The following is a 115,343-nucleotide window of genomic DNA, read 5'->3' as shown; positions in this document are numbered from 1 at the left end:
AACCACGGTGCATGCGCGCGCCCGATCTCCAGGTCGAAGATCCTGCGTTGCACCGCGCTGAAGCCGCCGTCGGCTTCGCGGTTGAAGTCCCTGGCCAGATACCCGAGATCACCCAATGCCAGATGCAGGCCCTCATGGAAGTTCTCGCCCGTCTCCCGGTCATGGGCGATGACGTCCTCGGTCACCAGACGGTCCAGATCCGCGCGCACCTGGCGCTGGAATTCCTCGTCTTCGGTGGACAGCTCGACCCGGGAGAAATCCATGGCCGTTACATTACTCAGCTTTGTTGTAACTCCGCCAGGATCTCCTCGGTGTGCTCGCCCAGCTTTGGTGCTGCCGAGCGCGGCGCCCACGGGGTGCCGTGGAAATCTGCCGGCGTGGCGATCATCGGCAGCGATCCGCTGTCGTCGGGAACGTCGACCAGACCGCCCGCGGCGTGGAACTGCTCGTCGCCCAGGACGTCCTCCATCGAGTTCACCGGCGACCAGAACAGTTCGGGCTCGGTCTCGAACGCCTGCGCCCACTCATCCCTCGTCTTGGTCGCGAAGATCTGGTCGAGGGTCGCGATGAGCTCACGGGAGTTGATCGCCCGGTCGCGCGCGGTGGTAAACCTGCTGTCGTCCAACCATTCTGGATGGCCGACGGCCCGGCAAAGCGACGGCCAGTGCCGGTCGGCTTCCAGGCCGACGATCCAGAGTCGCTTGCCATCCCCCGCGAGGTAGTTGTTCATGCACGGGTTGAACATCGTCTCGCGCTGGCCGATCATGATCGAGTTGCCGCTCAGCAGGAAGGTGTTGAGGTCGAAGCTCACCGCGTAGGTGCCCTGGCGGTACAGCGAGGTGGTGACCAACTGCCCCTCGCCGGTGCGCGCACGGGCGACCAGTGCGGCGTTGATGGCCCCGGCCAGCGTCATCCCGGTCATGTGGTCACCCATCCCCCCGCGCTGAAACGGCGGGCTGTCACCCGGACGGGTGAGCAGGTCGGCCACCCCGGAGCGAGCCCAGAACGCGGCGACGTCGTAGGCCGGCCGGTTCGCCTCCGGGCCTTTCTCGCCGTATCCGGTGATCAGCCCGTACACCAGGCCCGGGTTGAGCGCGGCCACCGCCGGATAGTCCAGGTCCAGGCGCGCCAGCGCATCGGGGCGCACGTTGGTGATGAAAACGTCTGCGCCTGCGAGCAATTGGCGTGCCGTCGCCAGACCGCCGTCAGTTGTCAGATCCAGCACGATGCTGCGCTTGGACCGGTTGTCCATCTCGAACGGCGGATTGGAGCCGTCGTCGAGGCCGAGCATGCGGCCGAACAGCCGGGCGGGATCGCCGGTCGGCGGTTCGATCTTCACGACGTCGGCGCCCCAGTCGGCCAGGATCCCGCCGGCTGCGGGTCCGGCGACCCACACGCCAAGCTCGACAACCTTGATGCCCTCCAGTGGTCCGGCCATCGTCGTCCCTTTCGCTCGGTGTCCGCCAAAGGCTAGCGGCTGGGCGTGCGGAGAATGTTATTCTCTGTATGGAGAGTGAGGAGTTCCATGACGAGAACGGAAAACCCGGCAGACCTGGACACCGTGACACTCGGGCGCTGGCTCGACACCCAGGACGCCCCGGGCGCCGGCGAGCAGCCTCTCGCCGAGGTCCTCAAGGGCGGCTCGCAGAACATGCTGTTCCGGGTCAACCGCGGCGGCCAGGGCATGGTGCTGCGGATGCCCGGCCCCCGCGCCGACGAGCGCCGGCTGAACGAACTGCTCCGCGAGATCCGCCTGGAACGCGCGCTCAAGGGCACCGACGTGCCGCATGCCGAACTGATCGCCGCCGACGAGAGCGGTGAGGTGCTGGGCAAGCCCTTCTACCTGATGAAGGAAGTCGACGGCTGGAGTCCGATGGACGGCGGCTGGGAAACTCCGTTCGACACCGACCTCGACGCGCGGCGCGACCTCGCCTTCCAGTTGGTCGAGGGCGCGGCCAAACTCGGCAGGCTGGATTGGAAAGCCCAAGGGCTGGAGGGGTTCGGCAAGCCCGACAACTTCCACGAACGGCAGGTGGACCGCTGGCTGGCCTTCCTGGCGGCGTTCCAAGTTCGCGAACTACCCGGACTGGACGTCGCATCGGAGTGGTTGCGCAACAACCGGCCTGCACACTTCACGCCGGGGATCATGCACGGCGACTACCAGTTCGCCAACGTCATGTACGCCCACGGGGCACCAGGGCGGCTGGCTGCGATCGTGGACTGGGAGATGACCACCATCGGCGACCCGCTGCTCGACGTCGCATGGGCGCTATTGGGCTACGACGGTGAGGAGCCCAAGGAGGGCGGCTTCTATCTGCCGATGGAGGGCATGCCGACTCGCAGTGAACTGCTGGCGCACTACGAGAAGGTCAGCGGCCTGTCGACGGAGAACATCCACTACTACCTGGTGCTCGCGAACTGGAAGCTGGGCATCGTGCTGGAGAAGACATACGCGGCCGCCGTCACCAGCGGCAAGGGTGACCCGACGATGACCGAGGCATTCGGCGCCATGGTGCCCGGCCTGATCGCGACCGCTGCCGAGCTGGCACAGTCCGGTGAGGCGTAAATGGGCTACGCAGATAATCTTTTCGACCTGACCGACCGCGTGGTGCTGGTGACCGGCGGCAGCCGCGGCCTCGGCCGGGAGATGGCGCTGGCCGCCGCACGCTGCGGTGCCGACGTGATCATCGCCAGCCGCAAGTATGACTCCTGCGTCGAGACGGCCACGGAGATCGAAGACGAAACCGGCCGCACCGCAATGCCATACGGTGTTCACGTCGGCCGCTGGGATGAGCTGGACGGCCTGGTGGCCGCGGCCTACGAGCGCTTCGGCAAGATCGACGTCCTGGTGAACAACGCGGGCATGTCACCCACGTACGACAAGCTGACCAACGTCAGCGAAAAGTTGTTCGACGCGGTGGTCAACCTCAATCTCAAAGGGCCGTTCCGACTTTCGGCGCTGGTCGGTGAACGGATGGTCGCCGACGGCGGCGGGGTGATCATCAACGTCAGCACCCACGGTTCGTTGCGGCCGCATCCGTCGTTTATCCCCTACGCCGCGTCCAAGGCCGGGCTGAACGCGATGACCGAGGGGCTGGCCGCGGCGTTCGGGCCGACGGTGCGGGTCAACACCCTGATGCCCGGCCCGTTCCTCACCGATATCAGCAAGGCTTGGAACCTAGGCCCTCTCGGTCCGACGGATCAGCCCGGTGGCACCGACAACCCGTTCGGCGCGCATGCCCTGCAGCGCGCCGGCGAGCCCGCCGAAATCATCGGCGCCGCATTGTTCTTGATGTCGGACGCATCCAGTTTCACCACCGGCTCGATCCTTCGGGCCGACGGTGGCATTCCCTAAGGAGTCAAACCATGGCATGGGATTTTTCCACCGAACCGGAGTTCGAGGAGAAGCTCGAGTGGATCCGGACCTTCGTACGCGACGAGATCGAGCCGCTCGAAGTGATCTTCCCCAGTTGCGAATTCCTGCCGCTCAATGAGGAGCGGCGCAGGATCGTCGACCCGCTGAAGCAGAAGGTGCGCGATAAGGGCCTGTGGGCACCGCACCTCGGTCCCGAACTGGGCGGCCAGGGTTTCGGCGCGGTGAAACTCACGCTTATCAACGAAATCCTCGGCCGCGCAACGTGGTCGTCGATCATCTTCGGTACCCAGGCCCCCGATACCGGCAATGCCGAGATTCTGGCCCGGTTCGGCACTCAGGAGCAGAAGGACCGCTACCTGACGGGGTTGCTGTCCGGGGAGATCTTCTCCACATTTTCGATGACCGAGCCGCAGGGTGGCTCGGACCCGCGGGTGTTCACCACCCGCGCGGTGCGCGACGGCTCGGGAGAAGACGCGGACTGGGTGCTCAACGGCCGCAAGTACTGGTCGTCGAATGCGTCCGTGGCGTCGTTCTTCATCGTCGTGGCGATCACCGACCCCGACGTGCCGGTGCACACGGGCGCGTCGACGTTCCTGGTGCCGGCCGACACCCCCGGCGTCAACATCGAAGCGACACATCACCTGTTCGGCTCACATTCCCACGACCCGGGCCATTCACTGGTGCACTACGACAACGTCCGAGTACCCGCCTCGGCGATGCTGGGCGGCGAGGGCCAGGGCTTCCACGTCGCGCAGTCCCGGCTGGCCGGCGGGCGGCTGCATCACGCGATGCGTTCGATCGGGGTCGCTCAGCGCGCCATCGACATGATGGCCCGGCGCGCGAAAAGCCGCTTTACACAAGGCAGTCTGCTGGCGGACAAGCAGATGATCCAGGAGTTCGTCGCCGACTCCTTCGTCGAGCTCACTCAGTTCCGGCTGATGGTGTTGCACGCCGCTTGGCTGGTCGACACCGGAGGTGATCGCGCCGCAAGGGAGGAGATCGCCGCCTGCAAGATCCAGACCGCCAACGTGCTCAAATCCATCGGCCTGCGTGCCATTCAGGTACACGGCGGCCTTGGCCTGACTGACCAGATGCCACTGACCAACGTCCTGCTCGGCGGGATCACGCTGGGCCTGGCCGACGGTCCCACCGAGGCGCACAAGGTCAACCTGGCCCGCCAGGTTCTCAAAGGCTACGACGCCGAGGATCCGGTATGGCCCAGCGAGTTCCTGGGCAATCGCATCGAGCGGGCCCGCGAAAAGTACGGCCACCTGATCGATCGCATTCCCGCGCTCCCCGTTTCGCCGTGACCAACCGCGCCGCGGCCGCCGTGGTGCGGGCCCTCGACGATCGGCAACGGGAGGCCACCGAGGAGGTGGAGCGCATCCTGTCCGCCGCGATCCAAGTGATGCAGCGGGTGTCCCCCGATGCGCCACGGGTCAGCGACATCGTCACCGCGGCCGGAGTGTCCAACAAGGCGTTCTACCGATACTTCGCCGGTAAGGACGACCTGATGCTTGCCGTCATGGAACGCGGTGTGGCCCTGGTGGTCTCCTATCTTCAGCACCAGATGGCCAAGGAGAGCACACCACAGGGCAAGATCACCCGCTGGATCAGTGGGTCGCTGGCGCAGGTGGCCGATCCGGAACTGATCGGCATGAGCCGGGCGCTGGTCGGGCAGATGTCGGACTCGGACAAACGGCGACTCGGCGAGGAAGAGACGATGGCCGCCATGCGCGAGCTGTTGGTCGAACCGATCCGCGATCTGGGCAGTACTGATCCCCGGCGTGACGCCGACGCGGTGTTCGTGTGTACCGTCGGCACGATGCGCCGCTATGTCGATTCCACCGACCAACCGGGGCGCAAGGACATCAACCACCTCGTCGCGTTCTGCCTGCGCGGGCTGGGCGTAGGAGAAGGAGAGCGCTGATGCGCGCCATCGTCTGCCGCGAGTACGGCACCCCGGAGGATCTCGTCCTGGACGAACTGCCTGATCCCACACCGGGTCCGGGCCAGGTGGTCGTCAAAGTTCGCGCGGCCGCAGTCAACTACCCCGACGTGCTGCTGATCGCCGGCAAGTACCAGATCAAGGTGCCGCCACCGTTCACCCCGGGCAGCGAGATGGCGGGCGATGTGCTGGCCGTCGGTGACGGCGTGGACTACCGGCCCGGTGACCGGGTGTCGACCACCACGTTCGTCGGTGGCTTCGCCGAACAGGCGTTGGTGGATGCCCGCGGCCTGACCCGCGTCCCAGACGGTGTCGACTATGCCGACGCCGCGGCGTTCGGGGTCACCAACAAGACGGCCTACTACACCCTGCGCACTGTCGTTCCGGTGAAGCCCGGGGACTGGGTCGTTGTACTCGGGGCAGGCGGCGGAGTCGGGCTGGCTGCCGTCGACGTCGCGGTCCTGATGGGCGCCAAGGTGATTGCCGCGGCGTCAAGTCCCGAGAAGCTCGAGGTGTGCCGCCAGCGCGGTGCGGTGGCTGTCGTCGACTACGACAAAGAGGACCTGAAGACCCGGCTCAAGGAGATCACCGGGGAGGGCGGCGCTCAGATCGTGGTGGACCCCGTCGGCGGTCCTTACTCCGAGCCGGCGCTGCGCAGCCTCGGCCGTGGCGGAAAGTTCGTCACGCTGGGCTATGCGGCCGGCTCGATTCCCGCCATTCCGTTGAACTTGGTAATGCTCAAGGGAATCACTGTGCAGGGCATGGAGATCCGCACCTTCGCGACCGATTACCCGGAGGAAATGCCCCGCGACGACGCCGAGCTTGCGCAGCTGTTCGCCGACGGACGCCTGCGCCCCTACCTGGGTGCACGGTTCCCGCTGGAGCAGGCGTCTGCCGCGCTGCGTTACGTCGCCGACCGCAAGGCCATCGGCAAGGTCGTCATCGACGTCGCTTAGGGCGTGATGATGTCAAAGCTCGGGTCGGGCTGATCCAGCGCGCCGAGCAGCGACTGCAACGCCGAGCCATCACCGCTGATGTCCATGCCCGGTGAGGTGAAATCGCCTCCCGCGACGGCCAACAGCCGCAGCTTGCTGGCCAGCCGGACAGTGACGGTCGCCGTCGCCTCGTCCGCCGGGCTTTTGCGATAGACCAGTACACCGTTGCGCAGGGTGAGCCGATAATTGGTGCCCAGGTCGGCGAACGTCATGTCGATAGCGATGTCCAAATCCCATGCCCGCGGCCCGTTCACACTGATCGCGAGCACGTCGAACATCTGCTCGGGGGTGAGCTGAGCCAGAAGAGTGCCGGGCGACACCTGCGTGGGAGTGCCGAAGTTGCCGTCGCGCAGCTCGGTCGCGCCGGAGAGGAAGAAGTTGCGCCACGTCGCGCATTCCGCACCGTAGGCCAGCTGCTCCAGGGTGTCTGCGTAGAGCTCCCTGGCGCCGGCGTGGTTCTCGTCGGTGAAGATCACGTGGTCGAGTAGCGTTACCGCCCAACGGTAATCACCTGTGTCGAACGCCGACTTGGCGAGCTCGACCACTCGGTCGGCACCACCCATGGCCTCGACATACCGCGGTCCGATCGACTCCGGCGGGTACGCCCACAGCCGCGCGGGATTGCCGTCGAACCAGCCCATGTAGCGCTGATAGACGGCTTTCACGTTATGGCTGACCGAGCCGTAGTACCCGTGCGCGTGCCACGCCTTGTGGAGCGCGGGCGGCATCTGGAAGGTCTCGGCGATCTCGATCCCGGTATAGCCCTGGTTGAGTTGCCGCAGCGTCTGGTCGTGCAGGTAGGCATAGAGATCCCGTTGCAGGGACAGGAATTCCACGATGTTGTCCTGGCCCCATGTCGGCCAGTGGTGCGAGGCGAACACCACGTCGGCGCGGTCGGCGAAGGTGTCGATGGCCTCGGTCAGGTACCCCGCCCAGCCGTGCGGATCGCGGACCAGCGCGCCGCGCAGAGTCAGTAGGTTGTGCAGGTTGTGGGTGGCGTTCTCGGCCATGCACAGTGCGCGGAATTTCGGGAAGTAGAAATGCATTTCGGCGGGAGCCTCGGTGCCAGGCGCCATCTGGAACTCGATCTCGATACCGTCGATGGTGTGCTTTTCGCCGGTGGTCGTGATGTCGATGGTGGGCACGATGATCGCGACCTCGCCCGTCGATGGCGTCTGACCCAATCCGCAGCCCACCTGGCCCTGCGGTCCACGCTCCAGGACGGCCCCGTACATGTAGCCGGCGCGGCGGGCCATCGCGGTTCCGGCGTAGACGTTCTCCTGCACGGCGTGCTCGGTGAACCCCTCGGGCGCCAATATCGCGACCTTTCCGGCGTCGACGTCGGCCTGGGTGGTCACCCCCAGCACCCCGCCGAAGTGGTCGACGTGGGAATGGGTATAAATGACGGCGCTCACGGCGCGATTTCCGCGGTGGGCGCGGTAGAGCGCCAATGCGGCCGCGGCGGTCTCGGTGGAGACCAGCGGGTCGATGACGACGATGCCGGTGTCACCTTCGATGAAGCTGATGTTGGACAGGTCCAGTCCGCGCACTTGGTAAATGCCTTCGACCACCTCGTAGAGGCCCTGTTTGGCAGCCAGCGTGCTCTGTCGCCACAAACTCGGGTGGACCGACGCCGGCGCGTCACCGGTGAGGAATCCGTAGGCGTCGTTGTCCCACACCACCCGCCCGTCGGCGGCTGTGATCACGCACGGCGTCAGTGCGGCGATGAAACCACGATCGGCATCGGCGAAATCGGCGGTGTCCTCGAACGGAAGCGATGTCAGATGTTCGGCGTGCGCGGCCTCGATGACGGTGGTCGGCGGCTTGTGTTCCATGCCGCCGATCCTTCCGCACGAGGCCGCGCTTAGCCGACCTTTACCTCGATCAGTTCGGTGCGGTCAGGTCGTAGACCTCGGTACCGCCGATATCGGTTGCGGTGAAGTGCTGTTGCACCCACTTGGTGATCTGAGTACCTGGGCCCGAGTCGCCGCCGGGTCCGTGGTGTCCGTCACCGGCGATGAAGTAGTGCACCTGTCCCGCGGCGACATAGGCCTGGAACTGCTCCAGCGTCGGCGAGTTGTCACCACCGCTGAACCCACCGATCGACATGATCGAGGCGCCGGTGCTCAGCTCCAGCGGACTCGCACTCATGGACCCGATAGTGGCTGCAGCCCAACGATTGTCGGCCTGGCTGATCATGGACTTCAGCTCGGCGTTGTCGGATGCGCGTTGGCCGCCCGGTCCGCCGGGGCCACCCGGTCCGCCGAACCCGAAGCCACCGCCTGCACGGGTCGGGCCGGAGGTCGGGATGCCGCCGCCGTGGTTACCGGCGATCGTCTCCACCGTGTACGCAGCGGCGGCGCCGAGCCCGAACAGCAGACCCGCCGCGGCGAGGATCGCCGTCCAGCGTCCTAGCCGATGCGCCCCTGCGACCAGCACCGCCGAAACCAGGATCGCGCCGACCAACACCACCCAGCGCAACCACGGCAACCATTCCGGGGTGCGATCGAGCAGGATGAAGTTCCAGACCCCGGTAGCCATGAGCATGGCCGCCAGCACGACCCGCGAAGTCACGAACTGCTTGCCGCGCCACAGTTCTCGCACGCTGATGCCGATCACTGCGGCGATCGCCGGGGCGAGGGCGATCGTGTAGTAGGGATGCATGATCCCCTTCATGAAGCTGAAGACCACGACGGTGACGATCAGCCATCCGCCCCACAGCAACAACGAGGCGCGGGTGCGGTCAGTGCGCGGCGCCCGCCGGGTGAACCACAGCCCCGCCAACAAGCCGATCAGGGCGGCGGGCAGCAGCCATGAGATCTCAGTTCCCATCGACTCGCCGAACATCCGGGTGATCCCCGTCGAACCGCCGAACATCGAACCACCCATCGGACCGTCGCCGCCCGAATCCGAGCTGCCACCGGGATTGCCGTCGCCGCCGAACACCCGGCCCAGCCCGTTGTAGCCAAGCGCCAGCTGCAGCAGGTTGTTGTTGGTGGAGCCACCGATGTAGGGCCGAGAGCCGCTAGGCCATAGGCTCACCAGGGCCAGGTACCAGCCCGCGGAGACCACGATGGCGATCAAACCGACGCCCAAGTCACGCAGTCGCTGCCAGAAGCTGCCCGGGATCGCGACGAGTACCACCAAGGCCAGCGCCGGAGTCACCAGCAGGGCCTGCAGCAGTTTGGCCAGGAACGCGAACCCGATGGCAACACCGGCCAGTGCGATCCAGCGCGTGGACTTGCCGTCGAGGGCGCGGATCATGCAGTAGCCCGCAACCACCATCAGCAGAACCAGTAGCGCATCGGGGTTGTTGAAGCGAAACATCAACGCCGCCACCGGGGTCAGCGCCAGTGCCGCGCCGGCCAGCAGGCCGGCACCGTAGCCGCTGACCCGGCGCACAGCTGCGTACACCAGGGCCACCGATGCCACGCCCATCAAGGCCTCGGGCACCAGCATCGACAGCGTGCTGAAACCGAACATCCGGCCGGACAGCGCCATCACCCACAACGAGGCAGGTGGCTTGTCCACGGTGATCGCGTTGCCGGCGTCAAGTGAACCGAACAGCAGCGCCTTCCAGCTCTGAGTGCCGGCCTGAACAGCCGCGGCGTAGTAGTCGTTGGCCCAGCCGGCGGCCCCTAGGCCCCACAGGTAGAGCAGGGCCGTGCCCAACAACAGCGCGGCGAGTGCGGGCCGCACCCAGCGGGGTCGCGCCGCGCGCGGCGCGTCCTGCGGGTCCACCACGGCGGGCCTTTCTGTGCATTCGGCAAGGACGGTCATTCTGCACCGCCAACACTCTGGCCGGTGCGACGCGGGTGGAACACCCAGCCGCGCAGCAGCACGAAGCGCACGACGGTGGCCATCAGATTCGCCGCGATCAGCACTATCAGTTCGACGACACGCGCCGGCTCGCCCAGACTGTGCAAGAGGGCAAGCGAGCCGCTGGTCAGGGCCAGCCCGATTCCGAACACGACCAATCCTTCGAACTGATGCTTGGCGACGCCGGTGCGACCACGCACCCCGAAGGTGAACCGCCGGTTCGCCGCGGTGTTCGCGACCGCCGTCACCAGCAAGGCGACCAGGTTGGCGCCCTGCGGCCCGATCGGGCGCAACAGCAGGAACAGCAGCAGGTAGGCCAATGTGGACCCGATGCCGATGGCCGCGAACCGCACACCCTGGTTCAGCAGTGACTTCGGGGCTCCGGCCTGGTTGCCGAACTGGGCGCCGATCGCCTGCACCGGGATCTGTCCGGTTCCGAAACCCTTGAGCAAGCGAGCAATTCCCTTCAAATCAGCGACGGCGGTGGCGACGATGTCGACGCGGCTGTCGGGGTCGTCGACCCAGTCGACGGGCACCTCGTGGATGCGCAGCCCGCTGCGCTCGGCCAGCACCAACAGCTCGGTGTCGAAGAACCAGCCGGTGTCCTCGACGTAAGGCAGCAGTTCGGCGGCGACATCGGAGCGGATGGCCTTGAAACCGCACTGGGCGTCGGTGAACTTGGCGGACAGCGTGGATCGCAGGATCAGGTTGTAGCAGCGCGAGATGATCTCCCGCTTGGCGCCACGCACGACCCGCGACCCGCGGCCCAGCCGCGTGCCGATCGCGAGGTCGGAATGTCCGGACACCAACGGCGCCACCAGCGGAGCCAGCGCCGCCAGATCGGTGGACAGGTCGACATCCATGTAGGCCAGCACCGGCGCGTCCGATGTCGACCACACCGCGTGCAGCGCCCGGCCGCGGCCCTTCTGCTCGAGGCGCACCATCCGGACCTCGGGCAGCTCGTCGGCCAGCTCGGCGGCGATCCACGGGGTGTCGTCGATGCTGGCGTTGTCGGCGATGGTGATCCGGAACGAGAGCGGGAAATCCTCGCTCAGGTAGCGGTGCAACCGGTGAATCGAGTCCGACAGGGCGGTCTGCTCGTTGTACACCGGAACGACGACATCGAGCACCGGCGCGCCGCGGTCGGCTGCGATCAGTGCTGCGTTGCGGCGACGTGCCGTGGGAATGTCCGTGATGGTCATACCTAGATCTTCGGCTCTGGCTGTGAGCGGAAAGTTGGTGCTTGCTATGCGGCGGCTGTGAATCCCTGCGACAGGTCGTAGACGGTGACATCGTCCAGCTCACGGGGGGTGAAGTTGGCGCTGACCCAGCGCTGGATCTGCTCGGCGGCATCGCTGCCCGACTTGTCACCGAAACCGAATCCCGGCATGTCACTCTTCACGAACCAGTGGATGCGCCGCTCCGCGACGTAGGCCTGGAATTGGTCGAGAGTGGGCGCGGGGTCGGTGCCGTTGAACCCGCCGACGGCCATCACCGGCAGCCCTGTGGCGAGCTGGTATCCCGCGGCATTGCTCGATCCCACCGCGGCTGCGGCCCAGGTGTACTCGTCGCCGTGCAGGCGCAATGCCGCCGTCAACTCAGGACCGGGGCGCGGTGCGTCGAACATGCCGCCCGGCGGGCCGCCGTGTCCCATGGAAGGGCCGACCGACGGGATGGCGCCGTTGTGCGGTGCCGCGGCGGTGGCTACCGAGAACGCGGCAGGTCCGGCCAGCGCGACGATCAGGGCCAGCGCACCGACGCCGGCTCCCACCCGCCGGGGCAGGCGCCCCACCACCACAAGCAGCACCGCGGCGGCTATGCCACCGACCACGATGGCGATCCGGAGCCAGGGCAGCCACTGCGAATCTCGTTGCAGCAGAAGGAAGGCCAGAGCAACGGTGATGGCGACCATTCCCGCCAGCGTGACCGCGGCGCGGATATCGTCCCGGCGCCGCCACAGCAGAGTCGTGCCGATCGCCAGGCCACCGCCGAGCGCGGGAGCCAGCGCCACCGTGTAGTACGGGTGCAGGATGCCGTTGGCGTAGCTGAACACCACCGCGGTGACCACCAGCCACCCGGCCCACAGCAGCAGCGCCGCCCGGGTGAGATCCGTGCGGGGTGCCCTGCGGGTGATCCACAGCCCGGCGACGATCGCGACGACGGCGGCGGGCAGCAGCCAGGCGATATGGCCGCCCATCTCCGAGCCGAACAACCGCGCCCACCCGGCGTCCATGTTCATGTTGCCAAGGCCGCCCGTCTCGTTGCCGGTCAACCGGCCCAAGCCGTTGTAGCCCAGCGCCAATTCGAGGATCGAATTGTGTTGCGAACCACCGATGTAGGGCCGTGCGCTGGCCGGCCACAGCGCGACCAGCGCCAGATACCAGCCGCTCGAGACAACCACCGCCACCACCGCCGCCGTCAACCGCACCAGCCGGGTCCGCACCGAGACATCGGCAGCAAGCAGGAACACCGCCGCCAACGCCGGCAGCACCAGAAAGGCCTGCAACATCTTGGCGAGGAACCCGACGCCGACCGCGACGCCGGCCAGCGCCAGCCACCACCAGGCGGCGTCGCGGTTCAGCGCCCGCTGCGTGGCATATACGGCAATGACGAGCGAAAGCACAAGCAGCGCATCGGGATTGTTGAACTTGAACATCAGCGCGGCCGCGGGGGTCAGCGCCAGCACGGCACCTGCGACCAGGCCGGCCCACGGCCCGCTGACCCGTCGCACCGCGGCGTACAGCACGGCGACCGCGGCCACCCCGATCAACGCCTGCGGCACCAGGATGCTCCACGGGTTGACCCCGAACAGACGTGCCGACAACCCCATCACCCACAGCGCCGCGGGTGGCTTGTCGACGGTGATCGCATTGCCGGCGTCGCTCGAGCCGAACAGCCACGCCGTCCAATTCGTCGCCCCGGCTTGGGCCGCCGCCGAGTAGAACGGGTTCGCCCACTCGCTGGCGCCGAGGTTCCACAGATACAGCACGGCTGTTGTGAGCAGCAGCGCGATCAACCAGCCGTGGCGCCGAACGGTACTCACGTTGTCACCGCGCGGGGCAACCGCACGGTGAACTCGGTCCAGCCTGGCACACTGCGCAATTCGATACTGCCGCTGTGAGCCCGCACGACGGCCGACGCGATCGCCAGGCCCAGCCCGGTGGACCCACCCTTGCGGGACCGCGACGTGTCACCGCGGGCGAACCGCTCGAAGACCTCGGACTGCAGCTCGGCCGGGATGCCCGGCCCGTCGTCGGCCACCCGCAGCACCGCGGCATCCGGTTCGGAGTGCAGCGACAGCGTCACCGAGGTCCCGGGAGGTGTGTGAGTGCGCGCGTTGGCCAACAGGTTGGCCACCACCTGATGCAACCGGGCGTCGTCGCCTGTGACATAGAGCGGGTCCGGCGGCAGGTCCAGGTTCCATTCGTGGTCGGGGCCGGCGACATGAGCGTCACTGACGACGTCGGCCGACAGACGCGCGAGGTCCACGGGTTCGCGTTCCAGCGGGCGGCCCGAGTCAAGCCGAGCCAGCAGCAGCAGGTCTTCGACGAGGTGGGTCATGCGGACGGCTTCGGACTCCACGCGGCTCATCGCGTGCGCGACGTCGTCGGGCACCTGGTCCCGTTTACGTTGCGCCAGTTCGGTATAGCCGCGGATCGCGGCCAGTGGTGTCCGCAACTCGTGGCTGGCATCGGCGACGAATTGGCGCACCCGGCTCTCGCTGGCCTGCCGTGTCGACAGGGCGATGGAGACGTGTTCGAGCATCCGGTTCAGCGCCAGACCCAGCCGGCCCACCTCGGTGTAGGGATTGGCATCGGCTTCGGAGACCCGCACGGCCAGCTCGACTTCGCCGCGATCCAGCGGCAGGTTCACCACCTTGCCCGCCGCCGCCGCAACGCGGTTCAGTGGTGCCAGGGCACGGCGATTGATCAGGATGCCCACGGTTGTGGCCACCGCCAGAGCGGCCACCGTCACCACCGCGAAGATCAACGCCACCCGCAGCAGCGTCGCGTCTACGTTGTTCAGACTCAGGCCGATCACCAAGGTCTCGCCGGTCAGCCTGCTTCGCACCGCGACCACCCGATATCGACCGAGGTTGTCGAGGTTACGGGTTATTGGCTTTCGTTGATCTCCGTACTGCGCAAGTTGATTCAACGCGCTCGGGGTCAATGCCGCGCGCACGCCGCCCGGGCCGAGAACGCCGGAGTCGGCGGGCGTTCCGTTGGTGACGACCACCGCGACCATCCCGACCGGCTGGCCGGGCGCGTCCAGGAAGGCCGGACCTGGCCCGGGCCTCGGCCACGGCGGCCGGTTGTCCCGCAGCTCGGGAGGCAGCGGTGGGGGCAGCGGTTCGCCGTAGATGATCGCCGAGCGGTGCGCGGTCTCGCGCAGCTGATTGTCGAGCTGTCCGACCATGTACTGATAGAGCGCCAAAACCGTCACCGCGCCGATGCCCAGGCAAACGGCGGCCAGCAGGCAGACCTGACCGATGAGCACACGGGCGCTCAGCGACCAGGTGCTAGCTCGCAGCTTTGAGAACATAGCCGGCACCGCGCAACGTGTGGATCATCGGTTCGCGGCCACTGTCGATCTTCTTGCGAAGGTACGAGATGTAGAGCTCGACGATGTTGGACCGACCGCCGAAGTCGTAGCTCCACACCCGGTCCAGGATCTGAGCTTTGGACAACACCCGCTTGGGGTTGCGCATGAGGAAGCGAAGCAGCTCGAATTCGGTCGACGTCAACGAGATCGGTTCACCGGCTCGGGTCACCTCATGGCTGTCCTCGTCCAGAATCAGATCGCCGACCACGATCTGGGCGCCACTGTCCTCGGTGGTGACGCCGGTGCGACGCAGCAGCGCCCGCAGCCGCAACACGACCTCCTCAATGGAGAACGGCTTGGTGACGTAGTCGTCGCCGCCGGCGGTCAACCCGGCGATGCGGTCTTCGATCGCGTCCTTGGCCGTCAACAGCAGCACCGGCAGCTGTGGGTTCTGCTCACGCAGCTTGCGCAGGACGTCCAGCCCGCTCATGTCGGGCAGCATGATGTCGAGCACCACCGCATCCGGACGCGCGTTCCGCGCCGCGCTGATCGCCGACGCGCCGTCGGCGGCGGTGGAGATATTCCAGCCCTCGTAGCGCAGCGCCATCGACACCATTTCGGCGAGCACAGTCTCGTCATCGACCACCAGAACCGTGATCGGGTTTCCGTCAGCTCGGCGCATCACGACACGTTCAGCCGGTGTAGAGGTCATGTCTCCAGTATGGGAACGGCGATTAGGCATTCCTATGGCATTCCTATGTGTCACCTATGAAACTCGACGCACAGAATTCACTGATCGCGCACACAGCGAACGCCCAGGTTTGCTGCCCACCGTGGTGGCATGACTGGTGAACAGCAACAACCGGTGTGGGGTGCCCCCACCGACCGCCCGAAGACCTGGTCAACCCGCACGACGGTGGCTGCAGTCGGGATCGCAGCTGCGCTCGCGGCGGTCGGCGGCGTGGTGGTCTACGCCGCGACCGCCCACAACGAGGCGCAGGGACACATGGGTGGACCGCCCGGGTGGGGCGGCCCTGGCGGACCCGGCGGCCCAGGTGGCTTCCAGCGGACACTGCACGGTGAGAACGTCGTTGCCAACGGGGAGGGCGGATTCACCACCCAGCTGACCCAGACCGGCGACGTCACCGCCGCCTCCGACGCCTCGGTGACCGTCCGCAGTCAGGACGGCTACAGCCAGACCTATGTCTTCGTCCCCGACACCCGCAAGCCGCCGCAACCGCTGCAGACGGGTCAGCACGTGTCCGTGCAGGCGACGAAGGCAGGCGACGCGGCCACTGCTACAGCGGTGATGCCGGCCCGATAGGGCGCCGGGGTTCCTACACTTTGGCGGTGAACTTCTTCGAGGTCATCGAAACGGTGGGCAAGGCGATCGACGCGGTCGGCGTGGCAGTGATCGCATTAGGCGCGTTGATCTCGGCAGCCGGCGTGATTCCCCGGTTCAAGACCGGTACGGCCTACCGGGCGTTCCGGGAACAGCTCGGCCGCTCGATCCTGCTCGGGCTGGAATTCCTGGTCGCCGCCGACATCATCCGCACCGTGGCGGTGACCCCCGATGCCCGCAGCGTTGCAGTCCTCGGCGGAATCGTGCTGATCCGGACGTTCCTGAGCTTCTCGCTGGAGTTGGAGATCACCGGTTACTGGCCGTGGCAGAAAAACCGCCAGCCGCAAGCCGCGCCTGACCCCGCCGAACCGACGGCCGGGGCCGCCGCGCGCCCGCAATGAGCTCGCGCCCTCGGGTACCGGTTAGCCTGATGCGGGTATGGACGAAAAGAGACGCGCTCGTCGTGCACGGATCCTCGACGCCATCCGCAAGAAGCCGCCGGAGTCGCTGGGCCCGCCGGATTCCCACGACCAGTCCGAGGTCGCGGCGATGCTGCGGGAGATCGGCATAGCTCTGCTTGAAGTGGAGCAGCCCACCCAGTTGGTGTCGTCCCGGCTGCTGGAGATTGCCGCGCAGTACACCACTCAACCGGTTCGTATCGTCGTGCTGCCGACGGTCCTGATGATCCAGGTCGGCACCGTGGGGTACGAGGTCGACACCTCCACGACCTACTCCGTGCAGCTGAACATGGCCGGGCGCATCGACGATATCGCGACCCTGGCCTCGGTCGGCGCCATCACGCCGGCCGACGCGATCGCGGCAACGGCGCAGGCACGCACCATGCGCCCGCGGTACGGCCCGGTCACGACGACCCTCGGATATGCCGTCACGACAATCGGTTTCGGCATGATCATCAACCCGACATGGGCATCGCTGCCGGGATACCTGTTTCTCGGACTGGTGGTCGGGGCCATCGCCCAGCTGGGCCGCCCGTTCCCATCGCTGAGCCCGGTGCTGCCCACGCTGGCAGCGATGGTTGTGACGATGCTGGCAACCTGGTTTGTCGCCGACACCGCCAACGACGGGCTGCTGCGGGTGATCGCGCCGGCGCTCGTGGCGATGCTGCCCGGAATGTCGCTGACCATCGGTGCAATGGAGCTGGCCAGCAACCAGCTGATCGGCGGCACCAGCCGGCTGGTCTACGGCGTAGCTCAGCTGGCTCTGCTGGTGTTCGGGGTGGCGTTGGGCGTGCACATCGCCGGAGAGGTCAAGCCGCAGGCGGCGTCGGCACAGATGGGCCCCTGGTCGCTGTACGTGGCGATAATCGTGGTGGCAATCGGGCTGTACGTCTATCTCTCTGCACCGCGCGGGTCACTGGTCTGGCTCTTCGCCGCGATCGCGGTCGCGCTGGTCGGCCAGGCGATCGCTGGAAAATTCGTTGCCGCAGCCTATTCCGGCTTCATCGGCGCCTTTCTCACGGTCCCCTTCGCGATGCTCGCAGCACGGATCAAGACCTCTCCCCCGGCGATCGTGATGATGCTGGCGGCGTTCTGGGCTCTGGTTCCCGGTGCGCTGAGCTTCGAGTCGGTGAGCCAAGCCGCCACGGGCGGCAACATCGGTGTGGCCAGCCTCGGGGTCACCGGCGCGGCGATCCTCTCGATCGCACTGGGCACGGTGATCGGCTGGAGCGTCTTCCGGACCATCGACAGCCGGTTGCCGTGGCCGAAGGGACTGGCTCAACCAACCGTACGGTAGGTTCTCCGGGGTGGACGACCTGAGCGCAGTGAGAGCGTGGATGTCGGAACAGGGCCTGGGTGAGGGCCCTCTGGGAGGCATCTCCGAGATCACCGGCGGCACCCAGAACGTCATGTTGCGCTTCACCCGCTCGGGACGCGATTACGTATTCCGCCGCGGGCCCCGCCACCTGCGCCCGGTGAGTAACAAGGTGATCCTGCGGGAGACCCAGGTCCTGCACGCGCTGGCCGGCACCGACGTCCCGCACCCGCGGCTGATCGCGGTCTGTGAGGACACCTCGGTGCTCGGCGATGCGGTGTTCTACCTGATGGAGCCGGTCGACGGCTTTAATGCCGGCGCCTCCCTGCCCGCCCTGCACGCAGGTGATGCAGGCATCCGCCACGAGATGGGCCCGTCGATGGCCGAGGCGGTGGCCAAGCTCGGCGCCGTCGACCACGTCGCGGTGGGCCTGGGGGACTTCGGCAAGCCGGAGGGATTCCTGGAACGCCAAGTGCCGCGGTGGCTTTCCGAGCTCGAGTCCTACAGCGGCTTCGAGAACTACCCGGGCCCTGACATCGGCGATGTCGCGGCAGTGGCGACCTGGCTGCAACAGAACCAGCCTGCCGCCTGGCAGCCCGGCATCATGCACGGTGACTACCACGCCGCCAACGTGATGTTCTCGCCGACCGGGCCCGAGGTGGTGGCCATCGTCGACTGGGAGATGTGCACCATCGGCGATCCGCTGCTGGACCTGGGTTGGATGCTGGCCACCTGGTATGCGCCCGGCCGCGAATCGGTACTCGGCAATGTGCTGATGGGCGCCGGCGGCCTCGCGACGCCTGACGAGCTCATCGAGCGATACGCACAGAACACCACCCGCGACCTGTCCAACATCGACTGGTACACGGTGATGGCGTGCTTCAAGCTCGGCATCATCCTCGAAGGATCGAACGCTCGCGCCGCTGCAGGATTGGCGCCCAAGGAAATTGGCGATCAGCTGCACATCGCGACGGTGCGTTTGTTCGAGCGGGCTCTGGCACTGATGGAGGGACAACGATGATCGATTTCGAGATTCCCAATGACCTGGCGGCACTGCGCGACGAGATACGCGCATTCGTCGTCGACAAAATCGTTCCTTACGAACGCGATCCGCGCATCACCCGGCACGGGCCGAACGAGGAGCTGCGCACCGAGCTGGTGGGGCTGGCCAGGGAGGCCGGCCTGCTGACGTTCCAGGCCCCGCACCGGTTCGGCGGTCGCGAGCCATCCCACCGCGAGCAGGCAGTGCTGTTCGAAGCTGCGGGCTGGTCCACGCTCGGACCAGTGGCGCTCAACTGCGCGGCACCCGACGAAGGCAATATGTTCGTGCTGTCCAAGATCGCCACCGATGAGCAGGCCGAGAAGTTCCTGGTACCGGTGATCGAGGGAAAGCAACGCTCGGTGTTCGCGATGACCGAACCCGGCGGTGCAGGATCCGACCCGAATCAGCTTGCCACCGAAGCGGTTTTCGACGGCACCGACTATGTGATCAACGGTCGTAAGTGGCTGATCACGGGCGCCAACAAGGCGCGCACGTGGATCATCATGGCGCGGGTCGCCCCGAACTCGCATGGCGCGGACGGGCCGACGCTGTTCTTATGCGACGGGCAGACTCCGGGCATCGAGCTCGAACGCGTGATGGACACGATGGACCGCAACTACGTCGAGGGCCACGGCGTGATCCACTTCGACAACCTGCGCCTGCCCGCCTCGGCGGTGCTCGGCGAAGTCGGTCAGGCGTTGCGATATGCCCAATTGCGCCTTACCCCGGCCCGATTGACGCATTGCATGCGGTGGCTGGGTGCGGCGACGCGCGCGCAGTCGATCGCGATCGAGCACGCCCGCACCCGCACCGGGTTCGGCAAGCCACTCGGTGAGCATCAAGGTGTGAGCTTCATGCTGGCCGACAACGAGATCGCACTACAGCAGTGCCGGCTGGCGATCTGGTGGGCCTGCTGGGCCATCGACACCGGAGCCAAGGGCCGCCACGAGAGCTCGATGGTCAAGGCCTACGTGTCCGAGGAGTTGTTCAAGGTCGCCGACCGCTGTGTGCAGATCCTCGGCGGCATGGGCATTTCCGACGAAACACCGGTAGGCGCGATCTTCTCCGACATGCGGGCGTTCCGCATCTACGACGGCCCGACCGAAGTGCACAAGTACGCGATCGCTCGCCAAGTCTTGAGGAACCCGTCATGAGCATCTTGGATTCGTTCCGTCTCGACGACAAAGTCGTCATCGTCACCGGCGCGTCCTCCGGCTTGGGGGTGTCGTTCGCGCAGGCGTTCGCCGAGGCCGGTGCGCACCTGGTGCTCGGCGCGAGGCGAGTGGAGCAGATGGCGGGCACGGCCGCCCTCGTCGAAGCGGCCGGCCGCACGGCGTACACGCAAAAGACCGACGTCGCCGACCCTGAGCAGTGCCAACAGCTGGTCGACTCGGCGATCAACGAGTTCGGCCGGGTCGACGTGTTGATCAACAATGCCGGCGTGGGCACCGCGGTGCCTGCGACCCGCGAATCCCCTGAGGACTTCCGCAAGGTCATCGAGGTCAACCTGAACGGGTCGTACTGGATGGCGCAGGCCTGCGGTCGGGTGATGCAACCCGGTTGCTCAATCATCAATATTTCCAGCATTCTTGGCATCACCACCGGTGGACTTCCGCAGGCGGCATACAGCGCATCCAAAGCCGGCGTGATGGGGCTGACCCGGGATTTGGCCCAACAATGGGGCTCCCGCAAGGGAATTCGTGTCAACGCACTGGCACCCGGCTTCTTCAAAAGCGAGATGACGGACGAATATCAACCCGGTTATCTGGAACAACAGCTACCGCGGGTCGTGGTCGGCAGGCTCGGCGATCCCGCCGAATTAGCCGCTACCGCAATATGGCTGGCGTCACCGGCCGCCGGATATGTGACGGGACAGACAATTATCGTCGACGGCGGCCTGACCATCACGTAGTGATAACCATCACGCGTCAATTGGGGGCTTCTCAGTGCCTTCACACGATGCCGATATCCGGCTCTAATGAGTCTCTGGGACTATCGAATCATGTGGTTCGAGCTCTACCTGGCGATGGCAGTCCTCGTGTCAGTCGCCGCCTGGCTGCTCAGCCCCCAATTTCAGTCCTCTGACCCGCCCGGGGACAACGTCCGCGCCTTCTGGTCAGTCGCCGCCGGCGCGCTCTGGCCCCTGGTTCTCATCGGCGCCGCCCAGATTTTCGCGGTCCACTACGTCGTCCGGCGGCTTCGCCCGGCGCACTCCGAGGATTGGGATCCGGCTGCGGCAGTCGCGATGGCCGACATCAGCGTGCGTTCCTAAGGGCCCAATCGGTTCCCCCTCGCCACCTCAGTGCGGCAGAATTCTCCGATGCGTAAAAAACTGGCATCGGCCGGCCTCGCCGCACTGGCGGTGACCGCGACCATGCTCTCCGCCGCCGCGACGGCCACCGCTGACGACTCGGGCAGCGGCCTGTTGTGGCCAGATCCCAACGAGCCGTACTACTGGGACGCCAACGAGAACGCCGGCGGCACTGGCCCCGCGCCGCTGCCGACCGACGACCTGTACTGGAAAGAAGGCCAGGACGCCGGCGGCACAGGCAACGCGCCCCAGCCGAGCGGTCCCGAGTACACCGACGAGGGCGAGAACGCCGGCGCTGTCTAGTGTTGGACGCCGGTCACGGCGCCGGATCGCTGAGGTAGTGCGCCAGCACCGGACGCAGCCATTCGGTGAGTGTCGCATCATCCATGCCCACCAGCGGCGGGATGCCGAGCACGTAGCGTCCGACCGCGACACCGAGCATCTGAGCGCCGACTAGTGCCGCCCGCTCGGCAGGCCGGTCGGGCACTACGGCGGCCAGCGCCGGGCTCACCTGATTGACGAAGACGCCGAGCAACGCCTCCGCTGCCACCCGGTTGGTGGCGGCTGAACGCAGCAGCGGCAGGAACGGGCCGTGTGGTCCCCACACTTCGACGAACATCGGCAGCACCAGGTCGACGACACGATCGGGCGCCACACCGGCGAGGTCCGGGAACGTGATGGCGAGCCGGGAGGCTGCGGCGAACAGTTCGGCCTTGTTGCCGAAGTAGTGCATGACCAGTGCCGGGTCCACGCCCGACGCCGACGCGATCGAGCGGATGGTGGTGCGTTCGAAGCCCCTCTCGCCGAACTGCGACCGGGCCTCGGCCAGGATCCGCGATCGGGTCGCTTCGCCGTCGCGCGTCTTAACCATCATGAGCGCCAGTGTATTCAACAACTGTTGACATCCCTAGCCCCTCGGCCTAGCGTCGAATTCAACAACTGTTGAGGAGATGCCCGTCATGACCGTCACCGCGATCCAGATCGGCCTCGATCCCGACGTGATCACCCCCACGCCCGACGACATCGGGCAGCACTACCCAGACCCGGAAGGAGCGACACGATGAACGACCACGAAGTCGACGTGCTGGTCGTAGGCGCAGGCCCGGCCGGGCTGATCGCGGCCGGTGACCTGGCCCGAGCAGGCCGCTCGGTAGCCGTTCTGGAGCGGTGGGCCACACCCAATCCGTCCAGCCGCGCATTCGCCGTGATGGCCCGCACCTTGGAGGTGCTCGACGCCCGCGGGCTGGCCGACGACCTGTTGACGAAGGGCCAAAAAGCCGAGGTAGTGACGATTTTCGGCGGTGCTCGCATCGAGCTGACCCACCTGGATTCGCCCTACAGGTTCGTCTTGATCACGCCGCAGACCAACGTCGACGCCGCCCTGGCCGGCTATGCCGAGGCGCAAGGAGCCGATATCCGGCGCGGCATCGAGGTTGTGGACCTCGATCAGGATCGCAACGGGGTCACCGTCTCCGCACGCCCGCATGAGGTCGACGGTCCGTTGGTGCGCTGGCGGGCCAAGTACGTGATCGGGGCAGACGGCGCGCACAGCACCGTCCGCACACTCGTCGGCGCCGAGTTTCCGGGCAAGACGGTGCTGTCCTCGGTGGTGCTGGCCGACGTGAAGCTGGCACGTGGACCCGAGCGGGGGCTGAAGCTGGGCAGCACCAGGCAGGTGTTCGGGTTCCTCGCGCCCTACGGTCGCAGCGACGCCGACGGCTCCTGGTACCGCGCGATGGTGTGGGACCGCAACCATCAGGTGCCCGACACCGAACCCGTGGAATCCGCCGAGGTGATCGATGTGCTGAACCGAGCGATGCAGACCGACCTCGGCGTGCGCGAGATCAGTTGGAAGTCCCGATTCCATTGCGATGAAAGACAAGTCGAGCGGTACCGGCACGGCCGGGTGTTCCTGGCCGGCGACGCCGCGCACGTGCACTCCCCGATGGGCGGGCAGGGCATGAACACCGGCATCCAGGATGCGGTCAATCTGGCCTGGAAACTAGACGCGGTGCTCGGCGGCGCGGAGGAACGGCTGCTCGACACCTATCACGACGAGCGTCACCCGATCGGTAAGCGGGTGCTCCGACAGTCGGGGCTGATCGCCCGCGGTGTGACGTTGTATCCGCGGGTGGCGCGGACCATGCGAAACCTGTTGCTGCCCAGGCTGCTCGGCGTGCCGTTTGTGCGAGACGCGGTGGCGGGCAGTTTCGCGGGAACGTCACTGCGTTATGGACGGCACGGGCTCGTCGGCACCAGGGCCATGCCGCTGCAGCCTGCCGGGTCGTTCACGATGGTCCGCAAGAGTGGGTCGGCAGTACTGGTCCGACCGGATGGCTACATCGCCTGGGCGGGCGACTCCGCCCACGAAGGGTGGCGCGACGTCCTGGCGATCTGGTCACCGAAGACGTCTGCGCTGCAAGCACATTAGCGGCGCCGGCGCGAACACCGGCGCCGCCAACGGGACATCGATCAGGGCAGGCAGACTCCGACCACGCATGCCAGCGGAGGCGGCGGCGGCGGTCCCCAATAGGGCGGCGGCGGCGGCGCCCAATAGGGCGGCGGCGGCGGTGGTCCGCCCCACCCGACGGGCCCTGGATGCGGATGCGGGCCCCAAGGATCGGCGCTGGCAACGCCAGCACCCAGCAAGCTCGCACCGAGCCCGCCAAGAATCGCCGCACTGGCGATGAGTGGTCGTAATTTCATCATGATCAGCTCCTCGTAGTCACTAGCAATGCAGTGCGCCGCTGATCTACGGCACCCCCCGGTGGCACATGTAGGGGGTTCCCACGCTGCTTAAGCGCGAGCTATGTGCGCGATTACTGTCTGCTGAGCACCGGGACGACTCGTCGCTTAGCGGAATCCATGCTCGTCAGCGGATGGGAGGTGGGTAGTCGCGTTACCGCCCTTGCGTTTAGCGTCGAACATGGCGTGGTCGGCGCGTTCGACGATCGCCTCGAGCAACCGCACGGGATCGGTTCCCTCAGCGGCGAGGCCGGCAATGGCGAGACTGGTGACACCGACACTGGCGGTCACCGCGAGGTCGGCCGGTGCGGCAATCGCATTCCGTATGCAATCGGCGGCACCCTCTGCCCGTCCAGGACGGACGATATCGACGATCACGAATTCCTCGCCGCCGGTCCGGGCGACCAAGGCACTCCTGCCGACCGCACCAGTTATCCGTCGAGCAGTGCGGATCAACACCTGATCACCGGTCGCGTGGCCGAAGCTATCGTTGATTTCCTTGAAGCGGTCCAGGTCGACGACGGCCACCGCCACCTCGGCGTCCGTGGCGTTGGCGTCGCGCAAGAGATCGCCTACGTGCAGCTGCAAACCCCGCCGGTTCAGCAAGCCGGTGAGCGGATCGGTGACGGAGTCGTTGGCGTCGTTACGAAGGGCCCAGATTCCGAACTGGATTCCAAGAGAAGTCGCTACCACGGGCGTCACCGACGCCAGTGTCTTTGCCGTGAACGCGATACCACCCAGGTTCGTCCCGCTGCTGAACTGCACGGCGAAAGCGGCCGTGGACAGGAGTATCCACAATGTATGCCCGGCAAGGACTTTCGGCCCGTCGAAGAACAACAAATACACCGAGATCATCGCGAAGGCATTGAACGCGAACAAGCCCAACAGCCAACTCGAACCCACCACCGCCGCCGCGGCTATCCCGATGTCGGCAGAGATGACGAACGCGAGAGACGTTCGCCGCGAGGGCCATGGCCGACTGCACCACATCCACCCCCAGAAGAGCTGTAGCACGGCAAACATCGCGACAACCACTCGCGCGGCGAGCGTATGCACCGAGGGGAGCAGGATCAGAAGCGAGATCACCCCGTTGAGCCCGGTGCCCACGCCGATCCCCACTTTGACCGGTGCGGACATCGCCCGCTTGGTGAAGTACTGGACCTGCGCCGCGTAGTCGACCGGCTCGCTCCACCAATCACGGAGATGGCGGCCGGACATGGCAAAAGCATCCGAATAGGCAGGCAAGGCGTTGCCCCCAGTAGCGTTCCCTGCAAGCGACTGGTCGTTGGGCAGCCTGTCCAGCGGCCCCGACTAATCGGCGCAGAAATTAGTTCCGAAGGAAAATAACCGCTCTACGGTAGCAACCGCTCTCAGCCGTGTCACGGCGAGCGAGGGGCATCCACACGTTGAGCGCGCCCGAAGGGATTCCAACCCCTGACCTTCTGGCGCGAAGAGGGCATAACGGTCAGTCCCCAGCGACTCGTTAAAGTCGTCTGCCCCAGTAACTTACTGAACGCGACGGTTGTGTGTGTGCGTGGCGATTCGACAAAATTCGGCGGCGTTTGCAACGGCGGACGAGACCGCGGCTACATCATTTGCACCATAGGCACGCCCGGACAAACGCATATTTCGGCCGATGCCCGCGTATGCCCCGCGGCCATAGCTTGATGTCAAGCCTGGAGAGACCGGCCAGAACCGAAAGGCACAGACATGATCACCCTCAGCACCGTCAAGAAGCTCGCGGCATCGACCGCCGTCGCCGGGGCCCTGAGTGTGGCGGGCCTCGGCCTGGCCAACGGAATCGCGGCGGCAGCACCGGCGGACCACGCGGGGTCGGGGTCGGGCGCCTCCACGAAGTCGGAGCACCACTCGGAGGTCCACGCTCACCTGATTCCTGGCTTCACCCCGAAGCCGGCCACCGGTGGCGGCTCCGAGGTCCACGCCCACCTCATCCCCGGGTTCGCACCGAAGCCGACCCACACCACAACCGCGCCCTCCTTGGGGTCGACAGACAATGGTTGGGGCGATGGTGATGCCTGCCACGAACCCCGCTGCGTAGAAGTGATCGACGAGTGACAGTCATGGAGGGCTGACCTCCGGGACTGCCCGCCATACTTCGGGTGGCGGGCCAAGCCTGGTTCGGGGGTTAGAACTACCGACGACGGCAGACCCGCAGCCGGGATTGGATGTGGCGGGAGCCGTTATTACTGGTAATGAGTGCGCCCGAAGGGATTCGAACCCCTAACCTTCTGATCCGTAGTCAGATGCTCTATCCGTTGAGCTACGGGCGCCTTCTGTATTCAGTTGTTCGTGGCTGACGAATCAACCGCGGCGGAGGCGAGAGGATTTGAACCTCCGGTCCCCTTTAAGGGGGACAACTCATTAGCAGTGAGTCCCATTCGGCCGCTCTGGCACGCCTCCTGAACTACCTGAGCGTACCGGAGCCTGATTGATGCCCCGAACCGCCGATCCGACAGAGTACACAGCAGCAACGGCTCCAGGCAAAGCAGTCCGACGGGCAGGAGCGGAGCGACCCGGGGATCGATGTAGCCCGGGCACCTAGACTTGACCGAATGACCGCCCGCCTGCGCCCCGAACTGGCCGATCTACCGGCCTATACGCCGGGTAAGACGGTGCTGGGCGCCATCAAACTGGCCAGCAACGAGACCGTGCACGGGCCACTGCCCAGCGTGCGGGCCGCCATCGCCGCGGCCGCCGAGACCATCAACCGCTACCCGGACAACGGCTACGTGGAGCTCAAGGAGCACCTGGCCAAGCACTTGAGCAAGCACCAGGCCTTCGCCCCCGAGAACGTCGCCGTCGGCTGTGGCTCGGTGAGCTTGTGTCAGCAGCTCATCCAGATCACCTCGTCGATCGGCGACGAGGTGATCTTCGGCTGGCGCAGCTTCGAGATCTATCCGCTGCAGGTGCGAGTGGCCGGCGCCACCGCGGTCAAGGTGCCGCTGCGCGACTACACCTTCGACCTCGACGCGATGCTGGCCGCGATCACCGACAAGACCCGCCTGATCTTCGTCTGCAACCCGAACAACCCGACCTCCACCGTCGTCGATCCCGACGAGCTGGCCCGCTTCGTCGCGGCCGTGCCGTCGGACATCCTGATCGTCATCGACGAGGCCTACGTCGAGTACATCCGCGACGGAATGCTGCCCGACAGCCTCGGGCTGGCCCGGAGCAATCCCAATGTGGTTGTGCTGCGTACCTTTTCGAAGGCGTACGGGCTTGCCGGTCTGCGCATCGGTTATGCCGTGGGCGATCCCGACATCATCACCGCGCTCGGCAAGGTCTACGTGCCGTTCACCGCGACCACGGTCTCGCAGGCCGCTGCCATCGCCTCGCTGAACGCCGCCGACGAACTGCTGGCCCGCACCGACGCGGTAGTCGCCGAGCGACGCCGGGTCTGTGCCGCGCTGACCGAGCTGGGCTATAACTTCCCGCCGTCACAAGCCAATTTCGTCTGGCTGCCGCTGACACCCGAGGACACGCCCCACTTCGTCGAACAGGCCGCCGCTGACGCCCGCGTGCTGGTGCGCCCCTATGGCACCGACGGTGTCCGGGTGACCATCGGCGCACCCGAGGAGAACGACGTCTTCCTCGACTTCGCCCGCAAGTGGATCACGGGCCGCTGACGGGCACCCGGCCGGTGAAGGCGACCAGCCGGTCCAGCTTGGAGGCGTGCGCCGCGACGTCCACCGGATCGTCGAAGCCTGCCCTGGCCCGCCCTTCCGGGGTGATGGTGCGGTGTGCGAGCGTCGTCACGTAATCCGTCAGCGCCTCTGGAGCATCGACGGAACGGTCGACTGCAGACGCGTAATCCCAAGCGTGAACGAGGAATTCGAGCGACAGGATGGCGGCCAAGAATTGCGCCGGCGCCTCGTTGGTGCCGAACGGAACCGTGCCGTCCAATCCCCGGCGGTGCCAGGCGTCAAGCGCCGGCCTGGCGGCCGCGATGATCTGGCGTTCGACGGAGTCGTCGCGGTTGCGCTCGGGCAACTGGGCGTCGACGGCGCCGCCGAGAGCGGTGATCGAGTTCAGCAGATGATCGGTGAGCCCGGCCACGTCGTATTCGCGGCACGGCGTCTGCTTGGTCAGGTCCTCGGTGGCGATGCCGTGCACCACCTGTTGCAACACCCGTAATGCCGCCTCAGCGCTGGCCAGTTCGTCGGTCGGAGGAGCTTCCATGCGGCCACCGTACGACCGGTCACCGACAGCCGGCCCCCCGTTTGCCGTAAGCCAGTGGTCTGCTTGGTATCTGGGTTCGCAGCACGGGGGCTACCTCGGCTTGGAACATCTCGAGGGTGCGCAGTTTATGACTCGGGGTGACACCATCGGCGTCGGCACTGAGGTGGATCACCTCGTGGCCGAGCTGCTCGCGGTACCGGCCGACCTTGTCGATCACTTGTTGCGGGCTGCCGATCAGCGCCGAACTTCGCTCGACGAAGTCCTCGATAGATTCAAAAACCACCGGTAACCCCACCCGCCGGGCGAACGCCAGCCGCGTCTCAAAGGCCTGCCGATATTCGGCCACCGCCTGCTGAGACGTCGGAGCCAGATGGAACCCGGCGGTTCCGGCACCAACCAGGGCGTCCTGCGGCTGGTGACCATAGAACTCCCAGCGCTGCCGATAATGGCGCACCAGCTCGGCGTAGGGCTCGACGGGGTAGGTCACGTTCGCCGAGAAGATGGGGTCGCCGTGGCGGGCGGCAAGGTCGACCGAGTCTCTGCTCGTCGCGCTGCCGTGCCAGATCCGGATCCGGGGTTGCAGCGGCCGGGGCAGCGCTTTCGCGTCGACCAGCGGCGGCCGGAACCGGCCCGACCACGTCACCTTGTCGCTGTCCCACAACAGGCGAAACAGCTCATACCCCTCGCGGTTTCGATCCCATTGGTCATCGGTGGTCACGTGAAATAGCTCGGCCTGTGCGGTCCCGTTGCCTTTGCCGATCATCAGCTCGAGCCGGCCGTCGGACAGGTTGTCCAGCGTGGCGTAATCCTCGAAGGCCCGCACCGGATCCAGAAGACTCAACGTCGTTACCGCGGTGAACAATCCGATCCGCGAGGTTCGCGCCGCGATATTGCTCAGCACCACCGGTGGCGAGGACGAGATGAACGGATCTTCGTGCCGTTCGCCCACCGCGAATCCGTCGAAACCGAGTTCCTCGGCGAGCACCGCGGAGTCGACGACGGCGCGCAGCCGCTCGGCTGCACTCGTCTTCGCCCCTGTCGCCGGGTCCGGATGATGGGTGATGAGAGTAAGTAGTAAGAACTTCACCGCTGTGCTTTCGAATGAGGAGACGACTAGACCGTGAATCGCTACGACGCACAAGGGTTTTCATCAGGCTGATCCGATCCCCCACAGACACCCAGGTCCACGCCACGACCACCTGTTAGGCTGCGGCGAAGTGGACAGGCGGTCCTTTGGCGTCAATTTCATTGGAGAAGGTTCATGCGCATCGCCGATGACATCACTCAGCTGACCGGGAAGACGCCGTTGGTGCGGCTGCGTCGGGTTACCGAAGGCGCCGTGGCCGAGGTGGTCGCCAAGCTGGAGTCCTTCAACCCGGCGGGCAGCGTGAAAGACCGCCTCGGAGTGGCGCTGATCGACGCCGCCGAGAAGGCCGGTCTGATCAAGCCCGACACCATCATCCTCGAGCCGACCAGCGGCAACACCGGCATCGCGTTGGCGATGGTGGCTGCCGCACGTGGATACCGGTGTGTGTTGACCATGCCGGAGACCATGAGCATCGAGCGCCGGATGTTGCTGCGCGCCTACGGCGCCGAACTCGTGCTCACCCCGGGCGCCGAGGGCATGCCCGGTGCGATCGCCAAGGCCGAGGAACTGGCCAAGACCGACCAGCGCTACTTCGTGCCGCAACAGTTCGAGAACCCGGCCAACCCCGCGATCCACCGCGCCACCACCGCTGAGGAGATCTGGGCCGACACCGACGGCAAGGTCGACATCTTCGTCGCCGGGGTCGGCACCGGCGGCACCATCTCCGGTGTCGGCGAGGTCCTCAAAGAACGCAAGCCGTCGGTTCAGGTCGTCGCGGTCGAGCCCGCGGCCTCACCGGTGCTCTCCGGTGGCCAGAAAGGGCCGCACCCGATCCAGGGCATCGGCGCCGGGTTCGTTCCTCCGGTGCTCGACACCGACGTGGTCGACGAGATCGTCACCGTCGCCAACGAGGACGCGTTGGAGTTCGCCCGACGACTGGCCCGCGAGGAGGGCCTGCTGGTGGGGATCTCCTCGGGTGCGGCGGTATGGGCTGCTCTTGAGGTCGCCCGCCGGCCCGAGAATGCCGGCAAGCTCGTTGTCGTGGTCCTGCCCTCCTTCGGCGAGCGGTATCTGAGTACCGTCCTGTTTGCCGATCTGGCCGACTGACCCATGCCGCTGGAGATTCTGCGTGACGTCCGGTCGGTCAAGAAACGGGACCCCGCCGCACGTTCGACGCTGGAGATCATCTTGTGCTACCCCGGCCTGCATGCGGTGTGGGGTTACCGGATCAGCCACTGGTTGTGGCAGCGCGGAGCCACGCTCGCCGCGCGGTTCCTCGGCGAGACCATCCGCATCCTGACTGGGGTCGAGATCCATCCCGGCGCCGTGATCGGCAGTGGAGTCTTCATCGATCACGCCACCGGAGTGGTGATCGGCGAAACCGCGGTGGTCGGCAACAACGTCACGATCTACCACGGGGTCACGTTGGGTGGCACCAGCCTCAATCGAGGCAAGCGCCACCCCACCGTCGAAGACGGCGTGATCATTGGCGCAGGCGCAAAAGTGCTGGGCGCCATCACGATTGGTGCGGGCAGCCAGATCGGTGCCAATTCCGTCGTCGTCAAAACGGTGCCGCCCGGCTCGGTGGTGGTCGGGGTACCAGGCCAGATCATCGGAAATCCGGGTGGAACACCTTCCGGCACTGATCAATCCAACCTGCCCGACCCTATGGGTGTCAGCATGCAATCACTGCTGACCCGGGTATCCAAGCTGGAGTCGCTAGCCGACGGCCCGGGGACCGAACGCGTCATTCGGCCCCCCGAGGCCGGGGTGTGGCACGGCGAAGACTTCTCGATCTAGTTCCGTCATCGAATCCGGTTGATCCGAAGGGTCTGATCACGCCCAGGGCGGGATTAGCGTCTGCAGGCGCTAAGACCACCGAAAGGGCATCATGTCTAACCAAATTGAGGAATCTGGCGCCGCTCCGGCCACCGTGGCGGCTGACGGCCGCCCGCACCGCAAGCTTCGGGGCTCGCTCGGTGTGTGGGGCATCGTGTTCGTCGTGGTGGCCGCCGCTTCCCCTCTGGGCGTGATGGGTGGTCCGGTGCCACTGGGTATCGCCAACGGCAATGGCGTCGGATTCCCCGCCATCTTCGTCATCAGCACCTTGATCATCCTGCTGTTCGCGGTCGGCTTCACCGCGCTGACGCCCTACGTCCCGGATGCGGGTGCTTTCTACTCCTATATCGGTAAGGGTTTGGGCCGGGTAACCGGCTTCGGGTTCGCGTTCGTCGCGCTGATCTCCTATCTCACCCTCGAGATCGCTGTTTACGGACTGATCGGCCAGGGCGCCCAGGCACTGTTAACGTCCTACGGTCTTCCCAATATCCATTGGGGCATATGGGCTTTCGTGGCCTTTGCGATCGTCACAGCGCTTGGTCACTTCAATATCGACCTGTCCCGCAACGTGCTCGGCGTCCTGCTGCTCGGTGAGGTAGCGATCGTGCTGGCACTCGACGCCGCTGTCGTCTTCAGCGGCGGGCAGGAAGGCCTGTCCACCGGCATCGTGACGCCGTCCGAAATCGTCTCGGGCGCACCGGGTATCGCGCTTCTGTTCGCGATACTGAGCTTCATCGGCTTCGAGGCCACCGCGGTGTTCCGGGACGAGGCCCGTGAGCCGCTGCGCACCATCCCCAAGGCCACCTACCTGGCCGTCATCTTGATCGGCGTGTTCTACACCGTGTCGACGTGGGCGCTGATCTCCGCGGTCGGCGACAGCAAGGCCGTCGAGAAGGCCCAGGCCGACCCCTCGTCCCTGCTGCCCAACGCCACCGAGCAGTACCTCGGCGCCGCCGGGCTGCACATCGTCCAGGTGCTGTTCGTCACCAGCCTGTTCGCCTGCATCCTGTCGTTCCACAACATCGTCGCCCGCTACGTATTCACGTTGTCCAACCGCAAGGTGTTCCCCGCGCAGCTCGGCGAAGCGCACGCTTCCCACGGCTCACCGCACATCGCCTCCGGGGTGGATGCGATCGTGGTCGCGATCGCCATCCTCGTGGCGATCCTGTTCCAGCTCGACCCGGTCACGCAGTTCTACACCTGGCTGGCCGGCATCTCGACGGTCGGCGTCACCATCCTGCTGATCGCGACCACCGTCGCCGTGCTGGCCTTCTTCACCCGGCAAAAGCGGTCCGGTCATCTGGAAGTGTCGACCTGGCGTGCGTTCATAGCGCCCGGGCTCGGCCTGCTCGGCCTGGCGATCTCCTTCGTGCTGATCCTGCAGAACCTGCCTGGTCTGGTCGGCGACTCCACGCCTATCGCCATCGGAGTCGTCGCGCTACTGGTCGCGTTCTTCGCGCTGGGCGCCGGTATCGCCGCCCGGCGACCGCACGTGACCCTGGAGTGACCCCGGCAGGCTCGCGCCGTAACCTTCATGGTCATGAGCGAGCCGTACGAATCCCTCACTGTCGAGGTCAAGGACCATGTCGCCCAAGTCACCTTGATCGGCCCGGGCAAGGGCAACGCGATGGGTCCGGCGTTCTGGTCCGAAATGCCGGTGGTCTTCGCTGACCTCGACGCCGACCCTGACGTCCGCGCGATCGTGCTGACCGGCTCGGGCCGTAACTTCAGCTACGGCCTGGACATCGCCGCCATGGGTGACACGATTGGCGGCGCCATGTCCACGGAGGTGTCGGCCCGGCCTCGCAAGGATTTCCACACCAAGCTCAAGCGCATGCAGCAGGCCATCACTGCAGTGGCCGATTGCCGCACGCCAACCGTCGCCGCGATCCACGGCTGGTGCATCGGGGGCGGCGTCGACCTGATCAGTGCGGTCGACATCCGCTACGCCAGCGCGGACGCCAAGTTCTCGGTGCGAGAGGTCAAGCTGTCAATCGTCGCCGACGTCGGCAGCCTGGCCCGGCTGCCCTACATCCTGTCCGACGGGCATCTGCGCGAACTGGCATTGACCGGCAAGGACATCGATGCCGCGCGCGCGGAGAAGATCGGTCTGGTCAACGACGTGTACGCCGACGCCGAGGCCACGCTGGCCGCTTCGCACGCAACAGCTGCCGAGATCGCCGCCAATTCACCGCTGGTGACGCACGGCATCAAAGATGTCCTCGACGAACAGCGCACGGCCGACGTGGCGGCAAGTCTGCGTTACGTCGCGGCGTGGAACTCGGCGTTCCTGCCGTCCAAGGACCTGTCCGAGGGCATCTCGGCCTTGTTCGGCAAGCGCAAGCCGGAATTCACCGGCGAATAGCGGGCTAGCTGCCGGCCTTGATCGCCGGAACCGCCTTGGTGGTGGCCAGCGCCGTCGGTTCGTCGGAGGGCTGGGCCGTCGTGGTAGGACCGATGTTCATCCCGGCGACGGCGGGCGACGAGTAGGGCGGGAACTTCGTCTCATCACCTGAATCGGCGGTGTGGGTCAGCGAGATCGGCGCAGGGTGGGTCAATCCGAAGAGGCCGAGAACGGCGATCGCGCCGCCACCTACGACGGTACCCAGCAACCTTTTATTAAAAGCGAGGCTTTTTTCAAGCTTCTGAGTATTAGACACGTTGTACAGACACCTTTCAGGACATTTTTGCGTAGCGGCGAATGGCCCGGCCACTCAAACCAGTCGCCAAGCACCCATTCCAACGCCTCGCATCCTTTCTATGCCTGATCGGAGCCGATGGCACGGCTCCCCAGCTGATCCACAGCAGTCTTGATCCGGGCTGACAGCTGAATGGCATGCATCGCCCGCGAGTGGGGACCTGTTTGTGTTCAAGAAATGAGGAGAAGCGCGGACGTGATGAGCATGACGGCGGCGGTGACACCATGGATTCCGAAGGCTGTCGACTTGGACCCGCCGTTGCGCAGCACGATCGCCGCGTCGGCGAGCGGAATGATCGTGGCCGCCAATATCATCCAGCCGATCAGCTGGGTCGCGCCGGCGATCATCAGGACGATGACGACTAGCCCGGTGGCGATGTCGCGGACGCCCTTGACGCTCAGATAGGCGCCTGCACCGGGTTGGTCCAGATCTGGGAGGACACCGTAGCCCGCGGCGGCGACGCGCGGGGCGACAAGGAAGCGTGCGCCGATGAAGACGATGCCCGCGGCGAGCAGTCCGGCGAGCACATAGCCGATGACGGTGGTGATGTTCATGTCGAACCACTCCTAGGGTTTGTCAGCGGATCGGTGAGAACGAGGTCGGGGCGAGCAGTGTCGTCTGCACGTCGACGATGTCGCCGACGTCGAAGCCGGCCATATCGTCGGCGAATTCCGGGCTCGCCATGATCTGGCGGGTGAGGTGGTCGGGGTCGGCGCCCGGCGGGTAGCCGATCAGCGCGACGACGCGATTCGCGCCGCCGATTCGCTCGGTCCACACACCGTGGGTGATGACCCCGAACGTCGTGAACGTCGACAGGTGACGGGCCCAATGCACCGTTGCGTACTGCTGCAGAGCATCCGGTGAGCGCAGGGTGTAGATCCTGAGTTGAAACATCGAAATCGTGCTCCTTCAGTTGAATTCGGCTGGGTCCATCGGTGGGTCCGGGTGTCAGACCATCAGCACCACGCAGAGGGCGGCCACTGCCAGACCTTGCAGCAACGCGCGGGCGTTGATGATCGAGTCCCACTTCGCTTGCAGCGCACGACCATTCGCCAGCGACTGGCCCGCGTCAGCAGCTGCTGTCATTTGCCTGTTGATGGGTGCGCTCACCCGGGTATAGAACGCGAGCCAGACCACCAGCAGGACCAGTGCGGCACCGGCCACGATGGCTTGGGCCCAGTGCGCGGCCACCGCGGCCAGCGCCGTGCTCGCCGCGGTCGCCACGACCCCGAGCACCCCGGGCACCGGCATCCGCCGATCTCCGTATCGATGCACGCGTCCCATCACCACGATCAGGGTGGCGTCGTCCACCGACGCCAAAGCCGGTCGCAGCACGATCGCGCAGAACACGTCGGTGCCGTAGACGACCGCGGTGCCCAGCACCGCGATCAGTGCGGCGACACGTGTGAGCAGGTCCATGTCATAACTCCCTCGGTCCGCAATCGCTAGCAACGCTAACCCTCGGTCCGCCCCGTGTCAATAGCATCGCTAGCACGTATAGCAATGCTACGGTTGGGTATGGCATTCGAGGATCGGCGTGAACGTGAGCGAGCCGCCCGCCGGCAGCTGATCGTCACCACCGCCCGCGCAGTCGCCGAGGCTGAAGGTTGGGAGGCCGTCACCACGCGTCGGCTGTCCACCGAGATCGAGTACAGCCAGCCCGTGTTGTACAAGCACTTCACCGGGATGGAACAAATCGCTGAGGCGGTCGCCATCGACGGGTTCAGCGAGCTCGCGGAGGTGATCGGGGCCGCCCGCCACGCCGCCGGCACAGCCAGTGACACCCTCGCGCGGATCGCACAGGCCTACTTGAACTACGCCCGCGACAACCCGGCGGTCTATGACGCGATGTTCACTCGTGCGACTAGCTTGCGCTTCGCCGCCCAAGACACGCCGGCGCAGCTGAGGGCGGCCTTCGGTGAGCTACGCCAAGCGGTCGAACCAGTCGCTGACGACCAAGACGCGGACTCGCTCACCGAGGTGTTCTGGGCCGCACTGCACGGACTGGTCACCCTCAGCCGGACCGGCCGGCTACGCCCTGACTACGACTCGGAGCGTCTCCAGATACTTGTCGACCAGTTCGCCAACAGATCCGAAGGCATTGCGTAGGCAAGCATTGACCGGTTTGAGTCCAGCGCCTTGCCGAAACGCCGAGCGCCCAGCCAAAGCCCCCGCGCTGGCGGTGGCGGTGGCGGAGGGATTTGAACCCCCGGACGGTGTTAGCCGTCTCTCGCTTTCAAGGCGAGTGCATTAGGCCGCTCTGCCACGCCACCGCCGACAAGCGTAGCGGTTCAGACGCGGCCGACCTTGGCCGAGTTGCCGCCGACCTTCAGCGAGGCGCTGATGCGGCGACAGTTCTCCCCGATCGCCGCCATCTGCGGACGCGACAGCGGGCCGAGGAAGTTCTCTCGGACGCCCGTCGCGTACGTCAGCATCGCATCCTCGACCACCTCGCGGCCTTGGTCGGTGATCCCGGCCAAGACTCCTCGCCCGTCGTCGGGACTGGCTTCTCGACGCACCAGCCCTGCCGTCTCGAGCCGGCGAATCTGGCGAGTCACCCGGCTGGGCAGCGACATGAGCTGCTCGGCCAAATCCCCCATCCGTGCCGCGCCGGTTTCAGAGTTGTCCAATATCTCCAAGAGACGGACGTCAACCAAGCTCAACTTGTGCTTTTCGACGAGTCCCCGATTCAGTGTTCCGTAGAGCCGCAGTGCCGCGTCGAGGAAGTTCTGCCAAGCTCTCTGCTCGGCTATATCCAACCCCGGCATCTCACTTGCGGTCCGCCCCGCAATCATCCCTCCCATAGCGCAATGGTAAGGGACACAGCGCGGTACGAGGCGTGAATGACTCGGGAGTAACCTAACCGGATGCTGGCTATCGTCGTTGAATCCCCGGACCGCCTGATCTGGCGGGAAGTACCCGACGTTTGCGCAGGACCCGGCGAAGTGTTGATCAAGGTCACCACCGCGGGCGTCAACCGAGCCGATCTCTTGCAGGCGGCCGGGCACTACCCGCCCCCACCGGGTGCCAGCGACATCCTCGGCCTTGAGGTGTCCGGCGTGATCGCGGCAGTTGGCGATGGGGTCACGAAATGGACTGTCGGACAAGAGGTTTGCGCGCTTCTCGCGGGCGGCGGCTACGCCGAGTTCGTCGCCGTCCCCGCCGGTCAGGTGATGCCGATTCCGTCCGGAGTCTCCGTGAACGACGCCGCCGCGTTGCCAGAGGTCGCCTGCACGGTGTGGTCGAACATCGTCATGACCGCACATCTGGCACCCGGTGAATTAATCCTTCTGCACGGCGGCGCCAGCGGTATCGGCACTCACGCGATTCAGGTGGCGAGGGCGTTGGGCAATCGGGTCGCGGTGACCGCGGGCTCGCGATCCAAGCTCGACGTGTGCGCAGAACTCGGCGCCGAACTCCTAATCTCTTACCGTGACGAGGATTTCGTCGCACGCGTCAATAACGAAGGTGGCGCCAACGTCATCCTCGACCTGTTGGGCGCGTCTTATCTCGACCGCAACCTCGATGCCCTTGCGCCCGACGGCCGCCTGGTCATCATCGGCATGCAGGGCGGCGTCAAAGCCGAACTCAACATCGCCAAGATGGTGCCCAAGCGACTTCACGTGATCGCAACGTCATTGCGCGGCCGGCCCGTCGACGGACCAAACAGCAAGAGCGTGATCGTCGACGCGGTCGTGAAATCGGTGTGGCCCATGCTCGCTGACGATCGGGTCCGTCCGATCATCGGTGCCCGCTTCCCCATCGCCGACGCGGGCGAGGCGCACCGAGTCCTGACCTCTGGAGAGACGTCCGGAAAGGTTCTGTTGACTGTCGGGGACTGAGCGTCAGCCCAGCGACGCCAGCGCCCGTACCAGCTGATCGACCTCGGCCATGGTCGAATAGTGCGCCAGCCCGACGGTGACCGCGCCACCGATGTCGTTGACGCCGATCAAGTCCAGAACACGCGAATTGGCATTGGAAACAGCCAGGATTCCGTTGTCGGCCAACCGCTGCACCACGCGCTCGGCGGTCACCCCGGTGACGGCAAAGCTGACCACCGGGATCTGCACCTCGGGCCTACCGATCACCATCACGAGCGGCAGTGACCGCAACGAGGTCATCAGGTAGTCGAACAGCTCACCAAGGTAGGAACCCGCGGATTGCATTGACAGCGCGAGTCTTTCGCGACGGCTGCCCCGCGCCGACTCGTCCAGGCCGGCCAGGTATTCGATACTGGCGACCACACCTGCCAGCAGTCCGTACTGGTGGCCACCCAGCTCCAGGCGAGCCGGCCCGGTGGCGCCGGGGTCCATCGAGACCGATCCGAAGTTCTCGATCAGCGAGGGGTTGCGGAACACCAGCGCACCGATCGGCGGACCACCCCACGCCGGCGCGTTGAGCGCCACGACGTCGGCATCGATCTCGTTGATGTCCATCAGCTGATAAGGCGCCGCGGCCGAGTGGTCCACCACGACCAGCCCGCTGACGTCGTGCACAAGTTTGGTGACCGCACCCACGTCGGTGAGAGTGCCCAGGGTCGACGATGCCGAGGCCATGGCCACCAGCTTGGTGGGCGGGGTGATCAGGCTCTCCCACTGCCACGACGGCAGCTCGCCGGTCTCGATGTCCACCTCGGCCCACTTGACCTTTGCGCCATACCGGTTTGCCGCGCGCAGCCACGGTGCGATGTTTGCCTCATCGTCGAGCCGGCTCACCACCACCTCGTAGCCGATGCCGGCCCGCGACGACGACGCGTCGGCCAGGGACGTCAACAGAATGGAGCGATCGGCGCCGAGCACCACCCCGCCCGGATCGCCGTTGACCAGATCGGCCACCGCTTGGCGGGCGGCCTCCAGAACAGCCACGCTGCGCCGGGCCGCCGGATGGGGGCTGGCGGTGTTGGGCACCGACCCGCGGAACGCCGTCGAGACCGTGGTGGCAACCGACTCGGGAATCAGCATCCCCGCCTGAGCGTCGAAGCGCATCCAGCCGTCGCCCAGCGCGGGGTGCAAACCACGCACCCGGGCGACGTCGTATGCCATGGAGACCACCTTAGAGCTTTGGTGATTGCGCTATCGAGACAGCAAGGGTGCCTGCGGTCCCCCAGGGCAGGATCACCTCGGCAGCCATACTAGTCCAGTGAGCTTCGCGTTCGGACTGATCATCGCGGTCTTGTTGCTGATCCTGCCGGGTGCGGTAGTGGCACTGGCCGGGCGGCTGGGTTGGGCCGCCGCGCTCGGGGTCGGCCCAGTGCTGACGTACGGCGTTGTGGGCCTGGCCATCATCCCGTTTGGTGCGATCGGGATTCGCTGGAACACCTGGACAGCACTGCTGGCGCTGGCCATCGTGACGGCCGGGGTGTTCGGTTTGCGGGTACTGCTCGCCCGGTACCGCGCCGTGGGCTCGACCGCCCCGCCGATCTCGCTGTGGCCTGCCCTGACCGTGGCGGCCGGGGTGATCCTGGGCGCACTCTTCGTCGGCATCGCAGCCTGGCGGGGCATGCCGTACTGGCAGTCGATCCCGAGCAACTGGGACTCCGTATGGCACGCCAACACCATCCGCTGGATTCTCGACACCGGCCAGGCGTCGTCGACACACATGGGCGAGCTACGCAACGTCGATACCCACGCCGCGCTCTACTACCCCTCGGTGTTCCACGCGCTCGGGGCTGTGTTGGCCCAGCTCACCGGAGCCGCGCCGACCACCGCGTACACGCTGAGCTCACTCTCGGCGGCGGTGTGGCTGTTCCCGCTCAGCGCCGCGCTGCTGACCTGGCAGCTGTTGCGCCCTTCCGGCGGGCAGGAGCGCAGCGACGGCGGGATCAACACAGCCTCGCAATGGCGCGCCGCCGGTGCCGCGGCCACCGCCGCCGCCCTGTCGGCGTCGTTCACCGCCGTGCCCTACGTCGAGTTCGACACCGCCTCGATGCCCAACATGGCGGCCTACGGCATCGCGGTGCCGGCGTTCGTACTCATCACATCGTCACTGCAGCATCGCGACCGGATCCCGCTGGCGGTGCTGGCGCTGATCGGGGTGTTCTCGGTACATATCACCGGCGGCGTGGTCGTGGTCACGTTCGTGGTGGCGTGGTGGCTGCTCGACGCGCTGTGGCATCCGGTGCTGGGCCGGCTGCGCGACTTCATCACCCTGGTCGCGATCGCCGCGCCGACGCTGGCGGTGCTGCTGCCGCAGTTCCTCGGCGTGCTGCAGCAGGCCGAGGTGATCGCTGGGCACGCCTTCCTGACCCACCAGGGCCGCAAGCGGACGCTGTTCAACGGGATCGTCCAGCACACCCGGCACCTCAACGACTATCCGATCCAGAACATCCTGATCGCGCTCGCGGCGGCCGGCTTCGTGCTGCTGCTGACCAAGCGGGTCTGGTGGCCGGCGGCGGTGTGGCTGCTGATGATGCTGGCGATTGTGCATTCGGGAGCGCCCTTCGGCGGTCCGGTCGGGGCGATCATCGGCAAGTACAGCGACCTGTTCTACAGCGACCCGCGCCGGCTGTCGGCGGTGGTGACGCTGCTCCTGGCTCCGATGGCGGGGATCGCGCTCTACTCCGCGGCGCTGCTGGTGGTGGCCGGCGCACGGCGGTTGACGCAGCGCTGGGCCGCCGACCGGGACCCCGATCGCGGTTTCTGGCTCAGCGCCACAGCGATGCTGCTACTGGCCGTCACCATCGGTTTGGCCTGGCACTACTTCCCTCGGCACCGCTACCTGATGGGCGAGAAGTACGACAGGGTGATGATCGACAGCAAGGATTTGGAAGCGATGGCCTACCTGGCCAGCTTGCCCGGCGCCCGCGACACTCTGATCGGCAACGCCAACACCGATGGCACGGCCTGGATGTACGCGGTGGCCGATCTGCACCCGCTGTGGACGCACTACGACTACCCCGTGCAACAGGGACCGGGCTACCACCGCTTCATCTTCTGGGCCTATGCCGACGACGCCGACCACGATCCGCGGATCGCCGAGGCCGTTAAGGCACTGAACATCCGCTACGTGCTGACGGGTAGCCGGGTCGTCCGCGGGTTCGTCATGCCCGACGGACTAGTGTCACTAGACAAGTCCAAGTCGTGGGCGAAGATCTACGACAACGGCGAAGCTCGCATCTACGAATGGCGCGGATCTTCGCCACCGGACACCCAATAACAGTGGGACACGAAGGAACCTTCACTTCCATGACGACGAACACAGACGACGACAACATCGAGATCATCACCGGACCCGAGGGCGGCGACGACGAGGGACGCTCCGTCACCGACCTGGTGGAACAGCCGGCGAAGGTGATGCGAATCGGCACCATGATCAAGCAGCTGCTCGAAGAGGTGCGGGCCGCACCGCTGGACGACGCAAGCCGCAGCCGGCTGCGCGAGATCCACGCGACGTCCATCCGCGAGCTCGAAGACGGCCTGGCCCCCGAGCTGCGCGAGGAACTCGAGCGGCTGGCGCTGCCGTTCACCGACGACTCCATCCCCTCCGATGCCGAGCTGCGTATCGCGCAGGCACAGCTGGTCGGCTGGCTTGAAGGTCTTTTCCACGGAATCCAGACCGCGTTGTTCGCCCAGCAGATGGCCGCACGTGCCCAGCTGGAGCACATGCGCCAGGGCGCGCTGCCGCCCGGCATCGTGCAACCCGGCCCGCCCGGAGTTCCCGGTCACGGCACCGGGCAGTACCTGTAACACGAGACGCACGGTGGCCTCCGACGACCCTTTCATCGAAACCCGCGACGCCTGGGTCGAGTTTCCGATCTTCGACGCCAAGACGCGTTCGCTGAAGAAGACGTTCCTGGGTGCGGCCGGCGGTGCGATCGGGCGCAACACCGAAAACGTCGTCGTCATCGAAGCGCTGCGGGACATCACGTTGTCGCTGAAGATGGGCGACCGGGTTGGCCTGGTGGGCCACAACGGCGCGGGCAAGTCCACGCTGCTGCGGCTGCTGTCTGGGATCTACGAACCGACCCGCGGTTCGGCTACGGTTCGCGGCCGGGTAGCGCCCGTCTTCGACCTCGGCGTCGGGATGGATCCGGAGATCTCCGGCTTCGAGAACATCATCATCCGCGGCCTGTTCCTGGGACAGACGCGCAAGCAGATGATGGCCAAGGTCGACGAGATCGCCGACTTCACCGAGCTCGGCGAATACCTGTCGATGCCACTGCGGACCTACTCCACCGGTATGCGGGTGCGGCTGGCCATGGGTGTGGTCACCAGCATCGACCCCGAGATCCTGTTGCTCGACGAGGGCATCGGCGCGGTGGACGCCGACTTCCTCAAGAAGGCGCAGTCGCGATTGCAGAGCCTGGTCGAGCGATCCGGAATCCTGGTGTTCGCCAGCCATTCCAACGAGTTCCTAGCGCGGCTGTGCAAGAACGCGATGTGGATCGACCACGGCACCATCAAGATGGCCGGCGGCATCGAAGACGTGGTGCGGGCCTACGAGGGTGAGGACGCCGCACGGCATGTGCGGGAGGTGCTCGAGGAGCACAAGAGCGACTGGTCGGACGGGGTCGCCACCCCGTGACCGACAAGGTGTGCGCGGTCGTCGTCACGCATCGCCGTCCCGATGAGCTGGCCAAGTCGCTGGACGCCCTGAGTGCGCAGACCCGCATGGTCGACCATCTGATCGTCGTCGACAACGATTGCGACGACCGGGTCCGTGACCTGGTCGCCGGCCAGCCGATCCCGTCGACCTACCTCGGCTCGCGCCGAAACCTCGGTGGTGCAGGTGGATTCGCGTTGGGCATGCTGCACGCATTGACGCTGGGCGCGGACTGGGTGTGGCTGGCCGACGACGACGGCCGCCCCGACGGCGCCGGCGTGCTGGCGACTCTGCTGACCTGCGCTGACCGGCACCGGCTGGCCGAGGTGTCGCCGATGGTGTGCGACATCGACGACCCCGACCGGCTGGCCTTCCCGCTGCGCCGCGGGCTGGTGTGGCGGCGTCGGGTCTCCGAATTGCGGGTGGACGGCTCCGGTGACCTGCTGCCCGGAATCGCGTCACTGTTCAACGGTGCGCTGTTCCGCGCCGCGACTGTGGAAGCCGTTGGAGTACCTGACATTCGGCTGTTCATCCGCGGCGACGAGGTGGATATGCACCGACGATTGGTGCTGTCGGGTTTGCCGTTCGGAACATGCCTGGATGCGAGCTACCTGCATCCCCAGGGCAGTGACGAGTTCAAGCCGATTCTCGGCGGAAAGATGCACACCCAATATCCGGACGACCCCACGAAGCGTTATTTCACCTATCGCAACCGCGGCTATCTGCAGGCGCAGCGGGGGCTGCGCAAGCTGGTGCCGCAGGAGTGGGTGCGGTTCGGATGGTTCTTCTTGGTACAACGCCGTGACCCGGCCGGATTCGCCGAATGGATTCGCTTGCGGCGCTTGGGTCGGCGGGAAAGGTTCAGCAGATGACGTTCATCGACGCCGCCGCTCAATCGAAGACGTTCACGCGAGCATGGGGCGACCTTCTCGACGGGTACCGCAAGCGCGAACTGTGGCTGCACCTCGGTTGGCAGGACATCAAGCAGAAGTACCGCCGCTCGGTGCTCGGCCCGTTCTGGATCACGATCGCCACCGGAACCACCGCCGTCGCGATGGGAGGGCTGTACTCGCAGCTGTTCCACCTCAAGCTGTCCGAGCACCTGCCCTATGTAACGCTCGGGCTGATCATCTGGAACATGATCAACGCCGCGATCCTCGAAGGCGCGGATGTATTCATCGCCAACGAGGGTTTGATCAAGCAGCTGCCGACGCCACTGAGCGTGCATGTCTATCGACTGGTGTGGCGGCAGATGATTTTGTTCGGGCACAACATCGTGATCTATGTGGTGATCGCGATGGTCTTCCCGAAACCCTGGTCGTGGGCGGACTTGTCGGCGATCCCGGCACTGCTGCTGATCATGCTCAACTGTGTGTGGGTGTCGTTCTGCTTCGGCATTCTGGCCACCCGCTATCGCGATATCGGCCCGTTGCTGTTCTCGATCGTGCAGTTGTTGTTCTTCATGACGCCGATCATCTGGAACGACAACACGCTGCAGCAGCAGGGCGCCGGCAAGTGGGCGAAGATCATCGAACTGAATCCGCTGCTGCACTACCTCGACATCTTGCGCGCGCCTCTGCTCGGTGCTGACCAACACTTGCGGCACTGGGCCGTGGTGATCGGGTTGACCGTGATCGGCTGGCTGGTCGCGGCGTTCGCTTTGCGGCAGTACCGGGCTCGGGTGCCGTACTGGGTCTAGCCGGCGGGCGGGGCTCTCCCTGGGCACTGCATCATCAATGTCAGACCCCGCTGGCATAATCAAACATGTGTTCGATGTGATTGCTGCGATTGCCGAGGGCGCCCGCATGGCGGCTCAGGGGGAGGGGCGGCGGTTGGCGGGGATCGCGGAGTTGGTGCGTGAGCGGTGCGGCGATCAGGAGCACGCGTGGTGGGCGTGTGATGACTGGGATGCTGCGGCTGCTGAGGTCTCGGCGATTTTGGGGGTGACGCACGGGCGGGCGTCGGCGCAGATGAATCTGGCGTTGTCGCTGCGCGATCGGCTGCCGCGGGTGAATGCCTTGTTGATGGCAGGGACGGTGAGTTATCGGGTGTGTGAGGCGATCGCGAACCGCACCGATCTGATCGGGGACAAGGCGATACTGGGGTTGGTTGATCGCGCGATCGCCGAGCACGTCGTGTCCTGGGGCCCGATGTCGAATCTGGCGTTGCAGCGTGCCATTGATTTCTGGGTCGATCGCTACGATCCGGCAGCGGTGCGCCGGAGCCAGGCGCAGGCACGTGACCGTGAAATCGGCATTGGGATCCGCGACGCCCGCGGTGGGGTCGCCGAGATCTGGGGACGGCTTCACCTCACTGATGCCGCCGTGCTTGATCGCCAGCTCACCGCGATGGCCCATGGTGTGTGTCAGGACGATCCCCGCACCATCGGTCAACGCCGCGCCGACGCGATGGGTGCGCTGGCCGCGGGGTCGGATCGGTTGGCGTGCACCTGCGGTTCTCCCGACTGTGTGGCCGTCGAGCCTGACGGACGGGCGGCCAGTGTGGTCGTGCATATCGTGGCCGACGCCGAAGTAGGTGATAGCGAGCCGGGCCCGGCCATGCCTGATGAGCGGCCCGCACGGGGCGTGATGACCGGCAACCGGGGCATCGTCCCGGCGCCGCTCCTGGCCGAGTTGATCAAGGCGGGCGCCACCGTTCGGCGTCTTCGCCGGCCCGGCGATGAACCCGAACCCGGCTATCGCCCCTCGACGGCGTTGGATGAGTTTGTCCGGATGCGCGACATGACGTGCCGCTTCCCCCATTGCGATAAGCCGGCCGAGTTCTGCGATGTCGACCACACCATCCCCTGGCCGTGGGGACCCACCCACGCCTCCAACCTGGCCTGCGTGTGCCGAAAACATCACCTGCTCAAGACTTTCTGGGCCGGCTGGCGCGACCGCCAACACCCCGACGGCACGATCGTGTGGACCTCACCAACTGGTCACACCTATACGACCCAACCAGGTAGCCGACTGCTGATCCCGCGCTGGAACGTCACGACGGCAACGCTGCCCGCGCCGGCGGCGCAACCCCCACCCACCATCGGCATCATGATGCCCACCCGACGAAAAACCCGCGCCGCCCAACGCGCCTCCCGCATCGCCGCCGAACGCACACTCAACGACACCCACGTCGCCGAACGCAACCGGCCACCACCGTTCTAGCTGGGGTATGGACCGCGTTCGGGCTCCGGCCCGAAAACAAAACGCCTGCCGGACAATTCATCTGGCGTGATGCGTACGTAGCGCAGCTTCTCTGTCGCGACCCACGGCAACAGCTGTGCGCGGTCGGCTTCGTGGATCTCGTCGGATGACGAGAGCACATGCGCGGTCCCGCGGATGATGACGCTCCAGCCCTCGGCGACAGTGTGATCGTCGACTTCGAAGAGCACCTTGTCACTCATCACAGTGCTGAACAGCTTGGTGCCCTCCGCAGTCCGGAACAGCACTGTGTGGCCTTGGGTTACGAAGTTCACCGGAAAAATCTCGAGCTGATCGCCGATGTGTGTCACCAGTCGACCAAGCGCGGCACTCTTGAGCAGATCCCAACTCTCGTGGTCGCTGAGTACCGTGATCGCGTCTCGTTCGCCTGTCATGCGCAGATCTTCCTCCGGCTAGGACCGAAATCCATAGGGCCGAACGGCCCGACAACCGATGACGTGAGGGCCGCGTGTCAGCCGGTCAGCGTCGCCAACTCTGCGCGCAGATTCCCCTGGGCCGGCCCTTCCCATTCACGGCGCGCGTACTCGGTGCGGAACACCCCGGGACCGCCCAGCAGCGCGACCAGAACCTGCACGCGTCCGCGGCGGAAAGCGTCGTCGGGCACGTGGTGGTACTCGGCACGAATGGCCGCGGTGTTACGCACATAATCGTCCCGCGGCACGGCGAGCGCCGCCAGGTCGGCATCGGAGAGAACTTCCCCATTGCGGTCACCGGGCGCGGGGTCGTGCGTGACTGTCAGCCGGATCAGGCGCGCCACCTCGTCGACCAGTTGCGGCTGCAGACCCAGCCGCGACAGGTCCTCCTCGGCGCGGCGGGCGCTGCGTTCCTCGTCATCGGGAAGTCCGGCGTACACCGCGTCGTGGTACCAGGCCGCCAATCGAACGGCGTCGGCATCGTCGGCGAACTCTGCCAGCTCCTCGACGTGTCCGAGGATGCCGCGCAGGTGATCCACAGAGTGGTAGCGGCGGTGTGGTTCGGCCCAGGAGGCGACCAGGTCGCGACCCACCGCGGCCACCGCCGGGTTATCGGTGTGCCGGGAGAGCAGCGTCGCCCAGGCCTCAACCAAATCCTGCACATGACCATGGTGCACTTCCCGGCGGGCAGGAGCGAAGCGACCCGGGGATCAGCAGCAGCGGGCAGGAGCGAAGCGACCCGGGGATCAGCAGCGGCGGGCAGGAGCGAAGCGACCCGGGGGTCAGCAGCAGCGGGCAGGAGCGAAGCGGCCTGGGGAGTCAGTAAGCTTCCGGCGTGGCCGAGTTAGCCCCGTCGACGCCCCTGAGCCTCAAGACGCAGGTGGTGCGATTCATCATCACCGGCGGCCTGTCCGCGGTCGTCGACTTCGGGCTCTACGTGCTGTTCCTCAAGCTCGGGCTGCAGGTCAATGTGGCCAAGACGCTGAGCTTCATCGCCGGCACCACCACGGCGTACCTGATCAACCGCAGGTGGACGTTCCAGGCACCGCCGAGCACGGCCCGTTTCATCGCTGTGGTTGCGCTCTACGCGCTGACCTACGCGGTCCAGGTCGGCATCAATTACCTCTTCTACCTGAAGTTCACCGGCCAGCCGTGGCAGGTGCCGGTGGCCTTCGTCATCGCCCAGGGCACTGCCACCGTCATCAACTTCGTCGTCCAGCGAGCAGTGATATTCCGGTTGAAGTAGTCCTGCCGGGTAACCTTTGGCACTGATATGGCTACCGAACTCCCCCTGACGCAGCGTTCCCTGACCGGGTTCGGCCGCACCGCGCCCAGTGTGGCGCACGTGCTGTCGACCCCCGATGTGGACGTGATCGCCGCTGCAATCCGGCAGGTGGCCGACGCCGATTCCGCCAGCCCGTCATACCTGCGCCGGGGCATTGTGGCACGCGGGCTGGGCCGCTCCTACGGGGACCAAGCCGGCAACGGCGGCGGCATCGTCGTCGACATGACGCGGCTGAACCGCATCCATTCCATCTCCTCCGAGACCGCGGTGGCCGATGTCGACGCCGGAGTGAGCCTGGATCAGCTGATGAAGGCAGCGCTTCCGTTCGGCCTCTGGGTGCCCGTACTACCCGGCACCCGACAGGTGACCGTCGGCGGTGCTATCGGATCCGACATCCACGGCAAGAACCACCACAGTGCGGGCAGCTTCGGCAATCACGTGCTGTCACTGGACCTGCTGATGGCCGACGGTGAAGTCCGCACACTGACACCAACGGGCGGCCCAGACGCAGAAGACACGGAACTGTTCTGGGCCACGGTGGGCGGAAACGGTTTGACCGGCATCGTGATCCGGGCCCGCATCGCGATGACCCGCACCGAGACCGCGTATTTCATCGCCGACGGTATCGCCACGGCCGACCTGGACGAGACCGTCGCGGTCCACCAGGACGGCAGCGAGGACAACTACACCTATTCCAGCGCGTGGTTCGATCTCATCAACCCGCCGCCGAAGCTGGGCCGCGCTGCGGTCAGCCGGGGCAGCCTCGCCAAACTGGATCAACTGCCACCGAAGCTGGCGAAAGACCCCTTGCAGTTCAGTGCCCCAAAGCTGCCCGGGTTGCCAAACCTCTTCCCCGTTAGCGTCATGAACAAGCTGTCGCTCAACCTCGTCGGCGAGGCGTTCTACCGGATGAGCGGCAACTACCAGAACAAGATCGTCAATCTGACGCAGTTCTATCACATGCTGGATATCACGACTGGCTGGCAATATGCCTACGGCCCAGCAGGTTTCGCGCAGCACCAATTCCTGGTGCCGCCCAATGCACTCGACGATTTCAAAGACATCATCCGGTGGATCCAGACCCAGGGCCACTACTCGGCACTGAACGTATTCAAGTTGTTCGGCCCGGGAAACCCTGCCCCGCTGAGCTTCCCGATGGCCGGCTGGAATGTGGCCATGGACTTCCCCAACACGCCCGGCGTCAACGAGTTCCTCAACGAACTCGATGACCGCGTCATGAAATTCGGCGGTCGCGTCTACACCGCCAAGGACTCCCGGGTGAGCGCCGAGAACTTCCACAAAATGTATCCGCGGATCGATGAATGGATTGCGGTGCGCCGCAAAGCCGATCCCAATGGCGTGTTTGCCTCCGACATGGCCCGCCGACTCGAACTGCTGTAGAAAGGCATCCCCCACAGACATGATCGACGCCACTGGCAATCCACAAACCATCCTGCTGCTGGGCGGAACCTCCGAAATCGGCCTGGCCATCGTCGCGCGCTACCTGCGCAACGCCAAGGCACGGGTCATCCTGGCCGATCTGCCGAACGCACCCAAGCGCGACGCCGCCATCGCCCAACTGGAGGCCGCCGGCGCCAAGTCGGTCGAATACCTCGATTTCGACGCCCTCGACACCGCAAGCCATCCTGCCGTCATCGAATCCGCCTGGGCCAATGGTGATGTCGACGTGGCGATCGTCGCGTTCGGCATTCTCGGCGATGCCGAAGAGCTCTGGCAGAACCAAGCCAAGGCGGTCCTGAGCGCCCAGATCAACTACACGGCGGCCGTCTCCGTCGGCGTGCTGATCGGCGACAAGATGCGCGCACAGGGCTTCGGGCAGATCATCGCCATGTCCTCGGTGGCCGGTGAGCGGGTGCGCCGCAACAACTTCGTCTACGGCTCGACCAAAGCCGGCCTGGACGGCTTCTACCTCGGGCTCGGAGAAGCGCTGCGCGAGTCCGGCGTTCATGTGCTCGTGATCCGGCCCGGCCAGGTGCGCACCACCACCACCTTGGACCACTGGAAAGCCACCGGCGCCAAGGAGGCGCCGTTCACCGTCAACGCCGAGGACGTCGCCGAACTGGCCGTGGCATCCGCGGCCAAGGGCAAAGATCTGGTGTGGGCGCCCGGCCAGGTGCGTGTGCTGATGTCGGTGCTGCGGCACATCCCGCGGCCCATCTTCCGCAAGCTGCCGATATAGCCGCGCCGGTGGGCAGGAGCGAAGCGACCCGGGTATGGGTGTAGTGGGCAGGAGCGCGCTGGCCACCGCGGGCCAGATGATCGCGGCAGTTGCTGTGGCCGTGGTGGTTTCGGTCATCGCACTGATCGCGATCTCCCGGGTCGAGTGGCCCGCTTTCCCGTCGTCGAACCAGCTGCACGCGCTGACCACCGTCGGTCAGGTCGGGTGTCTGGTGCTACTACTGGGCACCGGATTCGTCTGGCGCAGGGGATACGAGTGGGCTGCGCGTATCGCGGCAGCGGTGTTCCTGTCGGCGTTCACGGTGGTCACCCTCGGGATGCCGCTGGGTGCGACCCGCCTCTATCTGTTCGGCATCTCGGTCGACCAGCAATTCCGCACCGAATACCTCACCCGGCTCACCCAGAGTCCGGCGTTGCACGACATGACCTACATCGGCTTGCCGCCGTTCTACCCGGCCGGCTGGTTCTGGATCGGCGGGCGCGCGGCCGCCCTCACCGGCACACCGGCCTGGGAGATGCTCAAGCCGTGGGCCATCACGTCCATCGCGATCGCCGTGGTGCTGGCGATGGTGCTGTGGTCGGCGCTGGTGCGCTTCGAGTACGCGCTGATCGTCACCATCGCCACCGCCGCGGTGACCCTGGCCTACAGCTCACCGGAGCCCTACGCCGCGGTCATCACCGTCCTCATCCCGCCGGTGCTGGTGCTGGCGTGGTCGGGGCTGCGCGCCTCCACCCATTCCCGGGTCGCTTCGCTCCTGCCCGCCGGACCCAGGGCAGGCGGCTGGGCGGCCGTGGCCGGCGTCGGGCTGTTCCTTGGTGTGTCGGCCACCTTCTACACCCTGCTGTTCGGCTACGCCGCGTTCACCGTGGGCGTCATGGGCATCATCGTGGCGATCGCGCGGCGCAGCATCGAGCCATTGCTGCGCCTGGTGGTCGCCGCCGTCATCACTGCCGCCATCGGCGCCATCACTTGGCTGCCGTTTGTGTTGCAGGCCGTCCGACGCCCGATGAGCGGCACGGGCAGCGCCCAGCACTACCTACCCGCCGACGGCGCGGTGCTGACCTTCCCGATGCTGCAGTTCTCACTGCTCGGCGCGCTATGCATGCTCGGCACGCTCTGGCTGGTGTGGCGGGCAACCTCATCAGTACCGGCGGCCGCGCTCGGCATCGGCGTGCTGACGGTCTACGCCTGGTCGGTGCTGTCGATGCTGACCACCTTGGCCGGCACCACCTTGCTGTCCTTCCGGCTGCAGCCCACGCTGACCGTGCTGCTCTCAGCGGCCGGGGTGTTCGGGTTCATCGAGGTGACGCTGGCGATCGCGAAAAGGACGAACCGCAGGGTCATCCCGGTCGGTGCGGCCATCGGCCTCATCGGCGCCATCGGCTTCAGCCAGGACATCCCCGACGTGCTGCGACCCGACCTGACCGTCGCGTACACCGACACCGACGGCTACGGCCAGCGCGGCGACCGCCGGCCGCCCGGAGCCGAGAAATACTACGAGGAGGTCGACGCCGCCATCCTCAAGACCACCGGCCGGCCCCGTGAGAACACCGTCGTGCTGACCGCCGACTACAGCTTCCTGTCGTACTACTCCTACTACGGGTTCCAGGGCCTGACGTCGCACTACGCCAACCCGCTCGCCGAGTTCGACAAGCGGGCCGCGGCCATCGAGTCCTGGTCCGATCTGAAGAGCGCCGACCAGTTGGTCAAGGCGCTCGACGCGCTGCCGTGGCAGCCGCCGACGGTATTCCTCATGCGCCGCGGGGCCAACGACACCTACAGCCTGCGACTGGCCCAGGACGTCTACCCCAACCAGCCCAACGTGCGCCGCTACACCGTCGATTTCGACGCCAGTCTGTTCAGCGGCCCGCACTTCACCACCAAGACGATCGGGCCGTTCGTACTGGCAATCCGGAATCCATAGCGATGGACCATCCGACCGGCCAATTACCATCTAGCTCCGTGGACCAGACGCGGGCGAATTACCGAACCGCCCGTCTCGTCGCCATCGTCGCCGGGCTGCTCGGCGCGACGCTGGCGATCCTGACGCCGTTGCTGCCGGTCAAGCAGACGACTGCGCAGCTGAACTGGCCGCAGAACGGCGTGCTCAAGAGCGTCACGGCGCCACTGATCAGCTACGTCGCGACCGATCTGACCATCAGCGTGCCGTGCAGTGCTGCGGCCGGCCTCGACTCACCGGCGAAAACCGTGCTGCTGTCCACGGTCCCCAAGCAGGCGCCGAAGGCCGTCGACCGCGGCCTGCTGATCCAGCGTGCGAACGACGACCTCGTCGTCGTGGTCCGCAACACCCCCGTCGTCGTCGCCCCGCTGCGCCAGGTGCTCAGCCCCGCCTGCCAGAAGCTGACGTTCACCGCCCACGCCGACCGGGTGACCGCCGAGTTCGTCGGCCTGACCCAGGGCCCCGACAGCGACGATCCCGGCGCGCCGCTCAAGGGCGAGCGCAGCGGGTACGACTTCCGGCCGCAAATCGTCGGCGTCTTCACCGACCTGACCGGCCCGGCGCCGCCCGGGCTGAGCCTGTCCGCCACCATCGACACCCGCTACAGCAGCTCACCGACCGCGCTGAAGATGGCCGCGATGGTGCTCGGCGTCGCGATGACGCTCATCGCGCTGGTCGCCCTGCACCTCCTGGACGGTGCCGACGGAGTGCGCCAGCGGCGCTTCCTGCCGTCGCGCTGGTGGTCGGTGAGCGCCCTGGACTCGGTGGTATTCGCCGTCCTGTTGTGGTGGCACTTTGTCGGCGCCAACACCTCCGACGACGGCTACATCCTCACCATGGCCAGGGTGTCCGAGCACGCGGGCTACATGGCCAACTATTACCGCTGGTTCGGCACGCCCGAGGCGCCGTTCGGCTGGTACTACGACCTGCTGGCGATATGGGCGCACGTCTCCACCACCAGCGTCTGGATGCGACTGCCCACCCTGGCCATGGCACTGGTGTGTTGGTGGCTGATCAGCCGCGAGGTGATCCCCCGGCTCGGCCACGCCGTCAAGACCAGCCGCGCTGCCATCTGGACTGCGGCCGGCATGTTCCTGGTCTTCTGGCTGCCACTGAACAACGGCCTGCGGCCCGAACCGATCATCGCCCTAGGCATTCTGCTCACCTGGTGCTCGGTCGAACGCGGCGTGGCCACCAGCCGCCTGCTTCCCGTCGCGTTCGCCTGCATCATCGGCGCACTGACGTTGTTCTCCGGCCCCACCGGCATCGCGTCGATCGGTGCGCTGCTGGTCGCGATCGGCCCGCTGCGCACAATCCTGCACCGCCGATCCCGACAGTTCGGCCTGCTGCCGTTGCTGGCCCCGATCCTGGCCGCGGGAACGGTGACGATCATCCTGATCTTCCGCGACCAGACCCTGGTCGGCGAAGTGCAGGCCAACGTACTGAAGTCTGCGGTCGGGCCCAGCCTCAGCTGGTTCGACGAGCACATCCGCTACGAACGGCTGTTCATGGCGAGCCCCGACGGCTCGATCAGCCGCCGGTTCGCCGTGCTGGCCCTGCTGCTGGCACTCGGAGTGGTGGTGGCGATGATCCTGCGCCGCGGCCACATCCCCGGGACCGCGGCGGGCCCGAGCAAGCGCATCATCGGGATCACGATCATCTCGTTCATCGCGATGATGTTCACCCCGACGAAGTGGACCCATCACTTCGGCGTGTTCGCCGGGCTGGCCGGATCGCTGGGCGCGCTGGCCGCCGTCGCGGTCACCGCGCACGTACTGCGATCCCGAAGAAACCGGGCGCTGTTCGCCGCGGCCGTCTTGTTCATCACCGGACTGTCGTTCGCCAGCGTCAACGGCTGGTGGTACGTCTCCAACTTCGGCGTGCCATGGTCAAACCAGTTCCCGCAGTGGCATTTCGGCTTCACCACGATCCTGCTCGGGCTGACGGTCCTGACCTTGTTGGTGGCGGCCTGGTTCCACTTCTCCGGCCACGAGAACGGCACCTCGGGGCATACCCGGTGGTGGTCGGGCATCGTGGGCTCGCCGCTGGCGGTCATGGCTTGGCTACTGGTGGTCTTCGAGGTGGGGTCGCTGACACTGGGCATGACCGGGCAGTGGCCGGCCTGGTCGGTCGGCCGCTCGAACCTACAGGCGCTCACCGGTAAGACCTGCGGGCTGGCCGATGACGTGTTGGTCGAAGAGAACCCCAACGCCGGGCTCCTCGCCCCGATCCCCGGGGTGAGCCTGGCCGACTCGCTCGGCGCGACGACGGCGGAAGGTTTCACCCCCGGCGGGATCCCTGCCGACGTCTCCGCCGACCCGGTCATGGAACCCCCCGGTGGCGGCAATTTCGCCGACACCGACGGCGTGGTCACCAGCAGTGAAGCCGGCACCGAGGGCGGCACCACCGCGGCCGCCGGGGTCAACGGTTCACGCGCCCGCCTGCCCTACAACCTCGATCCGGCAACCACACCGGTCATGGGCAGCTGGCGTGCCGGGGTCCAACAGCCCGCGGTACTGCGCTCGGCGTGGTACCGGCTGCCTCCCGACTGGACCGCATCCCCGCTGCTGGTGGTGGCCGCCGCCGGCCGCTTCGACCAGGACGAGGTCCAGGTGCAGTGGGCCACCGATCAGCAGGCCGCGGATGGCAAAAACGGCGGCTCGGTGATGTTCGGCGACATCGGGCCGGCCCCGGCATGGCGCAACCTGCGCGCGCCACTGGCCGCGATCCCGCACGAGGCCACCATGATCCGGCTGGTCGCCACCGACGACGACCTGGCGCCCCAGCACTGGATCGCGCTCACGCCGCCGCGCATCCCGAAACTGCGCACCCTGCAGGACGTCGTCGGCTCACAGGATCCGGTGCTGCTGGATTGGCTTGTCGGCCTGGCATTCCCGTGCCAGCGGCCGTTCGCCCATCAGTACGGCGTCATCGAACCGCCGAAGTGGCGGATCATGCCGGACCGGTTCGGGGCAGAAGCGAACTCTCCGGTGATGGACAACATCGGCGGCGGTCCCCTGGGCCTGAGCGAACTGCTGTTCCGGGCCACCACCGTGCCGAGCTACCTGCGCGACGACTGGTTCCGGGACTGGGGCGGCCTGCAGCGGCTCTACCCGTTCTACCCCGATGCTCAGCCGGCCCGACTGGACCTGGGCATCGCCACCCGCAGCGGGCTGTGGAGCCCAGCTCCGTTGCGCCCGACCTAATAATCCCGTCCCAAATCGCTGAGGCGTCCGCAGGCCTTCGGAACTGACACAACTTCGTCGCCTAACATCGAGCCTCGTGCCAAGCGAGAGAGCCGACTCCCCCCGGATCGCCCGACTCGTCGCCGTCATCGCAGGAATTCTCGGCGTACTGCTGTGCGGCGTGGCGCCCTTGCTGCCGGTTACCCAGACCACGGCGACCATCCAGTGGCCGCAAGCGCCCGGCCCGGACGGCATGGTCAGTGACATCACCGCGCCGCTGGTCTCCGGCGCCCCCCAGGCACTTGACGTGTCCATTCCCTGTCGGGCCATCGCAACGCTGCCGGCCGACGGCGGTCTGGTCTTCTCGACCATTCCTTCTGCCGGAATCGACGCCAGCCGCAACGGGCTGTTCGTCCGTGCCAACGCCGCCACCGTCGTCGTCGCGTTCCGCGACACCGTGGCCGCTGTCGCCCCTCGTCCCGCCATCGCCGCCGGCGGATGCAGCAATCTGCACATCTGGGCCGGGCCCGGTGGAGTCGGGGCCGACTTCGTCGGTATCCCGGGAGCCACCGGCACGCTGGCCCCCGAGAAGAAGCCGGCAATCGACGGGATCTTCACCGATCTGAAGGTGGCCAGCCAGCCGGGCCTGTCGGCCCGCATCGACATCGACACCAGGTTCGTGACCCACCCCAGCGCGCTGAAGATCGCGGTGATGGCGCTCGGCATCGCCTGCGTGGTGGCCTCGATCATCGCGCTGGCAGTGCTCGACCGCTTCTCCGGCCGGCGGGCAGGAGCGAGGCAACCCGGGGCATGGCGACGTTTTCTGCGCGTCGGGGTCAGCACCTGGCTCGCCGATATCGGGGTGATCGGCGGACTACTGCTCTGGCATGTCATCGGCGCCATCTCATCCGACGACGGCTACAACCTCACCATCGCGCGGGTATCCGCTTCGGCCGGCTACAGCGCTAATTACTACCGGTTCTTCGGCGCCACCGAGGCACCCTTCGACTGGTACCAGTCGGTGCTCGCCCACCTCGCGGCGATCAGCACGGCCGGGGTGTGGATGCGGCTGCCCGCCACCGCCGCCGGCATCGGCACCTGGCTGATCCTGAGCCGCTGGGTCCTGCCGCGGTTGGGAAGACGCTTGGCGCTCAACCGGGTTGCGGTGTGGACCACCGGTGCGGTGTTCCTGGCGGCCTGGTTGCCGTTCAACAACGGGCTGCGCCCCGAACCGCTGATCGCCTTCGGGGTGCTGGCCGCATGGATCCTGGTGGAGAACGCGATCGCCACCCGGCGCTTGGCTCCTGCCGCCGTCGCGATCGTCGTCGCGGTGTTCAGCGTGACGCTCGCCCCGCAGGGCCTGATCGCGATCGCCCCGCTGCTGGTGGGTGCGCGCGCGGTCGCCCGGGCGATCAAGGCCCGCCGTGCGGATGACGGCCTGCTGGCGCCGCTGGCCGCGCTGGCCGCCTCGCTGTCGGTCATCTTTGTCGTCGTCTTCCGTGACCAGACCCTGGCCGCGGTCGCCGAATCCGCCCGCATCAAATACGTCGTCGGGCCGACGATCGCCTGGTACCAGGACTTCCTGCGGTACTACTTCCTGACCGTCGAAGACAATGTGGAAAGCTCGCTGACCCGCCGCTTCGCCGTCCTGGTGATGCTGCTGTGCCTGTTCGGCATGCTCACCGTGCTGCTGCGCCGCGGCCGTGTCCCCGGTGTCGCCAACGGCCCGCTGTGGCGACTGATCGGCAGCACCGCGATCGGCCTGCTGCTGTTGACGTTCACCCCCACCAAGTGGGCCGTGCAGTTCGGTGCGTTCGCGGGACTGGCCGGCGCACTCGGCGGGGTCACCGCATTCGCCTTCGCCCGGGTGGGTCTGCACAGCCGACGCAACCTGGCGCTGTACGTCACCGCGCTGCTGTTCGTCCTGGCGTGGGCGACCTCGGGCACCAACGGCTGGTTCTACGTGGGCAGCTACGGGGTGCCGTGGTTCGACCGTCAGCCCGTGATCGCCCATCAGCCGGTGACGACGATGTTCCTCGCTCTGGCGATCATCACCGGCCTGCTCGCCGCATGGCTGCATTTCCGGATGGACTACAGCGGCCACACCGAGGTCAAGAACACCGGCCGCAACCGGGCACTGGCGTCGACCCCCTTGTTGGTGGTCGCGCTCATCATGGTGCTGCTCGAGGTGGGTTCGATGACCAAGGCCTTCGCGCAGCGCTACCCCGTCTACACCACCGCCGCGGCCAACCTGTCCGCTCTCACGTCCGGCCTGTCGCCGACAAGCTGTGCGATGGCCGACGCGGTCCTGGTCGAGCCAGACACCAATGCCGGTATGTTGCAACCGGTTCCGGGACAGAACTGGGGTCAGTACGGACCGCTCGGCGGGGAGAATCCGATTGGCTTCACCCCCAACGGAATCAGTGACACCCTCGAACCGGCCGAGCCGTTCGTCGCCAACCCCGGCACCGTGAACTCCGATGGCTCACCCAACAAGCCCAACGCGGGCATCGCCTTCGCGGCGGGCACCGGCGGCGGCTACGGTCCGGAGGGCGTCAACGGCTCTCGGGTGTTCCTGCCGTTCGGGCTGGATCCCAAGACCACACCGGTGATGGGCAGCTACAACGAGAACACCGTTGCGGCCAAGGCGACTTCGGCGTGGTACCAGCTGCCCCCACGGAGCCCGGACCGGCCACTTGTCACCGTCGCGGCCGCGGGCGCGATCTGGTTCTACGACGAAGAGGGCCAGTTCAACTATGGACAATCACTCAAACTGCAGTGGGGTGTGCGGCGCCCGGACGGCAGCTTCCAGGCTCTCAACTCGGTGCAACCCATTGACGTGATCGCCCAAAAGGCATGGCGCAACTTGCGCTTCCCCATGGCGTGGGCGCCGCCGGAGGCCAACGTCGCGCGTATCGTCGCCGACGACCCGAACCTGAGTAACGATCAGTGGTTCGGCTTCACCCCGCCGCGAGTGCCCGTGCTGGAGACTGCTCAGCAGTTCCTCGGCTCGAAGACCCCGGTGATGATGGACATCGCCACCGCAGCGAATTTCCCGTGCCAGCGGCCGTTCTCGGAACACCTCGGCGTCGCCGAGGTCCCTGAGTACCGGATCCTGCCCAACCTCAAGCAGGTGGTGGTGTCGAGCAACATGTGGCTTTCAGCCCGCGCAGGTGGGCCGTTCCTGTTCATTCAGGGCCTGCTCACCACCTCGACCGTCCCAACCTACCTGCGTGGCGACTGGTACCGCGACTGGGGCGCGATCGAGCGCTACATCCGTCTCGTGCCCCCGGCGCAGGCTCCCGACGCCGTGATAGAGCAAGGCACGAAGACGGTCTTCGGTTGGAGCCGTAGCGGACCCATCAGGGCACTGCCATGACACAAACACTCGCCGCCAACGCCCGCGACGCCGCCAAGGACGTTCGGATCACCCGCTGGGTGGCCATGATCGCCGGGCTGGTGGGCTTTATACTGTCGGTGCTCACACCGTTGCTGCCCGTCGAGCAGACCACCGCGACGCTGAACTGGCCCCAGGCCGGTCAGCTGAGCAATGTGACCTCACCGTTGATCTCACAGGCGCCGGTGTCGCTCACCGCGACCGTGCCCTGCGAGCTGATCCGCTCGATGCCCGCCAAGGGCGGCCTGGTGCTCGGGCTCGCGCCGCAGAAAGGCAAAGAGGCGGCACTCAATTCGCTGTTCGTCAACGTGACCGCCGAACGCGTCGACATCACCGACCGCAATGTCGTGGTCGCCAGCGTGCCGCGCGCCAGAATCGCCGGCTGCTCGCGCATCGAGATCACCTCGAACACCGACGGGACGTTCGCCACCTTCGTCGGGCTCACCGACCCCACGACCGGCAAGGAAATGCGCAGCGGTTTCGCCGATCCCAACCTGCGACCCGCGATCGTCGGCGTGTTCACCGACCTGACCGGCCCGGCACCGCCCGGACTGAGCTTCTCGGCGACCATCGACACCCGGTTCTCCACCACACCAACAGCTTTGAAGCTGGCCGCGATGCTGCTCGCGATGGCCGCCACGGTAATCGCGCTGCTGGCGCTGTGGCGGCTGGATCGCCTCGACGGGCGCCGCATGCACGCCTGGATCCCACAGCGCTGGCGGACGTTCACCGCCGTCGACGTGACCGTGGTGGCCGGTTTCCTGGTGTGGCACGTGATCGGCGCGAACTCCTCCGACGACGGCTACATCCTGCAGATGGCCCGCGTGGCCGACCATGCCGGCTACATGTCGAACTACTTCCGCTGGTTCGGCAGCCCCGAAGACCCGTTCGGCTGGTTCTACAACCTGCTGGCCCTGATGACCCATGTCAGCGACGCCAGCATCTGGATGCGGTTGCCGGACTTGATCTGTGCGCTGGTCTGCTGGCTGCTGCTGTCCCGTGAGGTGCTGCCCCGGTTGGGACCCGCCGTGATCGCCAGCAGGCCCGCCCTGTGGGCGGCCGGGCTGGTGCTGATGGCTGCCTGGATGCCGTTCAACAACGGCCTGCGTCCCGAGGGCCAGATCGCCACCGGTGCGCTGATCACCTACGTGCTCATCGAGCGCGCCGTGATCTCGGGCCGCCTGACGCCGGCCGCTCTGGCCATCGTCAGCGCCGCATTCACCCTCGGCATTCAGCCCACTGGGCTGATCGCGGTCGCCGCGCTGATCGCCGGTGGCCGTCCGATCCTGCGGATCCTGGTACGCAGGCGGGCAATCGTCGGCACCTGGCCGCTGGTGCTACCGCTGCTGGCCGCCGGCACGATCATCCTGACCGTCGTCTTCGCCGACCAGACACTGGCAACGGTGTTCGAGGCAACCAGGATTCGCACCGAGATCGGACCCAGCCAAGCCTGGTACACCGAGAACCTGCGCTACTACTACCTGATTCTGCCGACCGTGGACGGCTCGCTGTCGCGGCGGTTCGGCTTCCTGATCACCGCGCTGTCGCTGTTCATCTCGATGTTCATCATGTTGCGCCGCAAGCGCGTTCCGGGTGTGGCGCGGGGGCCGGCGTGGCGACTGATGGGTGTCATCTTCGCGACGGTGTTCTTCCTGATGTTCACGCCCACCAAGTGGGTGCACCACTTCGGGCTGTTCGCCGCGGTGGGCGCGGCCATGGCCGCTTTGGCCACCGTGCTGGCCTCGCCGAAGGTGCTGCGCTGGTCGCGCAACCGGATGACCGTCGTCACCGCGGTGTTCTTCCTGCTCGCCCTGTGCTTCGCCACCACCAACGGCTGGTGGTACGTGTCGAGCTACGGCGTGCCGTTCAACAACGCGATGCCGCGCATCGGCGGAATCACAGTCAGCACAATCTTCTTCGCGCTGTTCGCGATCTCGGCGATCTACACCGTCTGGTTGCACTTCAACACCCGCGACCACGGTGAGGGCCGCATCGCACGGGCTGTCACCGCAGCGCCGATCCCGCTGGCCGCCGGCTTCATGGTGCTGGTGTTCATCGGCTCGATGGCCGCCGGCGTGGTGCGCCAGTACCCGACGTACTCGAACGCCTGGGCCAATCTGCGATCGTTCTCCGGAAGCTGCGGGCTGGCCGACGACGTGCTGGTCGAGCCGGACGCCAACGCCGGGTTCCTGACCCCGCTGCCCGGCGACTACGGACCGCTGGGGCCGCTCGGCGGCACCAACCCCGTCGGCTTCGCCCCGAGCGGGGTACCCGAACACATTGTCGCCGAGGCGATTCGGATGACGAACCCGCAGCCGGGAACCGATTACGACTGGGATCAGCCGATCAAGCTCGACACCCCCGGCATCAACGGATCGACGGTGCCGCTGCCCTACGGCCTCGACCCGTCACGGGTGCCATTGGCCGGCAGCTACCTCGTCGGCCCACAACAGGACGCCACCCTGACCTCGGCGTGGTATCGGCTGCCCCCCAATGACAGCGGTCATCCGCTGGTCGTCGTGACGGCCGCGGGCACCATCGCCGGGCGCAGCGTGCTCAACGGCTTCACCGACGGCCAGACGGTGGAACTGGAATACGGCAAGCCGGGGCCCGACGGCACCCCGGTGCCCGCCGGCCGGGTGAGCCCCTACGACCTAGGCCCCGCCCCGTCGTGGCGGAACCTGCGGTTCGCCCGCTCCGAGATCCCCGCGGACGCCACCACCGTGCGGATTGTCGCTGCCGACCGCTCGCTGACACCGGGCGACTGGCTGGCCGTGACACCGCCTCGAGTGCCCGAATTGCGGTCGGTACAAGAGTTTGTCGGGTCCACCCAGCCGGTGTTGATGGACTGGGCGGTAGGCCTGGCCTTCCCGTGCCAGCAGCCGATGCTGCACGCCAACGGCGTCACCGAGGTGCCCAAGTTCCGGATCACCCCGGACTACACCGCCAAAAAGCAGGACACCGACACCTGGCAGGACGGTCGCAACGGCGGCCTGCTCGGCATCACCGACCTGTTGCTGCGCGCTCACGTGATGGCCACCTACTTGTCGCATGACTGGGGCCGCGACTGGGGCTCGCTCCGCCGGCTCGAGACAATCGTCGACGCCCAGCCCGCGCAGATCGACCTGGGCACGGCCACGCGCGGCGGGCTGTGGAAGCCCGGCCAGATCCGGATCAAGCCCTGAGTGCAGTAGCCCGACATCGCGACGACGACCAAGCCGTCCACTCGTAGAACGAGTAAAACTGCAGCACCACAACGGAATTCAGGCTCGGACCGTACCGGTACCGGCCACTCGCGGCGCGCTGCTGCCAAAGGAGCCCAGCAGCGCTGAGTAACAAAACCGGCTAGATCGCACATCCAAGCCAGGCCGGTGACAGAATCCGCACATGCCTGAGGATGCAGCAGCCATCGATCCGTTGATGCACGGCCTGCGATCCAAGGGGCTCAAGAAGGGGTCGGTATCCCTGGTCGGAGCCGTCGCGATCGGTCTGGCCGCAACCGCGCCCGCCTATTCATTGACCGGCGCACTCGGCCACGGCGCCGAGGAGTCGGGCTACCAACTGCCGATCGTCTTCATCCTCGCGGTGATCCCGATGTACTTCGTGGCGCTGGCATACAAGCACCTCACCGACGCCGCCCCGGATGCCGGAACCGTGTTCACCTGGGGATCGAAGGCGATCGCGCCGCACATCGGCTGGATGGGCGGTTTCGCGCTGATGCTGTCGAGCATCCTGGCCGGGGTGGGGGCGGCCGGAATCCTGACCAACGCCGCCGCCGTCTGGCTCGGCATGGACACCGCGCCGGTCTGGTTCCACCTGATCGTGGCGACGGTGTTCATCCTGCTGACCACGTGGCTGGTCGCGCGAGGCGCGGAGGAATCCTCCCGCGCCACATTGATCCTGACGATCCTCCAGTACGGGGGCCTGGCCTTGTTCGCGGTGATCATGCTGGTTGCCGTCTTCCGCGGCCACGAAGGCCCGGACGCACACTCGTTCTCGTGGGAGTGGTTCAACCCGTTCGCAATCCACGACTTCAGCGGCCTGCTCGGCGGATTCCTGGTGGCCATCTTCATCTTCTGGGGCTTCGACGCGTCCCTGGCCATGTCCGAGGAGACCACGGGGACATCGGCGCAGGCGGGCCGCAGCGGGGTCACCGCGATCCTGATCACCGTTGCCACCTACGTGATCTTCAGCGTGGCGGCATTGGCGTATGCGGGCATCGACCCGAACAGCCCGACCAGCCTGACGAACGCGGCCAACATCGACGACGTGTTCACCACGCTCGCCAGTCAGTCGATCGGCACCCGCGGGGCGATGATCGCCGCACTGGTCGTGGGGGTATCGGCCTTCTCGGCGACAATGTCCACCGTCATGCCGACAGCGCGCGGCTTACTCTCGATGGCGACCTACCGGGCGCTGCCGGGTCGGTTCGGGTCGGTGAGCGAAGTGAGTGCGACCCCCAAGTTCGCGACCTGGGTCATCGGCCTGACCAGCCTGGCGATCTATTGCACGCTGGACGTGATCAGCGACAGCGTTGTCGCGGACTCGGTTTACAGCGTGGGTATCTCGATCATGCTGTACTACTCCGTGGTGGCGGTGTCGTCGGTGGTGTACTTCTGGCGCACCGCATTTCGGTCCTGGCGCACAGCGATGGGACAGGTCATCCTGCCCGGCATCGGTGCGCTGGTGCTGATCCCGGTCGGCATCGTCGAGGCCTACCTGATGGCCGACCCCACGACCGGCTCGGGTGGATCGATCCTGGGTATCGGCACCGCGTTCATCATCGGCGTATTCGGTCTGGTCGTCGGGGTGGTATTGATGGCAATCTGGAACCTCAAGGCCCCGGGCTTCTTTCGTGGCCAGACCCTGCCGAGGGAGCGTAGTTAGCCGTTGGCTTCGAGCGACCCTAGTGGTTGCCGAACCCGTTGTTCGGTCCGAACTGCCGAGTCGGTGCAACGGTCACGGTCTGGGTGGCGGTCTGGACTGAGGTCTCCACCGAGGTGGCAACGGAGGTCTCGGTTTGCGTTGCGGTTTCAGTGTTGGTGACCGTCTGCGGATCCTGGGTCTGAACGACAGTCTGAGGCGCCTGGGTCTCGATGACAGTCTGTTGCGGCTGATACTGGCCGCCCCCTGAACCGGAGTTGTTCTGATGGTGAGCCGTCGTCGTCGTGGTGGTGCTGCTGGTCGGCGTCGACGTGACGGTGACGGTCGTGGGTGCCGTCGTGCCCTTGGAGCCACATGCCACCGCGACCATCACGACCACCGCGGACGTCGAAGCGAAGAGCAAAAGATTGCGTGAGTTCACAACTCACATGTTTAGTTTATTGACGCGCGGAAAAGCGATGTGCCACAACGACAACGGAGCTTATAGTCGGCTGTCAATAAACCCCGCAACGCCTGTAGATTGCGCAAAATGCCTGATACTGAACCGTTTTCGTTACGTTACCACTCCCCCAGGCTGCGCCCACCCGAGTCACAGCTGTCACAAATGCTGGCTCCATAGCGTCGTCATCGGAACGAAAACCCGCACTGCGGGTCTATGGGAGCTACGAAACGGAGACGACGATGAAGCTTAAACGTGTGGTGCTTGCCTCGACTGCGGTGGCCGGTATCGGCGCCGCCGGACTGTTCGGGCTGGGTATCGGCACCGCGAGTGCCGATCCTGGCCAGTGTGGCGGCCCGGGGCCCCAAGGGTGCCAGGGGCCCAACAACGGGTGGAACAACGGCCCGGGCGACGGGCACAACAACTGGAACAACGGTCCCGGCAATGGTCCCGGTAACGGTCCCGGCAACTGGAACAACGGGCCGGTCGACTGGCACAACCGCGGCATCGACCAGGGCCGCCAGGACCACCAGCCGTTCAACTGGAACGGTCAGTGGGTGCAGCCGGTCCCGGCCGGTAACGGCATGGGCTGGGGCTTCTGGTTCCTGAACCAGTGGATTCCGCTGTAATTCAGCGTTGCTCGGGCGTGGCGGTGGTCGTCTATGAGCCGCTTCGCAGCTTCTCTGGCTGCAGCGACCACACGATGGCCCCGCCACCGGGGACGGCGTGCGTGCAATAAGCAGGCGCACCCTTCTCGCTGACCGCCGCCGCGCCCAGCACAGCACAGTTCGCGCCGATCACCACGACCGGCAGATCCATCCGACTCGAGACCGCCGGTGGCGGTGACGCCGTGAGCGGCGTCTGGGCCGTCGCGGTGTTGTGCACATCGTGGCGACCGAACAACAACGCAAGTCCGGCGGCAGCGCCAGCGAGAATGACCGCGGCACCAACGATCGCCGGGATCAGAAGCCGGCGCCGCGATGACGAGGCCTCCGGTTTGGCATGGCGGGCACGACGACCCGCACCGGCGCCCGCGCGGACCGCAAGCGCCTGGCTGGTCACCTCAGACGCACTGGATTCCCGCTCGGCCGTCCCGAGGCCGCGCGCCAACGCTCGTGCGAAGTCGGCACAGCGCGGGTAGCGTTTCTTGGCATCCTTGGCCAGTGCCTTGGCGAAAACCGGGCTCAGGCAAGCTAATTCGGGGCGCTTCGCGCCGATGGCCGGCGGCTCGGAACCCAGATGCTGGCTGATGACGATCGCGGGATTGGTATGCGTGAACGGCGGCATTCCGGTCAACAGGTGATAGGCGGTAGCCGCCAGCGCGTACTGGTCGGCCTGGCCGTCGATATCGTCGCCCATGAGCTGCTCGGGGGCAGCGTAGGCGACGGTGCCGACCGTCATATTGGTGCCCGTCAGCCCGCTCGCCTGGCCGATCCAGCGGGCGATACCGAAGTCGGCCAGCATGACCCGTTCGTCCCCGGAACCGGGAACTCCCAGCAGGATGTTCGCCGGCTTGACGTCGCGGTGCAGCAGACCGCGACCGTGGGCATAGTCCAGCGCGTCGGCGACCCCGCTGATGATGCGCACGACCTCGTCGGGTGGCATCCCGTAGGGATAGCGCTCGGCGAGCAGCCGGGAGGCGTCGGTGCCGTCGATGAACTCCATTGCGATCCACAGCTTGTCTTCGAACTCACCGCGGTCGTAAATCGTCACGATGTGCGGGTTGGACAACGTGGCCACCATGTCGGCCTCGAGGTTGAACCGGCCGCGGTACTCATCGTCGGAGCTAACCGCCGACCCGAGCACCTTGAGCGCGTCATGCCGCGGCAGCCTGGGGTGCTGGACGAGGTACACCTCGCCCATACCTCCAGCTCCCAGGGTCCGCAGAATGGTGTAACCCGCGACGACCTGGCCGTCAGCTAACGGCATTGGGGCATCTTAAGGGGCTGAGGTCTCGATTATCGAACCGGAGCGTCAGGCGCCGACGGACGGTCGTAAATCACCCGGCTGCCCAGCAGGATGTCCTGCACCGACCGCCGCTGCCGATCGACAGCCACCCACAGCAGTCCCACCGGGAACAGCACGCAGGCCAGCGCCCGTAGCAACGAGGCGGCGATCCGTAAGGAATTGGCACGCCGATCCACCACCCGAACGCCCAGCAGAACGCTGCCGACAGTCCGGCCCGACAGCGTCCAGCACCCGGTCAGATACAGCACGGATACCGCAAGTGTGACTGTGGTCGAAAAGATCAGGTTCGGCGCGGGAAATCGGAACGACGCCGGGTTGACGATCAACGCTGTCAACGCCAGTCCCATGTACAGCGCACCCATCGTGACGACGACGATCACCATGTCGGCGAGGGCGGCCAGGCCTCGAGACACGATGCCGGCGTTTGTCACTGGGGTTCCTGGATTCCCGGGTCTCGCCCCAGCATCCGGTCCACGAAGCCGGAGATCACGTCGTCGGCACGGGCGGTCTGGGTGCGGACATCCGTCATCACCTCGGCGGTAACAGTCCCGGTGGATTCACGGATGATCGATGCCAGATCCACACCGTCGATGATCTGGTCGGCCAGCCCGATCAGATCGATGCGCGCGATGATCGCCTCGATGTCGACGTCGGTCACGATCGCGTCGATGTCGACACTTTCACGGACCAGCGACGTCAGGTCGATCTGCTCGATGACGAGTTCGGCGACCTTGGTCAGCGCGGCGATGCCGACCCGGGTGGCTTCGATCCGGGTGGCGCGCAGCGGCTCGCCGATCAGCGGCAGTCGTTCCCAGAACACGAGGGCAGCGTAGTCAGGCACCGATGGGCGGCGGCGCACTCGCCTTCAACGAGGCCAATGCGGCGACGCTCAGTTCGGCGAGCTCCTCGGCCTCGGCGGCCGTCAAGGCCGATCCGAACAACTGACTCATCCGCCGGTTGGTGGTGTCCTCGACCTCGGCGTAGAGGCTTTCCTTGCCGTTGGCGTCGGCATACGGCGGCTGCCAACCCATGAACGCCGCGTAGTCGGTGCCGTGGTTGAGGATGTGCGCCTCGACCGGGCTCAGACCCGAGATCGTCAGGGCATTGAAGTGCACCGCGGCGCGCAGTTCACGCAGCACGAACATCACCTGCAGGGCACGTGCGGGAGCATCGGCGGCCAGCGGCATGGCCCGCCACCCCGCATACAGCGGCAGACCGGGCTCGGGCGCCTCCCCGATCACCTTCTCCCCGAGCGCGGCGATCCGGTCCAGGCCGTCGGCGCCGGCGAGGTACGTCCGGCCGAAGCCGGCCAGCTGGTCCCAGTACAGCTCGGCGCTCTCCGACGCCCCGTGCACCGCACAACCCTTCTCCCAACACGACCGGGTGAGGTTGGGTTCGAAAACGGCGAACACGGCGCTGACCGTCGTCCCGGTCGCGTCGCCGAGCACACCGCCTCGGCCTGCGAAGTACGCCGCGAACGGGTCCGGGTATCCGGCGGCCAGGCTTTTGGCGAACGTGTCCGGGTTCAGCATGAACACACTGATGGCCTCGCCGATGGCTGCCCCGGAACTGCGGACCGCGTCGATGTCGGTATCGCTCATGGAGGCTGAGCTTACGGACTGGTGGTCAGGTCGTACACGGTGTCGGAGCCGACGGTTTTCGGCGTGAAGTTGGCCTTGACCCAGGCGGTGATGTCCGCGTGCTGGTTTCCACGACCGGGACCGCCCTGGTTGCCGGGTGCGATGTAGTAGCCGATCTCGTGGTTGGCGACGTCGGCCTGGAACTGGCTGAGCGAGGGAACCGGGTCACTTCCACCGAATCCACCGATCGCCATCACCGCGGTGTTGGAGGCCAGCTCCAGACTGGCCGCCGCAGACGATCCGTTGACCGCCGCCGACCACTTGGTGCCGGTGCCCTCCAGCAGAGCGTCGAGCTGGGCGTTGTCGTCGTCGCCGCGCTGGCCGTGGCCCGCAGCACCATTGCGAGCCGGCTGCGCGGGCCCGACCTGAGCATTGCCGCCGGCATGGGACTGGCCGATGGTGGCGAATGCGTAGGCTGCCGAGCCCATTCCCCCGGCCAGGATGCCGAGAGCCAGCCCGGCCACCGCCAGCCGCTTGCGGGTGGCGCTGTGCGCCAGCACCAGAGCCACGGCCGCGACAGCGAGCACGAGAACCACCCAGCGCAGAGCCGGCATCCAGTCCGCATTGCGGTCCAGCAGCCACCAGCTCCACACTCCGGTCACCAAAATCGTTGTGGCCAAGGCAATTCGACCGAACAGCCGGTCGCGGTGGCGCCACATCTCGCGTCCCCCGATCGCGGCCAGTGCGGCCACCGCGGGCACCACCGACAGGCAGTAGTAAGGATGCACCATGCCCTTCATGTAGCTCAGGACGAGGCCGTCCACCAGCAGCCATCCGCCGAACAGCACGGCGCCGCCGCGAATCAGGTCGGTACGCGGCGCACGAGCGCGCACCACCAAGACGAACACCAGTCCGAGGAGTGCCGCGGGTAGCAACCAGCCCATCTCGAAGCCGAACTCCCCGGTGAACAGCCTGGTGAGACCGGGGTTCTGCCTGCCGAAACCACCGAAGCCGCCGAAGCCGCCGCCGTGCTGGTCGGTCGCCGCCGACATGCCGATCTGCCCGTGGGTATTGGTCGGGACAGTGGGGCCGGAGCCGCCGGCCTTGTTGCGCCCGAGGATCCGCGCCAACCCGTTGTAGCCGATGACCAGGTTCATGAAGTTGTTGTCCGTCGAGCCGGCCAGATACGGCCGAGACGAGGCCGGCCACAAGAGCGTCAGTGCGACGAACCAGCCCGCCGACAGCAGGCACGCGGCGACAGAAGCGGCCAGGTGCGCCAGCCTGCGTCGCACCGACGTCGGTGCGACGAGCAGGTAGACCAGCCCGATGGCGGGCGCGACCATCAGGCCTTCGAGCATCTTGGCCAGGAAGGCGAAACCCAAGGCCGTACCCGCCAGCATCAGCCACTTGACGCCGGCCCGTTCGACCGCCCGGACGGTGCAGTAGACAGCGCACATCATCAGCAGGACCATGACCGCATCGGGGTTGTTGTAGCGGAACATCAACGCCACCACCGGAGTCAGCGCGAAGGCCGCGCCTGCCAGCAGTGCCGCGCCAGTACCCGAGATGCGGCGCACGGCGCCGTAGAGCAGGGCGACCGCGGCGACAGCCATCAACGCCTCGGGAATCAGCATGCTGGCGCTGCTGAACCCGAAGATCTGGCCGGACAGCCCCATCACCCATTGGGACACCGGAGGTTTGTCCACCGTGATGAAGTTCTGCGAGTCCACCGAACCGAACAGCAGCGCTTCCCAGTTCTTCGAACCGGCCTGCGCCGCACCGGCGTAGAACCCGTTGCCCATCCCGTTGATGGTGATGTTCCACAGGTAGGTGACGGCGGTGGCCACCAACAGCGCGCCGAGCGCGATCCGTCGCCACGCCGTGTTGGATAGCCCGAATCGCCCTTCGGATGCAGCGGTATCCGCATCGATGGGCAGGCTGCCGGGCACGTCAAGAGTTGCGGTCATAGCTCCCATTACGACAGCCGGACTCCGGTCCAAGCTTTGTAAATCTTTTGAGCTTGCTATGAACCGAGGCGTTCGGCGAGCCAGGGCAGCGAGTCGATGAACGCCTGAGCGGCGAACTGCCAGGTGTGATAGCCGACGTAAACCCGCAGCGTGCAGCTGATATTCACCGCCACTGCCGCCGCGCACAGGTCCGGCAGGGCGCCCTTCTCGCGGAACTGGTCCTCGTCTCCGTGGCCGCCGAATCCGACCGGAGCCAGGCGTTCCTGGGGGTGATCCGGCAGGTTCTTGGTCTTATCGTCTGGCGGTTCCTGCGAGTCGTTGAACAGGCCCGCGATACCGATGTACGGTCCGTGCTTGCTCATCACGGTCCGGGTGTCGAAGGCGGCCCACATAGCGGCGTTACCTGCGTAGAGACGGTCGATGGTCTGCTGTTTGTCCCCGGAGTTCGGGCCGCGGTCGCCACCGATGTCGACGAACGTGGCGAACAGATCCGGATGCATGACCGCGAGGTTCATCGCGCACGTCCCACCGGCCGACCAGCCGACGACCGCCCATTTCGACGCGTCCGCCGAGGCACCGAACTTCGAAACGACATACGGGCGAACCTCTTTGGTGAGGTGGTCCGCTGCGTTACCGCGCACGCCGTTCACACACTCGGTGTCGTTGTTGAAACTGCCGCTCGAATCGGGGAAGACGAACACCGGGGCGACCCCGCCGTGCGCCCGGGCGAAGTCGTCGATCGTCGCCACCGCGTTGCCGGTGCGGATCCAGTTCGAGGGGTTGCCGAATTCGCCACCGATCATCATGACGGCGGGCAATTGTGGTGGCGCGGAACCGGCGAACCAGGCCGGCGGCAGGTACACGTATTCGCTGCGGTGCTTGAACCCGCTGACCGTGTCCGGCGTGTCGACGACCAGTACCTTGCCCGTCGTGGGGTGGGTGTTACGCAGCTGCGCGAGGTCACTTTCGTTGATCTGGTCGGGCAGCGGACCCGATGTCAGGTCGCCCCAGGCGCGTTGGACCGACGGGTAGTAACCAACCCACTGGTTGAGCACCACGAGCGTGCTCAACAATGTCAGCGGGATCGCCAACAACGAGACGATTCGGCGTCGCCACGAGGCGCTGGTCCAGCCGAGGGCCGCTACCGAAATCGCGGCGGCGCTGGCCCCGGTCCAGATCCAGAGTTGCGGCGGTGCCGGATTCGACGCCAGCCCTTGAGAGTTCATCCACCCGCGCGTGGCGAAGGCGACGGCGACGCCGATGACCACTGCCACCGGCACCCACAGCAGACGCCACCGCCGGGACCGCCACCCCAGCGCCACGACGACGGCCACGATCGTGACGATCTGGATCGTCGTCGGCAGCCAGCCGCTCAAGAGCGACACACCATGGCCGAACCTGCCGAAGTCCGGATCGGGCAGTCGCGGCATGTAAATCGGTGTCGGGACTGGAGGTGTCGGCGTGGGCCCGTTCGGCGGCACGCGACAAGGGTGCGATACCTACCTGAACGAACGGTGTCAATCAGCTGTCCATCGCGAATTCGCAGCCGCGGCATAGCGGCCACTCACGTGGGCGCCGTTGACTGATGTCATGACCTCGCTACCGGTATCTGTCGACAACAGCCCCGTCGTTCTGGTCTTCGAAGCCGGGACCGACCGTGGCTGCGCCCTTGCCCACTCGCTGCTCGCCGCAGGATGCCGCGTCGTGGCCACCGACCAACACGCGGCAAGCCTCGTGCGAATCAGCTACGGCCAGAGCAGCGATCGCCTATTTCTCGTGGCCGCCGACGCCACCGATGAGGTCCAGGTTCAGGGCGTCATCGATCGGGCACGTACCCACTTCGGCCGCGAGCCCCTACTGTATGACCCGTGCGCAGACTTTGGTCAATCCTCGGCTGCGTAGTCGCCCTAGCGGCATGCGGATCGCCGCCCGCCCCCGAACAGCCGTGGGTTCGCACCCCTCCGATGGGTTGGAACTCGTGGAACTCCGGGATACCGCTGACCGAACAGACCGTTGAGCAGACCATCGATGCTCTGGTGTCGTCCGGGATGCGCGACGCCGGCTATCGGTACGTCAACCTCGACAACGGCTGGGCGGCCGACCGCCGCGACGCGGACGGCAATCTGCAGGCCGATCCCCGCCTGTTCCCCAACGGCATCTCCGCAGTGGCACAGTACGCACACGACCACGGAATGCTCCTGGGCCTCTACGCCAGCCCCAGCTACCAACTCTGCGGACTGGGGCCGGGCGACACCAGCGAAGGCCACGAAACAGCCGATGCCGCCACCTTCGCGCGCTGGGGTGTCGACTACCTGAAGTACGACTGGTGCAGCACCGACACCGACCATGCGCATCAGGTCAGGGTCTTCACCGCCATGCGGGATGCGCTGCGGGCCACGGGAAGACACATCTTCTACAGCATCAACCCCAATGTCTCCGGCGACCCCGCTCCCCAGCCCGACGACTGGTCGCAGATCGCCGACATGTCGCGCAACACCATCGACCTGGTGCCGTTGTGGCGCAGCAAGTTCGGCACCGATGGCCCGGTGTTCGGCGTGCAAGAGCAGGTAGATGCGGCCATCCCACTGGCATCGCACAGCAAGCCCGGCCACTTCAACGATCCCGACATGCTCGTCGCCGGCATCTCCTGGCCGGATTTCGTGACCAGCCATCAGGGGATGGTCGAGACCCTGGCCGGACAGGTCGGGCCCAGCATGACCGCCGACGAACAGCGCACCCACATCTCGCTGTGGGCGATGCTGGCGGCTCCCCTGTTGGCCGGCAACGATATTCGGACCATGTCACCGGAGACCCGTGACATCCTCACCAACCGCGAGATCATCGCAGTGGACCAGGATCCCCTTGTCGTCCAGGGCTATCCGCTCACCGGGGACCGCAGAGTCTGGGTCAAGCCGCTCACCGGCGGCGCGGTAGCCGTTGCGATGGTGAACCCCGATTCGGAGACCGCCTCGATCACGACGACCGCGAGCGCGGCCGGCCTGCCCCAGGCTGCGTGTTACCGCGTCCGCGATCTGTGGGCCCACACCGACAGCACTACCACCGGTGATCTTCGGGCTGGCCCCGTCGCACCGCACGCGACAGTGGCGTTCCGTATCGAACCAGGCTGTGGCTAAACAGTTTTCGCGAGGACTACAGTCACCGGGATCCCGTTGAGCGCGCCGTTGCCCGACGGTTCGTCGAGGAACGTCGGCGGGGAGAGGATGTTGGTGTTCACACCCGGTGAGCCGTTGGCCACCGACATCCGGGTGCCGGGCAATCCGTGCCCCCAACCGTGCGGCATCGACACCACACCGGGTTTGATAGCGTCGGTCACCTCGACGGGCACCTCGATACGCCCGGCCGACGACCGCACGGCGACGGTGTCTCCCCCGGCCAACCCGCGGCTGGCGGCATCGTCGGGATGCATCAGTAGCGTGCACCGGTCGCGGCCCTTCATCAGCGCCGAAACATTATGCAGCCATGAGTTGTTCGACCGCAGGTGGCGCCGGCTGACTAGCACCAGCTCGTCTGGCTCCCGGTCCAGGCGGCGCGCCAGCCGCGGGATGTCGTCGAGCAGATACTGCGGGGAGAGCCGAATCTTCTTGTCGGTGGTGTTGAGGATCTCGGGAACCTGAGCCACCATCGGCCCGAAATCAATACCGTTCGGGTGCTGCTTGAGTTTGTCCAGGCTCAGCCCATCGGGGTTGGCGCCGTAGCGATCACCAAAAGGCCCGGTGCGCAACGTCAGATCCAGAATCCGTTCGGGGCCGCCGCTCGTGTAGTGGCTGCGGATCTCGGCACCGTCGAGGCCCTGGGTGAAACACAGGTAGTCGAAGAAGCCGTCATCGATCGCGGCCACGTCGACGTCCTCGGCGGGCATCCCCGCGCACAGGCCGGTGAGCCGCACGAGGATCTCCCACTCCTCGGGCCGGTCGGGGTCCTCCGGGGCGAACACCGGCGCCGAGTAGTTGGCGATGCTGCTGATGGCGAACATCAGGATCAGGTCATCGTGGTGCGGCTGCTCCAGTGGCGAGAGCCCGGGCAGGATGACGTCGGCATGCCGGGTGGTTTCGTTGAGCCACAGGTCAACTGAGATCATCGCGTCGAGCCCGGGCAGCAACTCGTCGAGGCGGTGGCCCTGGGGGGTGGACAGCACCGGGTTGCCCGCCACCGTGATCAGCGCCCGGATCTGGCCGTCGCCCGGGGTTTCGATCTCCTCGGCCAGGCAGGACACCGGCACCTGGCCGAGCACCTCCTTGGCGCCGCGCACCCGGGTCTGCCAACGGCCGAATTCGGGCAGCCCGCCCTCCAGGCCCGGTTGTGGCTGGGCGGTGACCGTCCACGCCGCGGGGCGGGGGAACATCGCACCGCCCGGGGTGTCGAAGTGGCTGGTGAGGATGTTGACGACGTCGACCAGCCAGCTGGCCAGGCTGCCGAACTCCTGATTGCACAGGCCGATTCGCCCGTAGACCACGGCTCTCTCCGTGCCCGCGAGTTGGCGGGCGAGTTGTTTGATGCGGTCGGCGTCGATGCCGGTGACCGGGGCGACCCGCTCCGGGGTCCAGTCGCGAGCCACCTCCCGCAGCGTCTCGACGCCGTCGATGTGGTCCTCCAGGCTGCCCAGCCGGACCAGGTTCTCGTCGAACAACGTCTGTACTACTGCCAGGAGCAGGGCGGCGTCGGTGCCGGGCGTGATCGGCAGCCATTCGTCAGCCTTGGCGGCGGTCGCGGTGCGCACCGGGTCGATCACGATCACCGTATCGATACCCCCGATGATGCCCATGACGTCGGGAGCGGCCAGCAGCGAGCCCTGTGAGGCGGCCGGGTTGGCGCCCATCACCACCAGCAGGTCGGTGCGCGCGATATCGGGCACCGGGAATCCCCACCAGTTGCCGTACATCAGGTGCGACGAGAGGTTCTTCGGCCACTGGTCGACGGTGCCGGGCGAGTAACTGACCGGTATTCCCGACATACCCAGCAGCACGCCGGTGTAGCGGCCCAGGGAGAACGAGTGCGCTAGCGGGTTGCCGGTGTAGCAGGTGACCGCGCCGATGCCATGCTGGGCGATCACTGGCGCCAGCAGTTCGGTGCAGCGCCGGAACGCCGCATCCCAGCTGACCTCCTGCCACTGCCCGTCGACCTTGATCATCGGCGCCCGGACGCGGTCCGGGTCGTGGTGGATCGCGCCCAGCGACGCACCCTTGGGGCACAGATGCCCACGGCTCCAGACGTCCTCGGGATTGCCCCTGATGCCGGCCACCTGGCCGTCGGTGACCTGAATCTCCAAGCCGCACATGGCCTCACACAGCGGACAGGTGTAGACGTGCCGGCCGTCCTGGCCGGTGCCGGCCAGCTCGATGTTCTCGGTGGTCACCAGCTCACGGTAGTTCGGCGAAGCCCCGGGCCACCCGTGTTTCGTCAACTTTGACAAACGGCGGGATCGGGGCCCACGGTGAATTACACAGGTGTGAGTAACTCCTGGGGATAACCCCGTTAGATCGGGATCAGGCCGTGTTTCCGCTGGACACGGAGGATCTGCTTGTCCCGCAGGATCCGCATCGCGCTGCGCAGTTGCAGCCGGGTCTGGTGCGGCTCGATGACCGCGTCGACGTAGCCGCGCTCGGCCGCCACGTAGGGGGTGGCCATATCGCGGTTGTAGCCCTCGATGAACTGCCGCCGGATCTCCTGGACCTCCGGCGCCTTCGGGTCAGGGAACCGCTTCACGATCAGCTGCGCGGCACCCTCGGCACCGATGACCGCGATCCGGGCCGTCGGCCACAGGAAGTTGAAGTCGGCCGTCAGCTGCCTGGAGCCCATCACCGCGTACGCGCCGCCGTAGGACTTGCGGATGGTGATGGTCACCTTCGGCACGTCGGCCTCGACGACGGCGTAGAGGAACCGGCCGCCGCGCTTGATGATGCCGTTCTTCTCCTGCTCGACGCCAGGCAGGAAGCCGGGGGTGTCGACGACGAAGACCAGCGGCACGTTGAACGAGTCGCAGAACCGCACGAACCGTGCGGCCTTGTCGGAGGCTTCGTTGTCGATGGCGCCCGACATGTGCATCGGCTGGTTGGCGATCACCCCGACCGGACGGCCGTCGACACGGGCGTACCCGGTGATGATGGCCTGGCCGGCCTGTGCGGCGACCTCGAGGAAATCTCCGTCGTCGAAGATCCGCAGCAGGATCTCGTGCATGTCGTAGGCGACGTTGTCGGCGTCGGGAATGAGGCTGTCGAGTTCCAGGTCGTGCGGGGTGATCTCGGGTTCCAGGCCCGGGTTGATCACCGGCGCATCGTCAAAGGTGTTGGCGGGCAGGAACTCCAAGTAGTCCCGGACGTACTGGAACGCGTCCTTCTCGGTGTTGACGACCTGGTGGATGTTGCCGTACTTGGCTTGCGCGTCTGCGCCGCCGAGCTCATCGAGGGTCACTTCCTCACCCGTGACGTCCTTGATGACGTCGGGGCCGGTGACGAACATGTAGCCCTGGTCGCGCACGGCGACGATGAGGTCGGTCTGGATGGGTGAGTACACCGCACCACCCGCGCACTTGCCCAGGATGATCGAGATCTGCGGCACCAAGCCGCTCAGCAGCTCGTGCCGGCGACCCAGCTCGGCATACCAGGCCAGCGATGTGGCCAGGTCCTGAATGCGCGCGCCGCCCGAGTCGTTGATGCCGATGATCGGGCAGCCGACCCTGGCCACCCACTCCATCAGCCGGGAAACCTTGCGGCCGAACATCTCTCCCACGGAGCCGCCGAAGACGGTGTAGTCATGGCTGAACACCCCGACCGGACGGCCGTTGATGGTGCCGTGCCCGGTGACCACACCATCGCCGAACAATGCGTTCGGGTCGCCCGGCGTGCGGGCCAGTGCGCCGATCTCCAGGAAGCTGCCCGGATCCAGCAGCGCGTGAATTCTGGCCCGCGGACTGGGGATTCCGCGTTTATCGCGCTTGGCGGCGACCGCCTCGCCACCCGGTTCCTTGGCCAGCTCGAGCTTTTCGCGGAGTTCGGCCAGCTTCTCGGCAGTTGTGACCGGGTGGTGGGTGGGAGCGCTCTCAGTGGTCACTTGTCTTGCTTCTCCTCGGCTGTCTTGCTGATCGCTTCGCTCTGGATCCGGCTGATCGCCTCGCTCATGTGGGCGCCTACCTTGGCAATGTACGGCTCGTCGATCGCCTGAATGTGCTCGCCCCCGATGGGCACGACCTCGAGGTCGGCGACGAACTCACCCCACCCGCCGTCGGGCTTGCGGACGGCGTAGCGCGGTTCGAACATGATCGCGTCATCGTGGTAGCGGTCGGCCATGTACAGCGTGACGTGCCCGTCGTAGGGCTCGATGTGCGCGGTGTCCAGGGCTCGGTTGTCCAGGTAGGACGTCCGCTGGTGCTCGATGATCCCGCCGGGGATGTCGACTCCGCTGTCCTTAACGGCGTCCAGCACGAACCTGACCTGACCGTCGTCGTCGAGTTGTTCGAGTTGCTCGTAAGGGATCTCGGGGATCTCCACATTGAAGGTGCGCGAGGCGAACAACGCGTACCTGTCCCAGCGGGCGCGAATTTCCTCTTTGGTCTGCGGGACCTCTTCGCCGGCACGCACGGTGTCGATCAGCCCGACGAAGCGGACGTCACATCCGTTGCGCTTGAGCCCGACCGCGCAGGCGTAGGCCAGTGCCCCGCCCAGCGACCAGCCGGTGAGGATATAGGGGCCAGTGCCATGGATCTCCATCAGCTTCGGCACGTACTCGGCGGCGCGTTCCTCGATCGAGCCTTCGACCCGCTCCAGGCCGTAGATCGGGGTGTCCGCGGGCAGGCGCTTCATCAGCGGTTCGTAGACCACCGTCGACCCGCCGGCCGGATGGAACACGAACACCGGGGTTTTCGTGCTGCCCTCTTGCGGCGCGCGCAAGATTCGCACGAACCCGTCGACCACACCGTCCTCGAGCTGATTGCGGACCGTGGTGGCCAGTTCCTCGATGGTCTTGGCGGACTTCACTTCCTCGACACTGATGACACCCTCGGCGCGCTCGGAGAGCCGCACGGACATCTTCGTCGCGACCGCGTCGTCGAGTGCGGGCAGCTCGTTGAAGATGCCGCCCGGCGATTTACCCGTGACGATCGCCCACGTCGCGAACGTCACGCGTTCGGCGGCGTCACGCGGCGGCACGTCAGCGCCGAGCGCCTCGGTGACGGCCTGCTGGGTCAGCACCTTGACCGCCGCGGCGGCAGCCGTCGCCTTCACCTCTCCCGTCGCTTCGCTCGCCTTCACCTCTCCCGTCGCTTCGCTCGCCCCGGACCCCGGCCCGGACGGATCGGCTGGCGGCGGCGGGATTTCGAGCTTCTCCTCGACCGGTGCCGCCGGCTGTGCCGCGGCAGGTGCTTCAGCGGCATCGGCAATCGCCGTCTTGCTGGCAGTCAGCAGGGCGTTCATCTCCGCCGCGTTCTGCTCAGCGGACTGACTCTGCTGATGATCGTGCAGCTCGCCGACCTCGTCACGATGCTCGATCGCGTACTCGATGAGCTTTTCGACAGCAAACAGGTTGGCGTCCCGCACTGCGGTCAGCTGGATCGGCGGCAGGTCGAAGTCGTACTCGACGCGGTTCTTGATGCGCACCGCCATCAGCGAATCCAGGCCAAGCTCGATCAGCGGCACCTCCCACGGAAGGTCCTCGGGCTCGTAACCCATCGCCCCGCCGACGATCGCGGCGAGCCGATCGTGAACGGTCTCCGCGGAATCGGGCGACCACTTGGCGAACCCGGCAGCCAGGCCAGCGCCCGCAGTCAGGTTGTCCTGCAAGATTTCCGCATCATCAGGCTCATCGGCGGGGGCTTCGACCGCGGGAGCGGTGACCGCGACACCGGTGGCCACGGCGGCAGGCAGCGCTGATACGGCGCCGCCGCGGGTGACGACGGCGTCGTAGACGAGAGTGAAGGAAGGCTCGGCCCCGTTATCCATCCGGGCGTGCACCTGCACCGAGGCGCCGCCGGGATGCCGGGTCAGCGTCGTCACCAGCCGGGCGCCGTCGCCGGCCACTGCGCGCTGTTCGGATGCGGTCAGCGCCGCATCCGGAAGCACCTGCACCGCAGCAGCTTTCACCAGCGCGGCCAGGTCGGTCTGACCCTTGGGCGAGTACTCCCAGACGTGGCGGCCATCAGGAGTGGCGACATGGTTGCCCGGCATCATCACCGAGCTGTCACCGGTGAACTGCGCGTCCAGCCAGTGCGGCTTGCGCTTGAAGCGCGTCGGCGGGATGTGGGCGTATTCACCCCGCTGGAAGAGAGTCCGCAGATCCAGGTCGTGGCCGTAGACGTAGAGCTGAGCCATGGTGGCCACCATCGACTCGACTTCGTCCTGCTTGCGGGCCAGGGTGGCGATCAGCTGTCCGTCGTGTAGCCCGGCTGAGGCCGTGGTCAGGCCAACTTGCATGAGTGCCACCGGGTTCGGCGCCAGCTCCAGGAACGTGGTGTGGCCGCTCTCGACGGCGTTGCGGATGCCGTGGGTGAAGTAGACGCTGTGGCGCAGCCCCTTCTTCCAGTAGTCGACGTCGTGGATCGGCTCGCCACCGGGGCGGATGTAGCTGCCCTCGTGCACCGTCGAGAAGTAGCCGGTGTGCAGCGGGTGCGCCTCGATACCCTGCAGCTCGGCGGCCAGCTCCCCCAACAGCGGGTCCATCTGCTGGGTGTGGCTGGCGCCCTTGGTCTGCAGCTTTCGGGCGAACTTGCCCTCGGACTCGGCGCGGGCGATGATCGCGTCGACCTGCTCCGGCGGGCCACCGATGACGGTCTGGGTCGGGGCGGCGTAGACGCACACTTCCAAGCCGGGGAAATCGGAGAACACGGTCTTGATCTCTTCGGCCGAGTACTCCACCAGCGCCATCAGCCGGATGTACTCACCGAACAGCATCGCCTCGCCCTCACCCATGAGGTGCGCGCGGGCGCAGATCGCGCGGGTCGCGTCAGCCAGTGACAGACCACCGGCGAAGTAGGCGGCGGCCGCCTCACCGAGCGACTGGCCCACCACCGCAGCGGGTTTCGCGCCATGGTGCTTGAGCAATTCGCCGAGCGCGATCTGGAGGGCGAAAATCACCGTCTGGACCACTTCGATCGGGTATTCGCAGGTTTCGTTCGTGTAGTCGATCGCATCGTCGAGGATCAGCTCGACGACCGAGTAGCCGCGTTCGTCTTGGATGTATGAGTCGACCTTGTTGATCCACTCGGCGAACACCGCGTCGCGCAGATACAGGCTCTTACCCATCTTGCGATGCTGCGCACCGAACCCGGCGAGCACCCAGACGGGCCCGTTGGTAACCGGCCCGTCGGCGCTGTACACCAGCGGACTCTGCTTGCCGTCGGCGATCGCGCGTAGGCCCTTGACGGCCTCGTCGTGGTCGTGGGCCATCACGATCGCCCGCGAGCGGCCGTGGTTACGCCGCGACAGGGAGCGGCCGATGGCCTCCAGCGACGTCGCCCGACCCTCGGGGCTGTCGACCCAGTCCGCCAGCTCGGCGGCGGTCGCACGCTTGCGTGAGGTCAGGAACCCCGAAACAGCAAGCGGAACAACGGGAACGGGCTGCTCAGAGGACTCCCACTCAGCTCGCGCAGCCGCGATGAGTTCCAACGCCTCGTCAGTCAGCCCGGGCAGTTCTGGCTCGGCGTCCTCGGCGTATGCGTCGGCCGCCGCGTACTCGTCGGCGGCGGCTTCGTCATCGTCGATGAACTCGCCGTACTCGTCCATCCGGACCCCGCCCACATACACGGCGTCGGCGTCAGCGGCCTTCGCGCCGCGGTCGACCAAGTCAGATTCCTGTTGCGGCTCAACCAAATCCGAGGGCAGTACCTCGCGCAGCACCAAGTGCGCGTTGGCGCCACCAAAGCCGAAACCGGACACCCCCGCGATCGCATGCCCGCTGTAACGCGGCCAGTCGGTGACCTTATCGGCCACCCGCAGCCGGATGCCTTCGAAGTCGATGTAGGGGTTGGGCCCTGCATAGTTGATCGACGGCGGAACCTTGTCGCGGCTCAGTGACAGAGCGACCTTGGCAAGGCTCGCTGCTCCGGCAGCCGACTCCAAATGTCCCACATTGGATTTCACCGCGCCCAGCAGTGCCGGCTGATCCGCGGGACGGCCCCGGCCGATCACCCGGCCCAGCGCGTCCGCTTCGATCGGGTCGCCGAGGATGGTGCCGGTGCCATGCGCCTCGATGTAATCGACACTGCGCGGATTGATTCCGGCATTCTTGTAAGCCTTACGCAGCACGTCTGCCTGCGCGTCGGGGTTCGGCGCGAGCATGCCGTTCGAGCGGCCGTCGTGGTTGATGGCGCTGCCGGCGATGATGGCCAGGATCTCGTCGCCGTCGCGGCGAGCGTCGGACACCCGCTTGAGCACCAGCATGCCGCCACCCTCGGAACGCGAATATCCGTTGGCGTCAGCCGAAAACGACTTGATCCGGCCGTCCGGTGCGAGCACACCACCGACCTCGTCGAAACCGATCGTCACCAGCGGTGTGATCATCGCGTTGACGCCGCCGACGATCGCCACGTCGGCCTGCCCGGAGCGCAGCGCCTGAACACCCTGGTGTGCGGCGACCAGCGAGCTCGAGCAGGCGGTGTCGACGGACACCGACGGGCCGCGGAAGTCGTAGAAGTAGGACACCCGGTTGGGGATGATCGAGCTCGTGGTACCGGTGATCGCGTAGGGATGCGCGGTCGTCGGGTCGGCCACCGCCAGGAACTGGTAGTCGTTGTTCGTCGAGCCGATGTACACGGCGACATCCCGGCCGCGCAGGCTGGAGGCCGGGATGCGGGCGTTTTCCAGCGCCTCCCAGGTGAGCTCCAGCGCCATCCGCTGCTGGGGATCCATGTTGTCGGCTTCCATCTTCGACAGCGCGAAGAACTCGGCGTCGAAACCCTTGATGTCAGTTAGGTATCCGCCACGGGTCGCGGCCTTGGCCACCCGCTCGGCGATGCGCGGTTCGGCGAGGAATTCCTCCCAGCGACCTTCGGGTAGATCGGTGATCGAATCGCGGCCCTCGAGCAGCGCCGCCCACATCTCGTCAGGGGTGTTCAAGTCACCCGGGAACCGGGTGGCCACACCGACGATCGCGATGTCCTCGACATCGGCTGCGCGCGACCAGTCTTCGCTGTCGCCGTCGAATTCCACCTCCGGCTCGCCCTCGACGATCACGGTGGCCAGCGCCTCGATGGTGGGGTGGCGGAAGGCCACCGTGGCGGTCAGCGTGACACCGGTGAGGTCCTCGATATCGCTGGCCATCGCGACCGCGTCTCGGGAGGACAAGCCAAGCTCGACCATCGGGGTGGACTCGTCGATCGCGTCGGGCGCCTGCCCGGTCGAGTTGGCCACCCAGTTGCGAAGCCATTCGCGCATCTCCTGCACCGTCATGTCGGTGCGGGCCGGACTTAGCGCCTCCGATGGGCCAGGAGTATCAGGTGTTTCGGGCGATTGTGATTCAGACATGAGGCCTCACCTCGTGCGAAGGGGCTGCCACCCCTTCATCGATCGAGAACTTCCTTTGGTGGTCATTCCGTTTCGTCAGGGAAGGCATTGGCCACCTTCCCACTGCGCAGGGTGCCGTCCAGATAGGCCGAACGGCAGGCCCGCCGGCCGATCTTGCCGCTGGAGGTACGCGGGATCGCGCCGGCCGGAGTCAGCAACACATCGCGTACCGTCACGCCGTGGCGCACTGCGATCGCCGCGCGAATGTCATCGGAGATCGGCCCCAGCTCCAACTTGTGCGAACCCGCTGCGCGTTCGGCGACGATGACCAGCTGCTCGGAGCTGTCGTTGGCGTCGCGCTTGAGTCCGGCGTGCGCGTTCTCGAACACCTCGTCCGGCAGCTGATTGGCCGGCACCGAGAACGCGGCGACGAAACCCGTCCGCACAGCCTTGGTGGACTCCTGCGCGGAGTACTCCAGGTCCTGTGGGTAGTGGTTGCGGCCGTCGATGATCACCAGGTCCTTGACGCGGCCGGTGATGTAGAGCTCGCCGTCGTGGAAGGCACCGAGATCACCGGTGCGCACCCAGGTGGCCTCGTCGGTCGCCCCCTCCGCATGCGAGGGGCTGGTCCGCGACTTGAGGATGTTTTGAAAAGTCGCGACGGTCTCGTCGGGCTTGTTCCAGTAGCCGGTGCCCATGTTCTGGCCGCTGATCCAGATCTCACCGATCTGACCGTCGGGCAGCTCGGTGGCCGTGTCGTTGTCGACGATCACCGCCCATTCGGCGACGCCGACCTTGCCGGCCGAAGCCTGGGCCACCGCCTTCGGCGAATCGTCAGGCACTACCACGAAGCGGCCGGTGTTCAGTTCGTCGCGGTCGACCGAGACGATCTTCGGCTCTTCCGCCGCCGGTGTGGTCGACACGAACAGAGTCGCCTCGGCCAGACCGTAGGACGGTTTGATGGCCTTGGGCTGAAAGCCGAACGGGCGGAAGGCATCGTTGAACCGCTGCACGGTGGCGGCCGAGATCGGCTCGCTGCCGTTGAGGATCGCCTTGACGTTGGACAGATCCAGCGGCTCTTCGTCGTCCCTGGGCAGACCCCGCGCCGCGGCGTGGTCGAACGCGAAGTTCGGGGCCACCGAGATGGTGCCTCCGGTGTCGCCCTCCCGGTAGGCGAGCTCACGGATCCAGCGGCCGGGCCGACGCACGAACGCGGCAGGCGTCATGAAGGTGAAGTAGTGGCCGATCATCGCCGGCAGCAGCGCGGTGACCAGGCCCATGTCGTGGAAGAACGGCAACCAGGAAACACCGCGGTCGCCTTCCTCGCCCTCGAGCGCCTCGATCACCTGCACCACGTTGGTGGCCAGGTTCAGGTGGGTGATCTGCACGCCGCTCGGGATCCGGGTGGAGCCGGAGGTGTACTGCAGGTAGGCGACGGTGTCCGCGTCCACCGAGTTGAAAGGCTCCCAGGTCGCGCCGACCTCGTCCGGGATCGCGTCCACGGCAATGACGCGGGGGCGCTCCTTGGCCGGGCGGCTACGGAAGAACTTGCGCACGCCCTCGGCGGAGTCGGTGGTGGTGAGGATCGCCGACGCGCCGCAGTCGTCCAGCACGGCGTGCAACCGGCCGACGTGGCCCGGCTCCGACGGGTCGAACAGCGGGACCGCGACGCGGCCGGAGTACATGGTGCCGAAGAAGGCAACCAGATAGTTGAGGTTCTGCGGGCACAGGATGGCGACGCGGTCGCCGGGCTGGGTCACCTGCTGAAGCCGGGCGGCGACGGCGCGGTTGCGGGCGCCGAAGTCGGCCCAGGTCAGTTCCCGTACGACGCCGTCGCGTTCGACAGAGAAATCCAGGAAGCGGTAGGCGATCTTGTCACCGCGCACCTTGGCCCAGCGCTCCACGTGCTTGACCACGCTGGCGCCTTCGGGGAAGGTGATCAGGCCGTTCTTGATGAACGGATTGTGGAACGGCATACCAATCTCCTGTCAGAACACATCTGTGTCGGGCCTCGCGGCGGCCGCGCGTGTGGTCGCGCCACCGGTAAGCCTGCGTCGCGGGCCCAAACCTCCCAGATCGTACAGAGCGATCGAGGCCCCATTCGGACCTAAACGGCCCCGTCGGCTCGGTCGGCCCGAGCGCCGTCGGCGCATGCAGCTCTTATTTTCTTCTTAATGTTAGGCGTAGTAGCCCCGGCAGCCAAATCGTCGACCACCGAAGCTCCCACGTCATCCGTGTTTCGGGTGCGGCGCGTTCTCGATCAGGTTGTGCGCCCAATTCAGTGTCCACTGCGTGGCCGTTTGGCCGTCGAGGTTCCAGAACTGCGGCGTGTTGTACAGCGCGTGCACCGGCTGCCCCGCGCCGCCGGCCAGCACATTGAGAGTGGTCGGCAGGTTGCCGATGTTGAACGCCTCTTGGGGCGCCGCGCAGATCAGGTCACCGGGACCGCAGATCTCGTTGGTGCGGTTGTTGAGCGCACCGAATCCACCCGGCCGCTCCCCCGTCATGGTCAGGCCCATCGCGGACAGTGCGGGAATTTCGTGCAGCGTGATCTCGGCGCCTTCGCCGGGCGGGTTCGGGCCGATGTCCTGCCCGACGCCGGCCTGGCGGCGACCGTCGGCGATCAACGTGACCCCGAGGACCAGATCCTCGTCGACCGGGCCCCGCCCGTTGCCGATATCGCTGGCGATATCGCCGGCGATGATCGCGCCCTGCGAGAAGCCGGCCAGCACATAACTGGTCAGCGGGCAGCGGTTGTTCATGTCGGTGATCGCCTTGACCGCTCCCCGGGTGCCCTCGGCGCGACTGTCGTTGTAGGACATCTGATTGTCCTGCGACAGCGGGTTATGGAACTGCGCGGTGTACGGAACGGTGTACACCTCGAGTCGGTCAGGGCCGAACTGTCCGGCCAGCGGCCGCGTGACGTTGCCGATCAGCGACAGCGGGAACTGAGTCGGGTTCAGCGGATCGTCGGTCGGCGACGATTCCCAGGTGCCCGGGATCGCGACCATCATGACGTCGGGGCAGCTGGCGTCCTGGAACTCCGGGCGGGGCTTCTGCTGGCCCGGCGTGCTGGTGGGCGGCAGTGCGGTCGGCGGCACGGCCGTCGGCGGTGCCGCCGGCCGGCGAACGACGATGACGATGATGGCGACGACGAGAGCCACGACGACGCCCATCGCGCCCGCGGCTACCCAGCCGAGGATGCGGTGACGTCGACGCCGGGCATTGGTCCGGGTTTTACGAGCCATGGAAAGTGGCGTTGTCTTCCTGTTAGCAGAGCCGTTGGGTGGCGATCCGGATGTAATCGGCGGTCGCCTCGTTCACCTGCGGCTGGGGGGCGGTGTGCGGTGACGTCGAGGGACCTGAGTCGATGACGTCGCTACGCACCATGGGAGCGATGTAGTCCCACACTGCCTGATCGCTTTGACCGGCTGCATGGGCCTGGCAGACGTGGGACCCGATGCTCAATGCTTCCAGCTCGCTGGACGGGCGCACACCCGCGGCGGTGAGCGCGTCCAGGAATCCACGCTGCGACGGTGTGACGTTCAGCTTGATGGATTGCAGGTCGGCGTCCGACGGGGACAGCGCACCCTGGCCATGGACGGCGCCGTGGGCCTGCGCGGTGGGAGCGGCCGTGGTCACCACCAGGTCTTCACCAGAGCTGCAGGCCACCATCAGCCAGGCCGTTGGGCCTACCAGGCTGATCACGAGCGAGCGCTGCACGGCCTTCACGTTACCGGCTGCCCATAGGCGCCCCAGAGCTCCAAAAGATTGCGGAAAGTTAACAGTTCATCCGCAGTTGTGACCTATTTGATTGCCGCCGCAACGTCGTTCGACATCGCGGCCAGCTGAGCCGCCCAGTTGCCCCAGTCGTGGTTTCCACCGGCCGGGAAGTCGAAGTGGCCGTTGTGACCGCCCAGCGAGCGGTAGTGCGCGTAGAAGGTCCGGTTGCTGCCCTGAGCCTGGTCGCAGTAGCCGATCATCGCGGGCACGTCACTACAGGTCAGGGTCTGAGGGCTGAAGATCCACAGCCGGGTGTTGTTGTCGACCAACAGCTGGGCGTGCACGTCAGGGTCATGCCACTTCCACCGGCCCAGCTGCGCCGCACCCCACATGGCCTGGGTGTTGACGCCACCGAACTCGTTCATACCCGCGGTGATCGCACCGTTGAGGAAGGTGTTCGACGGGGTCAGGAAGCCCGACATCGACCCGGCATAACGGTAGCGGTCAGGGTGGAACGTCGCCTCCATCAGAGCGCCCGTGCCGCCCTGAGATGCACCGACGATCGCATGGCCGCCGGGTGCCAGGCCCTTGTTGGCCGCCAGCCAGTTGGGCAGCTCGTCGGACAGGAACGTCTCCCATTGCCGGGTGCCGTCGGCCTCCCAGTTGGTGTACAGGGTGAACGCTCCGCTGGCCGGCGCGACCACCGAGACGCCCTTACCGGCCAGGGTGTTCATCGCGTTGCCCGCGGTGACCCAGTTACTGACACCGTCACCGGCGTTGAATGCATCCAGCAGCACGACAGCGTGCGGGCCACCGGCCAGGAAAGCCACCGGGATGTCGCGGCCCATGGCCGGCGACGGCACCATCAGATACTCGACGTCAGCGGCGTGGGCGGCTGGCCCCGTGGCGCTCCACAGGCCGAGCGCCAGAACTGCGGCGCAGACTCCCCGGAACAGGCCCGACAGACTCATGATGGTCACCTCAATGTCGACTCGTCGTGTGTACAGCCCCGTCCCACCTGCCCATGAGTGAATCACACCCCTTAAATGCATGGCTCGGATACGCCAACGGCGACGACCGTGAAGGTCGTCGCCGTTGGTCGGTTGACTCCGGACTATCAGTCAGTCGGCGTTGCGCCGAGCACGCGCTGGATGTCGGGCTTCATCTGCTGCAGCTGCTGGCCCCAGTAGTTCCACTGATGCGTGCCGTTGGCCGGGAAGTTGAACACCCCGTTGGTGCCACCGTCAGCCAGGTAGGTGTCGCGGAACGTCTTGTTGGTCCGCAACGTGAACCCTTCGAGGAACTTCGCGTTGAACAGGTTGCCGCTGCTGGTGCCCGCGTCCAGGTCGGACGGCTTGCCGTCACCGCAGTAGATCCAGATGCGGGTGTTGTTGTTGATCAACTGCTGGATGTTGACCATCGGGTCGTTGCGCTTCCACGCGCTGTTCGGATCTTCGGTCGGACCCCACATGTCGTTGGCCTTGAAGCCGCCGGCGTCACCCATCGACATGTTGACCAGCATCGGCCACCAGCCCTCGGAGAGGTTGAGGAAGCCCGACAGCGCCGCGGCGTACGGGAACTGCTCGGGGTGGTAGATCGCCAGCGTCAGCGCGGCAGAGCCGGCCATCGACAGACCGACGGCCGCACTGCCGGTGGGCTTGACCTGACGGTTGGCGGCCAGCCACGCCGGCAGCTCTTGGGTCAGGAAGGTCTCCCACTTGTAGGTCTGGCAACCGTTCTTGCCGCACGCGGGCTTGTACCAGTCGGAGTAGAAGCTGGACTGGCCACCGACGGGCATGATCACCGACAGGCCGGAGTTGTAGTACCACTCAAAGGCCGGGGTGTTGATGTCCCAGCCGTTGAAGTCGTCCTGGGCGCGCAGACCGTCGAGCAGGTACACCGCGGGAGAGTTGGGGCCACCGCTCTGGAACTGGACGCGGATATTGCGTCCCATGCCGGCGGACGGCACATCGAGGTATTCGACCGGGAGGCCCGGCTTGGAGAATGCTCCCGCCGTTGCGGAGCCGCCGACGACGCCGATCAGGCCGGGCAGCACGGCGGCAGCCGCGGCTGCGACTGTCAGCCGGCGCAGCCAAACGCCACGCAACTTCTCAACGAACTTCATTTATTTCCATCCTTTTTTGGGTGCCGCACCGCATGCGATCAACGCAGCCGTGCCCTGGTAGTCAACCACATGTGGCCCGATCGTTCCTCTTCTGAGATGTCGTCGTGACCGCCCTCTCACCGTCTGATTGTGGCGATGAGGTCGGGTTTTAGTGCCGCCAACTGAGCTCCCCAATTCGCCCACGAATGGGTGCCGGACTGCGGGAATTCGAAGGTTGCGTTGGCGCCTCCGGCCGCGGTGTAGGCGGCCTGGAAATCCTTGTTGGTGGCCATCGCCATCGACTCCAGATCGGTCTGGCCGCCGGGTGCGCAGTAGATCCACAGGCGAGTGCCGTTGTGGGCCAGAGTGGCCGCCTGCAGCACCGGGTCGTTGTGCTTCCACGCGGGATCCCACGGCGCACCCCACATGTTGTCGACGTTGTAGCCGTCGGCGTCGAGCATGGCCACGCGGATGGCCTGCTGCACGGGCGGCGAACTGGGGTTGAGGAAACCGGATAGCGATGCTGCGTAGACGAACTGATCCGGGTGATAGGCCGCCAGGATCAGCGCAGCACCGCCGGACATCGAGAGGCCGACAACACCGTTCCCGGTCGGGGAGATCTGCTTGTTGGCGGCCAGCCACTGGGGCAGCTCGCTGGTGAGGAATGTCGCCCACTTGTAGGTGTAAGGCTGCTTGTTGAAGCTCGACGGCGAGTACCAGTCGCTGTAGAAGCTGGACTGACCGCCGACGGGCATCACCACCGAGACGCCCGTGCCGTAGAACCATTCGAACGCCGGGGTGTTGATGTCCCAGCCGCTGTAGTCGTCCTGGGCGCGCAGGCCGTCGAGCAGGTAGACGGCTTTCGAGCCGCTGCCCGATGTCGCCGGCCCAGCGGCTGCGGCCCCTTGGAACTCGACGCGGATGTTGCGATTCATCGATGGTGAGTACACGTCCAGGTACTCGACCGGAAGGCCTTCCCGGGAGAACGCTTTCGCGTCCGGGGTCGCGCCCACGACTGACGTCAGCGCGGCCAGTAGCAGGGCGGCGGTGAGGGAGGCTCTCACAGCACGGACCATCGATTGCTCAACTCATTCGTTCACGGCATGACGCAACCGCTGTCGACACTGACATTGGTTCGCCAAGCGTTGTCACACTTGACTGTGTATCGCCGCGAACTGACCGCAGCGTTACCGGTTAGAGCCCGGCTGGCAAACAAAGTTACCGCCTCGGCGTTCGAACCGAGAAACCTGTTGGATTAAACCCCGGCGCGGTGAGATGTCGGCCACAGTCCGCTTGAGCTTCAAGAACTTTGGTGTTTCTCGCCCTAACCAGCGGATTCAGCCGGGAGTCGCTGACGATTTCCACCCCGCAATTGACACTGTCGTCAACGCGATCTCAGTGGGCTCACACGTAACACCTTGCACTCAGCCCACTTTGGAATACTCAGCCCACTTTGGACTCACGGCCGACTTTGGACTCACGGCCGACGGCTAGGGACCGGTGGCCGGCAGTCCGGTGTACGGGGTTCCGGGCAACGGAGGCTCGTCGAGACCGCAACGCAGTAGCTCGTACTGGGGCACTCGATCGATCCGGTACCGGGTGAAATCGAGGGCGTGCAGCACGTTTGACACGAATCGGCGGATCCCCAGCGGGCTCCGGATGGACTTCAGCATCGCATCGGTCTCCGGGCACCCCAGGGCCACTCCGGCTTCTTTGATCCAGCCCTCGTCGAGGTAGGGCGGAACCCACGGATGCTCCTTGAGCCAGGGGCCCTCAGCAACGGCCCAGTCCGGGAACAGGTTCTTGTCATGACCGATGCGGGCGTCGTCCAGACGAGCCGTGTGCGCCGCGATCGGATTTGCCAAACCGATCTGGTCGATCACCCTGACGTTGAGCCCGACATTCATGCCGAGCATCCCAAGGTTGGTGAAAAAGACTGTGTGCGGCGCTATTTCGCGGCGCCATGAATCCATCGAAACACCGGGCGGTGGAGGTGGCGGCGGGTAGGCGGGCACCACGTCCCACACATCGTAGTTCCCCGACGGCAGCAGCAGCGCACCGTCGGGAGTGTTGTTGATCGCGGTCAGCACCGCCCGCATCCGCGGATAGTCCAGATAGTCGGCGGCGGTGAGCGGATGAGCGTGGCCGGTGGCTTGAGAATAGAAGCGTCGCTCGTCGACGATGCCCGAATAGGTGACCCTGGTGGCGTCGAAACCCATGCCCGGTGAGTTCGCCGCCCACAGCGACCAGCCGACGACACCCAACCACAGCGCGGCGGTCGCTCCGGCCAGCACGACGCCTCGGTCGCGTGCGGACCGGACGGTTTCCGGCAGCACGACGGGAATCACCGACACTGGCGCCAGCAGGCAGAACACCGGAGTCAGCAACACGCGGCCATGCATGAAATCGCCACCCTGGCGGATCCAGTACAGGCCCTGCAGCAGACCGCTGACAAGCATGAAAACGACGACGGCAGTGGGGCTTTGGATCCGGCCGGCCAGCCGGGGGGAATTGCCGGGCACTCGCGGGCGGGCGGCTACGAGTACGGCACCGAGCGCGATCACCAGCAGCGCCGCCAGCCACAGCGCGTAGGGCGCATTGAAGTTGGCCAGATAAGTCAGGCCCTGGCTCCACTTGTCCCCGGATGCGTCCTTGGCCAGCGCGGTCTGCGGGAAAAGCAGTCCGTAGTAACCCATTCGGAAGATCTGGTAGCCCACCGGAAACAGTCCACCAGACACCAGGATCAGCAATCGGTTGATCCAGCCGCGGGCGGCCACGAGCATCATCACCAGTGCCAGCCCACCGATCAGCGCGAGCTCAGGGCGAACCAGGACGCTCAGCCCCGCCACGAAGGCCAACGCCGCCAGGAAGACGGGACCGCCCCGCCGCAGCCGGGGCGCCTGCGACCAGGCCACCATCATCCACCAGAGCACGCCGATCCAGGCGAGCACCAGGCCGTTCTCCAGACCCGAGGTGGCGAAGTCACGGGCGGGCGGGATCGCGATGTAGACCACTGCGCCCGCCGGCAGCAGCAGGGCTCGACTCCCCTGCAGACCGGGCGCGAATAGCCTTGCGGTGCCGAGCATTACGAGCACCACACCCGCGACCGACAAGCTCAGAGCCAACGCCAGTGTGACGTATTCGAGCCGCACCGGCCCGCCGACCACGCCACCGAAATAGTTCAGGAAGGTCCACAGCGTGGAGGTGTTGGATTCCACCCGCTCGCCGGCGTTGAACACCGGCCCGTTGCCGGCCAGCAGATTGCGCACAGTGCGCAGCACGATCAACCCGTCGTCGGCGATCCAGCGTCGCTGCCAGGCCCCCCATGCCCACAATGCGGCGACCAGCACCACCGACAGCCACAGGCTGATGCGGGCCAGCGGGCGCAACGGGAAGGCCGGCGCCCAAGGCAGTTTCATCGGTCCGGCCTCGGCCGGCCCCGACTGGGATGTCAGCGGCTCAACTGAAGGCGATCGCTGCAACGACTGTTCCGATCAGCACCAACCCCAGCAGCTGCAACACCCGATCGCCGAGCACGATCTCCTCGGGTTCGCCGGCCATTCCGCCATCGACGTCGATCGCGTAGCGCAGGATGCCCATGGTGAACGGCACGATCGACACCGCCCACCACGATCCGGTACTGCCGTCGCGCTCAAAGGCAAACAGGCCGTAGCAGAGCACCACCGCCGTGGCCGACAATGTCCACACGAACCTCAGGTAAGAACTTGTGTAGCTTTCCAGCGACTTGCGGATCTTGGCGCCGGTGCGCTCGGCGAGCTGCAGTTCGGCGTAGCGCTTGCCGGCCGCCATGAACAGCGAGCCGAACGCCATCACCAGCAGGAACCACTGGGACAGCGGCACGCCCGCAGCCACACCACCGGCGATGGCCCGGATCAAAAAGCCTGACGACACGATGGAGATGTCCAGCACCGCTTGGTGTTTGAGGCCGAAGCAGTAGGCCAGCTGGATACCGATGTAAATGCCCATGACCAACGCCAGCTGCGGAGTCAGCCACCAGGAGATGGCCAGCGACGCCACGGCGAGCACCGCGGCGATGCCGTAGGCCAGTCCGACCGGCAGCACGCCGGCCGCGATCGGCCGGTATCGCTTGGTGGGGTGGGCACGGTCGGCCTCGACATCTCGGGCGTCGTTGATCAGGTAGATCGAGGACGCGGCCAGGCAGAAGACCACGAACGCGATCGATACCTTGATACCGACGTCGGCGTAGTTGTAGTGCGCGTCCCGGCCCAGGGCCGCCAGCGGAGCGACCAGCACGAGCGAGTTCTTGACCCACTGACGGGGGCGGATGGCCTTGATGATCCCGCTGAACAGATTGCTCGGCGGACCGATGACCGGTGCCGCTTCCTCACTCATGGGCGCTCATTTCCGCTTCTCCTTCTGCGGTGAGGCGAAACACGCTGCCGTCCGCGCAACCACGGCGCCCACCGCCGCCCCGGCAAGCACATCGGTCGGGTAGTGCACACCGAGCACCAGCCGCGACAAGGCCATCGCGGGAACCACTGCCAGCGGCAGGGGCGACCGGGTGGCCCGGCTCAGCAGCATAGCCGCGGCAGTTGTGGAGGTGGCGTGGGCCGAGGGAAAGCTCAGCGCGCTGGGCGTGCCGACATTCACCGTGATCGCCGGGTGGTGGGGACGCGTGCGCCGCACCACCAACTTGATCGCGATGGCGGCCGCGTGCGCGGCCACCGCTCCGACGCCCACCAAAACCCAGTCGCGGCGGCGCTTCGGCATGACCAGCGCCCCCAAAGCCGAGACCGCCACCCAGCCCTGGGCGTGCTCACCGAAGTGGGACATCGCGCGGGCCACCTCGATCACCGGCGGCGTGCCCAGCGTCGACTGGATGGCGACAAGGGCGGCGACTTCGCCGCTCGCGGGCGGGGCGACCGGCAGGCCGTCAGGCATCGGCGGAGGAGTTCTCGAGCAGCACCGTTTCCCACTTCTCCTTGCTGGCCAGCACCGGGAGCGCCTTGCGATAGACCTTGCGCATCCGGTTGAACTTGCGGGCCAGTTGCACCTGGCGACGTGTCGATTCGCGCAGCAGCGCGAACATCTTCGCGCGGTCGCGTTGCCGGTAGACCACTCCTCGGCCGTCGGCAGTGGTCACGGTGACACCGTCGACACGGCACAGCGAGAACCAACGGGCGTCCTGCGTCGCGACGTTGATCTGCGGGCGCTCGTGGTGCACAGGATCGTGCGGCTTGAGTTGATGGGCGACACCGCGGGCGAGCCGCCACGAGATCGACAGCGGGTTGGTCGGGATGCTGACCTTCTTGCGCCACCGCTTATCCGACGGGGTGGGCAGCGCGGTCGCACTGGGCAGCACCACGGCGTCGGGGTACTGCATCCGCAGTGCGCGCACCTCGGGCAGCGCGGCTTCCAGGATCGAGAAGATGTGTTCCGGTCCGGCGAGGAAATCGTCCATCGCCTTGTTCTGGATTGCGACTGTCGAATACTCAAGGCACAGAAGGTGTTTGAGTGTTGCCTTCATATGGCTGGCGATCAGGCCCTTGACGTTTCCGTCCCAGTGCAAGGCGGCCACCACCAACCGGTTGCGCAGGTGGAAGTAGGCCTGCCAGTCAATGGCGTCGTCCTTGTCGCTCCAGGCCATGTGCCAGATCGCCGCGCCGGGCAACGTGACGGTGGGATATCCGTGCTCACCGGCCCGCAGGCCGTAGTCGGCGTCGTCCCATTTGATGAACAGCGGCAGCGGTTGGCCGAGTTCCTCGGCGACCTGCCGCGGGATCATGCACATCCACCAGCCGTTGTAGTCGACGTCGATCCGGCGGTGCAGCAGCTTGCTGCGGTATTCCTCTTCGTCGTTGAGCGGGTACTTGGCGAAGTTGTGGTCGTATTCGGTATTGACCGCGCCAGTCCACATGAAGTTCCCGGAGTCGACCATCTCACCCATGACGTGCAGGTGCGAGGGCTCCTGCAGGTTGAGCATCTGCCCGCCCACCAGGGTCGGCGACTTGGCGAACCGGTTGAGCGCCAAGGCCCGCAGCACCGAGTCCGGCTCGATGCGGATGTCGTCGTCCATGAACAGGATCTGTTCGCAGTCGGTGTTTTTCAGCGCCTCGTACATCACCCGGCTGTAGCCGCCCGAACCCCCGAGATTGGGTTGGTGGTGAACCGACAAGCGGTCACCGAGCCGCGCCGCAGCGGCGGGGAAGTCGGGGTGTTCGGTGGACTTGTCGGTGCCTTGGTCGGTGACGATGACGGCACTGATTACGTTGTCCACCAACGGATCCGACGTGAGCGCCGCCAGCGCGTTGACGCAGTCCGCGGGCCGGTTGAACGTCGGTATCCCCACCGCGACGCTGGCCCGGCCGGGCGCAGGCACGGGCGCGTACCAGCCCGCGCTGTCCACGGTGACCTTGGTGTCGGTGGTGATATCGAACCAGATCCAGCCGCCGTCTTCGAAGGGGTCGAGCCCGATCTCGAACTCCGCGGCGGTCGGCGTCGTCGCGTCCGGGCTGCTGACTTCGGTTCCGCCGACAGTGATTCGGGCCCCGGTGGCCTTGGACCGGTAGACGTCGACGCGAGCCGATCCCGTCAGCTCGACGCGCAGGACCACCGACTCCAGCGTCGACCAGCGTCGCCAGTAACTGGCAGGGAACGCGTTGAAGTAGGTCGCGAACGAGACCTCGGACTCGGCGCCGATCTCCAGCGTGGTGCGAGTGGGGGCGTGCGCGCGGCGTGCGTTGGTGTCCGACTCTTCGATGTAGAGCTTGCGTACGTCGAGCGGCTCACCGGGCCGCGGCAGGATAACCCGGGCCAGCAGGCTGACAGCTTTGGTCTCGCCGGCCGTGATCGGGCCGGACGGAATCTCGCTCATTCTGTGCTGCTTTCAGTCAGCGGAGCCCCGTCGCGCAGGTGTGGCGCCAGGGTGTTGTCGTACAGGTTCAGCGCACTGGCGATCGCCATGTGCATGTCCAGGTATTGGTATGTGCCCAGCCTGCCACCGAACAGAACCTTCGCCGAGGCGGTCTCGCTCTTGGCCCGGGTCCGGTAGGCGGCCAGTACCGCGCGGTCGGCTTCGGTGTTGATCGGGTAGTACGGCTCGTCGTCGTCGGCGGCGAATCGCGAGTACTCCCGCATGATGACCGTCTTGTCGGTCGGGTAGTCGCGCTCCGGATGGAAGTGACGGAACTCGTGGATGCGGGTGTAGGGCACGTCGAGGTCGTTGTAGTTCATCACCGGGGTGCCCTGGAAATCACCGGTCGGTAGCACCTCGAGCTCGAAGTCCAGGGTGCGCCAGCCCAGTCGGCCGTCGGCATAATCGAAGTAGCGATCCAGCGGGCCCGTGTACACGACCGGGGCGTCGGGGTTCTGGGCCCGCAAGGCATCGCGGACGTCGAACCAATCGGTGTCGAGCCGCACCTCGATGCGGTCGTCGGCAGCCATGTTCTCCAACCACGTGGTGTAGCCCTCGACGGGCAGGCCCTCGTAGGTGTCGTTGAAATAGCGGTTGTCGAAGTTGTAGCGCACCGGCAGGCGGCTGATGACCGCCGCGGGAAGTTCGGCGGGGTCGGTCTGCCACTGCTTGGCGGTGTACCCCTTGACGAACGCCTCGTAGAGCGGACGGCCGATCAGGGAAATGGCCTTCTCCTCGAGGTTGGTGGCCTCGTCGGTCTTGAACTCGGCGGCCTGCTCCTTGATCAGCTGGCGCGCTTCGTCCGGGGTGAAGTACTTGCCGAAGAACTGCGCCACCAAGCCCAGTCCCATCGGGAACTGGTAGGCCTGCCCGCCGTACATGGCGAACACCCGGTGCTGGTATCCGGTGAAGTCGGTGAACTGCCGGACGTAGTCCCACACCTTCGTATTGGAGGTGTGGAACAGGTGCGCGCCGTACTTGTGGATCTCGATGCCGGTCTGCGGCTCGGGCTCGGAGTAGGCGTTGCCGCCGATGTGCGACCGGCGTTCCACGACCAGTACCCGCCTGCCGAGCTGGCTGGCCACCCGCTCGGCGATGGTCAGGCCGAAGAAACCGGAGCCGACCACGAAAAGGTCAAAGGAGCTTTCAGCGGCCGGGGATTCTGGACCGGCGGGCAGGAGCGGAGCGACCCGGGATTCTGACGTGCTCATCGGGGCCTAGGTTATCGGACCCGTGCGGTGTGGCCCGCATCGCAAGCCGGGGTACGAGCGGCAAATCACGTGGCTCGTAACGAGTCCAGGTCGCAATTGGCTCACGATTCCGCATCGTCACTCCAGTCTCACTAGTCACAGCCGTACCATCAATCACGTTGGCTTCGGGCACGGCGCACGGCCGTTTTCCGGGCTCACGAAGTAATCAGACACGAACGTTGTCTAGATATTGAGGAGACTTCCGTGCCTAACAGCCGTCGACGCAAGCTCTCGACAGCCATGAGCGCAGTCGCCGCATTGGCCGTCGCAAGTCCAATTGCCGCTATTGGCGTGGTCGAACTGACCGCCACCCCGCAGAAGGCACCCGAACAGCGTGAGTTCGTCCGCGCTGCAGTGGTGACCGACCTGCCCAACGAGCTGATGTCTGCGCTACAGCAGGGTCTGTCGCAGTTCGGGATCAACCTCCCGCCGCTGCCGACGGGACTGAGCCCGGCGGGTGCCCAGCCGGCCCAGGCCGGCCCGACCCTGACGACGCCGAGCCTGGCGTCGCCCGGTCTCACCACACCCAGCCTGAGCACACCGGGCCTCACCACCCCGAGCCTGACCACACCCGGTCTCACCACGCCAGGTCTGACCACACCCGGTCTGACCACACCCGGGTTGACCACACCCGGTCTGACCACGCCGAGCGTCAGCACGCCCGGGCTGACCACGCCGAGCCTCAGCACGCCCGGCCTGACCACGCCGGGGGTCACCACGCCGCCGGCCGCGGCCGGGCTGACCGATCCCGGGCTGACCAACCCCGCGCTGACCACACCCGCGCTGGGAACCGCCACTCCGGGGCTGACGACGCCCGGGCTGACCCCGTCGGCGACAGGCCTCGGCCTGGGCCAGACGCCGATCAGCGCGCCGGCAGCCGGGACGTACCCGATCCTCGGCGATCCCTCGCTGGCGATGCCGAGCACCTCGTCCAGCTCGGGCGGGCTGATCAGTGACCTGAGCAGCGCCGCCAACCAGCTTGGCGTCGGACAGGCACTCGACCTGCTCAAAGGGGTAGTCATGCCGTCGATCACCCAAGCGATGCAAGGCGCTGCCCCGGCGGCCGCCGCTGCCCCGGCAGCGGCACCGGCCGGTTAACAAGGACCTGCGTCGGAACGGCACCGCAGGGTGGGTCAGGCCGCTAGGTCAGTGAACCCGGAGAGGCCCCTGCGGTGCCGTTGCAGGCTTGCAGTTTCACTTTCTTCACACTGGCCCGTGTCGAAACACTGGTATCAGATAGCACATACGTAACATCGCCTTGTGCTGCCCCGTCGACCCGCGCCGACGCTCGTGTTCACCGCCATCGCGGCGACCGTCGTCATCCTGCCGTGGGCGATCACCGGGGTGCCCGGCTCCGAACACCGCGACGGCTCCAGTGCCGCGGATACGGTCCTGTCCCAGCAACCCCTCACCGGGCTCGGCGGCGGTATGACGATCCGCGAAATCAGCCAGCCGACACCGTTCTCCATGGTGGCGCTGACGGGCACCGACCTCACCGGAACGTCCGCCCGGGTGCGCGCCAAGAAGGCGGACGGAAGCTGGGGCCCGTGGTACAACGCGGACACGCTCGAGTCCAACGCCGACGACACGCAAGGCGGCGGCCCGCGCGGCACCGACCCGGTGTTCGTCGGCAACACAACATCGGTGCAGATCGCCGTCACTCGGCCCCCCAACGCACCGATCACCAGCGCGCCGCCCGAGACCGGGCTCGACGCCGGCAAGGAACTCGGCTATGTGCCCGCCACCGCCGAACAGCCCTTCGCGCAGAACATCTCGGCTGTTCTGATCACCCCGCCGAAAGCGCCCGTCGACTCGCAGTGGAATCCGCCGACCGCCGCGCTCGGGCCTGGGCAGCCGCCGAACATCATCAGCCGCAGCCAGTGGGGCGCCGACGAGCACATGCGCTGCGGTAATACCGTGTACGGCCCTGGGATTCGCGCGGCGGTCGTGCACCACACCGCGGGAAGCAACGACTACGCGCCGGAAGACTCCGCGGCCATCGTCCGCTCGATCTACGCCTATCACACCCGCACCCTAGGGTGGTGCGACATCGCCTACAACGCCTTGGTGGACAAATACGGCCAGGTCTTCGAAGGCCGCGCAGGCGGTATCACCAAGGACGTACTCGGTTCGCACACAGGTGGATTCAACCGCGACGTGTGGGGCGTCTCGATGATCGGCGACTTCGAAGACGTACCGCCCACCGACATCCTGATCCGCACCGTGGGCCGGCTGCTCGGCTGGCGGTTGGGCCTGGACCGGGTGAACCCGCTGGGCACCGTGACCCTGACGTCGGCGGGCAGCGAATACACCTTCTTCCCCGCGGGAGCGACTCCCACCCTCCCGACGATCTTCGCCCACCGCGACGTCGGCAACACCGCGTGCCCGGGCAACGCGGGCTACGCCGCACTCGGTCAAATCCGCGATATCGCAGCACGATTCAATCGACCGCCGGATCTCATCGAATCTTTGCGCGGCGGTGCCATCTTCGCCAAGTGGGAAGCCATGGGCGGCAAAGACGGACCGCTGGGGATGCCGACGTCACCCGAGGCGTCGGCCGACGGCGATGCGCGGTACGTGACGTTCGAACACGGCGCCATCTACTGGTCGCCGAACACCGAGGCGCAGCCACTCACGGGTGCCATCTACGAAGCGTGGGCGTCACTGGGCTACGAGCGCGGCGCGCTGGGCCTGCCGACCAGCGGCGAGATCCAAGAACCCGAATGGATCGTGCAGAACTTCCAGCACGGCACGCTGAACTTCGACCGGCAGACTCACAATGTGTTGCGGGTGGTCGACGCGCTCACGCTGGTGATGCCGCCGCCGCCTGCTGACGGACCGCCGGTGCAACTCGAGCGGTTCACCCGCGCGACGAATCCGGCGCCGGAGCCGGTGAGCTAGTCGCGGGCTACAGCCACCAGCGTTCGAGAACCCGAGCCAACCCGTCGTCGGTATTGGGTGCGGTCACCTCGTTAGCCGCGGCCAGCGCATCCGGGTGGGCATTGCCCATCGCGACACCGAGGCCGGCCCACAGCAGCATCGGCACGTCGTTGGGCATGTCACCGAACGCAACCACGTCCTCGGCGGTTATCCCCAGCGGCTCGGCGATCTCCGCGACCCCGGTGGCCTTACTGGTTCCCAGCGGGTTGATCTCGATCAGGCCATTATTGGTGGAGTAAGTGATATCACCCTGTACCCCAATGTGTTTGGCGAGCTCGACGGCCATGTCCGAACTACGGGCGCCGGCCTTACGGATCAGCAGCTTCACCGCGGGCGCGCTGAGCAGATCCTCGATCGAGACTTCGGTGTTGTCCGGGTTGAGCCAGGCGTGCTCGTAGCCGGGCGAGCTCACGAACTGTGGGGTTGCCGAGTCGTGCGCGCTGCGGCCGACTCGCTCGACGGCCAGACCCACGCCCGGAATCACCCGAGCGGCGATCTCGGCGATCTCGGCGAGCACGTCGACCGGCAAGGTGCGCGCGGAAATGATGCGGTCCTGGGCGGAGTCGTAGATCACCGCCCCGTTGGCGCACACCGCCATCGGGGCGAAACCCAGCTCCTCGACGACCGGAGGCACCCACCGCGGCGGGCGACCCGTCGCCAATACGAACTGAACGCCGGACGCCACCGCAGCCCGCACCGCCCGCCGGGTGCGCTGCGTGATGCGCTCGTCGTCGTCGAGCAGCGTTCCGTCCACGTCGGTGGCGATCAGCGCAGGCAGCATCAGCGGTGTTCCGTTGCGCGACGGGCACGTTCGGCCAGCTCGATGTCGTCGAGCTTCTTGGCTTCCGCCAGGCCGGGCGCCGCGCCACCGAGCGACTCCGGAACCCAATACTCCCCCGGCGGATGCGGATAGACCAGCTGCACATCACGCAGGATCGTGCCCATCCGGTGTCTGAGCTCGGCTTCGAGCTCCGCGGCTGTCCCATGCGGCAGCAGCGGCGGGCCGAACCGCACTGTGAACGGAATCTTCCTGCGGTGCAGCTGTTTCGGATGATCTTTAGTCCACACCCGATGGGCTCCCCACACGATGCAGGGGATGATCGGGGCTTGGGCCTCCAGCGCCATGCGAGCAGCTCCGCTCTTGAATTCTTTGAGGATGAAGGCCCGGCTGATGGTGGCCTCGGGATAGACCCCGACGAGCTCGCCGGCGCGCAGCTGGCGGACGGCCTCGGCGTATGCATCGGCGCCGGCCTGCCGGTTCACCGGGATGGTGCCCGTGTGCTTGATCAGAAAGTTCACCACCCGCACGTGCTGCATCTCGGCCTTGATCATGAACCGGACACGGCGCCTGCGCCGCCGGGTGCCCAGCGCGGCGGGCAGGAAGTCGACGTAGCTCGTGTGGTTGATCGCAACGACGGCACCACCGCGGGCGGGGATGTTCTCGAGACCCTCGAAGGTGATCTTGGTCCCCGCCGCCCGGACCGCCATCGACGCGACGATCTCCAGGGCGCGGAAAACAGGTTCCATCCTGCTTACCCCGGCGGATCCGGTCGCTGCGCTCGTCGGGCCGCCTTCTCGGCGGCCTCGGCCGCGTCCATGGCGGACGCTTCGGCCAGTGTGGGCGCCCCGCCGCCCAGTCGGTGCGGGACCCAGAATTCGCCGGCCGGATGCGGGCCATAGTTGTCCTGCACGCTTTCCAGGAGGTGCTGCATTCTCGAGTGGAGCAGCGCGGTCAGCTCATTGGCCGGCAGCGTCGGTGCGATGGGCTCGCCCACCGCGATCGTGATGGGCACCTTGGGCCGCCACATCTTGCGCGGATGCCCCTTGGTCCAGATGCGCTGAGCGCCCCACACGATGTGCGGGACGATCGGCACGTCGGCGGCAATAGCCATGCGCGCCGCCCCAGACTTGAAATCCTTGAGCTCGAAGCTGCGGCTGATCGTGGCCTCCGGGTACACCCCCACCAGCTCGCCGGCCTTCAGCGCCAGGCAGGCCGCGTCGAAGGAGGCGGCCCCGCTGTCCCGGTCCACCGGAATGTGTCGCAGGCTGCGCATGATGGGCCCGGTGACTTTGGAGTCGAAGACCTCGCGCTTGGCCATGAACCGCACCTTGCGGCCGCGGCCCTGCAGATAGGCGGGCAGGCCAGCGAAGGTGAAATCGAAATAGCTGGTGTGATTGATGGCGATCACCGCGCCGCCCGTGACGGGCAGGTTCTCGGCGCCGGTCACGGTGAACTTCAGCCCCTGGACCCGCCAAGTCAGGCGGGCGAGCTGGATGACAGTCCCGTATACCGGTTCCACGCGGTTAGCCTAGCTCGCTGCCGACGCGGGCCGCCCACGGACCGCTAAGCTCGTCTCGGGTGCAGCGACCAGGGGAAAGGGAATTTGTGCAGGTCACCAGCATCGGTCACGCCGGTTTTCGGATCGACACCCAGGCGGGAAGCATCCTCTGCGACCCGTGGCTGAACCCCGCTTACTTCGCTTCGTGGTTCGTCTTCCCGGACAACACCGACCTGGACTGGGCAGCCCTGGGTGACTGCGACTACCTCTACGTCTCGCACCTGCACAAGGACCACTTCGACCCGAAGCTTCTCGCGGAGTACGTCAACAAGGACGCTGTCGTGCTGCTGCCGGACTTCCCGGTACCCGATCTGAGGCGCGAACTCGAGAAACTGGGCTTTCACCGGTTTTACGAGACCACCGACTCGGTCAAGCACCGGATCGACGGCCCCAAGGGTGAACTGGACGTGATGATCGTCGCTCTGCGGGCGCCGGCCGACGGGCCGATCGGCGACTCCGGACTGATCGTCTCGGACGGCACCACCACGCTGTTCAACATGAACGACTCACGGCCGCTGGCGCTGGACGTGCTGACCGACGCGTTCGGTCATATCGACGTGCACATGCTGCAGTACTCGGGCGCGATCTGGTACCCGATGGTCTACGACATGCCGGCGCGCGCCAAAGAGTCGTTCGGCACGCAGAAGCGCCAGCGCGGTATGGACCGCTGCCGGCAGTTCATCTCCGATATCGACGCGACGTGGGTGATCCCGTCAGCGGGGCCGCCCTGCTTCCTGGACCCCGCGCTGCGCGATCTCAACGACGACCACGGCGATCCCGCCAACATCTTCCCCGACCAGATGGTCTTCCTGGAGCAGATGCGGCGCAACGGCAACGACGGCGGGCTGCTGATGATCCCCGGGTCGGTGGCGGAGTTCACCGGCACACAACTGGATTCGTTGACACATCCGATCCCGACGGCCGAAGTGGAGGCGATCTTCACCACCGGCAAGGCCGACTACATCGCCGAATATGCCGAGCGGATGGCCCCGGTGCTGGCCGCCGAGAAGGCCGGGTGGGCACCGGCCACGGGCGAGTCGGTGCTGGAACCGCTACGGGCGAAGTTCGAACCGATCATGCTGCAGAGCGATCAGATCTGCGACGGCATCGGCTATCCGGTGGAACTGCGGATCGGCCCCGAGACGGTCGTGGTGGACTTCCCGAAACGCGCTGTGCGCGAACCGGTCGCAGATGAGAAATTCCGCTACGGCTTCGAGATCGCACCCGAACTGGTTCGCACGGTGCTGCGTGACGACGAGCCCGACTGGGTCAACACGATCTTCCTGTCCACCCGGTTCCGGGCGTGGCGGGTCGGCGGGTACAACGAGTACCTGTACACCTTCTTCAAGTGCCTGACCGACGAGCGAATCGCCTACGCGGACGGCTGGTTCGCCGAGGCGCACGACGACAGCAGCGACGTGGTGCTGGACGGCTGGACGATGCAGCGCCGCTGTCCGCACCTGAAGGCCGATCTGTCGAAATTCGGCGTGGTGGAAGGCTCGACGTTGACGTGCAACTTGCACGGCTGGCAGTGGAATCTGGAGAACGGCCGCTGCCTGACGACCAAGGGACACGAATTGCGGTGTTCCCGCCAATGAGCGCCCCGCCGCAGCAGTACTACGACGACGGCCTGGTGCAACTCGATCGCTTCGCGCTGACCTTGCGCCGCTACCACTTTCCCTCGGGCACCGCGAAAGTGATTCCGCTGCAAGCGATCAAGGGTTACAAAGCCGAGCCACTAGGCGTCTGGATGCAGCGCTTCCGGCTGTGGGGCAGTTCGGATCTGCGGCGCTGGCTGCCACTGGACATCTACCGCCCGATCAAGTCGACGCTGGTCACCCTCGATGTGCCCGGCACCCATCCGAGCCCGGCGTTCACGCCTGTCAAGCCGCGGGAGTTCCTGGCAACGCTCGACGGGCTGTTGGAAGACTAAGCCCGCGTTCAGGCAAACAGAGCGACAGTCCCACACCTGGTAGCCCGGCCCACGACGGGACGGACTACCGGGTGTGGATGCTGCAATTACTAGGCGCCGCCGCTGTGCGCCCCAGCCTTAGCAGAGCTACGGCCGCTGCCACCTTGGCCCTTCTTGGCTCCCTCGCCCCCTTGGCCACCTGCAGTGCTGCCCGCCCCGGATCCCGTCTCGGAACCGGTACCGGCAGCTGCCGTCGGGCTGGTGGTCGCTCCGGGCACCGCCTTGTTGCCATCGCTGGTCACTGTTTTCTTGAGCGACGCACCCGTGCTCGGAGCCGAGTCGGTTGTAGCCGAACCGGCGGCATTGCCCGCCCCTGCTGAGCCCTCGGTCGGGGTCTCCTTCGACGGGGTCGCAACCTCGGCGGACGGAGCAGCCGACCGCGCGGCCAGAGCCGCCGACGACGGCGGTACCGGCGCACCCAGTGCCTGGGCAATCGTGTCGCGCGCGGCCAACAAGTTGGCGATCAAGCCCGATCCGAGGGAGCTCGCATACGGGGTGAGGATCCCCACGGTGAACTGTGCCGGATATCCGTTGAGAAAGGCATCCGTCACTGCGGCAGGGATCTTGATGAGGGTGCGGATGGCCGCCGCAACATCCCCGGCCTGCAGCGAGTCGACGACGAGTTGCCCGGCGTCACCAAACGCATAGACGGCGCCCGCAATCGGGGAGATTGCGGCAAGGCCGACGCCCAGGAGGATATTCGGCAGCGCATTGAGCACGTTGGAGACGTTCTTCGCAATCTGTCCGGGGATGTTGAAAACCGGGAGCAGGCTGATCACGGGAGCCAGTACCAGTCCGAGCCCGCCCTGGAACAGCGTCTGTACGGCATCGCTGAACTGGCCGGCCGCCAGCTGCTGGGTCGCGGTGAGAAACGCCTCGGGCAGCGCCGTCAGACCAGCGACGAGGCCGCCGAAGGCGCCTCCCAGGGCGGTCGAGATGGTGGCGGCATTGGCGAGCTGGTTGGTGATGATCTGCTGCAGGATCGGATCGGGATCGCCCTGTACCTGAGTCCCCAGCGTGGCGATGTTGCTGAATGTGGTCTCGATGACTTGCGCCCAGGTGGGCAGGCTCTGGGACGTTGACGCGAGTGCCGTCGCAAGGGTCGACATGTGGATAGCCGGCACCTGCATGTCGGGTACCGTGACCGATATCGGCGAAACGACGATCGCGCTCGCACCGACGATCGCGATGCCGGCGGAAACCTTCGAACGCAGCAATGCCTGCATTGCTTCTCCCTTACTCCGTAGTAATCTTACGGAGAAGTAACTTACTTGATGGTAAGTTGCGCGTCCCCGATTTCGACAAATTCCGGAGCATCCGGATTCGGCGCGACCCGTTCATGAGCCGCCGGGCCGCCTAAGGGCCGCGACCGGGATCCCATATCGACCAAACGTCGCGATGTACTACGACTCCCAGACCAGCTGGCGCAGTTCGGATGCCGCGTCGCTGTCGGTGTCGTAGACCCGCACGATCGCCTCGTCGCCCGGCTGTAGATACGTCGACTCGCCCAGCTCGGTGTAGCGGGTCGCGCCGATGCCGATCAGCACCCGCTTCGGCCGTCCGGACGCCACCATCAACGCGCCGACATCCTCCAAAGGGGTATCGGGCGAACCCTTTTGGTTGGCCAGCCGCTCGACGATCCAGTCCAGCAGCACTTCGCCGTAGTACGAGTAGCCCAACAGCGGGCTATCCACCCCGTACTCGTGGTGCACGCCGTCGGCGGTGCGCAGGTGGCACAGCAGCCGCAAGGTGGCCGTGGGGCCGTCCGGAGTGAGGTCGCTGATGTCGAAGAACTGGTGCGCAACACCTTTGGAGGACGGGCCCCAGTTCTTCTTGTAACTGATCTTCGGTGCGTTGGGGCGGCGGATCGAGCAGTCGTTGAACGCGCCGAGCGCGAACGGCCGAAGCGTGACGACGGTGTCGCCCTCCCACACCACATCGCAGGCCAACCCGACCTCGGGTTCGATCTGCAGGTTCAGCGGACCCCCATCGTCTGAGCCTTCAGTGGGCACCATCAATGCGTCGTGCGACAGCGGGAACTCGCCCAGGAAGCCGTCGTGGCCGGGCGCATACCACGGGAAGATCCCCTTGGGAGCGACGCCCTCGCTGGCGACATTGACGAAATCGACTGCCTCACCGGCCTGTTCGAGATGGCCGGCGAAGTTTCCGGCGACGCCGAAGCCGAACCAGCTTTTGACTTCATCGAGGTCGAGTTCGATCACGGTTGCAGGACCTCCGTCCCAACGTAGGGCACCAGGGCGGCGGGAACTCGCACGCTGCCGTCGGGTTGTTGATGGTTTTCCAGGATCGCGACCAGCCACCGGGTGGTGGCCAGTGTGCCGTTGAGCGTCGCCGCGATCTGTGGCTTGCCGTTCTCGTCGCGGTAGCGGGTGGCCAACCGACGAGCTTGGAACGTCGTGCAATTCGACGTCGAGGTCAGCTCGCGGTAGGCCTGCTGGGTGGGAACCCATGCCTCACAGTCGAATTTGCGCGCCGCTGACGAGCCCAGATCGCCCGCGGCGACGTCGATCACCCGATAGGGCACGTCGATGAGCGCGAGCATCTGGCGCTGCCAGCCCAGGAGGCGCTGATGCTCGGCCTCGGCGTCCTCGGGCCGGCAGTAGACGAACGCCTCCACCTTGTCGAACTGGTGCACCCGGATGATGCCTCGGGTGTCCTTGCCGTAGCTGCCGGCTTCCCGCCGGAAACACGACGACCACCCGGCGTAGCGCGCCGGGCCGCCGGACAGGTCGAGGATCTCGTCGGAGTGATAGCCGGCCAGCGGCACCTCGGACGTGCCGACCAGATACAGGTCGTCGTCCTCCAGGTGATAGATCTCGTCGGCGTGAGCGCCGAGGAATCCGGTTCCGGCCATCACCTCGGGTCGCACCAGAACCGGTGGGATCATCAGGGTGAAGCCGTTGTCGGTGGCCAGGCGCACCGCCAGCTGCAGGAGGCCGAGCTGCAACAGTGCGCCCCGGCCGGTCAGGAAGTAGAACCGCGAGCCGGACACCTTCGCGCCACGTTCCATGTCGATGAGCCCGAGCGTCTCGCCGAGCTCGAGGTGGTCCTTCGGGTTCTCGATCTCGCGCGGCTGACCCACCACGTCGAGCACGACGAAATCGTCCTCGCCGCCCGCAGGGACGCCGTCGATGATGACGTTCTGGATGCCCATGTGCGCGCTCGCGAACGCCGCCTCGGCTGCTGTCTGCGCGGCTTCGGCCGACTTGACCTGGGTGGCAAGTTCTTTGGCTTGCTCGAGAAGAGCGGGCCGCTCCTCGGGGGATGCCGAACCGACCTTTTTGCTGGCGGCCTTCTGCTCGGCTCGCAGTGAATCGGCGGTCGATATCGCCGCGCGGCGGGCGGTATCAGCGTCCAGTAGGGCATCGACGAGGCCTGGGTCCTCACCACGGCTGAGCTGGGACCGCCGTACCGCATCGGGGTCGTCGCGCAGCAGTTTCAGGTCGATCACGCCCGCAACCCTAGCTATTGCCGTCGATCCCCGCGCCGGCCCCTCCGACCGAACACACAGCACAACCCCATAACAGTACAACTGCATCACTTGTCACACGGCTGCGCGCGACTGCCACAATGGAGGCGATGTTGCAGTTAACCGAGCGTGAGGACGTGTCGCCCGAGCTGCCCGAAGCGGGCGCGTCGCGGCGTTCCTTTCTGGGCACTTTTCAGGCGACTTCGACCCGCCGGGTGCTGCTGCTGACCGCGCTCGGCGGCCTGCTGATCGCCGGTGTGGCGACGGCGTTGCCGATCGGGATGAACAACCGGCTGGCCGGGTATGCCGGCTCCAACCCGCTGTCGGGCAGCAAGGGCACCGCGGCCTTTGCCAACGCGAAGGCAGGCAGCTGCCTGAACTGGCCGGACAAGAACCCCGACGCGGCGACCATCGTCGACTGCAAGAACGACCACCGCTTCGAGGTCGCCGAGTCCGTCGACATGCGGACCTATCCCGGCACCGAGTACGGCCCGGACGCCGCCCCGCCGACCGCCGCGCGGATCCAGCAGATCAGCCTCGAACAGTGCCAGCCTGCCGTTGAGCGCTACCTCGGCGACAAGTTCGACCCCAACAGCAAGTTCACGATCAGCATGCTGTGGTCGGGCGACAAGGCCTGGAAGCAGGACGGCGAGCGCCGCATGCTGTGCGGTCTGCAGCTCCCAGGCGCTGACAACCAGCAGATGGCGTTCAAGGGCCGCGTAGCCGAGGTCGACCAGTCCAAGGTCTGGCCGGCCGGAACCTGCCTCGGTATCGAGCCGTCGACGAACGAGCCCACCGACGTCCCGGTGGACTGCGGTGCGCCGCACGCGATGGAGGTCACCGGTGCGGTGAACCTGGCGGAGAAATTCAACGGCGGCCTGCCGTCGGACGCCGACCAGGACGCGTTCATCAAGGACGCCTGCACCCGGATGACCGATGCCTACTTAGCGCCCGTACAGCTGCGCTCCACCACCCTGACGCTGATCTACAGCACGATCTCGCTGCCGAGCTGGACCGCCGGTAGCCACCAGGTGGCCTGTAGCATCGGCGCCACGCTCGGCAACGGTGGGTGGGCGACCCTGATCAACCCCGCCAAGGGCCCGCTGCTGATCAACGGGATGCCCCCGGTAGCCCCGCCGGACATTCCGCAGGAGCGGCTGAGCCTTCCCTCGATCCCGCTGCTGCCCGACATACCGACCACCCAGTACTCGCCGTCGACAAGCGACACCAGTCAGTCCACACAGTCCACCCAGACCCAGCATCTGCCGCAACAGTCGACGTCGCCGAGCACCCAGTCGCAGACGCCCACCACGACAGCGGGGCCTGGCTCGACGGCGGGCACCGTGCCGCAGGACAGCGCCCCGCCGCAGGAAGGCAACGTCCTCAACGGCCAGTTCGTGCCTGCTCAGCCCGCAGCGCCGCCCATCGACGCGCCGCCGATGGACGGGCCGCAGCCCCCCGCAGGCCCGGCCCCCGGACCCGCACCTGGACCCGCACCCGGACCGGTCGACGCCGTTCCCCCGCCGGCTTAGTGCCCGTCTCGATGAACCCACAGCGGTTCGAGGAATTGGTCGGCGACGCACTGGATTTGATTCCGCCCGGACTCGCCAAGGCGATCGACAACGTCGTCATACTGGTCGAAAACCACCACCCCGAAGACCCCGATCTGCTGGGCCTCTACGAAGGTGTCGCGCTGACCGAACGCGATTCCAGCTACGCCGGATCACTACCCGACACCGTGACGATCTACCGAGAACCCTTGCTGGACATGTGTGATACCGAAGACGAGGTGGTCGAGGAAGTTGCGGTCACCGTAATCCACGAGATTGCACACTATTTCGGTATCGACGATGACCGACTACACGAATTAGGCTGGGGTTGAGCAATTCTCAGCGCGGCGGGTCGCCCTGCCACCTGAAGCTGTTGACATACTTGCCCATATCCTGAGCAATCTCCACGTTCGCGCCCGACGGCAGGCCGGGGCCGAAGTCCGGGCCGAAGGCGTGATAGGGGCCGACCGCGCCGGCCACCAGTGCCAGATCATTCTTGACCGCCACCAACAGTACGGTCCGGATGCGGATGTAGCTGTTGCTCGTGCCCTGTGGCCAGGTGTCGGCCACCTCCCCGTATCCCCGTTGATAGCCGACCATCGCATTGGGAATCTCGTAGGCGATCTTGGCGTCGGGGAACTTCTGTTTCAGCAGATCCCGGGCGATGGTCTCGGGGGTGCGCCCCCTGGCAGGTTCCGAGAAGAGTTGCAGCGCACCGGTATCCCCGCCGGTGAAATTCGCGGTCACACCGTTGTCCTTGGTGGAGATCTCGTAGGCCGAGCCGGGCGCCGGGTAGGACACCGAGAACGAGCCGTCGGCTGCGGTGAACCGGGGCAAGCCGGTCACCGGTTTACCCATCGGCGGGGCACCGCATTCCGGCGGACACATGTACCGCGGGACCTTCTTGGTCACCATCAACGACACCCCGACCAACGCCGCGGCGACGACGACGATCCCCGCCGTCCACACCCCGACCGTGCGGGTGAACCGGGTGCGGGGGATCTCCGGTGCGATGTAGGTGCCGGGCGGCAGCGCGTAGCCCGGGAACTGCTCCTCGTCGGAAGCAGCCGACGGTGCGGTCACGAACCCTCCGTGGCAACCTGTCGCACCGGCCGTGATTCGCGCCGCTCGTGCCGCGACGCACGGGACGACGCCCGCGTCGCGACGCCGCAGGCGGGGCAGAACGCCATGTCCGGCACGACATGCTCGCAGTGGACGCAGAGCAGCGGCTCGTGCTGGTCGATGGGATCGTGTGCCTCGTGTAGCAGCGCGAGTTGCAGGCCGATCCGCAGCAGCACCAGCACGACCAGCGTCATGACGACATGGACCGCGAGCATCCGGAGTTGCTCCATCCCGACGATGTCGGTGACTGAGACGCCGACGTGGATCAGCACCACCACGACCGCGAGCGCGAACAAGATGGCGCGAATCCGGCCGGGATGCTCGTGCGGATTATCGGACTGTCCTGTGAACCACAGCGCGATGCCGATCATGCCGCCGGCCGCCGCGGCGGTGAGCGGAATCGTGACGCCACACAGGACTGCCTCGACGATCAGCCCCTTGATGGGCCGGCTGTGGGCCAGCAGGCCGGTGGCGAATTGCGGAGCGAGCCGGGTCAGGGTGGCGCCGGCGGCGAACGTCAGTGCCGACAGTGCGCCAACCACGAAGCCGTCCAACGACTCTCGCGACTTTGGCTGCAGCAGGCGCACGAGGACCGTCGGCATCAGCGTGAGGATCATCCCACCGGCGGGGATCATCACCCCCTCGCGCAACAGATGGTGGATCGCCAGACCGGCGGCCATCGGGACGCCGTACGCGCGGGCGACGATCTCGCCGGTCAACAGCACGTAGCCCACTCCGAGGGCGGCACCCAGCGTGCCCGCCAGCACCAACGACCACGGCGACATATCGCGGTAGACGGCCGACTCGACAAGGTAGAGCACGAACAGCAGCGGAAGCCCCAGGGCGGCCACAGTGATCAGCGCCGCGGGCATCTTCACGATCGCGAAGACGACGAGGCCGACCAGGATCAGCGCCAGACCCACCCGGAACGGGGCGCGGGACTTCTGCGGCAGGTGCGGGAACAGCGAGCTGGCGATCGCCGGCAGCAGGACGCTCTCGCCGGGGGACGCGCCGAAGGTGTCGCCGCGCAGCTTGCGCAACCATCCAGGTCCGCGGGCAGGCTCCGAGGCCAGATGGCCGCCGCAGTAGCCGCAGAACGCGCCTGCCGGCACATCGATCTGGCAGACCCCGCACTGCATCACCGGCACGCCGTCGTCATCAGGTGTCGTCATCGGGAGACCACCTTCTGCGTCACCAGAATATTCTGCGCGAGGTTCACCACGTTGGGCGTTCCCAGCCCGGTGACCAGGTCATATCCCGGGCCGGCGTTGGCCACGGCGTTGCCGCCGAGGACGACGTCATGAAACGCCGGCAGCGGCGTGCCTTCGGCGATGTTGTAGAGGATCGGGTTGAGGTCGCCGATCAGCGAGCCGCCGTGGTCGACGACGTACTGGTTCATCACCGCGGTCAATCCCGCCCAGACGGGCGCGGCCAGCGACGTGCCGCCACCGGTGATGAGCTGTTGGCCGAACACGATTTGCACCCCGGTGAACGGGTCGGCGACGGCCGCGATATCCGGCGTAAGCCGCTTGCCGGCGCCATTGGGGGCATCGACACCCTTCTGCCAGTCCGGGCGCTCGTACAGCGCCGACACACCGCCGCCGGTGCCCTGGGACAGTGGCGGGTCGAACCACGACTGCTCAGCCAGCCAGTTGCCGTTCGCGTCGGTCGACACCGTGGTGCCGCCGACGTCGACCATCTCGGGCAGCGAGGCCACCGCGTCGAGTCCGACGTCGTTGTCGCCCGGCGGCGCGGACCATTCGTCGCCGCCCTTGCAGTCCAAGCCGGCCAGGTCGCCGCTGGCATCGAACGCCGTCGTGCCCGAGCGATGCGCGGTGGCCAGCGCTGCGCGCACCGGCACCAGGTCGGCGGCGGTGATGAGTTTGTCGCAGCCCCACCCGATGGAGAAACTCCACACCGCGCCCGGATAGCTCCGTTCGGTGTCCTCCATCAGCTTCGCGATCTTCTCGTACGACCCGTCGCCCTCTACGGTGGAGCGCGCGTTGACCAGTACCTTCTTGGCGTCGGGGGCCAGCGCGTGGATGGCCTCGAGGTCCATCGTGGCCTCGCCGCGGCGCGCGGGCGGCATACCGCCGACCACGTCCGGAGTGAATTTCGGCAGGTTGAAGCTGTTCGCGAAGGTGTCGAGGTCGGCCTGGTCGAAGCCGTCGAAGGCGAACACGACGACAGTGGTGCCCTTGCCGGTGTAGCCCTTGTCGTGCAGCGGCATGACGTTGTACGTGCGCAGCAAGGCGCTGGGATTCAGGCCTTGGTCGGGAACCTCAAGCGGGAGCATCCAGACCTTGGACTCGCGATACGGCGAATAACCCAGGATGCGGCCGAGCCCGGTCACCTCGGCGTTCAGCGACTGAGGAACGGAAGGCTGCTGGGGCGAGGCGTAGAACACCTGGCCGCGCTTTCCGCGGTAGTCATGGACGTCGACGTCGAATGCGCCGGAGACGGCGGCGGGATCGCCCTCGAGGATCGCCCAGCTGTCGCCGGGGCGCCAGCGCACCGAAAGTTTCTGTTGGCCAGCCCATCCCATCAGGAGGTCGGGCCGAGAGTCGTCGCGCAGCGCGGCGGTCAGCTGAACATGGTCAGTGCGGGCCGGGCCGAGATCGACGGAACTTGCGAGTAAAGACGCGTACGGGCCGCTGATCTTCCCGGACTCGGCGGGTGCCGAGGACCGATGGAGATCAGCGACCAGTACTGCGGCGGCGCTCAGCACACCCAACAGCACCACTACAGACAGCGCTCGGAGGCGGTGTACCCCGGTCACTGTCGGTAGAGGGCTGCGGACGGGTGCGGACCGAGCAGATTAGCCGCCAGTGATGACGTTGCCAGGCAGCGCGGTCGGAGCCGGCGGGGCCTTGACGGTGGGCGAGAAGGAGTTGGGGCCACCAGGCGTCACAGCCTTCTCAGTGGGCGAAGGCGCGGGAGCGCTCGACGACGTGGTCGACGTGGTGCTCGAGGGGGCGTTGTTACCGCTCTTACCGCAAGCGGTCAGCGTGCCCATGCCGACGATCGCCAGCCCGCCAGCTACAAGCGCAATCTGCCGAGTCAAACGACCTGACATCATGATCAGTCCTTACTTTCAAGCCGGGATTCATATGTGTCGCTGGCTGGCCCGGCAGTTAAACCAGCCCACCCCCGAAGGGCCGAGGACACTCAAGATAACTCACCGCATCAGCTATTGCATAGCAACTTTTGCTACGGGCGAAAATGAGGAACTCGGACCCCGCGTGGCAACAGCGCTTCCGCGGCCGCCGATGCTAAGAACGAAGCATGGTACGAAGCTGTCGCGAATGCACCGCTGGCCTGGGACATTGCCACGGTACGCTGATTCGTCACACCGCGCATCGCGCAGAGTGCACCGAGGGCGGATGCGGCAGTCCCGAACTGGTTCTTCATACTTTCGTAATAGATTGCGACACCGTCGGATGTGACTGCACTCAGCAAACATCAGATCGGTTGGCGGGCTAGGCCGGAATCAACCCATCGGGTCGCTGGATTCCAATGCATCCTCGACCGGATGAACATCGGATTCGGGATAGAACGGCGGGCTGAGAGAGCCCCAATGAACGCAGCTCCACCGACCGTCGGTAATCGGCGCCAATACCACCGATTCGGCATTGGCCAGATGGTGGTCGAGCGCGAAACTGCTCTCTACTCCGGCCAGCGTGGAGGCGATCAGCCGGATCGCCGCGCCGTGGCTGACCACGACGATATCGTCGGCGAAGGCATGATCATCGAGGTAGCGCAGCCGCAGATCGGTGATTACCGGCAGGTAGCGGTCCAGCACGTCGCTGGCACTTTCCCCACCGGGCATGGAGACCGTCAGCTCACCCTGGTGCCAGCGCTGGTAGATCGCGTTGAACTCGGCGATCGCGTCGTCGTCGTTGCGGTTCTCCAGCTCGCCGGCCTGCACCTCGTGGATGCCGTCGAACTCATGCGCAGACAGCTGCAGTTGGCTACCGATCTCGGCCGCGGTCTGGGCTGCTCGCCGCGCGATCGAGTGCACCAGCAGCCCGGGCGGGCGGCTGCGCGCCCGGGCGAAATCACGGGCCTGCTCCCGGCCGAGATCGGTCAGGTCCGCCCCTGGTGGACGGGTGTCGAGGCGGCGCTCGACGTTGCCGTATGACTGGCCGTGACGCAGGAGGATCAGCCGTCCACTCATGCCGGATCGCCCTCCCTGAGCCGGGCCAGCCACCGGTCGGCCTCGTCGAGTTGCGGTGGTGTCGCGCCGGTCGCCGATTCCGTCGGCCAAGACCCCAGGTAGCGAACGTCGGCACAGCGGCGGTGCAACGCTTTGAGCGCTTCGGCGACCGCACTGTCGTCGATGTGACCGACGCAGTCCAGGAAGAAGACGTACGTGCCCAGCTCGGTGCGGGTGGGTCGGGATTCGATGCGGGTCAGGTCGATGTCACGGATGCCGAATTCGCTCATCGCGGATACCAGCGCACCTGGGGCGTTGTCGATCCGCAGCACGACCGAGGTGCGGTCGGCGCCGGTGCGAGCGGGCGGTGGGCCCGGCCGGCCGACGAGTACGAACCGCGTCCTGGCGTTGGCTTCGTCGACGACGCCGTCGGCCAGGGTGGCCAGTCCATAACGCTGGGCGGCCAATGCCGTGCTGACACCGGCGTCGGCACGCCCGGCCGCCACATCCATTGCGGCGGCGGCGTTCGAGTTGGCCGGGACGAGGCCGGCGTCCGGCAGATGCTCGGCCAGCCACTGGCGGACCTGCGCGGCGGCGATGGGAAAGGCCGCGACCGTACGCACCGAGCCGCCATCGCGGCCGTCGCGCACGACGATGCTGAATGCGACATCCAGGGTGAGCTCGGCGTAGATCTGCAGCGGCGAGCCGTTGGCCAGGCTGTCCAGGGTGGGCAGCACGCTTCCTTCGATGGAGTTTTCGATCGGCACGCAGGCGAAATCGGCGGTGCCGTCGCGGACGGCCGTCAGGGCCGCGGGTGTGCTGTCCGTCGGCTCGGGTTGCACGCCTCCGTCACCAGGAACCACGCCGGCAGCGCACATCTTGAGCAGTGCCGCTTCGGTGAACGTGCCCTCGGGACCGAGGTAGGCGATGCGGGCCACGGTTCAACCCTATCGGGTCGGTCGCGTGGGAAAGGCTTGCGCGACCGTGCGGACAATAGTTAAGTTAGGCTTACCTCACTTACTAGAAGGGTGCGCGATGACCTCAGCGACGCTCACAACGCCGTCCACCGCCGAACGCGTCCGCAGCGCCTGTGCGCGTGGGTCCGGGGCGATGCTGGTCGCCGACGATGTCGCACCGGCCACCACTCCCGTTCACCACCTGCTGCCCGGCGGATCCTTCGCCGTGACGTTGCCCAATGCATCCGCGCTGGCCGTCCGCGCCCGTGCCGCCGGCACCGATGGTGTTGCCGCCGTGCTCGAGCTCACCGACTACGCTCCGCTACCGCTGCGCGAGCCGGTGCGTTCACTGGTGTGGATCCGGGGCCGCGTCCAGAGCGTGCCTGAACACGCGGTGCGGGCCATGGTCGACATGATCGCCACCGACCACCCCAACCCGGCCCTGCTGGACGTCGGGTCGGGACAAGAGCTTCTCCTTCTGGAGGCAGAGTCCGTCGTCGTGGCCGACGCCGCCGGCGCCGAGACCGTCGGCCTGCACGACCTGATGGCCGCCGCGCCGGACCCGTTCTGTGAGTTCGAGTCGGCCTGGCTCCAGCATCTGGACACCGACCATCCTGAGGTGCTCGCCCGGCTGGCAGGCAAGCTGCCCGCGCCACTGCGGCGGGGCCGGGTTCGCCCGTTGGGCCTCGACCGGTATGGCGTCCGGTTGCGCGTCGAAGGTATCGACGGCGACCACGATGTCCGCCTGCCGTTCGGCGAGCCGGTGCACGACGTCCCCGGACTGGGCCGCGCCATCCGGCTCCTGATGGGTTGCCCGTTCGTCAACGGGCTGCGCGCACGCCGAATGTAGGGCCGATACCGTGTCGGGGTGAGCGCCACCCGCGACGAGTTCTTGAGCACCGACCGGCGTGGACTGCGCATCGAAGTCGGCGTCATGCTCGCCGTCACCTTTGGGGTCAGCGCCGTCATTGCGATGTTGCAACTCTTCGACGCGGTGCTATCCGGGCTCGCCGGACACCGAGTTCGATTGAACCCCAACCTATCCCGCTATGACCTCATCAACCTCGGCCTGAACCTGACCTCGGTTGCCCAGTTGGCGGCGTGGGGTGCGCTCGGCCTTTACCTGTTGTGGCGCAGCGGGATCACCCCAGCTCGGCTCGGGCTCGGGCGGGTGCGCTGGCGTGACGTCTTGGGCGGCCTGGGTCTGGCCGCGCTGATCGGCATTCCCGGGCTGCTGCTGTATCTGGCCGGCCGCTGGCTCGGCATGAACGCCGACGTGGAGCCGGCCGCGCTGCACGACACCTGGTGGCGTATCCCGGTGCTGATCCTGTCCGCATTCGCAAACGGCTTCGCCGAGGAGGTCGTGGTCGTCGGCTTCCTGATCACGCGGTTGAAACAGCTGGGGCTGAGTCAAAACCGGGCGATCCTGGCCTCGAGCGTGTTGCGCGGGATGTATCACCTCTATCAAGGCTTCGGCGCGGGGCTGGGGAACCTGGCGATGGGTGTGGTGTTCGGGTACGCCTGGTGCCGCACCGGCCGGTTGTGGCCACTGGTGATCGCGCACGGCGTCATCGACACTGTCGCGTTCGTAGGCTACGTCGCACTCGCCGGTCATCTTGGCTGGCTGAAGTGAGCCGGG

The 115,343-nt window shown here is 66.5% G+C and carries 101 protein-coding genes and 3 tRNA genes (1 of these 104 running past the window's edge); 47 read left to right on the top strand and 57 right to left on the bottom strand.

The window, feature by feature from the left end:
• Positions 1-263: the start of an acyl-CoA dehydrogenase family protein gene (locus CG716_RS19345; RefSeq protein ID WP_094482549.1), read on the bottom strand. Its footprint begins 898 nt before the window's first position; the window shows 263 of its 1,161 coding nt (coding positions 1-263); it begins with the start codon at positions 261-263; its stop codon lies off the left edge, out of view.
• Between the two features lie 14 nt (positions 264-277).
• The gene (locus CG716_RS19340; protein ID WP_094482547.1) at positions 278-1,438 is read right to left on the bottom strand and encodes a CaiB/BaiF CoA transferase family protein; all 1,161 of its coding nucleotides are present in this window, start codon (positions 1,436-1,438) and stop codon (positions 278-280) included.
• Between the two features lie 87 nt (positions 1,439-1,525).
• On the opposite strand from CG716_RS19340, the gene CG716_RS19335 reads away from it, so the two are divergent.
• The 5 genes from CG716_RS19335 to CG716_RS19315 are packed head-to-tail and all read left to right on the top strand — an operon-like array spanning position 1,526 to position 6,280.
• Positions 1,526-2,566 (top strand): phosphotransferase family protein, encoded by a 1,041-nt coding sequence (locus tag CG716_RS19335; RefSeq protein ID WP_094482545.1) that lies wholly within the window; start codon positions 1,526-1,528, stop codon positions 2,564-2,566.
• Positions 2,567-3,355, top strand: a complete 789-nt coding sequence (locus tag CG716_RS19330; protein WP_094482543.1) for an SDR family NAD(P)-dependent oxidoreductase — start codon at positions 2,567-2,569, stop codon at positions 3,353-3,355.
• Positions 3,356-3,366: 11 nt separating this feature from the next.
• Positions 3,367-4,686 (top strand): acyl-CoA dehydrogenase family protein, encoded by a 1,320-nt coding sequence (locus CG716_RS19325; RefSeq protein ID WP_094482541.1) that lies wholly within the window; start codon positions 3,367-3,369, stop codon positions 4,684-4,686.
• Positions 4,683-5,306: a TetR/AcrR family transcriptional regulator gene (locus tag CG716_RS19320; RefSeq protein WP_094482539.1), complete on the top strand. Its 624-nt coding sequence runs from the start codon at positions 4,683-4,685 to the stop codon at positions 5,304-5,306. The genes CG716_RS19325 and CG716_RS19320 overlap by 4 nt, the downstream gene beginning before the upstream one ends.
• Positions 5,306-6,280: an NADPH:quinone oxidoreductase family protein gene (locus CG716_RS19315; RefSeq protein WP_094482537.1), complete on the top strand. Its 975-nt coding sequence runs from the start codon at positions 5,306-5,308 to the stop codon at positions 6,278-6,280. Before CG716_RS19320 ends, CG716_RS19315 begins: the two co-directional genes overlap by 1 nt.
• Here the strand turns inward: CG716_RS19315 and CG716_RS19310 are convergent.
• From CG716_RS19310 to CG716_RS19285, 6 genes are read right to left on the bottom strand one after another with little or no spacing between them, the layout of a single operon-like run.
• Entirely contained in the window at positions 6,277-8,154 is a 1,878-nt protein-coding gene (locus CG716_RS19310; RefSeq protein WP_094482535.1) for an alkyl/aryl-sulfatase, read from the bottom strand. The genes CG716_RS19315 and CG716_RS19310 overlap by 4 nt on opposite strands.
• Before the next feature lie 49 nt (positions 8,155-8,203).
• Positions 8,204-10,099, bottom strand: coding sequence for a glycosyltransferase family 39 protein (locus CG716_RS19305; protein WP_094482533.1), 1,896 nt, complete (start codon positions 10,097-10,099; stop codon positions 8,204-8,206).
• Positions 10,096-11,340 (bottom strand): bifunctional glycosyltransferase family 2/GtrA family protein, encoded by a 1,245-nt coding sequence (locus CG716_RS19300; protein WP_094482531.1) that lies wholly within the window; start codon positions 11,338-11,340, stop codon positions 10,096-10,098. Before CG716_RS19300 ends, CG716_RS19305 begins: the two co-directional genes overlap by 4 nt.
• A gap of 44 nt (positions 11,341-11,384) precedes the next feature.
• Entirely contained in the window at positions 11,385-13,181 is a 1,797-nt protein-coding gene (locus CG716_RS19295; RefSeq protein WP_094482529.1) for a glycosyltransferase family 39 protein, read from the bottom strand.
• Entirely contained in the window at positions 13,178-14,680 is a 1,503-nt protein-coding gene (locus CG716_RS19290) for a sensor histidine kinase (protein ID WP_094482527.1), read from the bottom strand. Before CG716_RS19290 ends, CG716_RS19295 begins: the two co-directional genes overlap by 4 nt.
• Positions 14,658-15,362, bottom strand: a complete 705-nt coding sequence (locus CG716_RS19285) for a response regulator transcription factor (RefSeq protein WP_094482601.1) — start codon at positions 15,360-15,362, stop codon at positions 14,658-14,660. The genes CG716_RS19290 and CG716_RS19285 overlap by 23 nt, the downstream gene beginning before the upstream one ends.
• A gap of 159 nt (positions 15,363-15,521) precedes the next feature.
• Here CG716_RS19285 and CG716_RS19280 point away from each other — a divergent pair, with 159 nt between their 5' ends.
• The 8 genes from CG716_RS19280 (at position 15,522) to CG716_RS19245 (ending at position 21,451) form a co-directional block, all read left to right on the top strand.
• Positions 15,522-16,004, top strand: a complete 483-nt coding sequence (locus CG716_RS19280; RefSeq protein ID WP_094482525.1) for a DUF4249 domain-containing protein — start codon at positions 15,522-15,524, stop codon at positions 16,002-16,004.
• A 26-nt stretch (positions 16,005-16,030) separates the two neighbouring features.
• A complete protein-coding gene (locus CG716_RS19275) occupies positions 16,031-16,423 on the top strand; it encodes a DUF1622 domain-containing protein (protein WP_094482523.1) in 393 nt (130 codons plus the stop codon).
• Positions 16,424-16,460: 37 nt separating this feature from the next.
• Positions 16,461-17,777: a threonine/serine exporter family protein gene (locus CG716_RS19270; protein ID WP_094482521.1), complete on the top strand. Its 1,317-nt coding sequence runs from the start codon at positions 16,461-16,463 to the stop codon at positions 17,775-17,777.
• A gap of 40 nt (positions 17,778-17,817) precedes the next feature.
• Complete coding sequence (locus CG716_RS19265) at positions 17,818-18,816, top strand: phosphotransferase family protein (RefSeq protein WP_094482519.1); 999 nt, start codon at positions 17,818-17,820, stop codon at positions 18,814-18,816.
• Complete coding sequence (locus CG716_RS19260) at positions 18,813-19,991, top strand: acyl-CoA dehydrogenase family protein (RefSeq protein WP_094482517.1); 1,179 nt, start codon at positions 18,813-18,815, stop codon at positions 19,989-19,991. Before CG716_RS19265 ends, CG716_RS19260 begins: the two co-directional genes overlap by 4 nt.
• Positions 19,988-20,749 (top strand): SDR family NAD(P)-dependent oxidoreductase, encoded by a 762-nt coding sequence (locus CG716_RS19255; RefSeq protein ID WP_094482515.1) that lies wholly within the window; start codon positions 19,988-19,990, stop codon positions 20,747-20,749. The genes CG716_RS19260 and CG716_RS19255 overlap by 4 nt, the downstream gene beginning before the upstream one ends.
• 66 nt (positions 20,750-20,815) lie before the next feature.
• Positions 20,816-21,109, top strand: a complete 294-nt coding sequence (locus CG716_RS19250; protein WP_133066977.1) for a hypothetical protein — start codon at positions 20,816-20,818, stop codon at positions 21,107-21,109.
• Positions 21,110-21,157: 48 nt separating this feature from the next.
• Positions 21,158-21,451: a hypothetical protein gene (locus tag CG716_RS19245; protein WP_133066976.1), complete on the top strand. Its 294-nt coding sequence runs from the start codon at positions 21,158-21,160 to the stop codon at positions 21,449-21,451.
• A gap of 13 nt (positions 21,452-21,464) precedes the next feature.
• Here the strand turns inward: CG716_RS19245 and CG716_RS19240 are convergent, their stop codons facing one another.
• Positions 21,465-22,022 (bottom strand): TetR/AcrR family transcriptional regulator, encoded by a 558-nt coding sequence (locus tag CG716_RS19240; RefSeq protein WP_094482509.1) that lies wholly within the window; start codon positions 22,020-22,022, stop codon positions 21,465-21,467.
• A gap of 186 nt (positions 22,023-22,208) precedes the next feature.
• Between CG716_RS19240 and CG716_RS19235 the strand changes: the two genes are divergently transcribed.
• On the top strand, positions 22,209-23,579 hold the full coding sequence (locus CG716_RS19235) for an FAD-dependent monooxygenase (RefSeq protein WP_094482507.1): 1,371 nt from the start codon (positions 22,209-22,211) through the stop codon (positions 23,577-23,579).
• Between the two features lie 41 nt (positions 23,580-23,620).
• Here the strand turns inward: CG716_RS19235 and CG716_RS19230 are convergent, their stop codons facing one another.
• On the bottom strand, positions 23,621-23,857 hold the full coding sequence (locus CG716_RS19230; protein ID WP_207760722.1) for a hypothetical protein: 237 nt from the start codon (positions 23,855-23,857) through the stop codon (positions 23,621-23,623).
• 144 nt (positions 23,858-24,001) lie between these two features.
• Positions 24,002-25,111 carry a GGDEF domain-containing protein gene (locus CG716_RS19225; RefSeq protein ID WP_094482505.1) on the bottom strand — a complete coding sequence of 370 codons (1,110 nt, stop codon included), beginning with the start codon at positions 25,109-25,111 and terminating at the stop codon, positions 24,002-24,004.
• Positions 25,112-25,603: 492 nt separating this feature from the next.
• On the opposite strand from CG716_RS19225, the gene CG716_RS19220 reads away from it, so the two are divergent.
• Complete coding sequence (locus CG716_RS19220; RefSeq protein WP_094482503.1) at positions 25,604-25,969, top strand: hypothetical protein; 366 nt, start codon at positions 25,604-25,606, stop codon at positions 25,967-25,969.
• A gap of 142 nt (positions 25,970-26,111) precedes the next feature.
• Here CG716_RS19220 and CG716_RS19215 read toward each other — a convergent pair.
• A tRNA-Arg gene (locus tag CG716_RS19215) sits at positions 26,112-26,184 on the bottom strand.
• 41 nt (positions 26,185-26,225) lie between these two features.
• Positions 26,226-26,314 (bottom strand) — tRNA-Ser (locus tag CG716_RS19210).
• A 152-nt stretch (positions 26,315-26,466) separates the two neighbouring features.
• On the opposite strand from CG716_RS19210, the gene hisC reads away from it, so the two are divergent.
• Positions 26,467-27,540, top strand: coding sequence for a histidinol-phosphate transaminase (gene hisC / locus CG716_RS19205; protein ID WP_094482501.1), 1,074 nt, complete (start codon positions 26,467-26,469; stop codon positions 27,538-27,540).
• On the opposite strand, the gene CG716_RS19200 is transcribed toward hisC, so the two are convergent.
• Positions 27,527-28,093, bottom strand: coding sequence for a TIGR03086 family metal-binding protein (locus CG716_RS19200; protein WP_094482499.1), 567 nt, complete (start codon positions 28,091-28,093; stop codon positions 27,527-27,529). The two genes, hisC and CG716_RS19200, sit on opposite strands and share 14 nt — an antisense overlap.
• A gap of 19 nt (positions 28,094-28,112) precedes the next feature.
• The gene (locus CG716_RS19195) at positions 28,113-29,180 is read right to left on the bottom strand and encodes an LLM class flavin-dependent oxidoreductase (RefSeq protein ID WP_094482497.1); all 1,068 of its coding nucleotides are present in this window, start codon (positions 29,178-29,180) and stop codon (positions 28,113-28,115) included.
• A gap of 174 nt (positions 29,181-29,354) precedes the next feature.
• Here CG716_RS19195 and cysK point away from each other — a divergent pair, with 174 nt between their 5' ends.
• The 4 genes from cysK to CG716_RS19175 all read left to right on the top strand — a co-directional run bounded on the left by cysK (position 29,355) and on the right by CG716_RS19175 (position 33,384).
• Positions 29,355-30,287, top strand: a complete 933-nt coding sequence (gene cysK, locus CG716_RS19190) for a cysteine synthase A (protein WP_094482495.1) — start codon at positions 29,355-29,357, stop codon at positions 30,285-30,287.
• Between the two features lie 3 nt (positions 30,288-30,290).
• Positions 30,291-30,980, top strand: coding sequence for a serine O-acetyltransferase (gene cysE / locus CG716_RS19185; protein WP_094482493.1), 690 nt, complete (start codon positions 30,291-30,293; stop codon positions 30,978-30,980).
• Between the two features lie 91 nt (positions 30,981-31,071).
• Positions 31,072-32,526 (top strand): APC family permease, encoded by a 1,455-nt coding sequence (locus tag CG716_RS19180; protein WP_094482491.1) that lies wholly within the window; start codon positions 31,072-31,074, stop codon positions 32,524-32,526.
• 33 nt (positions 32,527-32,559) lie between these two features.
• Positions 32,560-33,384 carry a crotonase/enoyl-CoA hydratase family protein gene (locus tag CG716_RS19175; protein WP_094482597.1) on the top strand — a complete coding sequence of 275 codons (825 nt, stop codon included), beginning with the start codon at positions 32,560-32,562 and terminating at the stop codon, positions 33,382-33,384.
• Positions 33,385-33,388: 4 nt separating this feature from the next.
• Here CG716_RS19175 and CG716_RS19170 read toward each other — a convergent pair whose 3' ends face one another.
• From CG716_RS19170 to CG716_RS19155, 4 genes are all read right to left on the bottom strand, one after another.
• Positions 33,389-33,631: a hypothetical protein gene (locus CG716_RS19170; protein WP_094482489.1), complete on the bottom strand. Its 243-nt coding sequence runs from the start codon at positions 33,629-33,631 to the stop codon at positions 33,389-33,391.
• Positions 33,632-33,888: 257 nt separating this feature from the next.
• Positions 33,889-34,272 carry a DUF4267 domain-containing protein gene (locus tag CG716_RS19165; protein ID WP_094482488.1) on the bottom strand — a complete coding sequence of 128 codons (384 nt, stop codon included), beginning with the start codon at positions 34,270-34,272 and terminating at the stop codon, positions 33,889-33,891.
• A 22-nt stretch (positions 34,273-34,294) separates the two neighbouring features.
• Positions 34,295-34,612, bottom strand: a complete 318-nt coding sequence (locus tag CG716_RS19160; protein WP_094482486.1) for an NIPSNAP family protein — start codon at positions 34,610-34,612, stop codon at positions 34,295-34,297.
• Positions 34,613-34,666: 54 nt separating this feature from the next.
• Positions 34,667-35,137 carry a DUF1772 domain-containing protein gene (locus CG716_RS19155; RefSeq protein ID WP_094482484.1) on the bottom strand — a complete coding sequence of 157 codons (471 nt, stop codon included), beginning with the start codon at positions 35,135-35,137 and terminating at the stop codon, positions 34,667-34,669.
• A 99-nt stretch (positions 35,138-35,236) separates the two neighbouring features.
• Here CG716_RS19155 and CG716_RS19150 point away from each other — a divergent pair, with 99 nt between their 5' ends.
• Entirely contained in the window at positions 35,237-35,827 is a 591-nt protein-coding gene (locus tag CG716_RS19150; protein WP_094482482.1) for a TetR/AcrR family transcriptional regulator, read from the top strand.
• Between the two features lie 74 nt (positions 35,828-35,901).
• Here CG716_RS19150 and CG716_RS19145 read toward each other — a convergent pair.
• Together CG716_RS19145 and CG716_RS19140 are read right to left on the bottom strand one after the other, a co-directional pair.
• Positions 35,902-35,991, bottom strand: a tRNA-Ser gene (locus tag CG716_RS19145).
• Between the two features lie 18 nt (positions 35,992-36,009).
• Positions 36,010-36,522, bottom strand: coding sequence for a MarR family winged helix-turn-helix transcriptional regulator (locus tag CG716_RS19140; RefSeq protein WP_094482480.1), 513 nt, complete (start codon positions 36,520-36,522; stop codon positions 36,010-36,012).
• Between the two features lie 63 nt (positions 36,523-36,585).
• Here CG716_RS19140 and CG716_RS19135 point away from each other — a divergent pair, with 63 nt between their 5' ends.
• Entirely contained in the window at positions 36,586-37,560 is a 975-nt protein-coding gene (locus CG716_RS19135; protein ID WP_094482478.1) for an NAD(P)H-quinone oxidoreductase, read from the top strand.
• Positions 37,561-37,563: 3 nt separating this feature from the next.
• Here the strand turns inward: CG716_RS19135 and CG716_RS19130 are convergent, their stop codons facing one another.
• Positions 37,564-38,760: a cysteine desulfurase-like protein gene (locus CG716_RS19130; RefSeq protein ID WP_094482476.1), complete on the bottom strand. Its 1,197-nt coding sequence runs from the start codon at positions 38,758-38,760 to the stop codon at positions 37,564-37,566.
• Positions 38,761-38,857: 97 nt separating this feature from the next.
• Here CG716_RS19130 and CG716_RS19125 point away from each other — a divergent pair, with 97 nt between their 5' ends.
• The 6 genes from CG716_RS19125 to CG716_RS19100 all read left to right on the top strand — a co-directional run bounded on the left by CG716_RS19125 (position 38,858) and on the right by CG716_RS19100 (position 45,423).
• The gene (locus CG716_RS19125) at positions 38,858-40,873 is read left to right on the top strand and encodes a DUF6541 family protein (protein ID WP_094482474.1); all 2,016 of its coding nucleotides are present in this window, start codon (positions 38,858-38,860) and stop codon (positions 40,871-40,873) included.
• A gap of 29 nt (positions 40,874-40,902) precedes the next feature.
• Positions 40,903-41,403 carry a bacterial proteasome activator family protein gene (locus tag CG716_RS19120; RefSeq protein WP_094482595.1) on the top strand — a complete coding sequence of 167 codons (501 nt, stop codon included), beginning with the start codon at positions 40,903-40,905 and terminating at the stop codon, positions 41,401-41,403.
• Between the two features lie 13 nt (positions 41,404-41,416).
• Positions 41,417-42,241 carry a galactan export ABC transporter ATP-binding subunit Wzt/RfbE gene (gene wzt / locus CG716_RS19115; protein WP_094482472.1) on the top strand — a complete coding sequence of 275 codons (825 nt, stop codon included), beginning with the start codon at positions 41,417-41,419 and terminating at the stop codon, positions 42,239-42,241.
• Positions 42,238-43,131, top strand: coding sequence for a galactofuranosyltransferase GlfT1 (gene glfT1 / locus CG716_RS19110; RefSeq protein WP_094482470.1), 894 nt, complete (start codon positions 42,238-42,240; stop codon positions 43,129-43,131). Before wzt ends, glfT1 begins: the two co-directional genes overlap by 4 nt.
• A complete protein-coding gene (gene wzm, locus CG716_RS19105; RefSeq protein ID WP_094482468.1) occupies positions 43,128-43,958 on the top strand; it encodes a galactan export ABC transporter permease subunit Wzm/RfbD in 831 nt (276 codons plus the stop codon). Before glfT1 ends, wzm begins: the two co-directional genes overlap by 4 nt.
• 67 nt (positions 43,959-44,025) lie before the next feature.
• Positions 44,026-45,423, top strand: coding sequence for an HNH endonuclease signature motif containing protein (locus tag CG716_RS19100; RefSeq protein ID WP_234817919.1), 1,398 nt, complete (start codon positions 44,026-44,028; stop codon positions 45,421-45,423).
• Here the strand turns inward: CG716_RS19100 and CG716_RS19095 are convergent.
• The gene (locus CG716_RS19095; RefSeq protein ID WP_094482464.1) at positions 45,420-45,854 is read right to left on the bottom strand and encodes a pyridoxamine 5'-phosphate oxidase family protein; all 435 of its coding nucleotides are present in this window, start codon (positions 45,852-45,854) and stop codon (positions 45,420-45,422) included. The two genes, CG716_RS19100 and CG716_RS19095, sit on opposite strands and share 4 nt — an antisense overlap.
• A gap of 77 nt (positions 45,855-45,931) precedes the next feature.
• Complete coding sequence (locus tag CG716_RS19090) at positions 45,932-46,555, bottom strand: HD domain-containing protein (RefSeq protein ID WP_094482462.1); 624 nt, start codon at positions 46,553-46,555, stop codon at positions 45,932-45,934.
• Between the two features lie 173 nt (positions 46,556-46,728).
• On the opposite strand from CG716_RS19090, the gene CG716_RS19085 reads away from it, so the two are divergent.
• The 8 genes from CG716_RS19085 (at position 46,729) to CG716_RS19050 (ending at position 62,807) form a co-directional block, all read left to right on the top strand.
• Positions 46,729-47,139 (top strand): GtrA family protein, encoded by a 411-nt coding sequence (locus CG716_RS19085; RefSeq protein WP_094482460.1) that lies wholly within the window; start codon positions 46,729-46,731, stop codon positions 47,137-47,139.
• A gap of 27 nt (positions 47,140-47,166) precedes the next feature.
• Positions 47,167-48,579: a decaprenylphosphoryl-beta-D-ribose oxidase gene (locus CG716_RS19080; RefSeq protein WP_094482458.1), complete on the top strand. Its 1,413-nt coding sequence runs from the start codon at positions 47,167-47,169 to the stop codon at positions 48,577-48,579.
• 19 nt (positions 48,580-48,598) lie between these two features.
• The gene (locus tag CG716_RS19075) at positions 48,599-49,378 is read left to right on the top strand and encodes a decaprenylphospho-beta-D-erythro-pentofuranosid-2-ulose 2-reductase (RefSeq protein WP_094482456.1); all 780 of its coding nucleotides are present in this window, start codon (positions 48,599-48,601) and stop codon (positions 49,376-49,378) included.
• Between the two features lie 34 nt (positions 49,379-49,412).
• Entirely contained in the window at positions 49,413-51,302 is a 1,890-nt protein-coding gene (locus tag CG716_RS19070) for a galactan 5-O-arabinofuranosyltransferase (RefSeq protein WP_094482454.1), read from the top strand.
• Positions 51,303-51,304: 2 nt separating this feature from the next.
• Positions 51,305-54,544 (top strand): arabinosyltransferase domain-containing protein, encoded by a 3,240-nt coding sequence (locus CG716_RS19065; RefSeq protein WP_094482452.1) that lies wholly within the window; start codon positions 51,305-51,307, stop codon positions 54,542-54,544.
• A 76-nt stretch (positions 54,545-54,620) separates the two neighbouring features.
• Positions 54,621-57,902 carry an arabinosyltransferase domain-containing protein gene (locus CG716_RS19060; protein WP_094482450.1) on the top strand — a complete coding sequence of 1,094 codons (3,282 nt, stop codon included), beginning with the start codon at positions 54,621-54,623 and terminating at the stop codon, positions 57,900-57,902.
• Positions 57,899-61,105, top strand: a complete 3,207-nt coding sequence (locus CG716_RS19055; protein ID WP_094482448.1) for an arabinosyltransferase domain-containing protein — start codon at positions 57,899-57,901, stop codon at positions 61,103-61,105. The genes CG716_RS19060 and CG716_RS19055 overlap by 4 nt, the downstream gene beginning before the upstream one ends.
• A 202-nt stretch (positions 61,106-61,307) precedes the next feature.
• Positions 61,308-62,807, top strand: coding sequence for an APC family permease (locus CG716_RS19050; protein ID WP_094482446.1), 1,500 nt, complete (start codon positions 61,308-61,310; stop codon positions 62,805-62,807).
• A 19-nt stretch (positions 62,808-62,826) separates the two neighbouring features.
• Here the strand turns inward: CG716_RS19050 and CG716_RS19045 are convergent, their stop codons facing one another.
• Positions 62,827-63,225, bottom strand: a complete 399-nt coding sequence (locus CG716_RS19045) for a hypothetical protein (protein ID WP_094482444.1) — start codon at positions 63,223-63,225, stop codon at positions 62,827-62,829.
• A 260-nt stretch (positions 63,226-63,485) separates the two neighbouring features.
• On the opposite strand from CG716_RS19045, the gene CG716_RS19040 reads away from it, so the two are divergent.
• Entirely contained in the window at positions 63,486-63,872 is a 387-nt protein-coding gene (locus CG716_RS19040) for a hypothetical protein (protein WP_094482442.1), read from the top strand.
• A gap of 31 nt (positions 63,873-63,903) precedes the next feature.
• Here CG716_RS19040 and CG716_RS19035 read toward each other — a convergent pair whose 3' ends face one another.
• Genes CG716_RS19035 through CG716_RS19010 form a run of 6 tightly spaced genes read right to left on the bottom strand, consistent with a single transcriptional unit; the run spans position 63,904 to position 70,239 of the window.
• The gene (locus CG716_RS19035) at positions 63,904-65,172 is read right to left on the bottom strand and encodes a serine/threonine-protein kinase (RefSeq protein WP_094482440.1); all 1,269 of its coding nucleotides are present in this window, start codon (positions 65,170-65,172) and stop codon (positions 63,904-63,906) included.
• 29 nt (positions 65,173-65,201) lie between these two features.
• A complete protein-coding gene (locus CG716_RS19030; protein WP_094482438.1) occupies positions 65,202-65,642 on the bottom strand; it encodes an RDD family protein in 441 nt (146 codons plus the stop codon).
• A complete protein-coding gene (locus tag CG716_RS19025; RefSeq protein ID WP_094482593.1) occupies positions 65,639-66,031 on the bottom strand; it encodes a hypothetical protein in 393 nt (130 codons plus the stop codon). The genes CG716_RS19030 and CG716_RS19025 overlap by 4 nt, the downstream gene beginning before the upstream one ends.
• Before the next feature lie 13 nt (positions 66,032-66,044).
• Positions 66,045-66,812 (bottom strand): SCO6745 family protein, encoded by a 768-nt coding sequence (locus CG716_RS19020; RefSeq protein WP_094482436.1) that lies wholly within the window; start codon positions 66,810-66,812, stop codon positions 66,045-66,047.
• Between the two features lie 11 nt (positions 66,813-66,823).
• On the bottom strand, positions 66,824-68,767 hold the full coding sequence (locus tag CG716_RS19015) for an ArnT family glycosyltransferase (protein ID WP_420093206.1): 1,944 nt from the start codon (positions 68,765-68,767) through the stop codon (positions 66,824-66,826).
• Positions 68,768-68,814: 47 nt separating this feature from the next.
• Complete coding sequence (locus tag CG716_RS19010) at positions 68,815-70,239, bottom strand: alpha/beta hydrolase (protein ID WP_207760721.1); 1,425 nt, start codon at positions 70,237-70,239, stop codon at positions 68,815-68,817.
• A 109-nt stretch (positions 70,240-70,348) separates the two neighbouring features.
• Here CG716_RS19010 and CG716_RS19005 point away from each other — a divergent pair, with 109 nt between their 5' ends.
• A complete protein-coding gene (locus CG716_RS19005) occupies positions 70,349-70,660 on the top strand; it encodes an SDR family oxidoreductase (RefSeq protein WP_094482430.1) in 312 nt (103 codons plus the stop codon).
• Complete coding sequence (locus tag CG716_RS19000; protein ID WP_234817918.1) at positions 70,627-71,892, top strand: glycoside hydrolase family 27 protein; 1,266 nt, start codon at positions 70,627-70,629, stop codon at positions 71,890-71,892. Before CG716_RS19005 ends, CG716_RS19000 begins: the two co-directional genes overlap by 34 nt.
• On the opposite strand, the gene CG716_RS18995 is transcribed toward CG716_RS19000, so the two are convergent.
• The 14 genes from CG716_RS18995 to glf all read right to left on the bottom strand — a co-directional run bounded on the left by CG716_RS18995 (position 71,889) and on the right by glf (position 95,140).
• The gene (locus CG716_RS18995) at positions 71,889-74,132 is read right to left on the bottom strand and encodes a molybdopterin-dependent oxidoreductase (RefSeq protein WP_094482426.1); all 2,244 of its coding nucleotides are present in this window, start codon (positions 74,130-74,132) and stop codon (positions 71,889-71,891) included. The two genes, CG716_RS19000 and CG716_RS18995, sit on opposite strands and share 4 nt — an antisense overlap.
• 119 nt (positions 74,133-74,251) lie before the next feature.
• Positions 74,252-75,826, bottom strand: a complete 1,575-nt coding sequence (locus tag CG716_RS18990) for an acyl-CoA carboxylase subunit beta (protein WP_094482424.1) — start codon at positions 75,824-75,826, stop codon at positions 74,252-74,254.
• The gene (gene pks13 / locus CG716_RS18985) at positions 75,823-81,228 is read right to left on the bottom strand and encodes a polyketide synthase Pks13 (RefSeq protein WP_272938279.1); all 5,406 of its coding nucleotides are present in this window, start codon (positions 81,226-81,228) and stop codon (positions 75,823-75,825) included. Before pks13 ends, CG716_RS18990 begins: the two co-directional genes overlap by 4 nt.
• A 62-nt stretch (positions 81,229-81,290) precedes the next feature.
• Complete coding sequence (gene fadD32, locus CG716_RS18980) at positions 81,291-83,183, bottom strand: long-chain-fatty-acid--AMP ligase FadD32 (RefSeq protein ID WP_094482420.1); 1,893 nt, start codon at positions 83,181-83,183, stop codon at positions 81,291-81,293.
• A gap of 252 nt (positions 83,184-83,435) precedes the next feature.
• Positions 83,436-84,455: a carboxylesterase Culp6 gene (gene culp6, locus CG716_RS18975; RefSeq protein WP_094482418.1), complete on the bottom strand. Its 1,020-nt coding sequence runs from the start codon at positions 84,453-84,455 to the stop codon at positions 83,436-83,438.
• A 22-nt stretch (positions 84,456-84,477) separates the two neighbouring features.
• Positions 84,478-84,930 carry a DUF732 domain-containing protein gene (locus tag CG716_RS18970; protein ID WP_234817917.1) on the bottom strand — a complete coding sequence of 151 codons (453 nt, stop codon included), beginning with the start codon at positions 84,928-84,930 and terminating at the stop codon, positions 84,478-84,480.
• 83 nt (positions 84,931-85,013) lie between these two features.
• Positions 85,014-85,901: an alpha/beta hydrolase-fold protein gene (locus CG716_RS18965; protein ID WP_094482589.1), complete on the bottom strand. Its 888-nt coding sequence runs from the start codon at positions 85,899-85,901 to the stop codon at positions 85,014-85,016.
• Positions 85,902-86,047: 146 nt separating this feature from the next.
• Complete coding sequence (locus CG716_RS18960) at positions 86,048-87,055, bottom strand: esterase family protein (protein WP_094482416.1); 1,008 nt, start codon at positions 87,053-87,055, stop codon at positions 86,048-86,050.
• Between the two features lie 116 nt (positions 87,056-87,171).
• The gene (locus CG716_RS18955; protein WP_094482414.1) at positions 87,172-88,110 is read right to left on the bottom strand and encodes an alpha/beta hydrolase; all 939 of its coding nucleotides are present in this window, start codon (positions 88,108-88,110) and stop codon (positions 87,172-87,174) included.
• A 414-nt stretch (positions 88,111-88,524) separates the two neighbouring features.
• Positions 88,525-90,453, bottom strand: coding sequence for a terminal beta-(1->2)-arabinofuranosyltransferase (gene aftB, locus CG716_RS18950; RefSeq protein WP_165774210.1), 1,929 nt, complete (start codon positions 90,451-90,453; stop codon positions 88,525-88,527).
• Between the two features lie 40 nt (positions 90,454-90,493).
• Complete coding sequence (locus CG716_RS18945; protein WP_094482410.1) at positions 90,494-91,408, bottom strand: decaprenyl-phosphate phosphoribosyltransferase; 915 nt, start codon at positions 91,406-91,408, stop codon at positions 90,494-90,496.
• A 6-nt stretch (positions 91,409-91,414) separates the two neighbouring features.
• Complete coding sequence (locus CG716_RS18940; protein ID WP_094482408.1) at positions 91,415-91,957, bottom strand: phosphatase PAP2 family protein; 543 nt, start codon at positions 91,955-91,957, stop codon at positions 91,415-91,417.
• Positions 91,950-93,890 (bottom strand): glycosyltransferase, encoded by a 1,941-nt coding sequence (locus CG716_RS18935; protein ID WP_094482406.1) that lies wholly within the window; start codon positions 93,888-93,890, stop codon positions 91,950-91,952. The genes CG716_RS18940 and CG716_RS18935 overlap by 8 nt, the downstream gene beginning before the upstream one ends.
• Positions 93,887-95,140, bottom strand: coding sequence for a UDP-galactopyranose mutase (glf, locus tag CG716_RS18930; RefSeq protein WP_234817916.1), 1,254 nt, complete (start codon positions 95,138-95,140; stop codon positions 93,887-93,889). The genes CG716_RS18935 and glf overlap by 4 nt, the downstream gene beginning before the upstream one ends.
• Positions 95,141-95,383: 243 nt before the next feature.
• On the opposite strand from glf, the gene CG716_RS18925 reads away from it, so the two are divergent.
• Both CG716_RS18925 and CG716_RS18920 read left to right on the top strand, forming a co-directional pair.
• Complete coding sequence (locus tag CG716_RS18925) at positions 95,384-96,277, top strand: hypothetical protein (protein WP_094482404.1); 894 nt, start codon at positions 95,384-95,386, stop codon at positions 96,275-96,277.
• Positions 96,278-96,439: 162 nt separating this feature from the next.
• Complete coding sequence (locus CG716_RS18920) at positions 96,440-98,080, top strand: N-acetylmuramoyl-L-alanine amidase (protein ID WP_094482403.1); 1,641 nt, start codon at positions 96,440-96,442, stop codon at positions 98,078-98,080.
• Between the two features lie 7 nt (positions 98,081-98,087).
• On the opposite strand, the gene CG716_RS18915 is transcribed toward CG716_RS18920, so the two are convergent.
• From CG716_RS18915 to CG716_RS18905, 3 genes are read right to left on the bottom strand one after another with little or no spacing between them, the layout of a single operon-like run.
• Entirely contained in the window at positions 98,088-98,900 is an 813-nt protein-coding gene (locus CG716_RS18915) for an HAD family hydrolase (protein ID WP_207760720.1), read from the bottom strand.
• Positions 98,900-99,646 carry a lysophospholipid acyltransferase family protein gene (locus CG716_RS18910; protein WP_094482401.1) on the bottom strand — a complete coding sequence of 249 codons (747 nt, stop codon included), beginning with the start codon at positions 99,644-99,646 and terminating at the stop codon, positions 98,900-98,902. Before CG716_RS18910 ends, CG716_RS18915 begins: the two co-directional genes overlap by 1 nt.
• A 5-nt stretch (positions 99,647-99,651) precedes the next feature.
• Complete coding sequence (locus CG716_RS18905) at positions 99,652-100,419, bottom strand: lysophospholipid acyltransferase family protein (RefSeq protein ID WP_094482399.1); 768 nt, start codon at positions 100,417-100,419, stop codon at positions 99,652-99,654.
• An 86-nt stretch (positions 100,420-100,505) separates the two neighbouring features.
• On the opposite strand from CG716_RS18905, the gene CG716_RS18900 reads away from it, so the two are divergent.
• Entirely contained in the window at positions 100,506-102,056 is a 1,551-nt protein-coding gene (locus tag CG716_RS18900) for an MBL fold metallo-hydrolase (RefSeq protein WP_094482397.1), read from the top strand.
• Entirely contained in the window at positions 102,053-102,391 is a 339-nt protein-coding gene (locus CG716_RS18895; protein ID WP_094482395.1) for a hypothetical protein, read from the top strand. Before CG716_RS18900 ends, CG716_RS18895 begins: the two co-directional genes overlap by 4 nt.
• An 89-nt stretch (positions 102,392-102,480) precedes the next feature.
• Here the strand turns inward: CG716_RS18895 and CG716_RS18890 are convergent, their stop codons facing one another.
• The 3 genes from CG716_RS18890 to serS form a co-directional block, all read right to left on the bottom strand.
• Entirely contained in the window at positions 102,481-103,656 is a 1,176-nt protein-coding gene (locus CG716_RS18890; protein ID WP_094482393.1) for a hypothetical protein, read from the bottom strand.
• 177 nt (positions 103,657-103,833) lie between these two features.
• Complete coding sequence (locus CG716_RS18885; RefSeq protein WP_094482392.1) at positions 103,834-104,652, bottom strand: DUF5718 family protein; 819 nt, start codon at positions 104,650-104,652, stop codon at positions 103,834-103,836.
• Entirely contained in the window at positions 104,649-105,902 is a 1,254-nt protein-coding gene (gene serS, locus CG716_RS18880; RefSeq protein ID WP_094482390.1) for a serine--tRNA ligase, read from the bottom strand. The genes CG716_RS18885 and serS overlap by 4 nt, the downstream gene beginning before the upstream one ends.
• A gap of 119 nt (positions 105,903-106,021) precedes the next feature.
• Here serS and CG716_RS18875 point away from each other — a divergent pair, with 119 nt between their 5' ends.
• Together CG716_RS18875 and CG716_RS18870 are read left to right on the top strand one after the other, a co-directional pair.
• Positions 106,022-107,452 (top strand): septum formation family protein, encoded by a 1,431-nt coding sequence (locus CG716_RS18875; RefSeq protein WP_094482388.1) that lies wholly within the window; start codon positions 106,022-106,024, stop codon positions 107,450-107,452.
• Positions 107,452-107,802 carry a metallopeptidase family protein gene (locus tag CG716_RS18870; RefSeq protein ID WP_094482386.1) on the top strand — a complete coding sequence of 117 codons (351 nt, stop codon included), beginning with the start codon at positions 107,452-107,454 and terminating at the stop codon, positions 107,800-107,802. Before CG716_RS18875 ends, CG716_RS18870 begins: the two co-directional genes overlap by 1 nt.
• Positions 107,803-107,809: 7 nt before the next feature.
• Here CG716_RS18870 and CG716_RS18865 read toward each other — a convergent pair whose 3' ends face one another.
• The 6 genes from CG716_RS18865 to pheA form a co-directional block, all read right to left on the bottom strand.
• Positions 107,810-108,553 carry a hypothetical protein gene (locus tag CG716_RS18865; RefSeq protein ID WP_094482384.1) on the bottom strand — a complete coding sequence of 248 codons (744 nt, stop codon included), beginning with the start codon at positions 108,551-108,553 and terminating at the stop codon, positions 107,810-107,812.
• The gene (locus CG716_RS18860; RefSeq protein ID WP_094482382.1) at positions 108,550-109,764 is read right to left on the bottom strand and encodes a PrsW family intramembrane metalloprotease; all 1,215 of its coding nucleotides are present in this window, start codon (positions 109,762-109,764) and stop codon (positions 108,550-108,552) included. The genes CG716_RS18865 and CG716_RS18860 overlap by 4 nt, the downstream gene beginning before the upstream one ends.
• On the bottom strand, positions 109,761-111,371 hold the full coding sequence (locus CG716_RS18855) for a S53 family peptidase (RefSeq protein ID WP_094482380.1): 1,611 nt from the start codon (positions 111,369-111,371) through the stop codon (positions 109,761-109,763). The genes CG716_RS18860 and CG716_RS18855 overlap by 4 nt, the downstream gene beginning before the upstream one ends.
• A 39-nt stretch (positions 111,372-111,410) precedes the next feature.
• The gene (locus tag CG716_RS18850; protein ID WP_094482379.1) at positions 111,411-111,671 is read right to left on the bottom strand and encodes a hypothetical protein; all 261 of its coding nucleotides are present in this window, start codon (positions 111,669-111,671) and stop codon (positions 111,411-111,413) included.
• A gap of 411 nt (positions 111,672-112,082) precedes the next feature.
• Entirely contained in the window at positions 112,083-112,769 is a 687-nt protein-coding gene (locus CG716_RS18840) for a histidine phosphatase family protein (protein ID WP_094482375.1), read from the bottom strand.
• Entirely contained in the window at positions 112,766-113,686 is a 921-nt protein-coding gene (pheA, locus tag CG716_RS18835; protein WP_094482373.1) for a prephenate dehydratase, read from the bottom strand. Before pheA ends, CG716_RS18840 begins: the two co-directional genes overlap by 4 nt.
• A gap of 97 nt (positions 113,687-113,783) precedes the next feature.
• Between pheA and CG716_RS18830 the strand changes: the two genes are divergently transcribed.
• Both CG716_RS18830 and CG716_RS18825 read left to right on the top strand, forming a co-directional pair.
• Positions 113,784-114,554, top strand: a complete 771-nt coding sequence (locus CG716_RS18830) for a DUF2470 domain-containing protein (protein ID WP_094482371.1) — start codon at positions 113,784-113,786, stop codon at positions 114,552-114,554.
• An 18-nt stretch (positions 114,555-114,572) separates the two neighbouring features.
• On the top strand, positions 114,573-115,337 hold the full coding sequence (locus CG716_RS18825; protein WP_094482369.1) for a CPBP family intramembrane glutamic endopeptidase: 765 nt from the start codon (positions 114,573-114,575) through the stop codon (positions 115,335-115,337).
• Positions 115,338-115,343: the final 6 nt, after the last annotated feature.

Source organism: Mycolicibacterium sphagni, from assembly GCF_002250655.1.
GTDB lineage: Bacteria > Actinomycetota > Actinomycetes > Mycobacteriales > Mycobacteriaceae > Mycobacterium > Mycobacterium sphagni.
This window is presented reverse-complemented; position numbering and strand designations above follow the sequence as displayed.

Excerpts from the sequence above, each read along its gene's own strand:
- culp6 (WP_094482418.1), bottom strand. The coding sequence starts at position 84,455 with ATGGCTCGTAAAACCCGGACCAATGCCCGGCGTCGACGTCACCGCATC.
- CG716_RS18915 (WP_207760720.1), bottom strand. The coding sequence starts at position 98,900 with ATGCTGCCTGCGCTGATCGCCACCGACGTGGACGGAACGCTGCTCGAC.
- CG716_RS18850 (WP_094482379.1), bottom strand. The coding sequence starts at position 111,671 with ATGATGTCAGGTCGTTTGACTCGGCAGATTGCGCTTGTAGCTGGCGGG.
- fadD32 (WP_094482420.1), bottom strand. The coding sequence starts at position 83,183 with ATGCCGTTCCACAATCCGTTCATCAAGAACGGCCTGATCACCTTCCCC.
- wzm (WP_094482468.1), top strand. The coding sequence starts at position 43,128 with ATGACGTTCATCGACGCCGCCGCTCAATCGAAGACGTTCACGCGAGCA.
- CG716_RS19325 (WP_094482541.1), top strand. The coding sequence starts at position 3,367 with ATGGCATGGGATTTTTCCACCGAACCGGAGTTCGAGGAGAAGCTCGAG.
- CG716_RS19095 (WP_094482464.1), bottom strand. The coding sequence starts at position 45,854 with ATGACAGGCGAACGAGACGCGATCACGGTACTCAGCGACCACGAGAGT.
- CG716_RS19075 (WP_094482456.1), top strand. The coding sequence starts at position 48,599 with ATGATCGACGCCACTGGCAATCCACAAACCATCCTGCTGCTGGGCGGA.
- CG716_RS19260 (WP_094482517.1), top strand. The coding sequence starts at position 18,813 with ATGATCGATTTCGAGATTCCCAATGACCTGGCGGCACTGCGCGACGAG.
- cysE (WP_094482493.1), top strand. The coding sequence starts at position 30,291 with ATGCCGCTGGAGATTCTGCGTGACGTCCGGTCGGTCAAGAAACGGGAC.
- CG716_RS19330 (WP_094482543.1), top strand. The coding sequence starts at position 2,567 with ATGGGCTACGCAGATAATCTTTTCGACCTGACCGACCGCGTGGTGCTG.
- CG716_RS19155 (WP_094482484.1), bottom strand. The coding sequence starts at position 35,137 with ATGGACCTGCTCACACGTGTCGCCGCACTGATCGCGGTGCTGGGCACC.
- CG716_RS18910 (WP_094482401.1), bottom strand. The coding sequence starts at position 99,646 with ATGGAACCTGTTTTCCGCGCCCTGGAGATCGTCGCGTCGATGGCGGTC.
- CG716_RS19135 (WP_094482478.1), top strand. The coding sequence starts at position 36,586 with ATGCTGGCTATCGTCGTTGAATCCCCGGACCGCCTGATCTGGCGGGAA.
- CG716_RS19065 (WP_094482452.1), top strand. The coding sequence starts at position 51,305 with ATGGACCATCCGACCGGCCAATTACCATCTAGCTCCGTGGACCAGACG.
- CG716_RS19305 (WP_094482533.1), bottom strand. The coding sequence starts at position 10,099 with ATGACCGTCCTTGCCGAATGCACAGAAAGGCCCGCCGTGGTGGACCCG.
- CG716_RS19150 (WP_094482482.1), top strand. The coding sequence starts at position 35,237 with ATGGCATTCGAGGATCGGCGTGAACGTGAGCGAGCCGCCCGCCGGCAG.
- CG716_RS18890 (WP_094482393.1), bottom strand. The coding sequence starts at position 103,656 with ATGCAGGCATTGCTGCGTTCGAAGGTTTCCGCCGGCATCGCGATCGTC.
- CG716_RS19280 (WP_094482525.1), top strand. The coding sequence starts at position 15,522 with ATGACTGGTGAACAGCAACAACCGGTGTGGGGTGCCCCCACCGACCGC.
- CG716_RS18945 (WP_094482410.1), bottom strand. The coding sequence starts at position 91,408 with ATGAGTGAGGAAGCGGCACCGGTCATCGGTCCGCCGAGCAATCTGTTC.
- CG716_RS19285 (WP_094482601.1), bottom strand. The coding sequence starts at position 15,362 with ATGCGCCGAGCTGACGGAAACCCGATCACGGTTCTGGTGGTCGATGAC.
- CG716_RS19175 (WP_094482597.1), top strand. The coding sequence starts at position 32,560 with ATGAGCGAGCCGTACGAATCCCTCACTGTCGAGGTCAAGGACCATGTC.
- CG716_RS19300 (WP_094482531.1), bottom strand. The coding sequence starts at position 11,340 with ATGACCATCACGGACATTCCCACGGCACGTCGCCGCAACGCAGCACTG.
- CG716_RS19120 (WP_094482595.1), top strand. The coding sequence starts at position 40,903 with ATGACGACGAACACAGACGACGACAACATCGAGATCATCACCGGACCC.
- CG716_RS19270 (WP_094482521.1), top strand. The coding sequence starts at position 16,461 with ATGGACGAAAAGAGACGCGCTCGTCGTGCACGGATCCTCGACGCCATC.
- CG716_RS19255 (WP_094482515.1), top strand. The coding sequence starts at position 19,988 with ATGAGCATCTTGGATTCGTTCCGTCTCGACGACAAAGTCGTCATCGTC.
- CG716_RS19235 (WP_094482507.1), top strand. The coding sequence starts at position 22,209 with ATGAACGACCACGAAGTCGACGTGCTGGTCGTAGGCGCAGGCCCGGCC.
- CG716_RS18935 (WP_094482406.1), bottom strand. The coding sequence starts at position 93,890 with ATGAGCGAGATTCCGTCCGGCCCGATCACGGCCGGCGAGACCAAAGCT.
- CG716_RS19070 (WP_094482454.1), top strand. The coding sequence starts at position 49,413 with ATGGGTGTAGTGGGCAGGAGCGCGCTGGCCACCGCGGGCCAGATGATC.
- CG716_RS19130 (WP_094482476.1), bottom strand. The coding sequence starts at position 38,760 with ATGGCATACGACGTCGCCCGGGTGCGTGGTTTGCACCCCGCGCTGGGC.
- CG716_RS18965 (WP_094482589.1), bottom strand. The coding sequence starts at position 85,901 with ATGAGTCTGTCGGGCCTGTTCCGGGGAGTCTGCGCCGCAGTTCTGGCG.
- CG716_RS19160 (WP_094482486.1), bottom strand. The coding sequence starts at position 34,612 with ATGTTTCAACTCAGGATCTACACCCTGCGCTCACCGGATGCTCTGCAG.
- CG716_RS19165 (WP_094482488.1), bottom strand. The coding sequence starts at position 34,272 with ATGAACATCACCACCGTCATCGGCTATGTGCTCGCCGGACTGCTCGCC.
- CG716_RS19140 (WP_094482480.1), bottom strand. The coding sequence starts at position 36,522 with ATGGGAGGGATGATTGCGGGGCGGACCGCAAGTGAGATGCCGGGGTTG.
- CG716_RS19055 (WP_094482448.1), top strand. The coding sequence starts at position 57,899 with ATGACACAAACACTCGCCGCCAACGCCCGCGACGCCGCCAAGGACGTT.
- CG716_RS19230 (WP_207760722.1), bottom strand. The coding sequence starts at position 23,857 with ATGATGAAATTACGACCACTCATCGCCAGTGCGGCGATTCTTGGCGGG.
- CG716_RS19315 (WP_094482537.1), top strand. The coding sequence starts at position 5,306 with ATGCGCGCCATCGTCTGCCGCGAGTACGGCACCCCGGAGGATCTCGTC.
- glf (WP_234817916.1), bottom strand. The coding sequence starts at position 95,140 with ATGAGCACGTCAGAATCCCGGGTCGCTCCGCTCCTGCCCGCCGGTCCA.
- CG716_RS19180 (WP_094482491.1), top strand. The coding sequence starts at position 31,072 with ATGTCTAACCAAATTGAGGAATCTGGCGCCGCTCCGGCCACCGTGGCG.
- CG716_RS19040 (WP_094482442.1), top strand. The coding sequence starts at position 63,486 with ATGAAGCTTAAACGTGTGGTGCTTGCCTCGACTGCGGTGGCCGGTATC.
- CG716_RS19340 (WP_094482547.1), bottom strand. The coding sequence starts at position 1,438 with ATGGCCGGACCACTGGAGGGCATCAAGGTTGTCGAGCTTGGCGTGTGG.
- CG716_RS19245 (WP_133066976.1), top strand. The coding sequence starts at position 21,158 with ATGCGTAAAAAACTGGCATCGGCCGGCCTCGCCGCACTGGCGGTGACC.
- CG716_RS19335 (WP_094482545.1), top strand. The coding sequence starts at position 1,526 with ATGACGAGAACGGAAAACCCGGCAGACCTGGACACCGTGACACTCGGG.
- CG716_RS19005 (WP_094482430.1), top strand. The coding sequence starts at position 70,349 with ATGACCTCGCTACCGGTATCTGTCGACAACAGCCCCGTCGTTCTGGTC.
- hisC (WP_094482501.1), top strand. The coding sequence starts at position 26,467 with ATGACCGCCCGCCTGCGCCCCGAACTGGCCGATCTACCGGCCTATACG.
- pks13 (WP_272938279.1), bottom strand. The coding sequence starts at position 81,228 with ATGTCTGAATCACAATCGCCCGAAACACCTGATACTCCTGGCCCATCG.
- CG716_RS18895 (WP_094482395.1), top strand. The coding sequence starts at position 102,053 with ATGAGCGCCCCGCCGCAGCAGTACTACGACGACGGCCTGGTGCAACTC.
- CG716_RS18830 (WP_094482371.1), top strand. The coding sequence starts at position 113,784 with ATGACCTCAGCGACGCTCACAACGCCGTCCACCGCCGAACGCGTCCGC.
- CG716_RS18860 (WP_094482382.1), bottom strand. The coding sequence starts at position 109,764 with ATGACGACACCTGATGACGACGGCGTGCCGGTGATGCAGTGCGGGGTC.
- CG716_RS19200 (WP_094482499.1), bottom strand. The coding sequence starts at position 28,093 with ATGGAAGCTCCTCCGACCGACGAACTGGCCAGCGCTGAGGCGGCATTA.
- CG716_RS19020 (WP_094482436.1), bottom strand. The coding sequence starts at position 66,812 with ATGAGCGATACCGACATCGACGCGGTCCGCAGTTCCGGGGCAGCCATC.
- CG716_RS18840 (WP_094482375.1), bottom strand. The coding sequence starts at position 112,769 with ATGAGTGGACGGCTGATCCTCCTGCGTCACGGCCAGTCATACGGCAAC.
- CG716_RS19225 (WP_094482505.1), bottom strand. The coding sequence starts at position 25,111 with ATGTCCGGCCGCCATCTCCGTGATTGGTGGAGCGAGCCGGTCGACTAC.
- CG716_RS19240 (WP_094482509.1), bottom strand. The coding sequence starts at position 22,022 with ATGATGGTTAAGACGCGCGACGGCGAAGCGACCCGATCGCGGATCCTG.
- CG716_RS19050 (WP_094482446.1), top strand. The coding sequence starts at position 61,308 with ATGCCTGAGGATGCAGCAGCCATCGATCCGTTGATGCACGGCCTGCGA.
- CG716_RS19310 (WP_094482535.1), bottom strand. The coding sequence starts at position 8,154 with ATGGAACACAAGCCGCCGACCACCGTCATCGAGGCCGCGCACGCCGAA.
- CG716_RS19035 (WP_094482440.1), bottom strand. The coding sequence starts at position 65,172 with ATGCCGTTAGCTGACGGCCAGGTCGTCGCGGGTTACACCATTCTGCGG.
- CG716_RS18960 (WP_094482416.1), bottom strand. The coding sequence starts at position 87,055 with ATGAAGTTCGTTGAGAAGTTGCGTGGCGTTTGGCTGCGCCGGCTGACA.
- CG716_RS18940 (WP_094482408.1), bottom strand. The coding sequence starts at position 91,957 with ATGCCTGACGGCCTGCCGGTCGCCCCGCCCGCGAGCGGCGAAGTCGCC.
- CG716_RS19250 (WP_133066977.1), top strand. The coding sequence starts at position 20,816 with ATGAGTCTCTGGGACTATCGAATCATGTGGTTCGAGCTCTACCTGGCG.
- CG716_RS18875 (WP_094482388.1), top strand. The coding sequence starts at position 106,022 with ATGGAGGCGATGTTGCAGTTAACCGAGCGTGAGGACGTGTCGCCCGAG.
- cysK (WP_094482495.1), top strand. The coding sequence starts at position 29,355 with ATGCGCATCGCCGATGACATCACTCAGCTGACCGGGAAGACGCCGTTG.
- CG716_RS19220 (WP_094482503.1), top strand. The coding sequence starts at position 25,604 with ATGATCACCCTCAGCACCGTCAAGAAGCTCGCGGCATCGACCGCCGTC.
- CG716_RS19265 (WP_094482519.1), top strand. The coding sequence starts at position 17,818 with ATGTCGGAACAGGGCCTGGGTGAGGGCCCTCTGGGAGGCATCTCCGAG.
- aftB (WP_165774210.1), bottom strand. The coding sequence starts at position 90,453 with ATGAAACTGCCTTGGGCGCCGGCCTTCCCGTTGCGCCCGCTGGCCCGC.
- CG716_RS19080 (WP_094482458.1), top strand. The coding sequence starts at position 47,167 with ATGGCTACCGAACTCCCCCTGACGCAGCGTTCCCTGACCGGGTTCGGC.
- CG716_RS19015 (WP_420093206.1), bottom strand. The coding sequence starts at position 68,767 with ATGGGAGCTATGACCGCAACTCTTGACGTGCCCGGCAGCCTGCCCATC.
- CG716_RS18955 (WP_094482414.1), bottom strand. The coding sequence starts at position 88,110 with ATGGTCCGTGCTGTGAGAGCCTCCCTCACCGCCGCCCTGCTACTGGCC.
- CG716_RS19290 (WP_094482527.1), bottom strand. The coding sequence starts at position 14,680 with ATGTTCTCAAAGCTGCGAGCTAGCACCTGGTCGCTGAGCGCCCGTGTG.